General features: G+C 37.7%; 105 protein-coding genes, 1 tRNA gene, 6 pseudogenes and 1 other annotated feature (2 of these 113 only partly in view). Of the genes and pseudogenes, 26 read left to right on the top strand and 86 right to left on the bottom strand.

Annotated features, from left to right (window positions below; all coding sequences use genetic code 11):
* Positions 1 to 410, bottom strand: the 5' portion of a protein-coding gene (locus tag CJZ72_RS01425; RefSeq protein ID WP_081135611.1) for a V-type ATP synthase subunit I. Its footprint begins 1585 nt before the window's first position; only the first 410 of its 1995 coding nucleotides appear in the window; it begins with the start codon at positions 408 to 410; its stop codon lies off the left edge, out of view.
* Positions 397 to 666: a hypothetical protein gene (locus CJZ72_RS01430; protein WP_227326296.1), complete on the bottom strand. Its 270-nt coding sequence runs from the start codon at positions 664 to 666 to the stop codon at positions 397 to 399. The genes CJZ72_RS01425 and CJZ72_RS01430 overlap by 14 nt, the downstream gene beginning before the upstream one ends.
* A gap of 161 nt (positions 667 to 827) precedes the next feature.
* Positions 828 to 875: a sequence feature (sodium ion sensor (DUF1646 type); this cis-regulatory element may regulate processes involved in with the transportation of sodium ions), on the bottom strand.
* 197 nt (positions 876 to 1072) lie between these two features.
* On the opposite strand from CJZ72_RS01430, the gene CJZ72_RS01435 reads away from it, so the two are divergent.
* Positions 1073 to 1786, top strand: coding sequence for a gamma-glutamyl-gamma-aminobutyrate hydrolase family protein (locus CJZ72_RS01435; RefSeq protein ID WP_095443567.1), 714 nt, complete (start codon positions 1073 to 1075; stop codon positions 1784 to 1786).
* 51 nt (positions 1787 to 1837) lie between these two features.
* On the opposite strand, the gene CJZ72_RS01440 is transcribed toward CJZ72_RS01435, so the two are convergent.
* From CJZ72_RS01440 to zapA, 8 genes are all read right to left on the bottom strand, one after another.
* Entirely contained in the window at positions 1838 to 3739 is a 1902-nt protein-coding gene (locus CJZ72_RS01440; protein ID WP_081135603.1) for a fructose-1,6-bisphosphatase, read from the bottom strand.
* 172 nt (positions 3740 to 3911) lie between these two features.
* Positions 3912 to 5174 (bottom strand): ABC transporter permease, encoded by a 1263-nt coding sequence (locus CJZ72_RS01445; protein WP_081135600.1) that lies wholly within the window; start codon positions 5172 to 5174, stop codon positions 3912 to 3914.
* A complete protein-coding gene (locus CJZ72_RS01450; RefSeq protein ID WP_053109213.1) occupies positions 5167 to 6066 on the bottom strand; it encodes an ABC transporter ATP-binding protein in 900 nt (299 codons plus the stop codon). Before CJZ72_RS01450 ends, CJZ72_RS01445 begins: the two co-directional genes overlap by 8 nt.
* Positions 6067 to 6254: 188 nt before the next feature.
* Positions 6255 to 8033, bottom strand: a complete 1779-nt coding sequence (gene uvrC, locus CJZ72_RS01455) for an excinuclease ABC subunit UvrC (RefSeq protein ID WP_053109214.1) — start codon at positions 8031 to 8033, stop codon at positions 6255 to 6257.
* Between the two features lie 248 nt (positions 8034 to 8281).
* On the bottom strand, positions 8282 to 8596 hold the full coding sequence (gene trxA / locus CJZ72_RS01460) for a thioredoxin (RefSeq protein WP_053109215.1): 315 nt from the start codon (positions 8594 to 8596) through the stop codon (positions 8282 to 8284).
* 85 nt (positions 8597 to 8681) lie between these two features.
* Positions 8682 to 11042, bottom strand: coding sequence for an endonuclease MutS2 (locus tag CJZ72_RS01465; protein WP_081135594.1), 2361 nt, complete (start codon positions 11040 to 11042; stop codon positions 8682 to 8684).
* 106 nt (positions 11043 to 11148) lie between these two features.
* Positions 11149 to 11700, bottom strand: a complete 552-nt coding sequence (locus tag CJZ72_RS01470; RefSeq protein WP_081135591.1) for a CvpA family protein — start codon at positions 11698 to 11700, stop codon at positions 11149 to 11151.
* Between the two features lie 20 nt (positions 11701 to 11720).
* Positions 11721 to 12158 (bottom strand): cell division protein ZapA, encoded by a 438-nt coding sequence (gene zapA / locus CJZ72_RS01475; RefSeq protein ID WP_005878354.1) that lies wholly within the window; start codon positions 12156 to 12158, stop codon positions 11721 to 11723.
* A gap of 201 nt (positions 12159 to 12359) precedes the next feature.
* On the opposite strand from zapA, the gene rnhC reads away from it, so the two are divergent.
* Positions 12360 to 13271 carry a ribonuclease HIII gene (gene rnhC / locus CJZ72_RS01480; protein ID WP_081135589.1) on the top strand — a complete coding sequence of 304 codons (912 nt, stop codon included), beginning with the start codon at positions 12360 to 12362 and terminating at the stop codon, positions 13269 to 13271.
* 261 nt (positions 13272 to 13532) lie between these two features.
* On the opposite strand, the gene CJZ72_RS01485 is transcribed toward rnhC, so the two are convergent.
* From CJZ72_RS01485 to CJZ72_RS01500, 4 genes are all read right to left on the bottom strand, one after another.
* Positions 13533 to 14447, bottom strand: coding sequence for an N-acetylmuramoyl-L-alanine amidase family protein (locus CJZ72_RS01485; protein ID WP_081135587.1), 915 nt, complete (start codon positions 14445 to 14447; stop codon positions 13533 to 13535).
* Positions 14448 to 14610: 163 nt separating this feature from the next.
* Positions 14611 to 15186, bottom strand: a complete 576-nt coding sequence (locus CJZ72_RS01490) for a TetR/AcrR family transcriptional regulator (RefSeq protein ID WP_081135585.1) — start codon at positions 15184 to 15186, stop codon at positions 14611 to 14613.
* A gap of 21 nt (positions 15187 to 15207) precedes the next feature.
* Entirely contained in the window at positions 15208 to 15879 is a 672-nt protein-coding gene (locus tag CJZ72_RS01495) for an ABC transporter ATP-binding protein (protein ID WP_005878346.1), read from the bottom strand.
* A 13-nt stretch (positions 15880 to 15892) separates the two neighbouring features.
* On the bottom strand, positions 15893 to 16963 hold the full coding sequence (locus tag CJZ72_RS01500) for an ABC transporter permease (protein WP_005878344.1): 1071 nt from the start codon (positions 16961 to 16963) through the stop codon (positions 15893 to 15895).
* Between the two features lie 333 nt (positions 16964 to 17296).
* Here CJZ72_RS01500 and CJZ72_RS01505 point away from each other — a divergent pair, with 333 nt between their 5' ends.
* Positions 17297 to 18517, top strand: coding sequence for an IS110 family RNA-guided transposase (locus tag CJZ72_RS01505; RefSeq protein WP_095443568.1), 1221 nt, complete (start codon positions 17297 to 17299; stop codon positions 18515 to 18517).
* Between the two features lie 169 nt (positions 18518 to 18686).
* Here the strand turns inward: CJZ72_RS01505 and CJZ72_RS15010 are convergent.
* From CJZ72_RS15010 to ulaG, 8 genes and pseudogenes are all read right to left on the bottom strand, one after another.
* Positions 18687 to 18806 (bottom strand): annotated as a pseudogene (locus tag CJZ72_RS15010) (DUF3788 family protein); the annotation flags it as partial.
* A 143-nt stretch (positions 18807 to 18949) separates the two neighbouring features.
* Positions 18950 to 19660 (bottom strand): L-ribulose-5-phosphate 4-epimerase AraD, encoded by a 711-nt coding sequence (gene araD / locus CJZ72_RS01510; RefSeq protein ID WP_081134785.1) that lies wholly within the window; start codon positions 19658 to 19660, stop codon positions 18950 to 18952.
* Positions 19650 to 20510, bottom strand: coding sequence for an L-ribulose-5-phosphate 3-epimerase (locus CJZ72_RS01515; RefSeq protein WP_095443569.1), 861 nt, complete (start codon positions 20508 to 20510; stop codon positions 19650 to 19652). Before CJZ72_RS01515 ends, araD begins: the two co-directional genes overlap by 11 nt.
* Before the next feature lie 4 nt (positions 20511 to 20514).
* Positions 20515 to 21153, bottom strand: a complete 639-nt coding sequence (locus CJZ72_RS01520; protein ID WP_095443570.1) for a 3-keto-L-gulonate-6-phosphate decarboxylase UlaD — start codon at positions 21151 to 21153, stop codon at positions 20515 to 20517.
* Positions 21150 to 21464, bottom strand: coding sequence for a PTS sugar transporter subunit IIB (locus CJZ72_RS01525; RefSeq protein WP_081134790.1), 315 nt, complete (start codon positions 21462 to 21464; stop codon positions 21150 to 21152). Before CJZ72_RS01525 ends, CJZ72_RS01520 begins: the two co-directional genes overlap by 4 nt.
* 17 nt (positions 21465 to 21481) lie before the next feature.
* On the bottom strand, positions 21482 to 22969 hold the full coding sequence (locus CJZ72_RS01530) for a PTS ascorbate transporter subunit IIC (RefSeq protein WP_081134792.1): 1488 nt from the start codon (positions 22967 to 22969) through the stop codon (positions 21482 to 21484).
* A 10-nt stretch (positions 22970 to 22979) separates the two neighbouring features.
* Positions 22980 to 23432, bottom strand: coding sequence for a PTS sugar transporter subunit IIA (locus CJZ72_RS01535; RefSeq protein WP_081134793.1), 453 nt, complete (start codon positions 23430 to 23432; stop codon positions 22980 to 22982).
* 17 nt (positions 23433 to 23449) lie between these two features.
* Positions 23450 to 24511, bottom strand: a complete 1062-nt coding sequence (gene ulaG / locus CJZ72_RS01540; RefSeq protein ID WP_081134795.1) for an L-ascorbate 6-phosphate lactonase — start codon at positions 24509 to 24511, stop codon at positions 23450 to 23452.
* 181 nt (positions 24512 to 24692) lie between these two features.
* On the opposite strand from ulaG, the gene CJZ72_RS01545 reads away from it, so the two are divergent.
* Together CJZ72_RS01545 and CJZ72_RS01550 are read left to right on the top strand one after the other, a co-directional pair.
* On the top strand, positions 24693 to 25871 hold the full coding sequence (locus tag CJZ72_RS01545; RefSeq protein ID WP_081133701.1) for an IS256-like element ISEfm2 family transposase: 1179 nt from the start codon (positions 24693 to 24695) through the stop codon (positions 25869 to 25871).
* 154 nt (positions 25872 to 26025) lie between these two features.
* Positions 26026 to 26814: a DeoR/GlpR family DNA-binding transcription regulator gene (locus CJZ72_RS01550; protein ID WP_005878329.1), complete on the top strand. Its 789-nt coding sequence runs from the start codon at positions 26026 to 26028 to the stop codon at positions 26812 to 26814.
* A 124-nt stretch (positions 26815 to 26938) separates the two neighbouring features.
* Here CJZ72_RS01550 and CJZ72_RS01555 read toward each other — a convergent pair whose 3' ends face one another.
* Positions 26939 to 28042, bottom strand: coding sequence for an alpha-hydroxy-acid oxidizing protein (locus CJZ72_RS01555; RefSeq protein WP_081134796.1), 1104 nt, complete (start codon positions 28040 to 28042; stop codon positions 26939 to 26941).
* Positions 28043 to 28337: 295 nt separating this feature from the next.
* On the opposite strand from CJZ72_RS01555, the gene CJZ72_RS01560 reads away from it, so the two are divergent.
* Positions 28338 to 29978, top strand: coding sequence for a malolactic enzyme (locus CJZ72_RS01560; RefSeq protein ID WP_081134798.1), 1641 nt, complete (start codon positions 28338 to 28340; stop codon positions 29976 to 29978).
* Positions 29979 to 30196: 218 nt separating this feature from the next.
* Entirely contained in the window at positions 30197 to 31519 is a 1323-nt protein-coding gene (locus tag CJZ72_RS01565; RefSeq protein ID WP_081134799.1) for a 2-hydroxycarboxylate transporter family protein, read from the top strand.
* A 334-nt stretch (positions 31520 to 31853) separates the two neighbouring features.
* Here the strand turns inward: CJZ72_RS01565 and CJZ72_RS01575 are convergent, their stop codons facing one another.
* Positions 31854 to 32495, bottom strand: coding sequence for a CPBP family intramembrane glutamic endopeptidase (locus tag CJZ72_RS01575; RefSeq protein ID WP_227260473.1), 642 nt, complete (start codon positions 32493 to 32495; stop codon positions 31854 to 31856).
* Positions 32496 to 32684: 189 nt separating this feature from the next.
* On the opposite strand from CJZ72_RS01575, the gene CJZ72_RS01585 reads away from it, so the two are divergent.
* Positions 32685 to 33506, top strand: coding sequence for a GNAT family N-acetyltransferase (locus CJZ72_RS01585; protein ID WP_081134801.1), 822 nt, complete (start codon positions 32685 to 32687; stop codon positions 33504 to 33506).
* A gap of 320 nt (positions 33507 to 33826) precedes the next feature.
* On the opposite strand, the gene CJZ72_RS01590 is transcribed toward CJZ72_RS01585, so the two are convergent.
* A complete protein-coding gene (locus CJZ72_RS01590) occupies positions 33827 to 34357 on the bottom strand; it encodes a TetR-like C-terminal domain-containing protein (protein WP_081134802.1) in 531 nt (176 codons plus the stop codon).
* 90 nt (positions 34358 to 34447) lie between these two features.
* Here CJZ72_RS01590 and CJZ72_RS01595 point away from each other — a divergent pair, with 90 nt between their 5' ends.
* Positions 34448 to 36001, top strand: coding sequence for an MFS transporter (locus CJZ72_RS01595; protein ID WP_081134804.1), 1554 nt, complete (start codon positions 34448 to 34450; stop codon positions 35999 to 36001).
* A 255-nt stretch (positions 36002 to 36256) separates the two neighbouring features.
* Here CJZ72_RS01595 and CJZ72_RS01600 read toward each other — a convergent pair.
* From CJZ72_RS01600 to CJZ72_RS01645, 11 genes and pseudogenes are all read right to left on the bottom strand, one after another.
* Positions 36257 to 37039 (bottom strand): annotated as a pseudogene (locus tag CJZ72_RS01600) (Abi family protein); the annotation flags it as partial.
* A gap of 15 nt (positions 37040 to 37054) precedes the next feature.
* A complete protein-coding gene (locus CJZ72_RS14650; protein ID WP_227260112.1) occupies positions 37055 to 37234 on the bottom strand; it encodes a hypothetical protein in 180 nt (59 codons plus the stop codon).
* Between the two features lie 883 nt (positions 37235 to 38117).
* On the bottom strand, positions 38118 to 39479 hold the full coding sequence (locus CJZ72_RS01605) for an MFS transporter (RefSeq protein ID WP_095443571.1): 1362 nt from the start codon (positions 39477 to 39479) through the stop codon (positions 38118 to 38120).
* A 17-nt stretch (positions 39480 to 39496) separates the two neighbouring features.
* Positions 39497 to 39703, bottom strand: coding sequence for a hypothetical protein (locus CJZ72_RS01610; protein WP_081134865.1), 207 nt, complete (start codon positions 39701 to 39703; stop codon positions 39497 to 39499).
* A gap of 178 nt (positions 39704 to 39881) precedes the next feature.
* A pseudogene (locus CJZ72_RS15020) lies at positions 39882 to 40001 on the bottom strand (DUF3788 family protein); the annotation flags it as partial.
* 137 nt (positions 40002 to 40138) lie between these two features.
* Positions 40139 to 40435, bottom strand: coding sequence for an ArsR/SmtB family transcription factor (locus CJZ72_RS01620; protein WP_005878309.1), 297 nt, complete (start codon positions 40433 to 40435; stop codon positions 40139 to 40141).
* A gap of 259 nt (positions 40436 to 40694) precedes the next feature.
* Positions 40695 to 41006 carry a DUF1292 domain-containing protein gene (locus tag CJZ72_RS01625; protein WP_005878307.1) on the bottom strand — a complete coding sequence of 104 codons (312 nt, stop codon included), beginning with the start codon at positions 41004 to 41006 and terminating at the stop codon, positions 40695 to 40697.
* A gap of 24 nt (positions 41007 to 41030) precedes the next feature.
* Positions 41031 to 41462 carry a Holliday junction resolvase RuvX gene (gene ruvX / locus CJZ72_RS01630; RefSeq protein ID WP_081134823.1) on the bottom strand — a complete coding sequence of 144 codons (432 nt, stop codon included), beginning with the start codon at positions 41460 to 41462 and terminating at the stop codon, positions 41031 to 41033.
* Positions 41459 to 41725 (bottom strand): IreB family regulatory phosphoprotein, encoded by a 267-nt coding sequence (locus CJZ72_RS01635; RefSeq protein WP_005878304.1) that lies wholly within the window; start codon positions 41723 to 41725, stop codon positions 41459 to 41461. The genes ruvX and CJZ72_RS01635 overlap by 4 nt, the downstream gene beginning before the upstream one ends.
* Before the next feature lie 267 nt (positions 41726 to 41992).
* A complete protein-coding gene (locus CJZ72_RS01640; protein ID WP_081134824.1) occupies positions 41993 to 42709 on the bottom strand; it encodes a DNA/RNA non-specific endonuclease in 717 nt (238 codons plus the stop codon).
* 236 nt (positions 42710 to 42945) lie between these two features.
* Positions 42946 to 43016, bottom strand: a tRNA-Gly gene (locus tag CJZ72_RS01645).
* A gap of 119 nt (positions 43017 to 43135) precedes the next feature.
* On the opposite strand from CJZ72_RS01645, the gene CJZ72_RS01650 reads away from it, so the two are divergent.
* Both CJZ72_RS01650 and CJZ72_RS01655 read left to right on the top strand, forming a co-directional pair.
* Positions 43136 to 43888 (top strand): threonine/serine exporter family protein, encoded by a 753-nt coding sequence (locus CJZ72_RS01650; RefSeq protein ID WP_005878300.1) that lies wholly within the window; start codon positions 43136 to 43138, stop codon positions 43886 to 43888.
* 15 nt (positions 43889 to 43903) lie between these two features.
* Positions 43904 to 44380, top strand: a complete 477-nt coding sequence (locus tag CJZ72_RS01655) for a threonine/serine exporter family protein (protein WP_081134867.1) — start codon at positions 43904 to 43906, stop codon at positions 44378 to 44380.
* A gap of 135 nt (positions 44381 to 44515) precedes the next feature.
* Here the strand turns inward: CJZ72_RS01655 and CJZ72_RS01660 are convergent, their stop codons facing one another.
* From CJZ72_RS01660 to CJZ72_RS01680, 4 genes are all read right to left on the bottom strand, one after another.
* The gene (locus CJZ72_RS01660; RefSeq protein WP_095443572.1) at positions 44516 to 46093 is read right to left on the bottom strand and encodes an ABC transporter; all 1578 of its coding nucleotides are present in this window, start codon (positions 46091 to 46093) and stop codon (positions 44516 to 44518) included.
* The gene (locus tag CJZ72_RS01665) at positions 46086 to 46826 is read right to left on the bottom strand and encodes an ABC transporter ATP-binding protein (RefSeq protein ID WP_005878294.1); all 741 of its coding nucleotides are present in this window, start codon (positions 46824 to 46826) and stop codon (positions 46086 to 46088) included. Before CJZ72_RS01665 ends, CJZ72_RS01660 begins: the two co-directional genes overlap by 8 nt.
* 1033 nt (positions 46827 to 47859) lie before the next feature.
* Positions 47860 to 48720, bottom strand: a complete 861-nt coding sequence (locus CJZ72_RS01675; RefSeq protein WP_081134829.1) for a TIGR03943 family putative permease subunit — start codon at positions 48718 to 48720, stop codon at positions 47860 to 47862.
* Positions 48721 to 48730: 10 nt separating this feature from the next.
* Complete coding sequence (locus CJZ72_RS01680; RefSeq protein WP_081134830.1) at positions 48731 to 49654, bottom strand: permease; 924 nt, start codon at positions 49652 to 49654, stop codon at positions 48731 to 48733.
* Between the two features lie 236 nt (positions 49655 to 49890).
* On the opposite strand from CJZ72_RS01680, the gene CJZ72_RS01685 reads away from it, so the two are divergent.
* On the top strand, positions 49891 to 50235 hold the full coding sequence (locus CJZ72_RS01685) for a thioredoxin family protein (protein ID WP_081134832.1): 345 nt from the start codon (positions 49891 to 49893) through the stop codon (positions 50233 to 50235).
* 288 nt (positions 50236 to 50523) lie between these two features.
* Here CJZ72_RS01685 and rsmI read toward each other — a convergent pair whose 3' ends face one another.
* From rsmI to dnaX, 9 genes are all read right to left on the bottom strand, one after another.
* Entirely contained in the window at positions 50524 to 51396 is an 873-nt protein-coding gene (gene rsmI, locus CJZ72_RS01690; RefSeq protein WP_081134833.1) for a 16S rRNA (cytidine(1402)-2'-O)-methyltransferase, read from the bottom strand.
* 63 nt (positions 51397 to 51459) lie between these two features.
* Positions 51460 to 51807, bottom strand: coding sequence for a DNA replication initiation control protein YabA (locus CJZ72_RS01695; RefSeq protein WP_005878284.1), 348 nt, complete (start codon positions 51805 to 51807; stop codon positions 51460 to 51462).
* Entirely contained in the window at positions 51800 to 52624 is an 825-nt protein-coding gene (locus CJZ72_RS01700; RefSeq protein WP_005878282.1) for a PSP1 domain-containing protein, read from the bottom strand. The genes CJZ72_RS01695 and CJZ72_RS01700 overlap by 8 nt, the downstream gene beginning before the upstream one ends.
* 33 nt (positions 52625 to 52657) lie before the next feature.
* On the bottom strand, positions 52658 to 53596 hold the full coding sequence (gene holB, locus CJZ72_RS01705) for a DNA polymerase III subunit delta' (protein ID WP_081134835.1): 939 nt from the start codon (positions 53594 to 53596) through the stop codon (positions 52658 to 52660).
* Positions 53597 to 53604: 8 nt separating this feature from the next.
* Positions 53605 to 53934, bottom strand: coding sequence for a cyclic-di-AMP receptor (locus CJZ72_RS01710; protein WP_005878277.1), 330 nt, complete (start codon positions 53932 to 53934; stop codon positions 53605 to 53607).
* A gap of 14 nt (positions 53935 to 53948) precedes the next feature.
* Positions 53949 to 54593 (bottom strand): dTMP kinase, encoded by a 645-nt coding sequence (gene tmk, locus CJZ72_RS01715; RefSeq protein WP_005878275.1) that lies wholly within the window; start codon positions 54591 to 54593, stop codon positions 53949 to 53951.
* A 61-nt stretch (positions 54594 to 54654) separates the two neighbouring features.
* Positions 54655 to 55251, bottom strand: coding sequence for a recombination mediator RecR (gene recR, locus CJZ72_RS01720; RefSeq protein WP_005878273.1), 597 nt, complete (start codon positions 55249 to 55251; stop codon positions 54655 to 54657).
* Between the two features lie 24 nt (positions 55252 to 55275).
* Positions 55276 to 55587: a YbaB/EbfC family nucleoid-associated protein gene (locus tag CJZ72_RS01725; protein ID WP_016177351.1), complete on the bottom strand. Its 312-nt coding sequence runs from the start codon at positions 55585 to 55587 to the stop codon at positions 55276 to 55278.
* Positions 55588 to 55639: 52 nt separating this feature from the next.
* A complete protein-coding gene (dnaX, locus tag CJZ72_RS01730) occupies positions 55640 to 57376 on the bottom strand; it encodes a DNA polymerase III subunit gamma/tau (RefSeq protein WP_095443573.1) in 1737 nt (578 codons plus the stop codon).
* Between the two features lie 265 nt (positions 57377 to 57641).
* On the opposite strand from dnaX, the gene CJZ72_RS01735 reads away from it, so the two are divergent.
* From CJZ72_RS01735 to CJZ72_RS01745, 3 genes are read left to right on the top strand one after another with little or no spacing between them, the layout of a single operon-like run.
* Positions 57642 to 58892, top strand: a complete 1251-nt coding sequence (locus tag CJZ72_RS01735; RefSeq protein WP_005878267.1) for an SPFH domain-containing protein — start codon at positions 57642 to 57644, stop codon at positions 58890 to 58892.
* Positions 58893 to 58914: 22 nt separating this feature from the next.
* Positions 58915 to 60126 (top strand): ATP-binding protein, encoded by a 1212-nt coding sequence (locus CJZ72_RS01740; protein ID WP_095443574.1) that lies wholly within the window; start codon positions 58915 to 58917, stop codon positions 60124 to 60126.
* Positions 60123 to 60920: a TPM domain-containing protein gene (locus tag CJZ72_RS01745; RefSeq protein ID WP_081134841.1), complete on the top strand. Its 798-nt coding sequence runs from the start codon at positions 60123 to 60125 to the stop codon at positions 60918 to 60920. Before CJZ72_RS01740 ends, CJZ72_RS01745 begins: the two co-directional genes overlap by 4 nt.
* A 406-nt stretch (positions 60921 to 61326) precedes the next feature.
* Here the strand turns inward: CJZ72_RS01745 and CJZ72_RS01750 are convergent, their stop codons facing one another.
* The 3 genes from CJZ72_RS01750 to CJZ72_RS01760 form a co-directional block, all read right to left on the bottom strand.
* The gene (locus CJZ72_RS01750; RefSeq protein ID WP_081134843.1) at positions 61327 to 61677 is read right to left on the bottom strand and encodes a type II toxin-antitoxin system PemK/MazF family toxin; all 351 of its coding nucleotides are present in this window, start codon (positions 61675 to 61677) and stop codon (positions 61327 to 61329) included.
* A complete protein-coding gene (locus CJZ72_RS01755) occupies positions 61671 to 61934 on the bottom strand; it encodes an AbrB/MazE/SpoVT family DNA-binding domain-containing protein (protein WP_081134844.1) in 264 nt (87 codons plus the stop codon). The genes CJZ72_RS01750 and CJZ72_RS01755 overlap by 7 nt, the downstream gene beginning before the upstream one ends.
* Before the next feature lie 343 nt (positions 61935 to 62277).
* Positions 62278 to 62934, bottom strand: a complete 657-nt coding sequence (locus CJZ72_RS01760) for a Crp/Fnr family transcriptional regulator (RefSeq protein WP_005878251.1) — start codon at positions 62932 to 62934, stop codon at positions 62278 to 62280.
* Positions 62935 to 63126: 192 nt separating this feature from the next.
* On the opposite strand from CJZ72_RS01760, the gene CJZ72_RS01765 reads away from it, so the two are divergent.
* Both CJZ72_RS01765 and CJZ72_RS01770 read left to right on the top strand, forming a co-directional pair.
* Entirely contained in the window at positions 63127 to 63405 is a 279-nt protein-coding gene (locus CJZ72_RS01765; RefSeq protein ID WP_081134846.1) for a hypothetical protein, read from the top strand.
* Positions 63406 to 63423: 18 nt separating this feature from the next.
* Positions 63424 to 64611: an MFS transporter gene (locus CJZ72_RS01770; RefSeq protein ID WP_081134847.1), complete on the top strand. Its 1188-nt coding sequence runs from the start codon at positions 63424 to 63426 to the stop codon at positions 64609 to 64611.
* Between the two features lie 337 nt (positions 64612 to 64948).
* Here the strand turns inward: CJZ72_RS01770 and CJZ72_RS01775 are convergent, their stop codons facing one another.
* The 10 genes from CJZ72_RS01775 to CJZ72_RS01830 all read right to left on the bottom strand — a co-directional run bounded on the left by CJZ72_RS01775 (position 64949) and on the right by CJZ72_RS01830 (position 81615).
* Positions 64949 to 65275, bottom strand: a complete 327-nt coding sequence (locus CJZ72_RS01775) for a MazG nucleotide pyrophosphohydrolase domain-containing protein (RefSeq protein ID WP_016177343.1) — start codon at positions 65273 to 65275, stop codon at positions 64949 to 64951.
* Between the two features lie 338 nt (positions 65276 to 65613).
* Complete coding sequence (locus tag CJZ72_RS01780; RefSeq protein ID WP_095443575.1) at positions 65614 to 68373, bottom strand: endo-beta-N-acetylglucosaminidase; 2760 nt, start codon at positions 68371 to 68373, stop codon at positions 65614 to 65616.
* A 178-nt stretch (positions 68374 to 68551) separates the two neighbouring features.
* Entirely contained in the window at positions 68552 to 69322 is a 771-nt protein-coding gene (locus CJZ72_RS01785; RefSeq protein ID WP_081134849.1) for a DeoR/GlpR family DNA-binding transcription regulator, read from the bottom strand.
* A gap of 84 nt (positions 69323 to 69406) precedes the next feature.
* Positions 69407 to 70267, bottom strand: coding sequence for a ketose-bisphosphate aldolase (locus CJZ72_RS01790; RefSeq protein WP_081134850.1), 861 nt, complete (start codon positions 70265 to 70267; stop codon positions 69407 to 69409).
* Positions 70267 to 71688 (bottom strand): PTS fructose transporter subunit IIC, encoded by a 1422-nt coding sequence (locus CJZ72_RS01795; RefSeq protein ID WP_081134852.1) that lies wholly within the window; start codon positions 71686 to 71688, stop codon positions 70267 to 70269. The genes CJZ72_RS01790 and CJZ72_RS01795 overlap by 1 nt, the downstream gene beginning before the upstream one ends.
* 79 nt (positions 71689 to 71767) lie before the next feature.
* Positions 71768 to 72214, bottom strand: coding sequence for a PTS sugar transporter subunit IIA (locus CJZ72_RS01800; RefSeq protein WP_005878238.1), 447 nt, complete (start codon positions 72212 to 72214; stop codon positions 71768 to 71770).
* A 454-nt stretch (positions 72215 to 72668) separates the two neighbouring features.
* Entirely contained in the window at positions 72669 to 77390 is a 4722-nt protein-coding gene (locus tag CJZ72_RS14655) for a glycosyl hydrolase family 18 protein (protein WP_232509775.1), read from the bottom strand.
* Between the two features lie 278 nt (positions 77391 to 77668).
* The gene (locus tag CJZ72_RS01820) at positions 77669 to 79726 is read right to left on the bottom strand and encodes a M60 family metallopeptidase (protein ID WP_081134855.1); all 2058 of its coding nucleotides are present in this window, start codon (positions 79724 to 79726) and stop codon (positions 77669 to 77671) included.
* A 579-nt stretch (positions 79727 to 80305) separates the two neighbouring features.
* Entirely contained in the window at positions 80306 to 80719 is a 414-nt protein-coding gene (locus CJZ72_RS01825) for a hypothetical protein (RefSeq protein WP_081134856.1), read from the bottom strand.
* Between the two features lie 74 nt (positions 80720 to 80793).
* On the bottom strand, positions 80794 to 81615 hold the full coding sequence (locus tag CJZ72_RS01830; protein ID WP_081134858.1) for a helix-turn-helix domain-containing protein: 822 nt from the start codon (positions 81613 to 81615) through the stop codon (positions 80794 to 80796).
* Positions 81616 to 82019: 404 nt separating this feature from the next.
* Here CJZ72_RS01830 and CJZ72_RS01835 point away from each other — a divergent pair, with 404 nt between their 5' ends.
* The 4 genes and pseudogenes from CJZ72_RS01835 to CJZ72_RS15025 form a co-directional block, all read left to right on the top strand.
* Positions 82020 to 82241, top strand: a complete 222-nt coding sequence (locus tag CJZ72_RS01835; protein WP_157728878.1) for a hypothetical protein — start codon at positions 82020 to 82022, stop codon at positions 82239 to 82241.
* A 172-nt stretch (positions 82242 to 82413) separates the two neighbouring features.
* Positions 82414 to 83343: an ATP-binding cassette domain-containing protein gene (locus CJZ72_RS01840; protein WP_081134861.1), complete on the top strand. Its 930-nt coding sequence runs from the start codon at positions 82414 to 82416 to the stop codon at positions 83341 to 83343.
* The gene (locus tag CJZ72_RS01845; RefSeq protein ID WP_081134862.1) at positions 83336 to 84112 is read left to right on the top strand and encodes a hypothetical protein; all 777 of its coding nucleotides are present in this window, start codon (positions 83336 to 83338) and stop codon (positions 84110 to 84112) included. Before CJZ72_RS01840 ends, CJZ72_RS01845 begins: the two co-directional genes overlap by 8 nt.
* A gap of 145 nt (positions 84113 to 84257) precedes the next feature.
* Positions 84258 to 84377, top strand: a pseudogene (locus tag CJZ72_RS15025) (DUF3788 family protein); the annotation flags it as partial.
* A 22-nt stretch (positions 84378 to 84399) separates the two neighbouring features.
* Here CJZ72_RS15025 and CJZ72_RS01855 read toward each other — a convergent pair.
* On the bottom strand, positions 84400 to 85326 hold the full coding sequence (locus CJZ72_RS01855; protein WP_081134864.1) for a sensor histidine kinase: 927 nt from the start codon (positions 85324 to 85326) through the stop codon (positions 84400 to 84402).
* Positions 85323 to 86009 (bottom strand): response regulator transcription factor, encoded by a 687-nt coding sequence (locus CJZ72_RS01860; RefSeq protein ID WP_081134868.1) that lies wholly within the window; start codon positions 86007 to 86009, stop codon positions 85323 to 85325. The genes CJZ72_RS01855 and CJZ72_RS01860 overlap by 4 nt, the downstream gene beginning before the upstream one ends.
* Before the next feature lie 646 nt (positions 86010 to 86655).
* On the opposite strand from CJZ72_RS01860, the pseudogene CJZ72_RS01865 reads away from it, so the two are divergent.
* Positions 86656 to 87105: pseudogene (locus tag CJZ72_RS01865) on the top strand (transposase family protein); the annotation flags it as partial.
* Between the two features lie 346 nt (positions 87106 to 87451).
* Here CJZ72_RS01865 and CJZ72_RS01870 read toward each other — a convergent pair.
* From CJZ72_RS01870 to CJZ72_RS01920, 11 genes are all read right to left on the bottom strand, one after another.
* Positions 87452 to 87715, bottom strand: coding sequence for a type B 50S ribosomal protein L31 (locus CJZ72_RS01870; RefSeq protein WP_005875735.1), 264 nt, complete (start codon positions 87713 to 87715; stop codon positions 87452 to 87454).
* Between the two features lie 98 nt (positions 87716 to 87813).
* Positions 87814 to 89109, bottom strand: a complete 1296-nt coding sequence (rho, locus tag CJZ72_RS01875; protein WP_005875733.1) for a transcription termination factor Rho — start codon at positions 89107 to 89109, stop codon at positions 87814 to 87816.
* Entirely contained in the window at positions 89106 to 90377 is a 1272-nt protein-coding gene (locus CJZ72_RS01880) for a UDP-N-acetylglucosamine 1-carboxyvinyltransferase (protein WP_005875731.1), read from the bottom strand. The genes rho and CJZ72_RS01880 overlap by 4 nt, the downstream gene beginning before the upstream one ends.
* A gap of 368 nt (positions 90378 to 90745) precedes the next feature.
* Complete coding sequence (locus CJZ72_RS01885) at positions 90746 to 91615, bottom strand: class II fructose-bisphosphate aldolase (protein WP_005875729.1); 870 nt, start codon at positions 91613 to 91615, stop codon at positions 90746 to 90748.
* Between the two features lie 548 nt (positions 91616 to 92163).
* Positions 92164 to 93774: a CTP synthase gene (locus CJZ72_RS01890; protein WP_081135294.1), complete on the bottom strand. Its 1611-nt coding sequence runs from the start codon at positions 93772 to 93774 to the stop codon at positions 92164 to 92166.
* Between the two features lie 326 nt (positions 93775 to 94100).
* Positions 94101 to 95441: a type I glutamate--ammonia ligase gene (glnA, locus tag CJZ72_RS01895; protein WP_081135297.1), complete on the bottom strand. Its 1341-nt coding sequence runs from the start codon at positions 95439 to 95441 to the stop codon at positions 94101 to 94103.
* 32 nt (positions 95442 to 95473) lie between these two features.
* A complete protein-coding gene (locus CJZ72_RS01900; protein ID WP_005875723.1) occupies positions 95474 to 95866 on the bottom strand; it encodes a MerR family transcriptional regulator in 393 nt (130 codons plus the stop codon).
* A 184-nt stretch (positions 95867 to 96050) separates the two neighbouring features.
* Entirely contained in the window at positions 96051 to 97286 is a 1236-nt protein-coding gene (gene hflX / locus CJZ72_RS01905; protein WP_081135300.1) for a GTPase HflX, read from the bottom strand.
* Positions 97287 to 98204 (bottom strand): tRNA (adenosine(37)-N6)-dimethylallyltransferase MiaA, encoded by a 918-nt coding sequence (gene miaA / locus CJZ72_RS01910; protein ID WP_081135303.1) that lies wholly within the window; start codon positions 98202 to 98204, stop codon positions 97287 to 97289.
* 7 nt (positions 98205 to 98211) lie between these two features.
* Positions 98212 to 98946, bottom strand: a complete 735-nt coding sequence (locus tag CJZ72_RS01915) for a glycerophosphodiester phosphodiesterase (RefSeq protein WP_081135306.1) — start codon at positions 98944 to 98946, stop codon at positions 98212 to 98214.
* Between the two features lie 347 nt (positions 98947 to 99293).
* Complete coding sequence (locus CJZ72_RS01920; protein ID WP_081135309.1) at positions 99294 to 99821, bottom strand: hypothetical protein; 528 nt, start codon at positions 99819 to 99821, stop codon at positions 99294 to 99296.
* A gap of 179 nt (positions 99822 to 100000) precedes the next feature.
* Between CJZ72_RS01920 and clpP the strand changes: the two genes are divergently transcribed.
* On the top strand, positions 100001 to 100594 hold the full coding sequence (gene clpP, locus CJZ72_RS01925; RefSeq protein WP_005875713.1) for an ATP-dependent Clp endopeptidase proteolytic subunit ClpP: 594 nt from the start codon (positions 100001 to 100003) through the stop codon (positions 100592 to 100594).
* A gap of 176 nt (positions 100595 to 100770) precedes the next feature.
* Here the strand turns inward: clpP and CJZ72_RS01930 are convergent, their stop codons facing one another.
* The 5 genes from CJZ72_RS01930 to efrA form a co-directional block, all read right to left on the bottom strand.
* Positions 100771 to 101259, bottom strand: coding sequence for a gamma carbonic anhydrase family protein (locus tag CJZ72_RS01930; protein WP_081135312.1), 489 nt, complete (start codon positions 101257 to 101259; stop codon positions 100771 to 100773).
* A gap of 141 nt (positions 101260 to 101400) precedes the next feature.
* Complete coding sequence (locus tag CJZ72_RS01935) at positions 101401 to 102621, bottom strand: IS110 family RNA-guided transposase (protein WP_095443576.1); 1221 nt, start codon at positions 102619 to 102621, stop codon at positions 101401 to 101403.
* A 593-nt stretch (positions 102622 to 103214) separates the two neighbouring features.
* A complete protein-coding gene (locus CJZ72_RS01945) occupies positions 103215 to 103394 on the bottom strand; it encodes a hypothetical protein (protein ID WP_016177331.1) in 180 nt (59 codons plus the stop codon).
* 89 nt (positions 103395 to 103483) lie between these two features.
* Positions 103484 to 105250, bottom strand: a complete 1767-nt coding sequence (gene efrB, locus CJZ72_RS01950) for a multidrug efflux ABC transporter subunit EfrB (protein WP_053109251.1) — start codon at positions 105248 to 105250, stop codon at positions 103484 to 103486.
* Positions 105247 to 106977: a multidrug efflux ABC transporter subunit EfrA gene (efrA, locus tag CJZ72_RS01955; RefSeq protein WP_005875706.1), complete on the bottom strand. Its 1731-nt coding sequence runs from the start codon at positions 106975 to 106977 to the stop codon at positions 105247 to 105249. Before efrA ends, efrB begins: the two co-directional genes overlap by 4 nt.
* Positions 106978 to 107367: 390 nt before the next feature.
* On the opposite strand from efrA, the gene CJZ72_RS01960 reads away from it, so the two are divergent.
* A complete protein-coding gene (locus CJZ72_RS01960; protein WP_005875704.1) occupies positions 107368 to 107580 on the top strand; it encodes a DNA-directed RNA polymerase subunit epsilon in 213 nt (70 codons plus the stop codon).
* A gap of 1 nt (position 107581) precedes the next feature.
* Positions 107582 to 109264: a ribonuclease J1 gene (gene rnjA, locus CJZ72_RS01965; RefSeq protein WP_005875702.1), complete on the top strand. Its 1683-nt coding sequence runs from the start codon at positions 107582 to 107584 to the stop codon at positions 109262 to 109264.
* A 392-nt stretch (positions 109265 to 109656) separates the two neighbouring features.
* Here rnjA and CJZ72_RS15190 read toward each other — a convergent pair.
* The 5 genes and pseudogenes from CJZ72_RS15190 to CJZ72_RS01990 all read right to left on the bottom strand — a co-directional run.
* Positions 109657 to 109785, bottom strand: a pseudogene (locus CJZ72_RS15190) (DUF3788 family protein); the annotation flags it as partial.
* 121 nt (positions 109786 to 109906) lie between these two features.
* Positions 109907 to 110107 (bottom strand): cold-shock protein, encoded by a 201-nt coding sequence (locus CJZ72_RS01975; protein ID WP_005875700.1) that lies wholly within the window; start codon positions 110105 to 110107, stop codon positions 109907 to 109909.
* A gap of 150 nt (positions 110108 to 110257) precedes the next feature.
* Positions 110258 to 110950: a RadC family protein gene (gene radC, locus CJZ72_RS01980; protein WP_005875697.1), complete on the bottom strand. Its 693-nt coding sequence runs from the start codon at positions 110948 to 110950 to the stop codon at positions 110258 to 110260.
* Positions 110951 to 111006: 56 nt separating this feature from the next.
* Entirely contained in the window at positions 111007 to 111663 is a 657-nt protein-coding gene (locus tag CJZ72_RS01985) for an HAD family hydrolase (RefSeq protein WP_081135317.1), read from the bottom strand.
* A complete protein-coding gene (locus tag CJZ72_RS01990; RefSeq protein ID WP_005875693.1) occupies positions 111653 to 112966 on the bottom strand; it encodes a bifunctional folylpolyglutamate synthase/dihydrofolate synthase in 1314 nt (437 codons plus the stop codon). The genes CJZ72_RS01985 and CJZ72_RS01990 overlap by 11 nt, the downstream gene beginning before the upstream one ends.
* Positions 112967 to 113153: 187 nt before the next feature.
* Here CJZ72_RS01990 and CJZ72_RS01995 point away from each other — a divergent pair, with 187 nt between their 5' ends.
* Positions 113154 to 114563, top strand: coding sequence for a helix-turn-helix domain-containing protein (locus tag CJZ72_RS01995; RefSeq protein WP_095443578.1), 1410 nt, complete (start codon positions 113154 to 113156; stop codon positions 114561 to 114563).
* A gap of 267 nt (positions 114564 to 114830) precedes the next feature.
* On the opposite strand, the gene CJZ72_RS02000 is transcribed toward CJZ72_RS01995, so the two are convergent.
* On the bottom strand, positions 114831 to 115343 hold the final stretch of the coding sequence (locus CJZ72_RS02000) for a valine--tRNA ligase (protein ID WP_081135322.1). Its footprint extends 2133 nt past the window's final position; the window shows 513 of its 2646 coding nt (coding positions 2134-2646); its start codon lies off the right edge, out of view; it ends in the stop codon at positions 114831 to 114833.

Consider the following 115343-nt stretch of genomic DNA (forward strand, 5'->3'; position numbering starts at 1 on the left):
CTTTCTAACTGATCACGTTCATCTATCAATTGTTCCCATCGTTCTTTCAGTGAGAGTACTTCATTTAATTTCCTTTGAAACGCCTCTTCAGAGTAATCTCTTTCCAATTCTTGCAAAGAGAGTTCCCGTCTTTTTAGATGTCTTTTTTTCTGTCCTTTTTCCCCGTGATGTTCAATAAATTGAATCGCTGTTCTTATTTCTGATAGTTCACTTGTCAAAACGGCTGCTTTAGATTCTTTGTCGATCGTAGCAGTTTCAGGGAAATATTTTTCTACCCATTCATTATTCTCAGATTCTTGAAAAAGGTCACGAATTTCAACAGCATGCATTCCTTGGACAGCTTGCAGGATCTGCTCTTGATTTTTCTTATCTGAAATGAGAGTCACTTTTTCCATCTTAGTGACGGCCATATGTCTGTATCACCCTTTCGATAATCGCCGCGATTGCTTGTTCTTGATGTGTCTGATATTGCTCAAGCAAGCGTTCCTGAAGTTCTTTTTCAGTTGCCTTCAACTGCTCTTTTTGTTCTGCAGTTTGTTTTTCTTCCAAACTGATTTTCTCCTCGATCAACTGCGCTAACTGTTGCCGATGTTTTTCTTCTATTACTGCTAATTCTTTTTCTTTTGACTCAGAATAATTATTTAATTCTTCGTTCAACTTGACCAACGATTGTTGATTTTTTTGTTCCGCTTCTTTTATCTTCTCTAGAGCCTCTAGCAAAATTCACACATCCTTTCTGTTAAAAAAAAGGGCACATGCTTTCTTTTTCATTGAAAGTATGTACCCTTTTAAGATAACTGTTTAAAATCAGGCACTTTCAAAAAACGTTCTTCTCACCCCTTGAAGAACTAGATCCTTGAAGCTTGCGCCCAACCTTTTTTATTCGTACTTTAATTAAAGTATAACAAAATATGAATAGAATTCAACAGCGTTCTCTCATTCTCTTTGTAAAAAATTATTTTTCCAAAGGGACGAACGACAAAATAAGTTTTTTCTTCATATATACAAAGTGTTTTAAAAATTTTTAAATTACTGATAGAATATGTCTAATTTATTATTGGGAGGAATTATTATGTCACCTATCATTGGAATTGCCGGTAATCAGTTGATCAGAGCAACTGATACCTTTCAGGGAAACCAAGTAACCTATACCCCTCAAGGATTTGTCAACGCGGTCCAGCAGGCTGGCGGACTGCCTATGATCTTGCCGATCTCTGAACCTAGCAGTGCGTCTTCTTACATCCAGAAGATCGACAAGCTGATCCTTGCAGGCGGTCAAGATGTTTCACCTCAACTTTATCATGAAGCTCCGCATCCTAAACTGATGGAAACGAATCTACAAAGAGATCATTTTGAAGAAGCATTGATCAAAGAAGCACTAAAACAAAAGAAACCGATCCTCGCAGTTTGTCGTGGCATGCAACTTTTGAATGTCGCCCTTGGAGGAAGCTTATACCAAGACCTATCTCTATATTCCGACTGGTCTGTCAAACACGATCAATTTCCGACTGAGCCACAATTTGCCACTCATGAAGTCACTATTCTTACGGATACGACATTAAATAAATTTCTTCCTACATCGTATTTTGTAAATTCGTACCATCATCAAGCAGTAAAAGAATTGGCCCCTGATCTAAAAGCTACTGCTCTTTCACCGGATGGCCTGATTGAAGGCGTGGAAAGTACGGAACTAAAACTATTAGGTGTCCAATGGCATCCAGAGCTTACCCACCGCACAAATCCATTTGATCAGCAGCTATTCACCTATTTTGTGCAAGAATATTAATGCAATATGATACGCAGATCACTTGAATCTATCAGTCTTCCGCGTATTTTTTTATTGTTTGCGTTGATAAGCCAATAAACGCTTCAATTGGTTGACTTGTTGTTGCAACTCTATTCCTTTGGATGTGTCTCGGTTAAATTTTCTAGGTAGTTGTTGATCGATCACTTTCTTGACATCTGCTTGATTACTCGTCTTTTTTAACTGCTGTTCAATACCAAGGAAGGGGTAATGTGTAACGATTTGAAAACCATAAGAGTTACACAATAGCGAATAACCAGCGATCCCAGTCGTTTTTTGATACGCCTTCGATAATCCACCATCAATCACAAAGACGGTACCATTGGCTCTGATCGGTGATTCTCCTTTTTTGACTTTGACCGGAGTATGACCGTTGATGATGACTGATCCATTTTCTTCTACACCAAATTCTTTAAGAACTTTCTTGCTGAACCATTCCTCGTTTCTTAAAGTATAATAAGGATTTCTTTTCTCTATATGAGTTTCCTTTTCGGTTAGGAAATAACGTTCAAATGTTGCCATCTTACTTTTCCCAAAGAGCGGCGAAAATGGACCGATCCAAGCATACCAAATCAAATCTGTTGCCAGATCATCTTTCACAGTAATCTTTTTCGCACTAGTTCGGATCTGCTGTTCAAAGAAGTCCAATAATTCTTTACCAGAATAACTTTTATTTTCTAAAGAAAATGACAGGAAGCCACCTTCTTGATCGATCGGTATACATCCATGAAACAAAAGATGCTGATTATAGGTCAGATACATTGCTCCTTTGGTCAATAAAAATTCCATATGCTTCTTCATTCTCAAAGAATGTTGAAATGAGTACATCAAGCTATCGATCACTTGTCTTTCTTCTGGCAACAATTGATTCGGATTCTTTGGATCAATCGTTTGAAAGCAAGCGCCATTGATCGTATGAACCGTTCCGTCTAACTTGATCGTGTTGTGAGAATAGTCGATTTGAGTCAATAAATCTCGTTGGGACATCTCAAACTCTGGTCGTCGTTCTAATATTTGTGACTCCACTTTAAATTGCATGATTGCAAGTGCCTGATGGATCTTCTCCATTTCTTTTCGTTCTCTTGTTGTTAACTCCTCATGATTTTTTGGTGTAAACAGAGGATTTTCATCATAATTATCATTTGAAAAAGAAGCTAGAATACGAAAGTTCAAGCCATATTCTTTCTCCAAATCAAATAAATAGTTGTACCGAGCGGCAATCCTTAACAGTGTCAATAAGCAGGCTTCCGAACCGCAATAAGCGCCAAGCCATAAAAGATCGTGGTTTCCCCATTGGATATCGATAGATGAGAATTTCATCAGTCGATCCATTACTTTTGCAGCTTGGGTACCTCGATCAAAGATATCCCCAACAATATGGACATGATCAATGACCATTGTTTGGATCGTCTGCGCCAATTTTTTCAAAAAACGCTGTTCTTCACCCATCAACGTCAATTGATCAATGATTTTTTTGACATACTCTTTTTTGCCGGCAACTCGGTCGTCGATATACAATAATTCCTCAATGATGTAACTATACTCTTTAGGCAGTTCTTTTCGAACTTTTGAACGTGTATACTTTACAGAAGTAAAACGTAACAATTCGATCAATTGATGGATCAGCTGTGATTTGTGTTGCTTTTCGTACCATTCAGTTGTGACAGCATATTCTGGATAAGCAACAAAGATCGTCAGTTGTTTGATGTCTTCTTCATCCAAAGAGTCATGAAACAACTCTTTGATTTTTTCTTTTAAATTTCCTGAACCAATACGCAAAATATGATCGAACGCTGGAAATTCTCCATGGATATCACTTAAAAACAGCTCTGTCCCTTTCGGAAGCTGCAAGATTGCCTCCAGATTAATGATCTCTGTGATCACATCTTCCGTTGTAGGGAATTTTTCTGACAATAACTCTAAATATTGATCCATTCTAAGACCTCCAGATTGGTATACTTAAAATTATAGTGAATATAAGCGCTTTTTTCAACATTAAAATCTTAATTCACTTCGGATCAAAAAAATATTGGTCTATCTATAAAAAGAAACACATCCACTAAGAAAACTCCTCTTAGTGAACATGTTTCTTCATCTTCGTTTTGTGTTACGATTTTTTGCGTTCATTTCTCATGATCGATATCGATTGTTTCAATGAACTCCATAGTCCACCCTCGCTATAAACAAGCACATTGGATTTGTACATATTTGCAGAAAGAAACATTAAAACAAAAGTGACTACGATCAATATGACAAGTGACACCATCGCTCCACTCACATCGACCGTTTCATTCGCTAAACGAACAGGCATGATGTAAGAAGAAAGGAATGGAATATAAGAGGTGATACGAATGACGATATTATTAGGATCAGACGCACCTAAGATCAGACCTAACATATATCCACCTAGCGATAAATAAGTGACAGGTAAAATCGCCTTTGCTGTATCTTCTGCTTTATTCACTAATGATCCGCATAGTGCTGCTAGAACAGCGAATATCAAGATGCCAAAAAACATGAATAGCAATGAATACCATAGGAATGGTCCAAAAATGCTATCTAAAGAAATCCCATCTAAAGCACTTTTCACGATATCCATATTTTTGAATTGATTAAATCCGACGCCAAAAATCACGCCATATAATGCCATTTGTGTCACAGCAACAAGCAAAACGCCTGTCAATTTGCCATAGAAATGTTTTTGAGCCGTTGTACTAGATAAGATCACTTCCATGATACGCGTACCCTTTTCAGAAGCAATCTCCTGTGCAATGATTTGTGCATACGTTAAGATAATGATGAACAAGATGATCGTTGCAACATAGCTAACTACATATTGTACATCAGAATTGTCTTCTCCCACAGTCATCTTTCCTTGATCGTTGAAACTGACTTTTTGTCGGGAAAAACTTGCTGGCTGACTAAGACTTGCTACTTCTTCTGGCGAAACGCCCAGCGTACTTGCTCTAAGCATCGATTGCACACCCGTCAGTTGTTGTTGGATAAGCAACTGCGTACTTTGCCCTAATGAATTTTCGCTATAGAGTTTCCCTTTGACCTCCTCATTAGCTACCGAAACAGTCATATAGGCATCGATTTTTTCATCCGCCAATTCTTTTTGTGCCTTTTTTGTTGAATCGATTGCTTTAAACTCAAAATCATCTGTTTTCACTTGACCTAGTTGTTGTGTCAACTGCGGATCATCTGATAGGACCCCAATTGTATTGACCTCACTATTTTGTTGCGCAAAATTCCCTGCAACGTAAATGACCCCCATCATAATAAATGGAACTAAGATCATGATCAGAAAAGAAATAGATTTGATATTTTTTAAATAGACATCTTTTGTAATGATCCAAAATTTACGCATCCATCTCACCTGCTTTCATTTTGAAGATTTCTTCCAAAGTAGGCGGTTGCTGATTGAACATCGGAATGTAGCCAAACTGAGTTGCTCGTGTGAAAATCTCTTTTCCTGCATCTGGATCTTCTAATGTGACTTCCAATGTTTGGTCTTCATGAAGGATCACATGTTTTACTCCTTCGATTTCAGCTACGTCTTGTTGTGTCAGATCAGATTCTAAAAATACTTTTGTTCGGCCAAAAGATTCTCTGATTTCATGTACTTTTCCATCTAAAACCATTTTCCCATTTCGCAACATGATCAAATGATCACAGATTTTTTCAACATTATCCATATTATGACTTGAGAAAATCACACAAGAACCCTTCTCTTTTAATTCGATGATCCCATCTTTCAATAGTTCTGCGTTTACTGGATCCAACCCGCTAAATGGTTCATCTAGGATGATCAGCTTGGGTTCATGGATCAACGTAGCGATCAACTGTACCTTTTGCTGATTTCCTTTTGATAGCGATTTGACCTTATCTGTTTTCTTGCCTTTTACTTGGAATTTTTCCATCCAAAAATCGATTTTCGGTTCAATTTCTTTTTTTGATTTTCCTCGTAATTCCGCAAAATACACCAGTTGATCTTGGATCGTCACTTTTGGATATAATCCTCGTTCTTCAGGCAGATACCCAATGATATCGTAATCTTTTTCTCCTAAATGATGACCATTCCATAATACTTCCCCTTGATCTTGTGTCAAAAAATCTAAAATCAGTCGAAACGTCGTGGTTTTTCCCGCCCCGTTTTGTCCGATCAATCCCATGATCTTTCCATCTGGAATCTGAAATGATACATGGTCAACAGCTGTGTAGTTCCCAAAAGTCTTTACCAGATCTTTAACTTCTAACATCGTTTCACTCCTTCGCCGCTAGTATATTTCTTCAAAAAATAAATCGCATACATTCGTAAGAATAAAACCAAGAGGGGAACCTGACATTTAAGAAGAAATACCCCCTATTGTACCGAAACGATTGTTGGCTATCATTTTTCTTATAAAAAATGATAGGACACTTTACAGTGTTTGTAAAGCGTCCTCTGTTAGTTTTCATGTAATTTGTCAAAAACATTTTGTGCGACATTTTTAGGTAAGCCGATTTGTTGAAGTTCTTCGACTGTTGCTGCTGTAATATTTTTAAGAGATTTGAATTCTTTCAAAAGAGTTTTTTTCCGTTTTGGCCCTAATCCTTCGATTTCATCTAAGCGAGAAGCAAAACTATTTTTACTTCGAAGTTGTCGGTGAAAGGTGATTGCAAATCGATGGACTTCATCTTGTACTCGTTGCAATAAAAAGAACTCAGGTGAATTTCTTTCCAATGGAACGACAGCTAGATCTGAACCAAAAAGTAATTCATTCGTTTTATGCTTTTCATTTTTGGCCATTCCTGCTACGGGAATATCGATACCTAACTGGTTCTCCAACACATCTTTTGCAACATCGACTTGACCTTTTCCCCCATCGATCAAGATCAAATCAGGCAAAGGCAAGCCTTCACGGATCACACGTGCATATCGACGATAGATAACTTCCCTCATGGAGGCGTAGTCATCAGGTCCCTTCACTGTTTTGATCTTATATTTGCGGTATTCCTTTTTTGCTGGTTTCCCGTCAATAAATACGACCATCGCAGCGACTGGATTTGTTCCCATGATATTAGAATTATCGAAAGATTCGATACGTGTTGGTGTAGGGATGTTCATTGCATTTCCTAACCGTTCCACGGCACCAATCGTTCGTTCTTGTTTTCGTGCAATCAGATCAAACCGTTCATTTAAAGCAACCGCTGCATTTTTATTGGCAAGTTCCACTAGTTTTTTCTTTTCGCCTTTTTTTGGCTGTAACACTTTGGTATCTAATAGAGCTTCCACGCTTAATTGGTCGATCGTATCAGGGATCAAGACTTCCTTGGGGATGAAATGTTCATTTTCTTGATAGAATTGGCCGATATACGTTAAAAAGTCTTCTTCCGCTTCATTGTAAAAAGGAAAGATAGAAACGTCACGTTCGATCAATTTTCCTTGTCTCACAAAAAATACTTGGACACACATCCACCCTTTATCGATGGCATAACCAAATACATCTCGATCAACTAGATCGGTGTTCGTCATTTTCTGTCTTGTCATGATCGTTTCGATTGCTCGGATCTGATCGCGGTATTCTGCAGCTTTTTCAAATTCCATATTTTCAGCAGCCTGCACCATTTTTTGGTGGATCTCTGACTCAACTTTTTCATGACCGCCGTTTAGAAACCCTTTTACTTCATCGACGATTTTCGTGTATACCTTAGGATCGACATCAAAGTAATACGGACATAAACATTGGCCTAAATGATAATACAAACAAGGTTCTTTTGTTTGACTTGGCTTACATTTGCGTAAAGGAAACAGTCGATCAAGAATTTTCTTTGTTTCATTCGCAGCCCCTACATCGGGATAAGGTCCAAAATAAAAAGCTTTATCCTTCAATACTTTACGTGTGATCACTAAACGTGGGTATTTTTCATTGGTGATTTTTAAAAAAGGATACGTCTTGTCATCCTTTAGCATGATATTATATTTAGGATCGTTCTTCTTGATCAAGTTGATTTCTAAAAGCAAGGCTTCGATATTTGATTCAGTCACGATATATTCAAAGTCTACGATCTCACTAACTAATCGTTCTGTTTTGGTATTGTGGCTACCTGTAAAATAAGAACGGACACGATTCTTTAGGATTTTTGCTTTTCCCACATAAATGATCGTTCCATTTTTATCTTTCATCAAATAGCAGCCTGGTTGATCAGGAAGTAAAGCTAATTTGTTTTTGATACGTTCATTCATTGTATACTTCCTTTCAGATTTCATTGTGTTCATTATAACATGATTGATAAATTCGTTGTTTCACTGTCATTTATTTTGAAAATAAATTAAATTTTACAAGTATCTTCTGCATTATGATACTGCGCAAAAAGAGGAGGGCGAGACAAAAGTAAACATCACTTTTTGTCTCACCCTCTGCATTCGAATGAACGATCTCTTTTTAATCCTTGTAACTAGTTTTCACGACCTTATAAGTAAGGTTGTTTATTTTATAGATATTGACTGATCATTTGACGTAATTGTTCTTTCGTATGAACACCAATCGCTTTTTCAACTACTTGTCCATCTTTTTTCAACAATAACGTTGGAATACTCATGATCCCAAACTCTTGTGGTGTTTGCGGATTTTCATCTACATCCATTTTTACGATCCTGAATTCATCTTCATCGTATTCTTCTGCTAATTGGTCCAAAATTGGTGCTTGCATGCGACAAGGTCCACACCAAGTTGCCCAAAAGTCAACCAATACTAAGCCTTTGTCTGTTTCTTCGTTAAATGTCGTATCTGTAACTACTTGTGACATATAAAAGACCTCCATTTTTTAGTCTGATGGTATTATAGCATTTTTCTTTTCCAGAAACGAGCATTCTGCTTACATTAAGTAAGTTTTATTTAAACTTAACGATCGTTGCTCCATTCCCACCTTGATTAGCGGGCGCAAATTCATAGCTTTTTACACTTCGATGATTTTTTAGATAGTCCGTGATCCCTTTGCGTAGTGCTCCTGTTCCTTTACCATGGACAATAGTGACTTGAGGATACCCAGCCAAGATTGCTGCATCAAGATATTGATCCACTTCAGTCAGTGCTTCTTCATAACGTTTTCCCCGAAGATCTAGTTGATTCGCCACATGACTGGCAGATTCTGATCTTACTGTATGCACCACTCTTTGTGTTGGTTCTTTTTGCGGAGCTACTGGCATCAATTCACTTTCAGAAACATTCATCTTCAAGATACCGATCTCCACTTGCCATTGATCCCCGTTTTTACGTAACAAGGTTCCTCGCTGACCATAAGTCGTTACAAGAACTTCATCCCCAGGTTTGAGCGTCTTTTGTTCCTTCGCTTTTTTCAATACTTTATTTTTCTTCAATTGTTCTTCTTGGTGTAAGTTTGCTAATTGTGTTTTCGCATCAATCAATTGATGCTCTTTCACATTTCCTTGTCCGATCTGTTGTTGCATTTTTCGGATATCTGCGATGATGTGATCGGCTTTTTCTTCTGCTTCCGCCACCAGATCATTTGCTTTCTTTTTCGCTTTTTCTAGTTCTTTTTCCCGTTCTTCAAAGAAATAACTATACGCATCTTTTAGATTTTCATACAAACTCTGCGCCTCATCAACATAATGACGCATTTCCAAGTATTCTGTTTCAGCCATTTTACGACGACTTTCTAAATCAGAAATCATTTCATTCAAATCTTGGCTTTCATCATTCATCAATTGTTTTGCTTCATTGATCACATCTTGATCTAGTCCTAACCGACTCGAGATCTCAAATGCGTTGCTTCGACCTGGAACACCGATCAGTAAACGATATGTTGGGCTCAATGTATCCACATCAAACTCCATACTTGCATTGATCGTATTGGCACGATTATAACCATACACTTTCAACTCTGGATAATGAGTCGTTGCCATGACATACGCTGATTTTTTCCCTAGATCATCTAGGATAGCGATAGCTAATGCTGCTCCTTCTTGCGGGTCTGTTCCGGCACCTAACTCATCAAATAAAACTAAACTTTTTTCGTTTACTTTCGCTAAGATATCCACTGTATTGGTCATATGAGAAGAAAAAGTCGATAAACTTTGTTCGATCGACTGCTCATCTCCGATATCGGCAAATACTTCTTCAAAAATTCCGATCTGGCTATCTTCACCTACAGGGATCGGCAGTCCAGCCTGCCCCATCAATTGAAGTAAGCCAAGCGTTTTTAACGTGATGGTTTTCCCACCTGTATTTGGACCAGTGATGACGATTGCTTGATAATTCTCACCGATCGTAATGTCATTAGCCACAACTTTCTCTTGGTCGATCAATGGATGCCGTGCTTGTTTGAGCACAACATGATTCTCTTCGCTGATTGTCGGAACAATTGCTTTTAATTCTTTCCCAAAACGAGCTTTGGCATTCATTATATCCATTTTTCCAATAACATATGCGTTATGGATGATCTCATGACGATGAGGAACAAGCTCTGCTGACAATTCACTTAATATTCGTTGGACCTCATTACGTTCGGCAATCTGGTACTGTCTTAACCGGTTGTTCAAGTCAACGATTTGTTTTGGCTCAACAAATAAAGTTTGACCAGAAGCACTTTGGTCATGGACTACGCCACCAAACACACCACGATATTCTTGTTTTACTGGAATAACATAGCGATCATTTCGCATCGTGATGATTGCATCACTCAAATATTTCGCGTTTTTCCCTCGAACGATGCCATCTAATTGCTCTCTAACCGTTTGTTCGCTGCGACGAATGTTTTGACGGATACTTTTTAGTTCTGGTGAAGCATCATCTGTCACTCTGCCATCTTCATCGATTGCTTCTTTTAGTCGACGGCTTAAAACCGGGATCGTAACCAGCTGGTCAGCCCAAAAATACAAACGATAGAAGTCGATTTCGCTGTCAGCTAGATCATCAATGAATCGTTTCAATTCACTAGTTGTTGATAACACACGAGAAACTTCCGCTAATTCAACCCCATTCAAATCTGCACCGATTTCGATCCGTTTCATATGTGGTCGGATATTTTCCAATTTTGGTATCGGGATGCCTCCACGTAAACGTTGGACTTTCAATCCATCCTCTGTTTCAGCCAACCACTCCGTGATGTGTTCTTTCTGATTAACGGGAACTAATTTCACTAGTTCTTCTTGCCCTTGAGCTGTCACTAAATATTGACGGACAAGTTGTTTTACTTTTTCAAATTCTAATGTTTCAAGGATTCGGTTATTCACTTTATCACCTTATCTTTCACTAAAAAAAGTTGTAACTCTTCGCATCAGCTCTTTCGCTTCTGCCGTCCTGTCACAACCTCTTTTCAATCGTTTTGTTTCATCAATCCTATTGATTGATGATATTCGTTACCCATAGATCATGGATTTTGTCACTCAATAGCGGTGTCTTCTCAACAATAAAGCGTGCAAGACTATTTCCACTAAATTGATTTTGGATAAAATCTACTGGAACAAGAGTCAATAAGCTCAAAAGCAAGAAAATCGTCACATAAGCAACCACAACAGACAGAATACCGCCTGCTAGCCAGTCTACTTGCCTCAAAACAGGGACATAGGTCAAACTGTGAGCAAAAATCCCGATGAAGCGAGTGATCAACGCACCTGCCAATAGAATCAGCAAGAAGGCCACCCCTGCATAAAAAGCCTCATCTAATCTAAAAGAGATCGCTTGATCAAAAAAGACCATTTTAGATGTAGAAGTCACTGCTGGATAAGGAATATATAACTCTAAATGATCCGCTAACTGTTTGTAAAAATGCTGGGCCGCAAAAAACGATAGTACATAGCCTATCGTATAAACCACTTGCATAGCAAAACCTCGCCTGGCCCCTGAAAAAAACGCAATCAGCAAAATAAATAAAATCAATAAACTTAACATGCCACGTTCCTTTCTCCTCGTTAATTTGAAGATTTTTGTTTGATTTGGCCTTTTCTTTTTTCATTCAAGATTTGTTGTGCTTCCATATGATTTTTGATTTCACGGTCAGGTTGTCCGTTTTCTTTCAAAACTTCTCGAGCTTCATTTTCAATTGCTTCGATCCGTTTGATCCGGTTCTCCATTTCGGTAAATTTAATCATTTTTTTCTTTAAGTTTGCCACTTCTTTTTCAAGTTCTAAATTTTTTTCTTGTTTTTTCAATTGATCCGAGAGCGCATTGACAGCCATCAAAATAGCTGCTTGTTCGTTATCGATTTGAGGTGACAATTCCTTCAACTCTGCTAATTGTTCATTGATCAAATTTGTCACGATATCCATGTGATGTTTCGTTTCACGTCCAATGATCGTGTAAGTTTGGTCGGCAATCACTGCTTTATAGCGTGTTTTTTCGTGCGCCATCCGAATCATTTCCCCCTATTGATAAAATTATTATCTAGTGTACCATGAAGTTAATGATTTAACAGCTGTACACACATTTCTTTAATTTACTTTATCATTATATGATAAACTAAAAAAAAATGCTATGTCTCCTACTATTCTTATGTTTAGAATGTATGGAGAGCAAACTATTTTGGACAATGTCAATAAATTGGAGGCACCATGAGTAACGTAATCATAAAAACAACTACTAAACAGATCGAAAAAATGAAACAAACTTATTCAACTTTTTTATTACCAAAAAAAGTTCCTTATACATCTTTTGTAGCAAAAAAAAACGGCACTACGATCACTGCTTATACTTCTGGAAAAGTCATGTTTCAAGGCACAAATGCAGAAAAAGAAGCTGGTCGTTGGGGTGAAGCCCAATCAGCAGCCAAAAAAAATAGCAAAAGTACTGATTTGCCATCTGATCTTCCTCATTTATCCGTCCTAGGAAGTGATGAAGTCGGCAATGGGAGTTACTTTGGCCCGCTGACAGTCTGTGCCGCATATGTCGACAAAACAAAACTTGATTTATTGAAAAAATTAGGTGTGCGCGATTCAAAAGAAATGAAAGATCCACAGATCGTTCAATTAGCGAAGATACTAAAAGAAACGATACCCTATCAGCTACTTGTTTTATCTCCGAAGAAATACAATGAGATCCAGCCAAAGTATAATGCAGTTCGGATGAAGGTCGCTTTGCACAATCAAGCAATCCATTTGTTGTTGCAAAAAATAGCACCCACTAAACCTGATGCTGTTTTGATCGATCAGTTCACGCCAGAAGCAAACTTTAAAAAATATGTACAGTCAGAAAAAAATCAAATCCAAGAAAAACTTTATTTCGTTACTAAAGGGGAACAATACCATCTAGCTGTAGCAGCTGCCTCTATCATCAGTCGCGCGAGTTTTTTAGAAGAACTCGATAAAGCATCTGCAGAACTAGGTTTTACACTGCCTTCTGGTGCTGGCACAAAATCTGATCACGTAGCCGCTAAGATTTTACAAAAAGGCGGGGTACCTTTACTGGAAAATTATGCCAAACTTCACTTTGCCAATACAGAAAAAGCCAAAAGATTGATGGGCTGATCTTCACAAATCAAAGAGGTCGAAACAAAAGCCGTTTAGCTTTGAGAAATTATAAAAAAAGGCGGGGACAGAAATGTTCAACTCCGAGAAATAAGAAGGAATCAACGAAAATTGCTTGTCAAATTTTTGTGGATTTCGGCTTATTTCCGAGGGTGTTGCTTCTGCTTCCACCGTTTATTCGTTTTTAAAGAATGGGACAAAAGTATTTCTTACTTTTGTCCCACGTTTTTTTCTTTTTTTAAATATAGCATACGAAGCTGCTCAACCTTGAAGTTCAAAATAATCGCGTAACGCTTCAGTTAAGCTTTCTGCTAGTTGTTGTTGATAGGAAGAAGTCGTCATTTCTGCTAGATCAGCATCATTATTCATGTACCCCATCTCTACTAAGAGCGCAGGTTGAAGATTTTCCCGTAAGACCTGATAATTGCCTGTTGCAATGCCTCTTGAGGCAAGTGGCAAATCGTCAAATGAATCCGAAACTGTCTGGGCTAATTTTTCGTTCTCTTGATAATAGTAGTACGTCGTGATTCCTGTTGCCTCATTGGCATACTCTGTAGAATCGGCATGCAGACTAATAAAAATATCCGCTTTTTTTGTTTCACTATACGTACAGATATCTCCTATCTGTACAAATGTATCACTAGTTCGGGTAAGATAAACCGTAGCACCTGCTGCTTCAAGTTCTTTCTTTACTTTCTTAGCTGTACTCAAAGTAATCGTTTTTTCTTCTATTTCTTCGTTGGTACTCAACGCCCCCGTATCACTTCCTCCGTGACCTGGATCGATTACGATCACCGCATCAGATAATTCTGTTGGGGTCTCCTGCACTGTTTTTTCCACTATGCTCCCATTTGTCAAAGCTAGATATCCCGTCGTTCCGTCATTGGTGGTTACTTGATACGCATCATCTTTTTGGGTGAGATAAGTAGTAAGCTCCCCACCATTGACTACTGTTAATGGGGTTGTCAACGCAGCGTCTGCATATAGCGTGCTATCTTCTTTTCCAATTTTTACCATTGTTTTTGTTTCTGTCGAACTCGTTGTTGCAGCTTGCGTGACCTTTTCTTGACTAGTACTTGTTTCTTCTGCAGCTGTTTGTTTATCAAAAAAGTTGGATTCATTGCTCGCTATCACACCTAGTAACCCAATAAAAAGAATCAGAATCACTTTCTTCATGTTCTTTCACCTCGTGAAGCAAACAATACGATGTTAAGCTTAAAGACAACTTAAATTGAACTTTTAGTCAAAAAAGACACACATATGAAGGGAATGTTTCGTCCCTTCATCGTGTGCCTCACGGTAATCCGCTGGTTGCTGTTAAATTTTTTGTTCAACGCAACTATTCACTGATCACACCGTGTAAATATAAGTCGATCAACTGTTCCACAGTCATGGACTTTTCAACAGAGTTGCCTGCTTGTGTGATATATGGCGAGAGGATCAAAAAGAAATGTCTGGCTGCAATTTCTTGTGTGACATTTTCTCGAAGTGCTTCTCGGTTCTTTGAAAAAATGACTTCAAAAGGTTCACGATAATTTTGCTTCCATAACGCAAAAAGATGGTTTCTCGTTTCGCTTGAAATGTTTTGTTTCAAATCATGGAGCATCATGAATAGATCGACCAAATGACTGTCAATCAAATACCTCGCCATCGCTGTCAATGTTTGCTGAAAGGTCACATCGCTTGTTTCTGAGATTTTTCTTAAATCTTGACCGACTGTCGTCAGATGTTCTTCAAGAACTGCTTTGTATAATTTTTCTTTATCACTAAAATAATGGTACAAGTTCGGTTGAGTGATTCCAGCTCTCTGGGCTATCTCCCTAGTTGAAGTACCCAGATATCCCTTTGACATAAACAAGCGATTGGCTTCCTTCAAAATCTTTTCTTGCGTATCTTTATTGTAGCGATGAACCATATGCACACCCTCTTTTCAGGCTTAGTCTGTTTTTTCTTTAAAAACACCATCTTCCATCATAAAGACTTTATCACATTTGTCAATAAGTCTTGTATCATGTGTGACCATAATGATCGCTTTATTCTTTTCTTTTGACTCTTTCGCGAGTATATCGACTACTTCTCTCGCTTTTTCAGAATCTAAGCTAGCTGTAGGTTCATCCGCCAAAATGATTGAAGGATCGTTATACAAAGCCCTTGCAATCGCTACTCTTTGTCGTTCGCCACCCGACAGTTCTTCTGGGTATTTATTGACCAAACTGTCGACCCCTAGCTGTTCAAACAATTCGTTAGCTTTCTCTTGTCGTTTCTCATGTTTCACCTTATCCACCAAAATCAGCTGTTTTTTCACCGTTAGAAACGGAACCAAGTTTGAAGCTTGTAAAATGAAACCAATCTCTTTAAAACGAAGTTTCACCCGTTTACTTTCAGGTTGATTACTGAACTCTTCCCCATTGATCAGTACAGAGCCTTTACTAGGCGTCTGTAATCCACCAGCCATGGTTAAAAATGTACTCTTTCCTGATCCAGAAGGTCCAATGATTGCGACGAATTCGCCTTTTTCAATACGCACATTCGTTTTTTTCAGTGCGTGGACGATCTGATCGCCATCTTGAAAACTCTTTTCCACTTCTTTAAATTCAATTGCTGCCATTTTTATTTTCCTCCTATCCAATCGCCTTTAGTGGATCGATTTTTACGATCGTCCGAACTGAGAATAGCGCGCCTAAAACAGCGACTACTAACATCAAGACACTGATCACTCCAAAGAAAAGCCAATTACTTTGGAAAGGTACGGTATCTGGTAACACCAAGGAAGTTCCTACTGTTCCCAACAATCCCAGAGCAACACCAAAAACTGAAAGTAAAAATGTTTGCGCTACTACCGAACGTGCAATAAAACCACCGGTAATCCCTTGCGCTTTTAGTACACCAAAAATATTGATTTTTTGCATCGTTAGTACATAAATAAAAATACCAATCACGATTGCTGCAATCACGATCAAAAAGCCGATCATAAAGCCAAAAGTCAATACTTGTGCATTGTATCCAGGCAATTCATTGATGAATTTTGCAATACTGATTTTTTCGAGATCATCAGGCATTTTATCGACACTGCCCCTAACCACTACAGCGTTGATTCGCGCATTTTCACTAGTATCTGTTTTTTCAAAACGAATCTCTTGATACGCATCAAGGGTCGTATATAGGACTGGTGAAACATTGAATTTGGCATTTTCTGTAAAACCTGTCAGCTTAAATGTCTTATCACTTCCAGAAAGTTTGACCGTATCACCAATCTTCAGTCCATATTCTTCCTTCAAACTGATATCCCCAACTGCTTCATCGTTTCCAGAAAATTCTTTTCCTTCCACAAGCTTCGGCATTAAGAATTGACTTGGATCGATACCAAAAAAACTCACATTGATCTTACCCGCATCTTTATTGTCCTTGCTAGTTACTACTCCAGGTGTTTGTGCTAAGTACGCAACTTCTCCACCTTTCACTTCTTCGGCTGTCTTTTTCGTGATCATCGACATCCCAAGATTTGTGTTAGAATCTTTGGATAAAACGATATAATCGGCTTCCCATTTATCCACTGCCGTACGATTATCTTGTGCCAACCCATAAGCTAATCCTGTTAAAAAAAAGACAAGGTAAGCAATCAAAAACATGACTCCAGCTACTAAAGCATAGCGTAATTTTGAATGAACAATTTCATTTAATGCTAAAAACATCTAATTCCCCCTTAAAAAATGATCTATCGATAAATTTATTTTATCACTTGATAAATTTTTAATGGAATATTATGCTCATGAAAAAAAAACATACTAAGATTAGAGGGTAAATTCATCGACGGATGAAATTACCCTCTAACGCTCTTTTAAGCGTATAGTTGGTTGTGAAAGAAAGACCGACCACACTTTCTTGGACTACGAGTCCCAAACAAAAAATGGTCTTCTTCACTGTCATTTTAAAACCTGGTTTAAGTATGTTGGGGCTTCGAGCCCGTGTAAAGGAAATTAGGAACGAAATGAAGCAGTGAAGAATCTTTCAACACTTCTTAGGAGATGAAAATTATGTATGTACTTGCTTTAGATGTCTCAATGGGAAAAAGTTATGTCGTTATTTATCATGAAAATACTTATCTTTTTGAACAAGAAATTCTTCACGATAAAACACATTTCAATGCACTTCTTCAAGAAATTTATGCTCTTCCAGAACGACCACAAATCGTTTTTGAAGCAACGGGGGTTTATTCAAGAGTCATTGAAACTTTTTGTCAAAAGAATCATTTCGCCTATTGTTTATTAAACCCTTTAGAAGCGAAAAGACAACTGAATATTGACTTACGTTCAGTCAAAACGGATAAACGAGATGCCCATCGACTGGCACAAACACACGGTCAATTTTTGCGGAAACAAAAACAATCTCAAACAGAAGTCTATAAACAAACACGCGATTTTGCACGCTTTTATCAACAAATTGAAAGGGACATTAAACGCACGAGAATGAACCTGCATACCGCTTTACAATTGACTTTCCCAGAATTGGAAACACTTTTCACGAACAGGTTATCAAAACTCGCCTTGAATCTTGTCGAACTTTTCCCCCACCCTGATTACTTGGCACACTTAAGCCAAACTAAGGTAAAAAATGTGTTAAAGAAAAATACGGATAAAAAAATCTCCGATCAAAAAGCCTTGGCTAAAGCACAAACCTTACTTTCACTTGCGCAAAATTCTTATCCAGCTGAATCTGGACAAAGTATTTCTGTTCAAAAAGTCGTGTATTATGCCCAACAATTGAAACAATTGCTTGTAACAAAAGAACAACTCGCCAAACAGCTAGTTGACATTGCGAAACAAACAATAGAATTTGATTTCTATCAAAGTATCCCTGGAATTGGTGAACTTTCTGCAGGACTCATTATTGGTGAATTAGGGGATATTCGGCGTTTTTCTTCTCATAAGCAATTGAATGCTTTCGTCGGTGTTGATACCAGAAGATATCAATCTGGAAAATATATAGCCAAAGAACACATGAATAAACATGGGAATCCGAAGGCCCGAAAAAATTTGTATTTTATTATGATGAACATGATTCGACAACAAGCGGCGGGGCCCAATCATCTTGTGGACTATTACTATAAACTAAAAACGCAACCTTCGCCCAAAAAGCATAAGGTTGCGCTCGTCGCCTGCATCAACAAGCTCTTGAAATGTCTCCATTCGATGGTACGACATTCAAGTCCGTATGATTACTCATACACGGCCTCTAACGACCAATAAGGAATATATCCTTACCTAGAATTATAGCATACCTAATAAAAAAATTTCTAATTTATTAGGCTTATTTCGTATACTTTTTTCTTGATAAAAACCAATAGAAAAAAGTACTTGACTAAACGTAGGAAGAAGAATGTGGGACAAATCTAAAAATCAGGGTTGCTATAGACTCTCGAATAAACGGTGGGAGCAGAAGCAACTCCTTCGGAAATAAGCCGAAATTCACAAAAATTTGACAAGCAATTTTCGTTCATTTCTTCTTATTTCTCGGAGTTAAACACTTCTGTCCCAGCCTCTCTCAAATAACCGGCGTCCAAAAGTCATTTTTTTCGAAATTCCAAAAAAACGACCAATACAAAAAGCGTATTGCTCGTTTTTCTCTCCAATTTCTCAAGTCGAAACGACTTTTGTCTCGACCTCTCTTTTCATGTACGACTATTGGCCATAATATGCTGTTTTTCCATGTTTTCGATAATAGTGTTTATCTAATAAATATTGAGGCGTTCGAACAGTATTGCCATTCAGTTCTTCTGTTGCTTTTGCTAGCTGACAAATTTCATCCAATACAATCATATTTTCGACTGCTTTTTCTGGCGTAGCTCCAAAGGTAAACGGTCCATGACTAAAAACGAGGATACCTGGGATAGCTTGAGGACAGATTTCTTTCTCTTTGAAACATTCAATAATTACTTTCCCAGTATTTTCTTCATATTCTGTTTGTACTTCTGCTTCTAGCAATTGACGAGTACAAGGAATATCGCCGTAAAAAGTATCTGCATGGGTCGTTCCATATACTGGCACTTCTCGTCCTGATTGAGCCCAAGCCACTGCGTGAGACGAATGTGTATGAACGATTGCTGAAATATCCTTGAACTGTTGGTATAACATGAGATGTGTGAGTAGATCAGAGGATGGCTTCAATGAAGGTTTCTCAATCGTTTTTCCTTGCAAATCGCACACGACCATATCTTCCGGTTTTAATTCGTCATAAGGCACCCCGCTTGGTTTAATTACAACGATTTTTAATTTACGATCAATCTCACTGACATTCCCCCACGTCAGTTTTACCAAGCCTTCTTCAGGAAGTCGCCGATTTGCTTGGTAAACTCTGTCTTTTATCTCTGCGATCTTTGTTTCATTCCACATGATATCCCGCCTCATTCAATTTTGGATAAAGATAATCTTTCGCTTCTTGTATTTCATTTTCATATCCAGCGTTTTCCCCACTCCACATTTCTATGAGAAATGCACCTTCATATCCCGAACGTTTAAGTACTTTTAATAAACCTAAAAAATCAACGCATCCTTTTCCGAATGGGACGTTTCGAAATTTACCTGTTGATTCTGTTGTGACGGGATAAGTATCTTTTAAGTGAATAGCCACAAGATGTTCCTTCCCTTTTTCCAATTCCATTGCCGGATCATTTTCTGACCAAGCAGACAAATTGCCTAAATCGGGATAGAGCTGTAAGAAAGGAGACGGGATTTGATTTTTTATTGTCATAAACTTCGTGACAGAATTTATAAAAGGATCATCCATGATTTCAATAGCTAAGATGATCCCATAACGAGATGCTTCTTGCACACTTTCAGTTAAGCATTCGATAAATCGTTCTCTAGATAATACAGATTTTTGTTCATAGTATACATCATAGCCCGCAAGCTGGATTATCTTTATGTTCAATCTATGGGCTAATCGAATAGCCTTTTTCATGATATTTTTAGCTTTTTTTCGCTTTTTTTCGTCGTCCGAACCAAATGGAAATCTGCGATGTGCACTAAGACAAAGTGAATGGAGCCAAATTTCCGAAGCGAACAGCTTACTTTGTATCATTTTAATTTCTTCCTCAGACCAATCAAGTCGTGCCAACCGTTCGTCACTCTCATCAATTGATAATTCCATAAAATCAAAGCCAAGTTTTTTTACTAAAGCGAAACGCTCCGCCCAAGAAATATCTTTCGGTAACGCCTTCTCATAGATTCCTATAACAGCCATCACTTCACCCCCAAATACGAGCAATCTCAGTCTTAAATCGCTCTGCGGCTAAAAGTGGTTCTTTGGACGCAGTGATTCCTCGACCAACGATAAAACTGTAAATAGGCAGGTCTTTGAATAATGGTAATATCTCTGGAGATAGTCCACCTGTCACAGAAACTTTGAAACCTAATTCAACTAGTTGTTCCACTTTTTCTAAGTCTTTTTCGCCCCATGATTCACCTGCAAGCAATGAATCTCTGCTTTGATGATAAATAGCCTGTTCAATTCCAAGTTTGTGCCATTTTTCCGCTTGTTCAAATGTCCAATCTCCGTAAAGTTCTATTTGTATTTGCTTCACCTGTGTTTGAGCTGCTTCCATGGTTGCTAAAGAAGCACAACAAATCACGGTCATCACATCTGCTCCAGCGTCCACTACATTTCTTGCTACAGTTCTACCCGCATCTGCACATTTCGTATCCGCAACAATTTGCTTATCAGGAAATAACTCGCGAATACAACGAATTGCTTTTTTTCCTTCTTGAAGACACAAAATCGTTCCAACTTCAATGGTATCCACTATTTTACCAACTTGTTCAATGTCTTCTAGTGCTTCCGCTAATGAATTATGATCCAAAGCAATTTGCAAGTTTGGTTGCATCATTCTCCCTCCTCTTTCTTGTATTTTTTGTATAAATTTGATGTTGAAAATTTTTCCTTGATCTCTTTTGCTGACATTACATTTTTGATTCCTATAACAAGGACTCCTCTTTTTTCTGCTTGTTTAAACATCGCTAAAAAATTTTGAGGTGTAAAAACTACATCATATTGACTAGCTGAACTTTTTCCTTCTGAAAGCGCACAATGATGGATTTTGATGATAGGAATTTTCAATTCTTCCATTGCTTTTTCTATACTACGCATCATCATTAGACTCGTCCCTGATCCATTTGCACAAGATACTAAAATTCTCATGTTTAGGTCCTCCAAAATCACTTATTTTTTTGTCGATTTTCTTTGTACTGCTCATAATCAGCAACGATCATGAAATATCCTTCTGGATCTTTTCGGTATTGTAGTTGAGGAATGATCAATAAACCAACGGCAACTAGTACTACACCAATATAACCAGCAAATTTCATGATTACTGTAATGAACGGCCACGCGGTTGCCCAATCAAACATACCGATATACCCTCCGAATTTTGACAGCCCAATCCATGTAGCAAATAACGCTGACCCTCCAACCTGGATCATTCCAGACAAAAAAGGAAAAATACAAGCAGCTTTAAACCCACCTCTGTTGTTGGCAAAAACAGCAATGACCGCATTATCAAAAAATAAGGGAATAAAACCCGCAATCACAATCGTTGGCGAGCGCAGTAAAATCAGTAAGCCAATCATCAAAAATTGACCTAATGCACCAAATAAAAATCCAACTGTCACTGCATTTGGAGAACCAAATCCAAAAGTCGCTGCAACATCGATTCCAGGAACTGCTCCTGGAAGAATAGTGTTGGAGATTCCTTGAAAAGATTGTGTCAGTTCATCAACAAATGTTCGGACACCTAACTGCAAAATCGCAAGATATACAGCAAAATTTAAAGAAGTAGTGAGAATATAGAAAAGAAAACTTTGGCCTTCAATCATGAACTCGGATTGAATTAAATAATCTTTTCCTAAAACCAGTAAAATGATACCGAAAAAGAAAAGCATAAGTAGAGAAGTTGCTACCATATTCTCATTGAAAATAGACAAAAATCCAGGCAGCTCGATATCTTCTAATTTTCTATCTACTTTATTTAATCCTTTCTTTTTCTGATCCTTTTTCATCCATTCCGATAGTTTTGCAAAAAGGTAGATACCGAACATTTGTTGATGGGCTACCGCAAAACCAGCACCTTCTGTTAATTCTTGTGTGATACCGACTGTCAAATTTGATGTAACAGCCCAGTAACAACCTAAGATGATTCCCATAAAGACTAACACTTCTATTCTTCCTAGATTAGGAAAGCAAAATAACAAAATCCAAAAGGCTGTTGCTGCTTGTTGAATCTGAACATTTCCTGTAGTGAATACCGCACGTAGTTTTGTATATTTTTGAAATCTTACTAGTGTGATATTCAAGATAAAAGCAATCAAAAGTAAAATCATCACATCTCCAAAGGTACGTCCAAATGTCTCCTCTAATCCGACATCCACTGCATTCTGTCCAAAGTAAGGGTCCGTTACCATTGCATCTAGATTGAATCGATCCTTCAAACCTACTAAGATAGGGCGAAAATTATTTACTAAGCCAGCTGAACCAACAGTAAGAATAAAGTAGCCCACAGTTGCTTTCAAAAAACCTGCCAGACATTCATAGAATGGGCGCCGCAATAATAAATAACCTAATAAAACAATGAATCCGATCAAATAAGCCGGTTGCGTTAAAATATTTGTGACGAAATATGTCCAAATATGTAATAAAAATTTTCCCATCTTTCTCCTCCTAACTTTCGTAGCGACGCATCACTTTTAAGTAATCTTCTATTGATTCGGTTGCCATTAAGCTATCGATTACTCTTTCTTTCATCAATAATTCAGATAATCTTTGGATGTTTTTCAGATGTGCTGTAGAATCTTTTGCTGCTAATGTAAAAAAGAGTTGTGCTTTTTTCTCTGGATCGCCAAAATTGACAGGAGACTTTAATTTTGTAAATGAGACAGCTGTTCCTAACACCTCATCGCTTTGCGAAGAGGCATGGGGCATCGCAACATTTGGTGCAACAATGATGTATGGTCCAAACATCTTTATACATTTGATGATCTCTTCTACATACGTTGCTTTGATGATCTTTTTCTCTATTAGCAGCTGACAACTCTCACGTATACCTTCTTGCCAATCCGTGACTTCTTTTTCTGAATAATACACCAACCCTTCTGACCAAAAATATCTCAGCATCTCCTTCTCCTCCTGTTCTATAAAAATGATGGAAATGGTGTATCATTTTCAGTTGTAAAAACATCATGAAACCCTCGATTAAAATTAAATTCTAGCTTTTCAAAATCTTGTGGATACGTAAACTTTCCACCAACTTGCCAAATAAAGGGGTGAAATTGATAGGCCAGACGCTCTTTTTTAGATTGCCATAAAAGGGTGATCTCTTTCGGATCAGCCATGAAATTTGACCAAATATCATAATGAACTGGAATCACTACTTTTGTCTTCAAAGCTTCTGCCATCCGTAATATATCGGCTGAAGTCATTTTATCTGTGATTCCTCGTGGGTTTTCCCCATATGCACCTAAGCAAACATCAACAGTATATTCATTTCCGTGTTTTGCAAAATAATTAGAGTAATGAGAATCTCCTGCATGATAGATATTTCCTCCAGTAGTTTCAAATAGATAATTCACCGCTATATCGTCCATCGCCTGTGGCACCTTTCCTTTGAAGGAATAATCAGTCTTATCACAAGTAATCAGGGCCGTCCGATCGAAAGCTTCCAAAGCGATCACTTTCGTTTTACCGAGGGTTATTTCGTCACCTGGCTTGACGATTGTCGTCTTTTCTTTCGGTATCCCCCAGTCAAGCCACGTTTCAACTACCTTTTTAGGTCCAATAAAGCGTGCTTGCGGACAATTTTGATGGACAGCTGCAGCAGTATTTATATCTAAATGGTCAGAATGGATATGGGTCACAACTAATGCATCGATGTTTTTCATTTCAAAAGGGTCAATCACAAAAGGTTGAGTACGTAAATTAGGCTGCATCTCTTGGACCCCACTCATTCGCATCATTTGATGTCCTTTTTTCATCAATCCTTTCCCATGTGTTTTTTTCCCAGTGCCACACCATAAGTCACATAATATATTTGTTTTTTCAGCTGTTTTTATCCAAAGTCCTGTACAACCTAACCACCATATAGATACACTTCCTTCCTCCACTTCTTCTCTCGCAATCTCCTCATTTAAATACGTACCCCATTCTGGAAAAGTCGATAAAATCCAATTTTCCTTTGTGATATCTGCTATATTCATATTTTTCTATTCCTCCTTGAAATGTGAGTATCAACACCTAAATAATAAAGCGCTAACAAACTCATTTAAATAGTTTTAAATGATTGTGAGAGTGTAAAATATTTTGTGTAAATAGAAAAAAGGAAGTCCCTTCTGTAGAATAGAGTTACCACAACACATTCACAGAAAAGAGGACTTCCATATGAACGATTTTACTACAGAAATTCTAAAGACTCTAGCGAACAAAGGCGATTTGAATGAATTATTCCGTGTCCATTTGGAAAAAGCTGTCAATACGCTTCTCAAAACGGAGTTAACGGCTTTCCTCGATTACGAAAAGTACGATCGCATTGGTTTTAACACGGGTAATTCTCGTAACGGCTCCTATGACCGTACGGTCAAGACCGAGTACGGGGAACTTCATCTCCAGATTCCGCGCGACCGCAACGGCGAGTTCAAGCAACAGACTGTTCCTGCTTATAGACGGACGAATGATACCTTAGAGGAGACCGTCATTCACCTCTTCCGAAAAGGTATTACCATGTCGGAAATCGCAGACTTGATTGAGAAAATGTATGGGCATCACTACACGCCCCAAACCATGTCCAACATGACTAAAGTGCTGACTGAAGAAGTAAATGCATTTAAAGTTAGAACTCTAAATGATAAGTATGTCGCTATTTTCATGGATGCTACTTATATTCCTTTAAAACGGCAAACCGTCTCCAAAGAAGCAATCTATATTGCCATTGGTATACGAGAAGACGGCACTAAAGAAGTACTAAGTTATGCGATTGCTCCGACTGAATCGACCTACGTTTGGAATGAGTTGTTAGAGGACATTTACTCCAGAGGGGTTCATGATGTCTTACTGTTTATTACCGATGGCTTAAAAGGCATGAAAGATACGATTCACCAGATTTATCCTAAAGCTAAATACCAACATTGCTGTGTTCACGTTTCCCGTAATATTGCTCATAAAGTACGTGTCAAAGATCGAAAAGAAATCTGTGATGATTTTAAGGCTGTTTATCAAGCTAGCTCAAAGGAAGAGGCAAATACCTTTTTAGGGAGTATGATTGAGAAGTGGCAGAAAACTTATCCTAAAGTGACGCAGTCACTGATAAAAAATCAAGATTTATTGACTTTTTATGAGTTTCCGCCTGGTATCCGCCGAAGCATTTACTCAACTAATTTAATCGAATCTTTCAATAAACAAATCAAGAAATACAGCCGCAGAAAAGAGCAGTTTCAAAATGAAGAATCACTAGAGCGTTTCCTAGTATCCATCTTTGATACATACAATCAAAAATTCTTAAATAGAAGCCATAAAGGCTTCCAACAAGTGACGGATACATTAGCTTCAATGTTTACTGAGTAACCCATTATTTTGCAGAAGGACGAGTTATTTACACAAAATTATTGACGCTCCCATGATTGTTTGTACTTTATATGATTGTTTTATTTTTTTATATGATTTTTCTTATATACTCAGTCATATAAGAAGTTAAGCCATTCTTTGAGGAGGTAGTTTTTTGAAAAATTCACTGAAAAGTATTGAGAAAAGACGAAAAGCGATTTTAGATATTTTAGAAGCACGAAAACAGCTGACAACACTTGAGCTTTCGTCTGAATTAAATGTTTCGTTGAGCACAATCCGGAGAGACCTAAATGTCTTAGAGGAAAAAAATGATATCATCAGAAAATACGGTTACTGCCTTTTTAATTACAAGAATAAAACAAACTTTGATGAGTCGGGACCTCTCAGACTCAAACAACAAATTGCTAGATATGCAAGTAGATATGTCAATGATTATGACACGTTGTTCATCAATTCCAGTTCTACTGCTCTAGCTATTTTGAACTATCTCACTGTTAAGCATGTGACAATCGTTACCAATAACTTGAAAGTTGTCGCCACTACTCATCAACCAAACTACAGTTATATCTTGACTGGAGGCGAATTGCGTATACCAAAAGAAGTATTAGTTGGAGATATTGCTACACGAACTTTAATGGATATGAATGCAGATATCTGTGTGATTGGATGTAGTGGTGTCAGCGTAGAAAATGGCGTTACAACTAAAATTTTAAATGAATCAAAAATCAATGAACTGATGATCAATAAAACAAGAAGGAGTAAAATATTAGTTGCTGATCATCGCAAGATCGGCTTGACTTCAAAATTTAAAATTGCTGATGTTTCTTCATTCGACTATTTGATCACCGATCAATTCTGTCCGACAAAAATCGCAAAGGAGATCAGTGAAACAGGTATAAAAGTGATTCGGATAAAAGACTTTCCTGCTATTGAACTTTTCTGATACATGGTAAAAAAGAGTACTCCTATTAAGCACATGAAGAATATACTTGATTAAACAACAAAAGCAGTGAGAGAAATCTGAACTACTGACGTTCAGTCTCTTCACTGCTTTTTTTGATTATCCGCTAAATAAACCGATTCTCTCTCAATTTTGCCTTTTTGATGTCTTCTACCGTTTGCGTACCTGCTAATTGCATGACCATTTCAAGTTCTCTTTTGAAGAAATCAAATACTTGTTTGATTCCTGTACTTCCTCCAAGGGCTAATCCGTATATCGCAGGTCTTCCAATGGCAACTAGATCCGCACCTGAGGCAATTGCTTTAAAGACGTGCTGCCCACGACGAACACCACTATCAAAGACGATTGGTACACGTTTATCCACTGCTTCAGCCACATATTGTAAAGAGTCAAAGGAAGCAGGACCACCATCTAATTGTCTTCCTCCATGGTTCGATACCCAGATACCTTGCGCACCCGAATCAAGTGAACGATAGACATCTTCTTCTGATTGGACACCTTTGACATACACTGGTAGATCTGAATGGGTAGTGATAAACTCGATATCTTTAGGACTCAGTTTTTGTTTAGACGATTTATAAACGGCATCCATCGTTTGTCCTACACCGGATTGATATGCTTGGACGATCGGCATTGGCAAAGGAAAGGTAAATCCGTTTCGTCGATCTGTTTCACGATTACCGCCAACTGTTGCATCCGCTGTCAAGACGATAGCTTTAGCGCCATTGCGTTTGGCCATTTCTAAGATATCTGTATTGATACCATCATCTTTACTCATATAAAATTGGAACCACTGTGGTGCGGTATTTCCGCCCGCTTTCCTGATTTCTTCTAATGTACAGGAAGCATAGGAACTTGCTGTATAGATAGTCCCAAACTCTGCCACTCCTTTTGCAGAAGCTCTTTCCGCCTGTTCGTGAGCCAATCCATGGGCTGCTACTGGCGCCATGATGATCGGTGCCGTTAATGTTTCACCCGAAAAACCGATCGTTGTATCAGGCAATTCTACATCTTTTAAGACATGAGGAATGATCAATCGGTGGTTAAAAGCCTTTTCATTTTCTCGATACGTAAAAAGATCTCCTGCTCCACTGCTGATATACCCATATCCACCGTTAGGAATGACTTGTGTTGCAGCAAGTTCTAAATCTTCTATATTAATAAAATCGATAAGTCCTTCATTCGTTCCAGCATGATAAACTTTTTCCATACTAAAGCCTTCTTTCTAGATAATCAAAAAACATGATTTTATGATAGCGTTTGCATAATCATGGTACCTCGCAAAATTGATACAGGCAAATAATCTGTTTGAAAATAAATGTTCCAACTGAAAAATTGAACAAAATGGATCATATATAAGAAAGAGTAAAAAGTTTTAAATCACAAAATTACGTTTCATTCAATTTCTTCATATAAATAATATTTATCATTACCCTCGCTTTTGACTATAGTATTTATCGGCGCCTATACTTCGCTTGTAATCAAATCTTAGGAGGAAAACATACATGCTTACAGGATTAAACTTATTGAACAATCCATTTTTAAATAAAGGAACTGCTTTTACAAAAGAAGAACGTGCAAAATATGGGATCACAGGAATGTTACCAAGTACTGTCCAAACACTTGAACAACAATCAGTACAAGCTTATGGTCAATATTTGAGCAAACAAACAGATTTAGAAAAACGTATTTTCTTAATGAATCTATTCAACACGAACCGTACATTGTTCTATAAATTGATGGGACAACACCTTGTTGAATTTATGCCAGTTGTTTATGATCCAGTCGTTGCGGACTCAATCGAACAATACAATGAAATTTTCTTAAAACCACAAGATGCAGCTTTCCTTTCAATTGACGAACCTGAATCAATCAAAACAAGCTTAAAAAATGCTGCTGACGGTCGCGATATCCGCTTGATCGTTGTAACAGACGCTGAAGGAATCTTAGGTATGGGTGACTGGGGCGTAAATGGTGTCGACATCGCTATCGGAAAATTAATGGTCTACACTGCTGCTGCAGGTATCAATCCTACACAAGTACTACCTGTTTCAATCGATGCAGGAACCAACAATGAAGAATTATTGAACAATCCTTTGTATCTAGGGAACCGTCATAGCCGTGTCGAAGGCGAAACTTACTACACATTCATCGATCAATTCGTTGAATCTGCAACTGAGCTTTTCCCTGAACTACTTCTACACTGGGAAGACTTTGGTCGTGGAAATGCTGCAACGATTTTGGAAAAATATGAAGATAAAATCACTACCTTCAATGATGATATCCAAGGAACTGGTATCGTTGTTCTTGCCGGCGTTTTAGGTGGTTTGAATATTTCTGGTGAAGCATTGAAAGATCAAACAATCTTAACATTTGGTGCTGGAACAGCCGGTGTTGGTATTGCCAATATCTTGCTAGATGAAATGATCCGCCAAGGTGTTCCAGAAGAAGATGCACGTAAACACTTCTATCAAGTAGACAAACAAGGTCTTTTATTCGAAGACACAGAAGGCTTGACACCAGGACAAATTCCATTTGCTCGCAAACGTTCTGAATTTGCAAATCATGCTGAATTAACAAACTTAGAAGCAGTCGTGAAAGAAATCCATCCAACAATCATGATCGGAACTTCTACACAACCTGGCGCCTTCACTGAAGAAATCGTAAAAGAAATGGCTGCTCACACAGCTCGTCCAATTATTATGCCATTGTCAAATCCAACAAAATTAGCAGAAGCAAAAGCAAAAGATCTAATTGAATGGACAGACGGTAAAGCATTAGTTGGGACAGGTATCCCTGCTGCTGATGTAGAATATAATGGTGTTACTTACCAAATCGGTCAAGCAAATAATGCTTTGATGTACCCTGGTCTAGGACTTGGTTTGATTGCTTCTACTGCTACACGTGTAAATGCTGAAATCATTTCTCAAGCTAGCCGTGCATTAGGTGGAATCGTTGATGTAACAAAACCAGGTGCAGCTATTTTACCTCCAGTTGCGAAAATCACTGAATTCTCTCAAATAATTGCAGAAACAGTGGCAAAATCAGTTGTTTCACAACACTTGAATCGTGAAGAAATCACAGATATCAAAGCAGCAGTTGAAGCAGCAAAATGGGTACCAGAATATCAAGATTTAGAACAATAATCTTTCCTATTCTAACGCGTTAATCAGCGACTACTCTGTGGCAAAGTCACCTTTAGAGTAAGTCTAACGAGTCAGCAAACGAACTCACTAAGATGTCTTCTTTTGCTGACTCGTGTAAATAATGTTGACTCGAATTACGGGAGCGGGTATTTTCGCTCCTCTAATTTTTGATGTCTTCATTTGACTGAATTTTTTCAAATAAGAAAGGATCTGTATGAATGACACAAAAAGAAACAGCAACTGTAACAGTTGAAGAAACCAAAAAAGAAAGCTTTTGGGCAACTAAAATCAGTGGTGTAAGCTTGCCTATCTACTTGATCATGGTCATTGTTCTGATCGTTGCGATGGCTTTAGGAAAACTACCTAGTAATATGATAGGACCTATCGCTGTGCTTGTGATATTCGGAAATCTCTTCCATTTTATTGGAACAAAGATCCCAATCGTTAAAAGTTACCTAGGTGGTGGTTCTGTTTTTGCAATCTTTGCTTCGGCGGCCATTGCAACGTTTGGTATTTTACCTGATTATGTAGTCAAATCAACAGAAAACTTTGTCAATAATATGGGTTTTCTAGATTTTTATATTGCAGCCTTGATTACGGGGAGCATTTTAGGAATGAATCGCAGTTTATTGATGAAAGCTTCTGTACGTTTTATTCCTGTAGCACTTATTTCAATGATCGCCTCATTTTTTGCCGTTGGATTAGTTGGTATGTTGATCGGAAATGGATTTGCTAATTCCGTTTTGTATATCTCACTTCCTGCAATGGCTGGAGGAGTTGGCGCTGGTGCCGTCCCATTATCAACGATTTATGCAAATGTTTTAGGTACAAATGCTTCGTCTATTATTTCTCGTTTGATCCCAGCTACAGCAATGACAAATGTCTTAGCGATTATTGGAGCAGCTTTAGTGGCACGTGCTGGACAATCAATGCCTAAGCTAAACGGAAATGGAAAATTAATGGCAAAAGGTGACCTTGGTGATGGAAAACCACGGGATGTAAAACCAACGATCCAACAATTAGGGGTTGGCTTGATGGTCTCTATCACTTTCTTTATTTTGGGCCAAATCTGTAATTTCTTTATACCAAAAGTCCATGCTTATGCCTTCATGATCATCATTGTAGTTATCTGTAAAATCACTAATGTATTACCAGAATACTATGAAGATGCCGCAATCATGTTCAATAATCTGATCGTTAAAAACTTAACTGCAGCTGTTCTTGCTGGTATTGGTATCGCATTGTTGAACTTAAATGTCTTAGCTTCTGCTTTGACATGGCAATTTGTTGTATTGTGCTTAACAAGCGTAATCGTCATCTCACTTGTTTCAGGCTTTGTTGGTCGTCTATTCGGTCTATATCCTGTAGAATCAGCAATCACTGCCGGACTATGTAATAACTCAATGGGTGGTACTGGGAATGTTGCAGTACTCTCTGCTGCCAACCGCATGGAATTGATCGCATTTGCTCAAATGGGGAATCGACTAGGCGGAGCAATCGTTTTGATCATTTCGGGTTTCTTGATGCAATTACTCTCTTAGAAATGAAAAAAGAGGCCGAGACAAAAGTCGTTTAGGTCTGAGAAATTGGAGAAAAAAACGAACAATACGCTTTTTGTATTGCTCGTTTTTTTTTGCAATTTCCGAAAAGACTGACTTTTGGACGCCGCTTATTTGAGAGAGGCTGGGACAGAAGTGTTTAACTCCGAGAAATAAGAAGAAATGAACGAAAAGTGTTTTTCAAATTTTTGTGAATTTCGCCTTATTTAAGAAGGAGTTGCTTCTGCTCCCGCCGTTTATTCGAGAGTCTGTAGCAAACCTGAATTTTAGATTTGTCCCACTTACTTTCTATCAAGTAACCTTGATCAGGCGAACCTCATGATACAAGAATACTTATCAATACGATTAAACTATCATACAGAAAATGAGTTAAAAATGCCGGAAGGATATTCTTTGTTTTCATATACGCCAGTGTAAAAGGTACTCTCACGATCCCAACAGCTAAGACTGCTTGTAAGAAATTCCATTGATATGTTGGCAAGTGCAATGCCCCAAATAAAAGTGAGCTGATCAATACGAGTAAAGCCACTGACCATTTTGTTTTCTTCTGTTTCTCTTCTAAGCGTCTCAAAATGACTGAAACTGGGACTAATACAAGTAATTCCTCTCCGAGTAAAGCTGGTATGAAAAGAACAAAAGTCCAAAAATTTGGCGACTCCATCACTGGATTAGATTCCATGCTGAGTCCTAATAATTGCGAAATGATTCCATAAATAATCACCCAGATAATCGCCAGACCTAAACAACCAATCACCAATAGACCATCTTTTACTTTCATTTTTTTGAACAAATAAAACATCTTGCCGTAAATGATACGACTAGCAAGCAATCCTGCAATCAACAACCAAAATTCTCCAATGATCCTTCCACCTATCCCAAATGACAAGGCAAGAAAGCCAATAAATACAATGATGATCGAAAGAATGATATTTCTAATCGATCCTATTTCTTTTTTCATGTTCTCCTCCTATTGCTCCAAATAGATTTCTAAACTATAACGTCATTTTCATGCCGCAAACCATTGTCATTATAACAGCTTTCTGATTATTCAGATACCAAGATTTCTATAAGTAAATGGCTTTTTTCAATTGAAAAATCCACTTTGATAAGCTACGATAGTAAAAAATAGTGTACCAAAGGAGCCTTAATGAAAAAAGTATTCAATACTCAATTATCTTCTTTTGAAATGACCGAGGTAAAACAATTAAAGGAGACCGTCGAACGTCAACGCACATGTCGGTTCAAATTAGAACCTGATTTTCTTCATCAAGCAAATCGCCGTAGTCAGCATTTTCTTTACTATCAAGAGGATACACTTCTAGCCTATGCTTTTTTGAATTTTTTTGACTCACAAGTCCTTGAAGCCACATTGATCGTTCAAGAAAACGAGTTGATTGCGGATAGTTTAGTAGCCCTTAACGACTTTGCACGCCAACAAGCCATTCCGACTGTTTTGATCATCACAGACATTAACGACCAACTTTTAACGACCTTCCTAAAAAATGAACAAAGTTATGTACATCAATTTTCTGAGTATCGTCTGTTTCTTGACAGCTCAAACTTCAACGCACAACAAGAAGTACTTCCTTTACGTCATGCCAAAGCAGAGGAATCCCTACAGATTGCTCGCTTACTGGCTGAAATGCCTGAAGACGAGATTGAACCCCTTTTACCAGAAGATTTAGCAAATACCCTCGTTCTTACCAAAGAAGATCGAGTAATCGCCTGCATCCGTATCGATGAAAGTCCTAAAACTTATGGTATCTATGGCTTTGTCGTCGATCCTGATCATCGTGGTCGAGGATTAGGTCAATCGATCTTGACTACCGTCATCCAACAATTACTAGCAAAAAAGCAAAAAGAAATCTATTTAGAAGTTGAAGCAACCAACCAACGTGCGTTGCATCTCTACACAAAGCTAGGTTTCAAAAAAGAGATACTCTTTGATTATTATTGCCATGAGGTTTGATGAGCTTGTGGAAAAATAGTCAAACATTTACTTAGATGTAAGAAGAGTATAAAAGCAATCTTCAATTTATTGTAAATTGATCTAAAGAAAGGAGAAACCCTGACTGCATAAGGTCAAGGTCTCTCCTTTTTTCAATTCTATCCATCTTCAGCCATTAAGATTGGCAAGATTGAACAAATCATCCATTATGCACAGCTAAATATCTATAAATAGAGTTTTTCACTGCAAAAAGTCTTTTGAATAGGACAGCTCGTTGTTTAAGTGTATCTCCATAATTTTCGATTGATATGATCCATTGTTATATATACTTACCAAAACTATTATTTATCAAAATTGAATAAAACGGATAATATTTCCCCCATTTCTTGCGGGGTCTCTTTCATTCCTGATTGGATCCACCGTAATTCGACAGAAATAACAGCACCTGCCATAAAAATACTCGTATATTTATTATTTTTTCTCTGTAATTTTACATAGCCTTGCTCGATGAGATAAGAATAGACAGTTTCAAAAGTGGTGATCAATGTTTCAGTTAGTCCCGCATTCGCTAACAGGATCACTGATTCTGCTTCTTCTTTTTGTAATTTAAAATATACAGTCATCAATGTGATGAAATTAACTTCCTTAGCATGTTGTGTTCTCCTCAAATAGGCACTCATTTCCCAACTCTTATATCTTAGGATGATATCTTGTAAGGAATGGAAATTCCGATAGTAGTAAGTTCGTGAAACTCTAGCTACTTTGCATAGTTCTGAAATCGAGATATCTATCAGTTCTTTTTTCTGTAATAGATGTAGTAAGGCTTGATAGATCTGTCGTAATTTTTGAATCTTGACTTCCTGAGGTCCCATAGTTTACAAATTCCCCTCTTTCTGTAACCTAAATATGTATATTCAGTATAACATGTTCTATGCTACCTACATAAATGAGGGGGCATTACTATGACGAAACAACAAAAATTTATTTTAGGGACTATGGCTATCGGCATATTTTTATGTGCATTAGATACCACTGTAATGAACATTGCATTACCCGCAATTCAATCTGGTTTCCATACGGATCTTAATTCTCTGCAATGGGCTTTGAATATCTATACCATTCTTTTTGCTGCATTCACCATTCCTTTAGGCAGAGTTGCTGATATTTTAGGTCGGAATAAAGTCTATATGATTGGGTTGCTCCTTTTTCTAATAGGATCTTTCGCCTCTGGAAGTGCTATGTCTGTCGCACAACTTGTTCTCAGTCGCGGAATACAGGCAATAGGTGCAGCGATCGTCTTTCCAACAAGCATGACTATTGGTATGAATACTGTAGAGCTAAAAAATAGAAATACCGCAATCCTCATTCTAGGAATTACTCAGGGATTAGCATCAACTTTTGGTCCAACAATTGGCGGTTTCATGACGCAATTTTTTAGTTGGCGAGGGATTTTTTTGATCAATCTTCCGTTAAGTATCATTGCTTTAGGTGTCAATTTCTTTTTATTACCGATAAAAAATGAACATAGGATCAAAAAATCTCTTGATTTGCCAGGGATGTTGCTTATAGTGATTGCTTTGTTTTCACTAGTTTTGTCACTTGTTCAGGGGCGTGTCTGGGGATGGACTAGTTTAATAACAGACTTATTATTTGGCGTTTTTGGGTTATCCCTCATCCTATTTATTTGGCATGAAAAAACTGTGAAAGAGCCAATGATTCCTCTAGCTTTATTCAAAGATCGTCAATTTTCAGGGACCGTACTGATGACTTTGATTTCCGGAATCTTTTTTGTAGGTTTGTTCGTTCTTCTTCCCAGCTTTTTCACCAAGGTTTACAATGATTCAGAACTTATTGCAGCTTTGTTGATTACACCAGCTTCTGCTATGGTTTTCTTCTTTTCTCCTATCAGTGGTTTATTGCTTAAAAAAATGGGTTCCCGCATACTATTATTATTTGGGATTACCTTAATGGCATTAGGATATACAGTATTAACTTTATTAGATCCGGATATCTACTGGCAATTTGCTATTGCTTTAGTATTGATAGGCGCAGGCTATGGGATAATCATTGGTCCGTTGACTGTTTTAAGTGCAAGTAATTTTTCTGGTGAATTATTGACTGCTTCACAAAGTGTTATGGGCGTTTTCCGCCAAATCGGCACAGTATTAGCTGTGGCACTATTCATTAGTGCATTTTCGTCAAATCTATCAGTAGCGAAAAAAGATATCTGGCAAACTGCTCAAAATCAAGTTGCGGAACTGCAAGTGTCTAATATGCAGAAAGAACAGTTATTAAACGGTATAAAGAAAGGCATTGATGGAGAAAATATTCCCACACAAAAAAATGAATCATCAACTCTTATTGTGAAGAAAATCCAACAAAAAATAAGTGCAGTAAGTACTCAGAAATTATCAAGAGCATTTATTCAACCATTTCAAAAAGCATTGCCCTTCACTTGGCTTTTTCTTCTGGTTATCTTTATTTTCCCCAAAAAAAGTCACAAGAGAAGAATGTGAAAATTTTTTACAATATGATGATTTCCTCTTAGTCTAACGGTAATATAGATGATAAGAGTACTACTATCCAAACAATGGAACGACTATTTTACGAATTCAAATCATTTGGGAACATGAAATTCAGGATCATTTTGATCAATCAATTGATTCAAGTGAGATAACAAAAAAATCTGAGACAGAAGGACTAAACTTCTGTCTCAGATTTTTTGTTATGCAATTCATTGTTTTTATTATCAAAGAGTTCAGATTTCTTTATCAAAAAATTTTCAAAGCAGTTCTCCAATCTTCTTTAAACCCATTCTCTTCACAATTAAATAAATCATCGCTATGGTCAACTAATTCAGATAAATCATCTATAAACAAATTCCATTCATCTTGAATAGCTCGATCTGGAAGGAAAGAAAAAAGTTTCTTCTCTGTAAACAACATTACAAATAAATTATCTTTTTGTGAATTTTTTATACTATATTTCTTTAAATCTTCTTTAGGTAAAGATGGAAAAACTACAAACCTTTTGCTATAAAATCTTGCGTGATGCGCAGTCATATTTCTGATATATCTAGCAACCCCCACCCAACTAACAACAAATTTTCTGTATTGTTTTCCAAAAACTTTATCGATCCACATGTTTTTATACTCAGGCTTCAACTGAGAGATAAACGTATCAATTTGCCCAAAAGTCAACTCCTCAATCAGAACCCACACAGGAATACAACCATTTTTTTCCCTATGATGATACTTAATATACTCCTCTTTACTTCGAGTAACTGTTTCAGCAAAACTCGCTAAAATCTCTTTTCCTAGTTCTTCTTTACCATAAATATTTAAATCAAGATAAAATTCAGCCTGTTGGTATTCATCAGAATTATAGTTATTACTAATTACATTAGCAAGAGAGGTTTTTATCCACTCCTCTAGAATTCCTGAAAAATGGCTTAATTGCTTCCTTATGTATTTATCCACATTATACAAATATAAAACATTGGAAAAAGTTCTCTTATTATCCTCAACTACTAGCCTAGGGAAGACTGAGAATCTATAATAATTTGTATATTAAAAAAAGTTAAGTGCTTGCTGTTTTTCTGCAGAAGAAAATAAAACCATATGACCATAATCTTCTTTTTGAAGGATATCAATAAATTCTTGTCCTTCCTTTGGTTCTTTCATTGCCTCATCAACGTCAATACTTTTTTTAAAATAAGTATAGTCCAACTCATTATTTTTTTTAGCCATTTTTATTAAATTTTCGATATAAGCTAATTGATCATATATAAGAATACGCTTTCACCTCAATACAAAAAAAGACTCGCCGTGGTCCGCTGGTTTCCCAAGCGTGGCAAGTTCTGGTAACTTGAATTTATCAGTAAAGGCAGCAATTGTCAATATTAAGCTTAAAAAGTATTATTTTTTGTTAAATATCATCCAACTTTTTCCACTAAAAAGGCAGCCGAATTTTCGGCCGCTCCATTTTTGTTCTGCTATTTCTTTTTAGTTAAATACCAAGCTCTTCCAATCATTAACAAAATATTTTAACACTTTTTTATGTCCTTGGTGATTAGTGGTAAAGACTGACTACATTACGCATCTATAAGCACGACTATGGACATCTACGGAAATCTTAGCAAAGAGAATGAGACTAAAGAAAAAGCTATATAACAGCTTATAACCTAGATTTCAAGAAATTATAACAAGGATAAACTCTTAAAGAAAAATGCTATACTTTCATTTTCGGACATTCTCGTTATAAAATCTGAGAATCCAATTCTTATTGTTGCGTTTGAAGATAGGAAAGTACGAATTTCGCCTCGTATTCAAATTCAATGCAACGTGAATCTTTTTTCTTTGCGAACTTTCGATGATTGAAGTCTTCTAGCTTTCTCAGATTTTAACCATTGACATCCTTCAAGTAAGATTTCCCCAGTAAACTGACATCAATAGCGATCTGTGAATCGACTATGCTATAATTCTGATTCAATACAAATTGTAAGAACCTTTCGGAAAAGACTCTTTTGACCCTATCATCTTCTTTGACTCAACTGCCTAGTCGTTTAGTTTCGCATAGGCTGATACGGCTACCTCTTGGATTCGATTATCTAATCGAGCTTAATCTCATAAATCATGATTTCTGCTTAGCAATCATCATGGCAAAGATAATACCAACTAATGACATTAAACCAGATCCAATCATAGCTGCGCTGAATCCATTGAAAAAGTCGCTAACTGTCGCCACACTGCCAACCGCATAAAAAATAATTACTGTGACTGTTACACCTACCGCACCACCAAACAGCCGAAACATATTGTAGATGCCAGATGCTTTACCAACTTCGTTTCCTTTTACTGATCCAATAGCTGATTTTTGTAAGGCGGGGCCGGCCATTGAAAGCCCTGTACCTGCTAAAACTAGAGGGAGCACAATCAGTAGGTAAGATGTTCCCGGATGAAAAGCTAGCGCAATCCAAATATATCCGATGCCCTGCAACACCAACCCAATTGTAGCGATAAATCTTTCACCAAATTTATCAACTGCGCTACCTGCAAAAGGTGCGATGATAACCAAAGTTCCAGTCCAAGGCAATAGCTTCAATCCTGAAATAAGTGCATTTGAATGGTTCACGACTTGAAAATATTGAGGGAGAAAGAAGACTACCCCATACATCGACGCATAAAGTAAGAATGTTGCAGTATTACCACCATTAAATGATTTTGATTTAAAAAATCTCAATGGTACCATTGGTTCACTTTCGGATTTTTGCCGGAAGACAAATAAAACACCAATAATAATGCTGATCACACCAATAATGATCGTTGAAGTGGCAATCGGAACACTCTTACTTTCAGATAATGCCCAGATGATTCCAGCAGAAGCCAGTATGATTAGAATCGAATCTAGGATATTGATGCTAGAAGCATTTCGTTTTGATTCTGGTAACTTTTTCTGTGACAAATACATACCAACTATTCCAATTGGAACATTGATCCAAAATATCCACTGCCACATCAGCTTGGCAACAATAAAACCACCTAACGCTGGACCAACAATAAGTGCTAGTCCACCAATCCCACTCCAGATTCCTAAAGCACGACCCCGTTCTTCCGATGGCAAAGCAGATGTTAAAATAGCCATCGACATTGGTGTAATGACAGAGGCACCGATCCCCTCAATTATCCGTGCAACTATCAGAAAATTAATGCTATTTGATAGTGCACACAAAATTGAACCAATCACAAATACAAGAATCCCTAGATTATAAACTTTGCGATGACCAAAGCGATCACCAAGTGATACCCCCAACAGTAACACTGCAGCAATCGTGATGTTATACGCATTTATAGCCCATTGTAATTGGCTAACCGTAATATTAAAATCATTCCTAATGGCTGTTGAAGCCGTTGTAACAATCATCGAATCCATCATCGATAAAAAAATTCCGAGGGATGTTAGTATCAATACCCACGTTGAGTTTACTTTTTTCATTTCTCTTCTCTCCTCGCCTATGACAAGTACTTTTGCACGGCATTTTTGACTTTATTTGAATTCGTAATTGGAACAACGTGTCGGTCTTCTAAAATGACAACAAGTCTGACATCAGTATCAAGATTATTGTTCTTCACTGTTTCAATCGTATCTTTCTCCATCTCTTCACGATCAGTCTGATTTAACTCTGCCAGATTCTTAAAACGGTCTCGTTTTAACCACATTTTCTCATCTTCCGAAATCATATCTATGTCCTCTCTTTCACTTAAAAGTTAAATAGTACAAAAGTTATTGAACTATTGTACTTAAAACTAATACTATTTTTATATACTGTCAACATATTTTAGTACTTTGAAAGAAAAAATATGTCACAAATCTAAAAATCAGGTTTGCTACAGACTCTCGAATAAACGGTGGGAGCAGAAGCAACTCCTTCGGAAATAAGCCGAAATTCACAAAAATTTGAAAAGCAATTTTCGTTCATTTCTTCTTATTTCTCGGAGTTAAACACTTCTGTCCCAACCTCTCTCAAATAAACGGCGTCCAAAAGTCAGGTATTTTGGAAATTTCAAAAAAAAACGAGCAATACAAAAAACGTATTGTTCGTTTTTATCCACAATTTTCTCAAACCAAAACGACTTTTGTCTCGATTTCCTCAATTATAGAGAATCTAAAAAATGGTTTACATATCTTTCAAAGGTATCGTAGTTCAGTGAGACATATTTCTCTCTTGCTTCTTTACGAGAGGAAATTAACCCAGCTTCTCTTAATAGTTTAAAGTGATAAGAGCCTGCTGACTTGCTCATTTTAACAACCTTTCCAATCTCACCACACGTAATTTCACGATCAACCTTTTTTAGATATCTGATAATTTCAATTCTTGTCGGATCAGACAAGGCTTTAAAAAGCTTCACTCGCATTTCATCTGCTTGTTGTTGATTTAGTTCAATAATCATAAAACAATTGTACTAATCATTTCCATTTTTTTCAAGTCTTACTCATTAGTTATACTCAAATTAGTTTTATCAGCTACCGAAAAGTATCCTCTTTCTACACTCTTTTCTGAATGCTCTGCGATAACAGCAGCATAAAGGCAATGCTATTGAAAAGCTTGTAGCACATCTAAATTTCTAATTATCTTGATCAATTTCTCAGTCAAAAGAAAAATAAAAAAGAAGAAACCCTGTCTAACAAGGTTTCTCCCATTTTTTGAAACTATTCTTCTTCTTCAGCCATGAATGTGTTGAACACTTCTTCGATCATGTCCCATTCAGCATCTGTTTCGATTTGTTCTAGTTCGCCTTCTGTACCATCTTCATTTTCGATGTATGCATAAGCTTGTAATTCGACATCTTCATCTTCAGATGCTCCTGCTGGATAAAGTAACACGTAGTTGCGTCCAAATTCTTCTTGGCCATCTACTGTTAATAAGATTTCGTATAATGTTTCATTTCCTTGATCATCAACTAATGTGATATGCTCATGTCCTTCGTGATCGTGGTCATGTGTATGATTATTTTCTGTCATAAGATTCCCTCTTTTCATTTTATGTTAAAACCATTTTTTCCCTGAACCATCTAAATAATTTTGTAAAATCATTACAGCGGCTAACTTATCAATGACTTTTTTTCTTTTTGCTCGTGACGTGTTTGCTTGCTCAACTAACATTCGTTCAGCTTGAACAGTGGTCAAACGTTCATCTTGATAATCAACTGGCAAGGAAAACAATTCTTCGATTTTTTCTCCATAAGCGATCGAACTTTCCGCTCTTGGTCCAATTGTATTATTCATATTTTTAGGCAAGCCTACGACGAAACGATCGACTTCATATTCTTCCACTAATTCTTTCAGACGGTCAAAGCCAAACTCTTCAGCTGACTCATTGATCCGAATGATTTCTACGCCTTGAGCAGTCCACCCAAAAGGATCACTAACAGCAACTCCGACTGTTTTTGAGCCTACATCTAAGCCCATGACCCTCATAGATTTACTCCATGGTTCGTGAGATAATCTTTAACGATTACTTCCATGATCTCATCGCGCTCGTGACGGCGAATCAAATTACGTGCATCACGATAACGAGGAATGTAGGCCGGGTCTCCAGAAAGTAAGTAGCCCACAATCTGGTTGATTGGATTGTAGCCTTTTTCTTCTAAAGCCCGATAAACGATCGCTAATGTTTCGCTGACTTCTTTTTTACGACTATCATCAAAACCAAAACGTACGGTTTCATCTGTAAAACCCATGATTCTACACCTCTTTCCCAAAGGTAATCCATTTACCTTATACACCTTTATTCTACTCGAAGTAGCTCAAAACTACAAACAAATCTTCAGAAACTTATAGATAATTTGAGAATGTATGCTACATTAGCATACCATAACCTTCGTTCAAATCATTTCATTTAAAGTTATTCTAAACTAAGTATACGCTAAATTTAAATAAACATAAGCTTTTTCGATTTTTCTTCAAGATTTTCACACTTTTTTCGAATATATCCGTTCAATACTGCTCTATTTTTTTGTTGCTTGACCAGTTTCATAGTTGATCGTATAACCATCTTGAACATTATAAATAAAGACATTGAATTCGATTTTTTTGTCTTCGATACTTTCTGCTTCCAGTTGTACCCCTCTTGCTACCAATTCATCCCCTTGAAAATGCGGGGTTACCCGATAACGTACATGATGATTAGTTTCTTTGATATAAGCTGCGATATCATTTTCATGTGCCAACATATAAGGTGCATTCAACGAACGTGTCCCAGTCATCAAGTTTTTGATATTATTGTTTTGGCCAGTTAACTGATAGCCAATCAAATGGCTACGATTATATAACCACTGCCCATCGCTTAGTTTCTTTTGTTTCCACCCTGTTGGATCGACATACAAAGCTTCCCGTTTTTCTTTAGGAAACAAATCTTTACCTAACATAGCGTTCGCAGCACCTACACGATTCAGACGGTCGATATTTGAATAGCTTTGCCATGTTCCTTTTGACAAGCTTAGATCTTCTTTGGAAAAATCCGGTTGGTTATTATTGATCTCTATTTCTTGATGTTTTCCATCATATTCTGGAACATCGGCTACCTTAGAGGCTTGAGGCGTTGACTCGAATATTCCAGTGATTTGTTGGACGATATCGGAATCTTTTTGTGTTGATAGACCAAGTGCACCAGCTAAAATTGCCACAACGATCCCCATAATTGCTTTTGATGATTTTTTTCCCATTTCTTTACTCCTTTACTAAAACAACTATTCTAAACTTTAACATATGTTCCCCTTTTTTAAAATAAAGAAATTTATTTAATTGACGGAATTCACCTGTTTTTATCGTTCTTTTCTATTGGTCTTCTTCACAAATAAAATACGCCACGGATCGGCTTTTTGCTTGTTGCTTATTTCTGACGACAAAAAAACGATAATCAATGTCTGATTATCGTTTTACTCATTCAAAAATTCATATAAGCGGGTGACGGGAATCGAACCCGCGACATCAGCTTGGGAAGCTGGGATTTTACCACTAAACTACACCCGCATCTCACAAATGATAGTATACGCCTAATTTTTTTCAGACTCAAGTTTTATTTGTTTTTATCTTTTTTCACCTGTTTGTAGTAAAATAAAGGCAATAAATGAACTAATGGAGAAGATGCTATGTCGGAAAAAGAATTGAATTTGTTACTCGATACCTGCTTATTGGCTGGAAAAATCATGATGGAAAGCAATGCTGAAATGTATCGGGTAGAAGATACGATGAGTCGGATTGCTCTTGCATCCGGCAGTTATCGCTTAGTTAGCTATGTGACACAAACCGGACTCTTCATTGGATTTGATCGAACGTCGACGATTCGTATGGAGCAGATCACGAACCGATCGATCAATTTAGAAAAGGTTGTTAAAGTGAACAATTTATCCAGAAAATATGTTGCCGGTCAGCTGACACTAGACGAATTGTACCAAGAATTACAAGAAATCGACAAAGATCGCTCTTTCTTCCCCGTCTGGCTTCAGATTGTCAGCGCAGCGATCATTAGTGGAACGATCATGGTGCTGTTTGGTGGGGAGATGCGTGATTTACCAATTACTGTGATCATTGGCGGAATTGGCTATGCAATTTATTTATACAGTTTGAAATTTTTCCGTATTAAATTCTTATCTGAGTTTCTTTCTTCCTTATTGATTGGTGTAGCCGCTATCCTTAGTACTCGAATTGGTCTTGGAATCAATCAGGATTTGATCATCATTGGTTGTGTCATGCCCCTTGTCCCTGGGGTACAAATCACGAATGCCATCCGTGATCTACTTGCTGGACACTATATTTCTGGTGTTTCCAGAGGAACAGAAGCCATGATGACAGCTACGATGATTGGCTTTGCAATCGCCTTTATCTTCCAACTTTTTTATTAGGAAAGGAACATGATGATGTGGAATCTATTTATTCAATTCTTATTTAGCTTTTTAGCTACTGCAGCTTTTGCGATCATCACCAATGTTCCTAGACGAGCATTGATCTACTGTGGTCTATCCGGTGCATTCGGTTGGATGATCTATTGGACTTGTGTTGATTTTGGCGGTAGCCCCGCTTTTGGTTCATTACTGGGTTCCCTTGGCGTGGCTTTCATCAGTAACATTTTCTCTAAACGCTTAAAAATGCCTGTAACTATCTTTAATATCCCCGGCATGGTTCCATTAGTTCCGGGTGGATTAGCCTATCAGGCAGTCAGAAATCTCGTGACAAGTTCCTACCAAGAGGCAGCGAACTATGCTGTCCAAGCCATTATGATTGCTGGTGCGATCGCATTAGGACTAGTTCTGTCAGAAGTCTTCAACCATAACATCCGCAATTTCAAAGTCAAGAGAGAATCAATACTGTTAAAAAGAAAAAAACGAATCAAATAATCAACAGTATGGGAAATGAGGTACGCTCTTTCTCCAATATAAAAAGAGGTCGAGACAAATTTAAAATCAGTTTTTGCTACAGACTCTCGAATAAACGACTTTTGTCTCGACCTCATTTCCACTCTATCGCCTATTTTATAGTTTTTCCCAAAAATTCTTTTGGTAGTATCGAATAAGCCAAAGCACACCAGGGATGAGGATAGCAAAAGCAATCCCATTAACGAGCCAAAACGAAAACATAAGTGTGGAGATCCCATATATGACTAGGATGATCACACTACCAATCATCGTCCCCATCAACATCGCTACCAATCCTAGGTTTCCTGCTCCACGGGTAAAGAGTTGATTGATGTTCGTCCAATTTAATAGAAGCAGTCGATAGTCTCGGGCAAAGTAACGCAGTGATAAGATGTAAGTGCCAATTAAGGTACCTAGTAAGAAACTAAGTAAAAAAAGAAGCGGTAAGCGGAAAATCAAGCCAGCTATTATCGCAATTCCTCCTGATAGGCAACTCTGTAATAACCAACCAAAACGAAATTTTTCTTTTAAATAGCGCTTCATGGAGAGTGGCAATGAACGGATGAAAAAATAATTTTCTTGGTCTAAAGAAATCAGATTACTGACAAAGGATGTTTGATTGACCGTCAAGGAAGCTAAGACGATTCCAGTGAAAAAAACTACCCCGATCAAACGAATATCAAGTGTACTTAAATTTATCCCATCCCCCACAGCAAAGGCAATAATAAAAATAATCGGCGTTATTAACGAGGATGAAATAACTTGTAAGATCAGGCTAGGCTCTTCGACTAACTGCATATTGTAGTTAAACAATAATTGTCGTAAGGTCTGATTTTTTTTGTGTTTACGCTTCGCTTTTACCTCAGTTGTTGACGCAGTTAGCTGATCAGTTAGTTTTGGCACGATCAATGAGCGAATGGCAAATAATAACACGAGAACTGTTACCAAAATGATACCAAGATTGAGTAGCCCATTTGTAGAAAACGGCTGATTCATCACATGATAAAAAGGTAAAAGAAACACGAGCGGTTGTCGATCAGCCAATCCTACGCTAATATCAACCGTTTGATGATTCATCCACATGATTCCGACTACTGCAATGACCATCGATCCACCAAGTAAAAGACTAGTCACTGCTTTTTTATGTTTTTTGAACAATGATGTTTGCGCAAGTCCAAAGACGAGTAAACTAGCGATACAAAAAAGCAAGATAAGAAATAGCGCAAATAATAAGAATGCGAAGAAAATCGTCACTAGGAAAAAGTGTTGTGCTCGCCAACCAGTTAATAGGAATAACACAAGTAACGGGAAAACAAAGGGAGCGATAGTCATCGCTACTACTAGGATCTTCGATAGGAATAGTTGACTCTGTCTAAATGGCAAAGGTAGAAATGCTTGAAGATCGGTTCCTTCAAAAAAGATGTTATAGATAACAGAAATACTTTGTGACAATCCCAATAAGCTAAACAGTGCCACATAGTAAGTAAAAAAACCTGGCATGCGATTAAAATCAACGGCAAACATGGTAACACTATAAATCAATAAAAATGCTAAGCCAGAAAGCACAAACTGTAACATCAAATAACGTGAAAGACTTTTTCCTTTCTTTCCTTTTTCTCGAGCCTTATTAGTCATTTGCGGATTCACGTATAAAAGATTGACACGGATCAGTTCGATCAGTTGTTGTTTATTCATACGTCTCACCTGCGGATTGTCTCCCCGCCATTTTCAAATAGATCGTCTCTAATGTATCCGCTGGCGATTCATTCAATAAATCTTGTACTTTTCCATGATAGATCAGCTCTCCTTTTTTCAAGATAGCAATCTTATCACACAATTGTTGCGCAGTATCTAGTACATGAGTTGAAAAAATCACGGTCTTTCCTTTTGCCGCATGCGCTTTCATCATTTCTTTCAGATCATAAGCCGCCTGGGGATCAAGTCCTTGCAGTGGTTCATCCAACACCCAGATATCTGGATCAGGCAATAAGGTTCCGATCAGGATCGTTTTTTGCCTCATTCCATGAGAAAAACTTGCGATCGTCTCTTCCTGATTTCTCCCCAGATCAAAAAGTGTAGTCAACTCAGCTAAACGTTTTTCTTTTTGTGCCGGTTCTATTTCATAAGCTGCAGCAATCAGATCCCAATACTCTCCAGCCGTCAATTGCAAAAATATGTCTGGCGAATCCGGTACATAGCCGATCTTCTTTTTTATTTCTAAACGATTTGTCGACAAATCTTTGCCATCGACCACTATTGAACCAGAAGAAGGTTCGATAATACTTACTAGACTTTTGATCGTAGTTGATTTTCCTGCACCATTATGACCTAAAAATCCAAATATTTCCCCTTGCTCAATCGTTAACGTTAACTCTTTCAAAGCTACTTTTTTCCCATAGTTCTTTGTCAAATTCCAAAATTCAATCATCTTACACCTCTTTTTTCATTTGTGATTTTTTTCTATTGTACGCTTTCATTTTGAATACGTAAATATGTAAAATGCAGAGAAGAATGAAATACAACAAAAAAACATGCTGATTTTATCCCACTTATCGAAAGTGAAATCATGATCAACATGTCGCGCATATAACGATCAGATAGTTCTAGTGAACAGGCGCTCATCATCTGTATTCGGTCGGTTACTGATATTGCCTCCAGTGACTGCTTTGATCAGTTCCCCCAATATGGGTTATGAAATCCGAACATATAATAAAGGAAAAGATACATATAAAAACAACTGCCTATGACTAAAAAAATACGGGCAAGTAGCTTGTTTAGTTTAGGAAGGCAAGTACCTAACCAAAAGAAATACAATCCTAAAATATAAGTATAACTAATATTTTCTAGTGTCTCTTCGGTCGATCGATTGACATAGTAACTTAGAAAGATCAAGAAAAGCGTAAAGAGCAAGATAAATGAAAAAGTTTTCGAAAATTTGATTTTCTTCATGGATAATTTCCTCTTTCATTATTTTTCAGGCATACGTTGATGCTCTATCGGAAGACGAAAAAAATCAAATCACAAACAGTTGTTTAAAGTGACCTTTTCTAGCGCTTCTTTTCCCCAATGATAGAAAAATTTTTTATTGATTTTGTCTATACGGTACGATACTAACATATATGTAATCGATATCAATCAGTAAAAAGTGCAACTCTCACTTTTACTTAGATCAGCGAAAAAATGATCCACACAAAAAAACTTTTGACGAAAAAGAACATGGGACAAAAGTAAGAAACACTTTTATCTTATTCTTTAAAAATAGATAAACGGTGGGAGCAGAAGCAACTCCTTCTTAAATAAGCCGAAATTCACAAAAATTTGAAAAGCAATTTTCGTTAGTCTCTTCTTATTTCTCGGAGTTAAACACTTCTGCCCCAGCCTCGTTTTTCTCTCCAATTTCTCAAACCGAAACGACTTTTGTCTCAACCTCTTTTCGTCACAAAGTTTTCTTTACACTTTCATTAAAATGATCGGTAGACATATTGATTTTTTGGTGCAGCGACTTTGGTTGCTTTGCTTACTTCAACCGAAGGGATTTCTCGCTTGAAAGGTTCATAATAATCGGATTGGATCGTTCCTTCGACTTTGTACCACTCATCGTTTTTGATCGATGTCCCATCGGGCATGTGTGTGAGCAGTCCAAAAACTCCTGAATCGGCGACACAGTGAATGATGCCGAAACGAAATAAAAAGCTGTCTTCCTGTTCCCCGTTTGGCGTTTGATACACAAAGCCTTCATAGGATATTTTTTTACCAATGAATTCGCTTGGATAATTATAAATCAATTCCATGATTTCTAAGTAATTCTCATCAGTGATCGTGATTTTTTCTTTGTCACCATATTTTGCTTTCAACTGATTCATCTGATCCAAGTAATCTGATTTATTGAAATAAATGCTGGTATCTGGTTTCAAATATTGTGTCTGCATTTCTGGATCGCCAACTGATTCTTTGCTTACTGGAAAATTGAACCCTTTTGCTTCAACAATCGTCGTATCCAAACTAACTGTTGGAAAAAGTGTGCCGACAATGATAGGCAAAGCCAGTAAAACATAAGCAATCCCACGCTGCCAAGGAGTCGATAGACCATGGTCATGTTCTTCATGATGATGCTCGTCGTGGTGATGCTCGTCGTGATCTCTTTTGGCTGAATCACTTTTGACCCAAACGTATAATTGGACAAGCGCAAGTAATGCAGACAAAATCATCGAAAGGATCGCTAAGTAACGATAATGTACATTGATGTACTGATCTAACTTACCTGATACTTGCAGGTACATCATCAATTCAAAATAACCGGATAGTATCAAAAATCGTAACATGTTTTCCCTCCTAGATGAATAATGTAAAGCCAATCACACTGATGGCGATCAAAGCAATCAGCGAGACAATGAAACGACCATTGAAGTAACGTTTCATCATCAACAGGTTTTTGATGTCAACCATTGGACCAAACACTAAAAATGCCACAACTGGTGCGGTCCCAAATAGACTTAGTAAGGATGAACCAATGAAGGCATCCGCTTCTGAACAGAGGGACATTGTAAAAGCAAGTATCAGCATAATGACGATCGCCAAGATTTTTGTCGATCCAAGGGTCAACATCACTCGCGTTGGTAAATAGGTTTGCATACCAGCAGCGATCAGCCCACCGATAATCAAATACCGGCCTGTGTCAAAAAACTCATCAATGCTATGAGTCAAAACGTGTCCTGTTTGCTGTCCGAATCGTTTCACTTTATTTGTCTTTATTCCAGTGATTTCATGATGATGGTGCGTGGATGTTTCAATTTTTTGGCTTATCTTCTCTTTTAATACAGATTCCTTTTGGAAATAGGCTAACCAAATACCTATGATGAGTGCTACAACAAAACTACCAAGCATCCGCCAACCTGCCATTACCCATGAGTTACCGAAAGCGATAAAAGTAGAAAAAATCACGATCGGATTGATGATCGGCGCAGTAAGCATAAATGCGAAAGCAGTGTGTACAGGAACGCCTTTTTTTACAAATTGATGAACGATGGGAACGATGCCACACTCACAGGAAGGAAAGAAAAATCCTAAGATCGAGCCAGTCAAAATCGATAAAAACCGATTTTTAGGTAGCCAACGCTTTACTCTTTCTGGTGTTAAAAAAACTTGGAGGGCCCCAGAGATGAGACAACCCAATAATACAAATGGTAGTGCTTCAATCACGATCGATAAAAAGATCGTACTCATCTGCAAAACCGAATTTGGTAAAAAAGAAAACATGATTTCTCCCCTTACTTTAAGCTACATTTGCCAAAATAATATACGCTTTCCACTAAAAAAAAACAAGAGAAGTTGTTATAATTTACACAACTCTTATTTTTTTGTTTTTATCTAAAAAGCAATTCAATTGACATATTCTGTAATTCTGTTTAAATAAGAACAGTATTTTCTTCGTAGCTTTCTTATTACTGGTTAATTTAATAACTTGCTGATTGCTACCAGAAAGGAATGATCCTATGAAAAAAACAACTGATCTATCTGAAGTCCAAGCCGCACTCACTCAAGCAGAAACTGTTGTTGTTTACTTATCGATGCCAAATTGCAGTGTTTGTCAGGCTGTAAAGCCTCGCTTTGAAGAATTATTGTCCCACTACGCATTTCCAAGTTTTCACTTGGATGCTGTAGAAACACCAGAAGTAGCTAGTACGTTCCAAGTATTGACTGCTCCAGTTATTTTGATTTTTCATGAGCAAAAGGAGATCGAACGTCAAGCGCGCTTCATAGATTTTCATCGTTTGACACGCCTGTTTGAACAATTGGATACGGCGAGTCAACTGAGTTATGAGGACTTATTTAAGTAAATGTCATAAAAAGAGCGTTCCAGAGTTAGCTGCAACTCTTGGAACGCTCTTTTTAGGCTCTATACTTTTTGAGGCTGGGACAGAAGTGTTTAACTCCGAGAAATAAGAAGAAATTAAGGAAAATTGCTTTTCAAATTTTTGTGAATTTCGGCTTATTAAGAAGGAGTTGCTTCTGCTCCCACCGTTTATTTGTTTTTAAAGTATGAGACAAAAGTGTTTCTTACTTTTGTCCCACGCTCATCTGGCAATGAGCCATCATGTATTGAAGAGATCCTTATGATTTCCAGTTTATTCCTCGTCTAATTCATGGAATTGGCGATAGACTTCTTGCTTTTTTAATCCGTTTTGTACGGCTACGGCTTTGATTGCTTCATTGGTTTTTTTGCCTTCTGCAATCAATTGTTCCACTTGCTCTTTCAATGAACCGACAATCTCAATTGTTTCTTCCTGAATCCCTGTACTTCCTTCTACGAGAAGACAGCATTCCCCTTTGATTGGTTGGTCTTCAATATAGGAAAGCAATTCTTCGATAGTTCCCCGCAAATATTCTTCATGGATTTTCGTCAATTCGCGACATAATACGACCTGACGATTTCCTAAAACAGTTAACATGTTTTTTAAAGTCCCACTGATTCGATAAGGAGATTCATAAAAAATCAGTGTTGCCGTATGATTCTTTAATTTTTCTAATGTATTTTCTTGCTCTTTCTTCTTTCTTCCTAAAAATCCATAAAATAGGAATGGTTGTGGCAGTAGACCAGAAGCAATCAGCGCTGTCATACCGGCCGTTGCACCTGGTAAGGAAACAACAGGAATACCTTCTTCGATACAAGCAACTACCAATTCGTGCCCTGGATCGCTGATCGAAGGCATGCCAGCATCACTGACTTGAGCAATCGACTGACCGTTTTTCAATACTTCCAGAAATTGAGGAATACGCTCTTTATAGTTGTGTTCATGCAAACTTTTCTGGGGCGTATGGATCTCAAAATGATTCAATAATTTTTGCGTATTTCGTGTATCCTCACTTGCAATCAATGCAACTTCTTGCAACATCCGAACACTTCGATAAGTCATATCTTCCAAATTACCTATTGGCGTAGGTACTAAGTAAAGTGTTCCTGTTGTGTGATTTCCTTTAAAACTTTTTTGGTTGAACATTTTTTTATCTCCTATAAAAAAACTGGAGCAGGATTTTCTACTCCAGTCTATTATTTACTTTGATCAGCGTCCGCTCTCACGGTAGATGACTTCTAAACAAAAGGCACAAGGTTCATCATTTTCTCTTCTTGAACCATAAAGATCATAACAGACATGGAAGCCTTCTTCATAAATCTTTTCTAAGTTCATACGTGATTTTGAAAGTTCTTGTTTCACATTTTCTGCTGGTGCTTGTGCTGCTTGGTTCAATTCGCGCAAATGTTCTCTTAGACGCTGATTTTCCATCTCTAGCGTTGTATTTTTTTCAACGATTTCATGTAAGGCTTGTTTCATCTCGACCAATTCAGTCAACGTATTTCTAAGCTCTGATTCTAATTGATTCAAACCGTCATATAATGATCGTTTATCCATTCATCTCACCTACTTTGATGAAACTTTTTAATTCGTCCCATTCATATTCAACAGGATTTTCCCTTCCAACTAATCGTATGCTTACAAGACGATTAAGAAGGTTCAATCCAACGACTTTCCCTTTACCATCAGGCGTATCTACTACGTTTCCAAAGTCAGGGAGTTCTTTTTTTGTTCGTTCATATTCTTCGCTCTCATACTGCAGACAACACATCAAACGTCCGCATAATCCAGAGATTTTTGTTGGGTTCAATGACAATCCCTGATCTTTTGCCATCTTGATCGAAACAGGAACAAAATCTCCTAAAAATGAGGCACAGCACAACGGACGACCACAGGGACCAATCCCACCGATCAATTTCGATTCATCTCGCACACCGATTTGCTGAAGTTCGATTCGCGTGCGAAATACTCCAGCTAGATCTTTGACTAATTCACGAAAATCAATACGTCCGTCTGCTGTAAATGAAAAGATCAGTTTGCTGCGATCCAATGTATATTCTACACGTACAATCTTCATCGCAAGTTGATGTTTTTCTATTTTATCTTTGGCGATTTTGAACGCACGTTTCGCATCTTCTCTATTTTTGTTATCTTTCTTCAGCTCGTTTTCTGTTGCTTTATGCAAAATGGGACTAACTTTATCTGGCAAGTCCTCTGGATCCATTTCTATTTTGGGAACGGCAACAGTTGCGATATGTAAGGTTTTCTGAGATTCAACCAAAACCTTTTCTTGATAATAATACGTTGAATCACCAGGTGAAAAATAATAGATATGACCTGCATCTCTATAACGGACACCTACTACTTCGACCATTTCCTTCCCCCTTGATCCTTCTTTTGCTACTTTTTAGTTGATCGTTCGTAGCACCAATTGTTCTGCTACTGCTTGAAAGCTGACATTGCTTCTCAGTTTTTGTTCTGCAAATAATATACGCTCGATCGTCTGATTGATTTTTTTTACTTGCATGATTTTGTCTTTCTCTAAGGCTTGCTTTAATGCCTCTTGATAATAAAATAGTAAGATCGATAAAGCCGTAAACTGCTGTGATTTTTCTTTAAATAACTTTATCAGCTTTTTTTGCACATAGATGAATGCTTGTGTATCATTGCTTTGCATGTACACAAACCACTGCTGAATCGAATCCTTAGCATCATTAAACCATTCATTCTGCGATATTTCAACTGCTTTTGTGAAACTGTTGGTTAAGAACGCCAAAAGTTTTGCTTTTTCCACAGGTATCCCCGCTTTTTGCAGTTTGTGGATCAATACCTCTTTAGACAATTCTTGAAAATGGAGGATTTGGCACCTTGATTGGATAGTTGGTAAGATTCTCCCGACTGAATCTGTTTCGAGGATCGCCAAAAATTCTCCTGGTGGTTCTTCTAGAAATTTCAATAAACTATTGGCTGCACTGCTATTCATCTTTTCAGCTTCTTTGACAAGAAAAACTTTCTTGCGTGACTCATAACCGCTTCGACTAAATTCTGTTTGCAACCGTCTGATTTGATCCACTTTGATGGTTTGACCTTCTGGTTCGATCGTTAACACATCAGGATGTTCCTGATTTTGGATTCGCTGGCAGTTATTACATGTGCCACAAGGAAGTCCGTTTTTCATCTCTGTACAAAAAAGATGTTGTGCTAACCAAATCCCCATCTCGTGTTTTCCCGTACCTTTTTCTCCTTCAAAAAGATAAGCATGAGCGAGTCGCCCATGCCCAAAGCTACGTTGAAGCTGTTGATACACGATAGGTTGCATTTGATCTAGAGTAAATTCTTGATCCATAGCTCCTCCTAAAATTGGTGAAATCCTTCAACTGGTAATACAAAGACAGTTGCTCCGCCTACTTCAACTTCTACTGGATAAGGAACGCCACCATCCATAGAGATGTCTAAAGTGACTGGGGTCGACACAAACTGTTTTCTGGATTCGCAAGTTTTTTTGATGATCTCTAACGCATCTTCCACACGGTCATCTTCGATCCCTACGATGAATGTACTATTTCCTGCTTTCAAAAAACCACCTGTTGAAGATAGTTTTGTCGCACGAATATTGGCATCGATCAGTTCATTTGATAAACGGTTGCTGTCTTTGTCTTGAATAATAGCTAAAATGATTTTCATATACAGTCACCTTCCTAATTTTCAAAAAATTGTGGATATTGTTCAATAATCGCTCTATAACTAGTTTGCAAAACATCTTCAAAACTCTTTCTTGCATCGATCTTATGGATGCGTTCAGGATTTTCCTCTGCCAACTTCAAATATGCATGACGCACACGTTGATGAAATTCAAGCCCTTCAGAATCTAAGCGATCGATCTGATTGTGACGATGTTCTTCAATGCGACGCAACCCAGTGTCTGAATCAACATCAAGATAAAGGGTAAAATCTGGTGTCGTACCTTCTGTAGCAAACTCATTCAGTCGAGCAATCTCAGAAATACCGATCCGTCTACCAGCCCCTTGATAGGCTAGTGAGCTGTCCACAAAGCGATCGCATAAGACGATATACCCTTTAGATAGCGCTGGTAGGACTTTTTCGACTAGATGTTGTCTTCTAGCTGCTGCGTAAAGCAATGCTTCTGTCCGCTCATCCATTCGATCGTTTTTTGGATCGAGAATCACTGAGCGGATCTCTTCCGCAATCGGGATACCTCCTGGCTCTCTTGTTTGAATGATCGTTGTTTTTGCTACTTTTTTCAAAAGAGGGAATAGTTCGTTTAAAACACTTGTTTTACCTGCACCATCTGGCCCCTCGATCGTGATAAATAGTCCGTTCACATTTTTGCCCCCATCTCGTGTTCCTTCTCTATTGTAGCTGAAAAATTTAGTTTATAACAATTTATAACTCGCGTCTGCCCTCGACAGCTTTCAAAAGCGTTACTTCATCGGCATATTCAATATCTGAACCAACGGACAAGCCATGCGCTAGACGTGTCACTTTGATGCCAGCTGGTTTGATCAATCGGGAAAGATACATCGCCGTTGCCTCACCTTCTGTCGTAGCATTTGTCGCAATGATCACTTCTTGGACCTGTGCATCATGTAGTCGTTCAAGAAGCGAAGAAATATTGATATCTTCTGGTCCAGTTCCTTCCATTGGGGAAAGCACGCCATGTAGCACGTGGTAAAGACCATGATATTCACGCATTTTTTCTAGAGCCATGACATCCTTAGGTTCTTCTACCACCAAAATGACTCCTCGATCTCGTGAAGGGTCTTTACAGATCTCACATGGATCTTCTTCGGTGATGTTTCCACAAATACTACAAAAATGAAGATCACGTTTTACACTTAGCAAAGATTTGGCAAATTCGTTGACCACTTCATCCTTCATATCGATCGTATAAAAAGCTAATCTCGTTGCTGTTTTTTGACCGATACCTGGAAGTCTCATGTAACTGTCGATCAACTTTGCGATTGGTTCTGGATATTGCATCGTTCATTACCCCTTTAGGAAAAATTAGAAGGGTAGGCCCTTTGTGTATTTTCCCATTGTTTTTTCAGTTTCTACATCGATTTTTGCAAGTGCATCATTCACTGCCATGATCACTAAATCTTGTAACATTTCTGTATCTTCCGGATCAACGACACCTTCATTGATTTGTAGATCTTTCATGCGGCGGTTACCAGTAAAAACGACTTTGACTAAATCATTCGTAGCTGCTCCAGTAAATTCTGTTTCATTCAGTTTGTCCTGTGCCTGTACCATTTCTTTTTGCATTTTTTGTACTTGTTTCATCATGCCTTGCATGTTGCCCATTCCGCGCATCATAATATCATTCTCCTTTAGTTCATTTACTTATTATTCATTCTATAATCACTTGTTAATCATCGACGATAGTCACAATGTCAGGTCCAAATATCTCTTCTGCTTTTGTAACGATCGTTTCTTCTTGCGGTTCATTTTGAGGAATCAATTCGATTTCTTGTGCTTCATCTTCTGGCGCAAATGAATCTTCTGTGCCACTGTCTTTTGCTTGGATCAAATAATCTTTACGGATCAGAGGCCAGCTTTCTCGGGTGATATAAACTGGCTCTGGTGCATAATCTTGGATCATCCGACTAAGGTTGTTATGGATCGAAAGCTTTAGTTCTTCATCATTCGCTGCTCGTTGACAGACGATCTCATAGTCAAAAGCAATCACTAAGCCATTGGGACTAGCAGCAACAGGTTCACTTGCTTTTAGCATCGCTCGTTGAGTCACAGATAGGCTCATTAGCAGATCGTCCCAAACTTCTTTGACATTATTCAAATGTTTTCTTGTTGCTTCTTTTAATACTTTATAAACACGTTCAGTTGGTACGCGATACGTACTTGCTTGCTTTTTCTGAACAGGTGCGTGCGTTTGCTTGGCAGGTGCTTGATTGGCACCTCCATTGGTCTTGATAGCATTGATTTCTTTTTTTAGTTCACTGATTTCTTTTTGCAACTGCTTCACAAGCTGATCATCTACTCCGCTTTCTTGGCTTGTACCATTACTAGGAGCCTGTGCTAATTTGACTGTCGCTACTTCTAAATAGATCGTTGCACTGTTCGTAAAACGAATCTCATTTTGTGTGTCACTCAATATGTGGATCATTTGGAATAAGCGATCAGCTGTGACTTCTTTAGATAGTGCCACAAAAGGCTCTCTGATAGATGTCGTTTGTTCTGCTAAAAGGTTCGGTGCTTGTTGGAACATCAATAGATCCCGGCAGTATTGTAAAAGATCCTCTAAGAAACGGCGAGATTCCTTCCCGGCTGCCAAAATATTGGTCAGCGCCTCTAACGCCTTAGGAACATCTTTATTCACACACGCGCTTAGATACTCATCCATCATCTCATTTGTCAGACTTCCGGTCACCTGCATCGCATCATCCAAAGTAACGGTCCCATCACTGAATGAGATTGCTTGATCCATGATACTTAAAGCATCACGCATCCCGCCTTCTGCAGCTCTTGCAATCACGCCCAGTGCTGGTTCTTCATACGTGATATTTGATTGGTCTAAAATAAATTTTAGATGTTCAATGATATCTGCTGCGGTGATCCGCTTGAAATCAAATCGTTGTGTTCTTGAAATGATTGTTGCAGGAATCTTGTGCGGTTCAGTGGTTGCTAAAATAAAAATAACATTTTCTTTTGGTTCTTCTAATGTTTTAAGTAAGGCATTGAATGCTCCGGTAGAAAGCATATGGACTTCGTCTATGATATAGATTTTGTACGCTGCTTTAGTAGGTGCATAATTGGCTCGATCTCGGATAAAGCGGATTTCTTCTACCCCATTGTTGCTTGCTGCATCGATTTCAATGACATCTTCTTGCGTTCCTGCAGTGATCGATTGACACATTTCACATTGGTTGCAGGGTTCACCATCTTTACTATTTGGGCAGTTGATTGCTTTTGCAAAAATTTTAGCTGCACTCGTTTTACCAGTTCCCCGTGGTCCTGTAAACAGATAAGCATGAGAAGTTTTGTGGGAAACGATAGCATTCTTCAAGGTCTGGGTAACTGCTTTTTGTCCAACGATATCGTCAAAACGTTGGGAACGCCAGACGCGATAAAGTGCTTGATATGCCATGAGGATCCCCCTTTTTTTAAAAATTCACTATCTTTTATTATACGTGATTTTAGAAAAAAAAACTACTATAGTTCTCGTATAGTTTCTGCTTTTTTTATCGTTGCTCGTTCATTAACTACTCCCACATAAGAGTGCTTTTTCCCTATAAATTCTTTCGTTCGAAGTCTGATTCTACATCTTTCGACCGAGCGCTTTTCATTTCCCCTATGGTATAATGAAATCATCAATCTATTACAAAAACACTTTCATTAGGGAGGAATTTTTTATGGGTCTTATCAAAGCAGCAACAAGCATGATCGGCGGCGGATTAGCAGATCAGTGGGTCGAGGTCATTGAACCTGATGATATGAGCGACACCACCGTCATGACAAAGGGCGTAAAAGTACGAAAAGATGACAAACGTGGGTCAAACCGAAAAGGCACAGAAGATGTTCTGACAGATGGTTCAGTGGTCCATGTCTATCCAAATATGATGATGCTTCTCGTAGATGGTGGAAAAATCATCGATTATACTGCTGAAGAAGGCTACTATACGATCAAAAATGATTCTGCTCCCTCAATGTTCAATGGTTCATTGAAAAGCGCGATTGCAGAAACTTTCGACCGTTTCAAATTTGGCGGTGTCACACCTCAGAAACAACAGGTTTTCTATATCAATCTGCAAGAAATAAAAGGAATCAAGTTTGGGACAAGTTCACCACTCAATTACTTTGATAATTTTTATAACGCTGAATTGTTTTTACGTGCGCATGGTACGTATTCGATCCATATCACTGATCCGATCTTATTCTATACCAATGCTATCCCTAAAAACAAAACACAAGTGGATATCTCGGATATCAACGAACAGTATTTAGCAGAATTTTTAACCGCTTTACAATCTGCAATCAACCAAATGTCTGCAGATGGACAACGTATCTCTTACGTTCCTTCTAAAAGTCTAGAATTAAGTAAATATATGGGAAATGTCTTAGATGACTCATGGAACGAGCTACGCGGAATGGAAATCGTTTCTGTTGCGGTCGCAAGTATTTCTTATACAGATGACTCTGTCAAATTGATCAATATGAGAAACGAAGGCGCTATGTTAGGCGATCCTAGCGTCCGAGAAGGTTACGTCCAAGGATCAATCGCTCGTGGAATGGAAGCTGCTGGTAAAAATGATGCTGGTGCTATGACTGGTTTTATGGGCATGGGTATGGGCATGAATGCAAATGGCACGTACCTTTCACAAGCTGCACAAAATAATCAAGAACAGATCAACCAACAACAAGCAGAAAAACAAAATCAACAAGCAGCTCAAGGCAACGAAAACACTTGGACTTGTCCTGTCTGCAGCACAGAAAATACAGGTAAATTCTGCTCGAACTGTGGTACAGCAAAACCTGTCGCAAACGTCCAACCAAAATTACAAATGAAATGTAGTGAATGTCATGAAATCGTGGATCTTTCAAATGGTATCCCTAAGTTTTGTCCAAATTGCGGAAAACCATTCAAAGGTATCCCACTTGATTAAGTATTAGAAAGGTGTGGCGCGGATGGATGTTCTTACGCATAATTGTCCCAACTGTGGTGGTCCCTTAACATTTGACCCCAATGATCAAAAATTCCATTGTGATTACTGTCTAAATATCTATACGGAAGAAGAAGTTAGTCAATACGAACAAGAACAAAAAGAAGCTCGCGGTGCCCAAACGCAGCAAACTTCTGCTGAGGAAAATGGAGCCGATCAATTTACCTTTACTGCCGAAGAACAACTAGCTCAGATGGACGATGCAGAAAAAAAAGCATTCACAGAAGCTGGTGGACTATCTGATTCTGCAGATGATGCAACACCAACTGGAACGATGGAAAATGAGGATAATGAGGCAACAATGGAATTGTTTCTTTGTCCAAGCTGTGGTGCAGAAATCGTGACAGATGCAACGACTGCAGCAACTTATTGCTATTATTGTCATAATCCGGTTGTTTTGTCCGGACGACTGAGTGGCAAATTTTTACCGAATAAAGTCCTACCCTTTGCTGTAGAAAAAGAAGAAGCCATCACTAAATTCTTAGCGTGGACAAAGAAAAAATGGTTTGTTCCCAAAGCGTTTTTCAACAAAGACCAAATAGATAAATTAACAGGAGTCTACTTTCCTTATTGGGCAACTGATGCTACTGTAGATGGTTCTCTGCAAGCAAATGGAACTGTTATCCGTATCTGGCGTGTCGGTGATATCGAATATACGGAAACCAAACAGTTTGCTGTACACAGAGAAGGTTCTCTCTCTTTTAAAGAGTTGGTAAAAAATGCCTTATCAAAAAATACCCAACAAAAAATGGTAGAAACTGTTCAACCATTTCCTTTAGAGAAAGCCATCGACTTTAAAAGTCAGTATTTGGCTGGCTTCCAAGCTGAAAAACGTGATATTGAATATCAAGCAATCAAATCGCAAGTCCAATCTGAGCTTCAAGACTATTCAGAAAAACTGCTACGAGATACTGCAAGTGGCTATACGACACTAACGAACGTCCATGCCTCTGCGGATATCACAAGCGAGAAAAATGAGTATGTTCTTCTCCCTGTATGGCTAGTTACCTACCGTAGCAGCGATAGCAATAAAAAAGTCTACTACTATGCGATGAATGGACAAACAGGTAAAGTCAGTGGTGTTTTACCCATCAGTCACAAAAAACTTGGTCTGACAGCCTTTGGAATCTTTGCCGTCTTAGCAATCCTCTTTATGATTGGAGGGTACCTAATATGAGCAAAAAAATCCTCCTATTTTTCTTGACGGCTATCGGCTTGTTCTGGACCTCTTCTGTTCAAGCTGCCACACCGCCGATCAACGATGAAGCTGGCCTGTTCACTCAAGAACAGATCCAATCCTTGGAAAAACAGATTCAGCCTCTAAATGAAAAAATCAAGGGGCAAGTCTTAATTGTGACGACAACTTCGAATTCCGAAGAACCACGTGATTTTGCTGATGATTATCTAAGAAATGCAGTTGGCAACAACAATAACGGCTCCGTCTTATTACTAGATATGGGTCAACGTGAAATCTATATCTCTACTTCAGGAAATATGATCGACTATCTAGATGATAATCGAATTGATGCGATCTTGGACGACGTCTACGATCAAATGTCAAACGACGCATATTACGAAGCGGCGCAAGCTTATCTGACAAAGGCAAATGAATATGTCGCAGATGGCGTACCAGGTGGTCATTATCGCGTGGATGAAGAAACAGGTAAAATCACTCGCTATAAAGTCCTAACACCTGTTGAAATAGTGATTTCGATTGTCCTTGCTTTGGTTTTAAGCTTAGTCTTCTACTTTGTGACAGTTTCAAGGTATCAGTTGAAATCTGGTACGTATAAATACCCGTTCCGTGAAAAATCAACAATAAAATTAACGGACAAAACGGATCGCTTAACGAACTCATTCGTCACTACCCGCCGTATCCCAAAAAGTCCCCCACCTGGCAGTGGCGGAGGCGGAAGCACCACCCATTCAAGTGGTGGCGGTACCTTTGGCGGAGGCGGTCGAAGCTTCTAACAGTGATTATTTTTTCAATGATACTATTCTATCGTAGAATCATAACCACCCATTCGCACGGGTGGTTTTTTCTACGACTGAATACCTCTTTTACCGGTCTAATCCTGAAAGGTTGACTGAATCGGTCCTCTTTGGTGCTGTATTTACTCACTGTTTCTCAAAGAATCTCTAAGCGCTTTTGTCGTTTTTTCTCCTGTGAATAGATCAAACTCTTCAAATGCTGTAAGCTGATCTACTACCTAATCTTTTCTTAATTGATTACGAATCATACAAAAAATCTGAGTCAGAATTTTGTTCATTCTGTCCCAGATTTCATTTTATACAAGTCTTCAATCCTTATTGACAAAGAGCCCAAAAAAGACAGCATGGTCAACAAAAGGTAGGTGATCATGCTGTTGTTTCTATTTTATTTACTTACTTTTTGAAATACTGTTCTAACTTTCATCAATAACTCCTCAACCAAACTATCATGTGCTTTTTCCAAAAAAATACACTCTCTGGCTTCATAATCAATTGTCGTTAGTTGATCTAATAATACTTTTCCTGTTGTCTTCATTTCATATTGTGAATTAATATTTACATATAACGGATAGTTTCTAGTTGTACTAGAAATTGGAGCAACTGTAACAACGTTACTATAATCTGCAATAATATCATGACTTAAAACAATATAAGGTCTTTTTCCTGTTTGTTCATGTCCAGATCGAGGTGCTGTATTCAATAATAGAATATCGCCTTGTCTAGGGTTTCTCACCATTTTTCATTACCTACTGCTTCACCTAAATTTTGAATCGTCACATGGTTTCTTTCGTCAGTGTAATTTTCAAATAACTGTTCAATTGTTAATTCATTTTCTAAATTAGCCGCTTCGATGATTAGCCGCTTTTGACCGTTTACTTCTTCTTGTGTTATCTTCACTTTGTCTTCTGTATGAATTCCAAGATATTCCATAATATACTTTGGCAATCTAAGACCATTACTATTTCCCCATTTTTTTATAGGTAACATTTCCATATTAGACACCTCTTCCTGTATATACATAGTATAACACATACGAGAAAGAACGTATATACATAATTATCCTTTTCTATTAAATTTGGTTAACATTTTATGAATTCTTGAACCAATAGAAACCTTACTTTCAATTGATTCAAGTGAAATAACAAAAAAATCTGAGACAGAAGGTTAAGTCCTTCTATCCCAGATTTGATTTTACAAAACTCATCAGTCCTTATTGACAAAGAGCTACAAAAATCACTTTTCAAATATTTGTGAATCCCGGCTTATTTTTCAGAGGAGTTGCTTTCTCTTACTTCACGAAGCGTAAGACGTCCATCAAAAACTTATTCTTTTCTTTCTAAAAAATAATATTATCCTCTAATAAGTCCATGTTTGTAATGATGATTCGGTGGTCTTTTACTTTGATAATCCCGCTTTTTTTCAACTGCTTTAAAATACGGCTAACGCTGCTTGCTGTTGAGATTCCGCAGAACTTTGCGATTTCCTCATTTGTAATGATAAAATCAATCACCAAGCCCTCCTCAGTTCGAACGCCAAATAGGTCATACAATTCATATAATTGTGTACAAACAGCCCCTAACTTCCCATTCAATAACATTTGTTGCATTTTTTTCATTGAATAGAGTAAGCGATAACGATAATACTCTTTGACGTAATGTTGCATCTTAGGATCATCGTTGATCTGCTCCCAAAACTTTACACGATTGATTCGATAAAATTCTGCATATTCTGATTCTACTCGAATATTATAAGGAGAATCAATAAACTGAGAATATTCATCTTTGATCAGTGAGACGATTTCAAGATCTTTTATGTATCTCAGATTGAATTCTCTTCCGTCATTTGAAATGACACTCGCCTTCACCGTTCCTTCTTTCAATATATAAGTGTAGCAATCTTCCACACCTTCAAACGTCAGATACTTATGATATCTTTTTCGTACAATTGGAAAATTATTTCTTTCCAAATATTCCTTCAGCACTCTACTGTCCAATGATGCTCCCCCATCCAAACTTTCATATAAAAAAGATAATACAAGATTTCTGTACTTTTTAAAGTTCAAAAGTATTTTACTAATGATATTAACATTTGTTAAGTACTATTTTATACTACGAACGCGATTTTTTTCTTTTTTTTGTTTCGGTATACTGCGAATGTAAAACTTTTTAAGAATAGAGGGAAAAAAATGAACTATTGGATGAAAACAATCATTAATCGACTTGAGACAGCTTATCAGACAAGGTTTGATATGAAAGCATCATTAGTCTTCTTAAATGATGCGTATCAAAACTCTATTGAGTTGGTCAAATCCGTGGATGAACAACCATCAAACGAGTTAGAAGAATTTCTTGATTTATTTATGACAACTCGTGATTTATTTATTCGTCAATTGGTAGATCGTTATCCATCAAACTATCATGACGTCGAAGTACAAATTGAAAAATTAAAAGCATATTCAGATTAAGGGGACCTTACAGAGCACATGGAAAAGAAATTATTCAATAAATATTTTATCGGAATCACACTTATCAACTTCATTGTCTATTTGATCTACTATTTACTTATGGTCATCATTGCAGTCATTGCGCAAGATGATCTACATGCTACCATGAGCCAGGCAGGTTTTGCATCTGGGATCTACATTATTGGTACACTGTTGGCCCGTTTATTTATGGGAAAACAATTGGAACTCTTCGGTCGTAAATTCACATTACGTGGCGGTGCGATCTTTTATTTCCTTTCAACTTTAGCTTATCTTTACACACCTTCAATCGGTGTCTTGTATCTTGTTCGTTTTTTAAATGGTTTTGGTTATGGAACAGTTTCAACTGCAACAAATGCGATCGTAACTGCCTATATTCCTGAAGCTAAAAAAGGTGAAGGAATCAACTATTACGGTTTAAGTACAAGTTTAGCCGCTGCGATTGGACCATTTTTAGGAATGATCTTACTTAACCTAACAGATTTCCACTTTATCATTTGGTTCTCTATTGTACTTGTTTTCCTTGTAACGATTGCATGTATGTTTTTCCCAGTGAAAAATATCGTATTGTCTGATGAACAAAGAACTTCACTACGTTCTTGGAACATCAACGGCTTTATCGAAAAGAAAGCTTTATTCATTACGGGTATCGCATTCTTGATGGGTCTTTCTTATTCAAGTGTTTTGTCTTTCTTGTCTTCTTATACTAAAGTCATTCATTTGGTTTCCGCTGGTTCATTTTTCTTCGTAGTATATGCTTTAGTCATTACCTTTACTCGTCCATTAACTGGACGCATCTTTGATGCAAAAGGCGAACAATACGTTATGTATCCTAGCTACCTATTTTTAACAGCTGGATTGTTCTTATTAAGTGTAACAACGAATAGCGTTACTTTACTACTTTCTGGTGCACTAGTTGGTCTAGGCTATGGAACATTCATGTCAAATGGTCAAGCAGTTTGCTTAAAGATCGTGAAGGAACACCGAATCAGTATTGCTCTTTCAACCTACTTTATCGGATTAGATCTAGGTCTTGGTGTTGGCCCTTATTTGATGGGTGTATTGAAATCACTCACTTCATTTAGAGGATTATATGTTGTTTCAGGTATTATCCCATTGATTTGTACTGTTCTTTATTTAGGATATAATCATAAAAAGAATCATCAAGTAAAACTTGAAATGAATTAAATTCAGTATTTGATAAAAAATGATCGTTGCATCGCGCAACGATCTCACAAATAAGCCAGATGTCCCACAAAAATATCTTTCATATTTTTGCGATCATCTGGCTATTTTTCTTATAAACTGGAGGTTATCATTCTTCTTATCCTCAATTTACCGCTCGAAAATTAAATACTTCCAATCATCCATGCCAGAAATCAAGTTCCACCCTTGTTTACCATATTCGTTCAGTTTAACAATATATCTATCTAACTTGACATGAACATCAAATGATGGATCTACACTTAAATTTACAGTCATATATTCCTATCCTTACATTCCCAATCTCCTTTCAATTTCAAATTTACCAACGCTTCATATTCTTTTCAAACTTATTAACATATGCAGACTTTAATTCATCAGATGAGATATCATAACATAATAAAATATCATTGTAATACATCAATATATCTGCTAATTCTTCAATCAAATCTTTTCTCAAATCCTCATCTTGACTAGCTTTTAATCCGCTATGTTTTTTTACAATATCAATTACTTCGCCAATTTCTCCAACCATCCAAAGCAATTTATTTTGCCCTACTTCAGCAGAAATACCTTCCCATTTGTCTTTGTATTTTTCTTGTAGTATTTTTTGCATCTCTTTCATTTCATTAATCGTAAATTCACTCATATAAATATCTCCCTACAAATTTCGATTTGTCCTTACCTGTACTATATCATGCTGTTATAAGCATTGTCTTTTCTTTTCTGCTTTTGAAACGCTACTTCTCAGCCTATAATTTTGTAAATGGTGCTATTCAGCATTGCTTACGAAACAAGCCCTTGATAAACCATAGACTAATAGGTTGTACCATAATCAAGCAGAAAAAACAGTCTACTATTTCATAGCATTGAAAGAGATACTCTTTTTCAAGTGTCATTCTTTTATAACTTTGTATAACTTCCTGATAACTATTATACAAAAAATCATGCGATTCTTTTGACTCTATACAGATTTTTTCCTTTTCTTTATTTCGTTAAACCATATGCTTCAAATTCATAGAGGCGGACTGCCGAGTCGGCTCCTTGTGTTGGTTGATTAACTGTTAATCGAATGAATCGCGCAGAAGCTGCTGCAAATGTATTGATTGTATTGCTAGCGCTGTTGCTTGCCGTACGAGAAACTTCATGGAAATTTGTTCCGTCTTCACTCAGCTCAAGGGTATACGCTCTCGTGTTCATACTTGGACTTTCTCCACCAGCTGCGGCATGTGCCATCCGTATTTCACTTACTGTTTTTAATGATCCTAGATCAACTGTCAGCACATGAGGCGCACTACCTGTTGCACACCATTTTGTTCCTAGATCTCCATCTACAGCGAACTTTGGTGCTTCCGCTTCATTTACATAAGAAGAAGCTTCTGCTTTAGCATCTTTAGAGAGTAAGGCCAAACCATTTTGTGCTTCATTGGTAACAGTTACGATCCCTTTCATTCTATTAGTGGTTTCACCTGCCTCATTGATTGCAGTCAACTGAACATCATAAACTCCTTCTTTAGAATAAGTCACCACAGGATTTTGGTCTTGACTTGATTCGATCGATGCCCCTTCAAATGACCATTGGACACTTTGAGTATTTGCCGAAGAAGTATTTGTAAACTCGATCTCTTCACCTGGTGCTACTATCGTTTTAGATACAGAAAAAGAAGCCTTAGGTGGTTGCATCTGTGGCCATTCAAATGTGACGATCTGTGATGGCTGTCCTTGTTTGCCATAAAGGTCGACAGGTACGATTTCGATTCCCGTTATTGATTCGCCTTGACGTTCAAGACCATCAATAAAATGCGTTTGTGCAGATGTTGCTCCGATAAATGAACGCTCGCCATTTTCCAGCACACGGTAGATTTCATAGCGTGCATTTTGTTCTGGATGCGTACTTTCCCACATCAAGCGGATGCCTGCATGTATCCGTTCTTCATCAAATTTGATATCTTCGATTACTGGATTTTCAATGTTCGATGAGGATACTTTCCCTTGTGGTGCCGCAACGATTTGTCCAAAATTCAATGCATATTCGTCATTGTCAGCGAAAGAAGATAGCTCATAAGAGATAGAAGTCACTACTTTATCGGTTGCTTTATTCAAGTGATAAGCAACCGTTGTCCAATCATTTGTCACTTTTTTATTTCCTTTAAATGTTTCACTTGTCCCATCCTCAAACTCAAGTACAAGATCCAAGTTTGTACGGTCCGTTGCTTTTGCAATAGTCGTAAATGTCATATTTTTTTCGATTTTAGCCTTTGTTTGATACAACTTGATCTTATTTGATTCTTTTGCAGCTATCTTTCCAACTAATGCAATTGAACTTCCACCATTGTAAGCGGCCGTATAATCAATACTTCCTGACAGCTCACTACCACCTCCCTGCTCAATGATCCAGCGATACGTTGGCATGATATCTTGCAGACTGCGATTATTCCATTCTGTTGTTGAAATTGGGGTCCCATTCAAATAATAGCTATAGCCATTTCCAACATTGAAATTCGTTACAAAAGGCCATTGTGTGATTGCTGTTTGCTCGACTGCAAAAGTAGAGATCCCTGGCCACTCAGTCCCTTCTGGTAAGACACTCTTAGTCGGATCATGCTGATTATTTACCCAGAATTTTTCTTCCTTTTGCTGGTATTCATTTGGATCACTAGCAGAAGAATAGGTCCAGCTTGGAACATATAAGCCTAGCGAGGTATAGGGTGTTCCTTGATTGTCAGCAAAAAGATTCCATCTTACCGGTGTATCATATCCTCTTTCTTGAACATCGATGCCGGCAAACAAATCATATGGATCAATCCCTAATGTTTCAGCTTTTTCTTTTGATTTACGTAATAAATCTTGACTGGCTAGTCGGTCGGTATTCCACCAGAAATTAAGAAACATGCTGTCTGCTACAGGATTCAAATCGGCATCTACTAGATAATCTTGATTTTTCTCTGTTAGTGCATTCTGCCAATCCATCTTCCCCTCATTTGTCATCGAGTCATACCACATGACTTCCAATTCATTACTCGTTTTTTCTTTAAATTCAACGATCAGTTCTTTCATCAGATCTGCATGGGTTTTCGTTAAGCCTATCTCCGTTTCTTGGTTGATGAACCATCCATCAAACCCATACTTTTGAGCAACTTCGATCATTTTATCAACAATTGGAAAATGGCCTGTCGCATCCTTTTTTAAAAATGTATCGAGCCATTCGATTTTTCCGCCATGTGCTCCTTGAGGGAAGAAGATCGTTCCAAGTACTGGCACACCATTTTTGTGCGCTACATCTGTCACATCTGGACTTGGTGGAACGATTATTCCTTCACCAGCCGAACCGCCCCAGTAAACTAACTGATCAATATATTGCCAATTTGAAAAAACATTCGCATCAAACGTGTTTGAACCTCGTGGCGCATTACCGCTTGTACTACTATTCATGATCGATAAAGCAACCACTTTCATCTGTTCATTTTGCGTTTTGTTTGCTTTTATCAATTGAGATTTTTCTACTCTTTTTGCTAACGGTTCCGTACTGACGTTATATTTAGCATCTGCATCTTTGGCAAATGACCACTCTAACAATTCATCTGGGAACCAGTAAGATGATTCTGGCTGATTCTCCATTGAAGTGGCCACTGCACCTTGTGTTTCAGGTTGTTCCTCAGCAATGACAGGCATAGTTCCAAAAAATAATCCTATGATTCCAAACCCAACTAGTGTTCCTACTTTAAAAGTCTTCGCTAGCTTTTTCATTCAGTCCTCCTATAATATGATGCAACCTTTATTTTAAATAAAAATATCCCCGCTCGATCCTCCTTTCTATACAATAATCATTACAATTAAAATGATAGCGCTTACCAAAAGGTGTGTACATGAACATATTATAGATTTATCAGCACAAATCATAGATTATGATACGGAGTTCTAGGCATCAATAAAAACAACGAATATGATGCTCATCCATTTTCGCAAATTGATCATTCGTTAGTTCTTTACTTGTCACTAAATAATCAATCTCATGGCACGCAATCGCTTGATGCATGAATCGTTGCCCTACTTTCTCTTGTGTTGCCAATACCATCAAATGGTTTGCCTGCTTTCGGAACGCTTTTTTTAATAGGGCTTCTCCTTCATGTGTTTCGGTCACTCCTTGAGTAAAATCGAAGCCACGGCAACTAATAATAGCTAAATCTGCAGAATATGTCAGTACGTCGTTGTAAGCTTTTGAGCCATTGATCGTCGCTCGTTTTTGAACGATCGTCCCACCTACGATCGATACTTTCGCTGATGTAAATTCGCTTAGCATCGCTGCTGTGATCACGCCGTTTGTAATGATCTGCAATCCTTCATATCTTCCTAGATTTCGAATCAGGTGCAAACTAGTCGTACTAGAATCTAAAAACAAGACCATATCATCTTTGATCAAGGATGAGGCAATGTCTGCGATCTTTCTTTTTTCTGTTTCTTCATCTAATTGATTGATTTTCATCAAATATGGCACATCGATTTTTTGATTATCTACTAACATTGCACCGCCACGAACGCGGCGAATCAAGCCACTCTTTTCTAAGGATACAAGATCACGCTTGATCGTCGCCTCACTGTAATTAACTAAATCGATCAGATCAGTGATTCTTACAAACTGATTGCTTTTTAAATGATTCACGATTTTCTGTTGACGATCTTCTACTTCACTTAACATTTTCGTCTCCTCCCATTCTTTGCATCTACTTTAACACCAAAAAGAGCTTTGGCAAAAGCCAGCGCTCTTTTGGATCATGACTTTTTAATATAGTTCTGCTTTACCAATCGTATTCAGTACACCCATTTTATGCTTCACTACCTCTTGAACTTTTTTATTTGCGTAAGGATAGACAGCATTTGGTTCATACATTTCTGGATTGTCGCTCAGTATTTCTCGTAGTGCATCAAAGAACACACTCTTGAGATCTGAACTGAGATTGACTTTTGCCACCCCATATCTGACTGATTCACTGACTTCCGCATCTGGATTACCTGAACCACCATGCAATACAAATGGCTTATCGATTTGCTGATTCAACTCTTTCAATAATTCGATGTTCAATTTTGGCGTTTTGTCTTTAGGATATAATCCATGCGCTGTGCCGATAGCAATGGCTAATGAATCGATATTCGTTTCTTCGACAAAATGTTTTGCTTGTTCAGGATCTGTATAGATGATGTTCGCCGCCCCACCTTCTGCAGAGCCGTTATTGCCAATCGTTCCAATTTCTGCTTCTACTGAGACGCCCACTGCATGAGCTAATGCAACGACTTCTTTGGTAATCGCTAAATTGTCTTCAAAAGATTGTAAAGATGCATCGATCATCACCGAAGTATAACCGTTTCGTATCGCCCGCAAAACATCTTTCACTGTACCACCATGATCCAAATGAATCACTACAGGAATCTTACTATTATGGGCATACGCTCTAACGGAAGCAACGAATTCATCATTGAGATAAGCAATTTCATCAGGATGGATTTCTAAAATAACTGGAGCATTTAGTCTTTCAGATTCTTCTACGATTGCTTTCAACATATCATAACTACAGATATTGAAAGCCGGAACGGCAAATTGATTTTCCTTTGCAACTTTTAGTAACTCTTTCATTGTATATAACATTATGCTTCCACCTCATTTGTTAGTTTTTCTTCTTTTACTTTTTCTGTAACTGTCTTTTCTTCCACCGATTTTTTTAGCAATCCTAAGGAAAGTGCTGTAACCACTGTTCCAGAGACAATCGCGACTAGATACATTGGTAAATCATTCAATACATTAGGGATCAGCATGACCCAAATACCGCCATGAGGGGCCATCGAAGTTACTCCAGCTGCCATCGAAATCCCTGCAGCAGTAGCAGACCCGATGATCAAACTAGGAATAACGCGAATGGGGTCAGATACCGCAAAAGGAATCGCTCCTTCTGTAATATAGGAAGCTCCTAGTATCCAGCATGATTGCCCAGAAGTTTGTTCTTCCTTCGTAAATTTTTTCTTGAACAAAATCGTCGCTAACGCGATACCTAAAGGCGGCGTCATCCCTGCAGCCATACAAGCTGCAATCGGTGCATTCACACCTGCCGACATCAAACCGATGGAAAATGTAGAAATCGACTTATTGATAGGGCCACCCATGTCAGCCGCCATCATGACCCCAATAATCAGACCAAACATCAACCCTGATGTATTTCCTAAACTATTCAACCAGTTCGTCAATGTATCCAACAACCAAGAAATCGGCTGTTCGACAATGAAAACCATGGCTAGACCAACAATAAGAATCGATACAAGCGGCACTACGATCAACTGATAGATCGAAAGAAGTTCTTTTTTGATCGTTACTTTATTTGCTAGAAAATCAGTCAGATACCCCGCTAATAATCCACCGATCATTCCGCCAAGAAATCCAGAACCTCCAGTTGAAGCAAGTAGGCCAGCAACAATCCCTGGAGCAAATCCAGCTTTTCCAGCAATCGAAGTGGCGATACCTGCTCCTAAAGCCGGAACCATCATGGCGAACGCTGTATCGCCACCAATACGTGACAGCGCACCTGCTAATGCATTATAGTTTTCTGATTGCGGATCTGAAGCTGTAATACCGAAAGCAAAGCTCAACGCAATAATAATGCCTCCAGCAATTACAAATGGCAGCATATAATTCACGCCACTCATAAAATGATTATAGAGAGTTGGCTTTTGATTTTTTGTTGCTTTTTGTTTCGTTGTTCCTGAAACTTCACTTACTCCAATTCCTTCTAATGCCTCTTTGATCACCAGTTCCGGTTCTTTGATCGCCCGACTCGTGGATACTCGTTTTACTTTTTTACCTGTAAACCGTTCCATATCGATCTCTTTATCAATCGCTAAAATAATTGCTTGTGCCTCTGCAATTTCACTTTCCGTCAATGTATTTTCAGTTTTGATTCCTTGTGTTTCAAACTTTGCTTCAAGATTCATTTTCTTAGCAGTAATCTCTAGTTTTTCCGCTGACATATACGTGTGGGCAATTCCAGTAGGACAAGCTGTCACACCAATTATTTTCATCATTTTTCTCCCCCATCTGCTTTTTTACTAGCATACTTCTGATACCTGATAACAATAGTTCGTTTTTTGGATAGTCGCTTTACTCAGTTAAACACGTGAGGATTTCTGCTGCAGTAACTGCCTCTTTCAATTGTTGTCTAAATACTGGATCGATCAATTTTCGTGACAATGAACTCAAAATTTCTAAATGTTCGTCTGCTGACTTTTTAGGTACGGCGATTGCAAACACACATTCAATCGGCTGTTCATCCATTCCAACATAGTCGGTGATCCTTCCGCTATGGATAAAGCAGAGTGTCGGCTCCAGCACATACTTACTTTTTGCATGAGGGATACCAAATCCATCCTCTATCCCCGTTGAGGTCTCATTTTCTCTTTTTAGAAAATCCTTGATGATCTTTTTAGAGTTCTTGACTCTGCCACTTGCTTCCAACCTTCTACCTAAGCAATCAAACAATGAACTTTTTGAACGAATCGTCTCATCGAAAATAATCAATTCTTCTGTAATCAATTGTTCAATATTCATTTTCATCACCTCTCTATTCGCTTTGTTATCGCTTTCTTTTTTACTGTGGCAAGTATAGCATCGCTAGCTGAACCGTTCAATGCTTTGACCGAAGAACGAAAACAATGCAAATTTACTAAAAATAAATCACAAAAATGAACGATTTAGCTCACTTTTTTCCACTAATTCATGACACAAGCTAGAGGAATTATGTTCAACTTCGTCCTTTTCTATTTACGCCATGATGTAAAAGCGATTATTCACATCCCATCTTTTCATGCAACCTTATCAAACTAATCGACATTGACGTAAAGTAAAAAATAAGACCATAAATCATAAGATACGAATTGAAACACGTAAAAAAATCCAATAGATGGCTTATTTGGACACAAAAAACGGAGTAGATTTCTCTACTCCGAAAAAGTATGAATTTTTGAGGTTGTTTCTGTTTTGACAGCTTTTATTTAGTACTCAGCTAAATTTTTTCCCATACCCCCCATTGTTGGACCGTTTCTGGGTTGACGTTTTGATTCCACCATTTTGCACGGTATGTTTGACCGTTAAGTGTGACGATCTGTCCAGCAAGATAGATAGCGGAAGTATTCCACTCTCCATTTTTTTCAGATGCTTCTGGGGTAACCAATGACCATGGTCCCCATTGTCCTGATTCACTTGGTCGATCATTTAACGTCCAATGATTGGCTACATATTCTTTGCCTTCAAACATCACTTTTTCTCCACCTAAGTAAATCTTATTAGGGTCCCATTGTGGAATCGTTTCTGTGCTTTCTTCTTTCGTTACAAACGACTTACTTACTGCATCTGATTCGTTACCTGAAGTGTCTACCGCTCTTACAGTAACTTTGTATTCTTCTCCAGCTTGTAAACCAGTAATCGAATAATTTAGGCTAGTTACTGTTTTTTCAGTCGTCAAACCTTTTCCAGTAACATTTACGATGTAGTGAGAAACAGCTACATTATCCGTTGAAGCTTTCCAAGAAACAGTTGCGCTTTTTTCTGTAATGTTTAGAATCGATAGATTACTTGGCGCTGTAGGTTTTTGATTATCAACAGGCATTTTTTCTGTTTGTACCGTTAATTCATTGCTTAACGCAGAAGTATTTCCTGCAGCATCAATTGCTTGCACACGATACGCGTATTCTTTTTCTGCTTCTACAGTCGTGTCCGTGAAGCTAGTTGTTTTTGTCGTACCGATTTTGTTTCCATCACGGAAAATCAAGTATTCTTTCACAGCTACATTGTCTGTTGCTGCCTCCCAATTCAGTGCTACTGAGTGATGCGTTACTTTACTTGCAGTTAGATTTTTTGGCGTTGTTGGTGCTTCTGTATCTGGCTCAATATCACTTTCACCAAATGTTTGCGCAACTTTCGTAAATTCGAATCGATTCTTGACTTGGCCAACACCGTTATCGATTTTTGCATCTCGATTGATCGACCAGAATGAAACCATTCCGATGTTCTTCTCAACCGCGTGATCGACAACTTGTTTCATCATTTCTGTCGTAAAGTATGGATGTCCGGTATTTTCAAAACCAACAGATGGTGTTGTTCCTAATTTTACATAGGCTTGTTCTGTAGTTAAATCAATCCCTGCATATTTTTTGAAGTAATCTTTCACTTGCTTCATTGTATTATCCACAGCATCAATTGATCCTTTTGCATAATATGGTACACTAGCACCATAACACATCGTCATGATATTTATGTTTTCTAGATCAACACCTTCTTCAAGGTATGCTTTCAATACATCAAGCCCCGTTTGGATCAAACCTGTTGGCATTACCGGTAATGTAAGTGTCACCTTCACACCAGTAAGTTCTTGGATTTTCTTTATCGCTTTTGCATTTGCTTTGTTGTGCTGATAATCCATTGCTCCTGCTTCTACATCTAGGTCAATTCGAGTCAATCCGTAACCTTCTATCAATTCCTGATACGCATTCGTCAGGATCGTGACATCTTGTGTCAACTCCCAGAAAGCGCCAGAATTTAGTCCACCAAATGAAAGAGCTACATCTCCACCCTCTTCACGTAGTTCACGAATTGCTTTTTTGATTCCTTCATATTGCCACTGGTCATTGGTTAGTTCGTTAAGGCCGTTGAATCCACCCCACGACCAATTTAGTCGACCATTCACTACACCGGTTGCTTGCATAAAGCCAAGATTGAAGAATTTAGTTTCCGATTGCTTTGCAATTTCAGCTAAATTAGGTGCACCGTTATTGCTGAATTCCCTATCAGAAACATAAGCTGTCATGTCGACGAATGGTGCCATAACTTGTGCTGGCCATTGGATTCCTTGTCCAACACCAAAATCAACTGTAGCCTTTTGTTTGACGGTTATCGTTCTTTCTTGACGAGTCGTATTGCTGTCACTATCTGTCACAGAATAAGCTAAGGTGTATACTCCTGCTTTCGTTGTATCAACACTACCAGTTACCTTGATCTGTTTTGTCAGATCGCCATCTTCTTTGTCTGTCGCAGTTACTCCTGCTAGTGGGTCAAAGTTTTCGCCTACTGTGATCGTTTGATTGTTCACTCCGAAGAATTGTGGTTTTTCATTACTGATTTCTTTCTTTTCAACCGTGATCACACGTTTCGCAATCGTCTCATTTCCATCAGAATCGGTCACTGAATAGGTAAGTGGATAATTCCCTTCTTTAGCTGTGTCCACCTTACCTGTTACCTTGATCTGACTTGTCAAATCACCATCTTCTTTATCCGTCGCAGTCACTCCTGCTAATGGATCAAAGCTTTCGCCTACTGTGATGGTTTGATTGTTTACTCCGAAGAATTGTGGTTTTTCATTACTGATTTCTTTCTTTTCAACCGTGATCACACGTTTCGCAATCGTCTCATTTCCATCAGAATCGGTCACTGAATAGGTAAGTGGATAATTCCCTTCTTTAGCTGTGTCCACCTTACCTGTTACCTTGATCTGACTTGTCAAATCACCATCTTCTTTATCCGTCGCAGTCACTCCTGCTAGTGGGTCAAAGTTTTCGCCTACTGTGATCGTTTGACTGTTCACTCCGAAGAATTTTGGCTTTTCATTACTGATCTCTTTCTTTTCAACCGTGATTACACGTTTCGCAATCGTCTCATTTCCATCAGAATCGGTCACTGAATAGGTAAGTGGATAATTCCCTTCTTTAGCTGTATCCACCTTACCTGTTACCTTGATTTGACCTGTCAAATCGCCATCTTCTTTGTCCGTCGCAGTCACTCCTGCTAATGGTTCAAAGCTTTCGCCTACTGTGATGGTTTGATTTCCCACACCAGAAATCACTGGCGCTTGATTACTTTCTGCTTCCCCGATGATTGTTTGAGAGGATAGTTGTGTTTTATCATCATAATATTGCTCTAAGACAACCGACTCGATCTGGTCTGGCGAGACCTCTTGACTGTCATTACGCACCAGTTTGAATGTGTATGTATTTCCGGGAGTCAAAAAACGGCCATCGTAAACAGCAGATAAGTCGACGATCGACTTGTCTCCGTCAACAGTTACAGCACCTGCCTTGTAATCTCCACGTGCTAAAGTTGCACCATCTTTCAGAGTGAAAATCAGCTTAGGACGTTTTACTGTACTATAAAATTTATCCGCTGGTTGTAACGCGTTTCCAGCATAATTTTCTAAAACTTCATTGTTTTTAAGTGTGAGTTCAAAGCCCTTTTTCCCAGAATCTGTTGATCCTAATCGAATAGCCATATCCACGTCTAACCGTAAATCATAGTCCTGTTTTTGTACTGGTAATGCTTCTTTTCCAAATAGACCTTCTTTAATGGCTTTAGTTAATTCATCACGGACTGCACTATTATTTGTCGCTTTATCTTGTGATGCCATCCATGAGATCATTCCGCCTAATTGATGTTTTTTAACGTATTCTGCTTTCGCAGTTACTGAGCGGACGTTATCAAATGTATAAAAATCTTTTGTAGATTCACTATACATGAATGGTGCTTGTGCCTCTTCATCCCAATACTCTTTTAAGTCAGGCATCTGTGCTTTTAGCTTGTCGATACTGCGATAAGACCACACACCACTCATTCTCCCACCATCACCAATAGCTGCTGGCGCTTCATTGTTTGCTCCTTTTGAAGCAGTTCCGTCCGCATCTTTATTTGTCGCACTAGCAGGTTGAAAAAGTCCTGGTCGTGAAGCATCTCCGCCTTTTTCGACAGTATCCCACCCTCTAGTATAAAATGCTGCACCAATGACGATTTTTTTGGGATCAATATTTTTACCAAGTAAATAATCAACGACAGCATCAATAGAGTAGCTTGTTGGATCATTTGGATTTGTATACAATGCTGTTTGGTGTCCTGCTTTTTCGTCCCAAGCACCATGTAGATCATAGGTCATCACGTTTCCGAAATCAATGATATCGAATAAGCGTTTAACATCCATGTGTTCTTCTAGTTTTTCTTTCGCTCCATGAATGGCTGTTGACAATTCATAGGTCTTGCCAATCTCAGCTCCTTGTTTGTCCAGAGCGTTACGGAGATCCTGCATCAGTGTTAGATAATTTTCACGGTCTTGCGGTCCTGCGTTAGGTGTTCCCTCATCGTTTTTATTATCGACTAAATCTGGTTGACGAACACTATTCGGGTATTCCCAATCCACATCGATAAAATCCATATCTGTATATTTTAGAAATTGCATCACATTTTTTACATATTTTGCTCGTTTAATTGGGTCTGCTGCTACTTTTGAAAAGTCGCCAGATTTCGACCACCCGCCTAAACTAATACCCGTTTTGATATTCGGATTTTTTTCACGGAGAGCTGCTAACGCTGGAATGATTCCACCAAGTTGGCTTCCCCATTCATGGCCAGAGCCAACACCTGAAGCAAATGCAGCATCTTGATCCGGTAAAAGCAAATCACCATTGCTGTCCATGTCAACAAAAGCAAAATTGATGTGGGTATACTGATCAGCTGGCATATCTTTTGGAAAATAATTCCCTTGCCCACCATAAATCGACCAGTCACCATAGTACATGACATTTCGATAGGTTGGTTGAGTTTTTTCTTGTGAGTTTGTTTGAATATTTGTTTCCGTTGTTTCATTCGCGTAGGCATCTGCTACTGACGCTACTAGCGACATTGGAATAGCAGACATAACAGTTAGTGCTGCAGAAGATAACGACATTGCCTGTTTGATTTTTTTCTTCATTGCATTTCCTCCTTATATATGTGATGAGAATACTGTTATACCTTTGATCAAGGTATAACTTTACTATAGCAATAAATAACTGATACGAAGTTTCACTTTTTTCCATTACCAAGAAGTTCTTGCTTTTTTATTTGAGGTATTCAATATTCGCTCCAATAAACGAAAAAAGGAGGGACAAAAAATCTTGTCTCCTTCCTTCTTTATAGATATCTATTGACTTAGGACTTTGCATTTCTCATCATTTTTTCTTTTTAGTAATTCATGGGACTTGCAACGCTCTATCCTTTTATCTTCCATGCTGCTGAACGAGTAGGATCTTCCCCTTTATTCCACCATTTTGCTTGATAAGTGACATCATTGTAGGTGACCATATCACCTGCTACATAAACAGTCGCTTTATTCCAATTCTTTTTGACAGTATTTGTTCCTCCAATAGGTTCCCAGGCTTGTGAAGTATCTGGGGTTTCCCCTTTTACCCACCATTTTGCGCGATAAGTTACTCCGTTATATATGACAATATCGCCTTGTACATATGCTTTTTCTTTACTCCATTGCTGATTAGATCCGGGATCATTTATTGCTTCCCATACGTCAGAAACACCAGGTACCGCTCCTTTATTCCACCACTTTGCTCGGTAGGTGATTCCTTTATACGTTACGATATCTCCTGCCACATAAACCGACTCCTTAGCCCAAGTGTCAGAAGAACTATTTTCTTCTTTGGTGACTACTGTTAAACTCTGGCTTTTGTCTGACTCATTGTTTTTTGCATCATACGCACTGATTTGATAAGTATAAGTAGTATTGCTATTTAAATGAAGATCTGAAAAATTGGTTTGTCCTGTTTTTGCAATCCATTGACCATTTCGATAAATGTTATACCCTGTTACACCAACATTATCTGAAGCAGGATTCCATCTCAACTGAACAGAATCAGAAGTAACTGTTGCTACTATATTCGTTGGAATCGTAGGAGCTTGGGTATCTTCTTCGATATTGCCAATTTCTCCAGTCATCTCATCGCGATACTCCCAAATTTTCTTCGTTAGTTTTGGTAATGCCGCTAATTCTTTTTTACTCTCATTCGCTACTTCAATACCCCATTGCTCAAAAAATGGAGTTAGATTTTTTCCACTGATCTTTGAAGCAGAAACTACAAAATACTGGCGTTTTGCTTGTTCAGACGAAAGAGACTTTTGTTCTTCTCTATAGCGTTTATGTAAATTAGGATAGAAGTCTTCTCCAAAAGCAAGTTCTAATTGCCAAAACATTCCTAATCGCATCCAAACATCTTGCTGATCAAACTCTTTTTTTGTTTGATTCAGATAGTTAAACATTTCTCTGTAAGTATTGCCCTCTTCTAGTCGACTACGTTGCCCAAACGCTTTTTGTGCCCGTAAAGAATAGATATTGACCGTCACTTCGACCATATCATGCCAATCCATACGTTCCATTTGATAGGTGTGACCAATTTCATGCCACATGCCCCATTGATTTAATTTTTCAGGTTCTAATAACGCATCCATAGTTTCCGTATGATAAGCGGTGTGTTGATAAAAAGCATACATAAAAGCATCCGCTTCTTTTGTTTCACGCATGTGTTGAACCAAACCAGTTGGCCTACGATGTAGCGAAGAACTTCCGTCCAATCCTGCTGTTTGATCATGAAGTCTCACCACTTTTTCCTGTGTTTCTAAAATTTTCGTTGGATCTTTGACTAGATGAATAGATTCATTTGAACCAGTAATCAATACTGTGTCACCCACTAGCTCGTACCCTGGTGCATCGGGATAATTACTTACTAATTCTTGCCACTCCTGATTTGTTGTTTCGCCTAGAATAAATCGCGGAACAGTAATCCCACCCCTGATTTCTACATGAATACTTCCTTGTGCTGTTTGTTCGGTTTCATTTTGAATATGAATGATTCCTTCCATACTCCCAGCAATGATATTCTTGCCCTTTTTTAGTGTCTTACCAGAGTTTGCACCTTCGTTATAGTCATTCAAAGCAATACCTGAAATCGTATAAGAAGGCATTTTTCGCTGATCCGTCTGCTCATCCACATAAATTTCAATGACTTCGTGTGCTCGTTTGTAGATACCCGTTGATTGATTCGTACTTGGACCAAACCAATTATCTAAAATTCTTGCACGATAATTTTCGACATGTTCACTTTGCTTGATTTCCAAATACTTGGCAATATTTTGATTTGATTTTGTTGTACTTGATACGAACTCTCTTTCATTTCCTTCGACTTCCACACTTAACCTGTTTGAAAAAAGAATGATCCCTAACATTGAACAACAAAAAAGAAGCTTTTTTTTATTTTTCATAATTTCTCCCCATCATTTTTATTTGTGTACAAAATAACGGTATCATAAATAAAGAAAAGATTTATCCATCTTTTCCTTTGAATAGAAATTAATAAAAAAATACAAGAAAATTAGCTTTTTTCTTTTCAGTTCAACATTTCACTGGATAAAAAACAAAATCACTTTCTTTTTAAAATAACTGAAATACAAATGATGTTTTTCAATCTGTTAGAGAAATCACTTGTTGCATTTTCTGATTTCATCAGCAATGAGGTTGGGACAGAAGTGTTTAACTCCGAGAAATAAGAAGGAGTTGCTTCCGCTCCCACCCTTTATTCGTTTTTAAAGAATAAGACAAAAGTGTTTCTTACTTTTGTCCCACTCTCCTTTTTACAACTTAGATCCCTGTTAGATAAAATGCTATTCTTTTGTGTTCAGTAACTTGTTTCAAGAGATTTTACTTGTAAAATAATCCAAATAGGAAAGAACTCAATCAATTTTTAACCCCAAAAAAATCAGCGTTTTTGGAGGTATTTTTGCACTAAAAGTTTTAACCATAAAAAGAAAACCAGTCTAGATTATCCAAACAGATGTATATCTCTATAATTGTTCAAGGGCCGTAGCTAGATCGTCTAATTTGGCGGCAAATGCATGTTTTGCAACTGGTTTTAATAGTTTTATCGGCAAACTACTATTTGCTTTTTCTGGAAAAAGCAATGTTTCTGCTATTTCTAAATGACCATTCTCTTCTATCAATTCAAATACAACCTGATAATTTAGATGATTTCCTTTATTATAATAGATAACTTGATCACCATTCCTTTCAACTGTCATCACTTCATTATCGTTTAATGATTGATGTGACCGACTAATCTTCAATCCATTTTGCTGTTCTGCAATCCAAGCAATATCTGAGTCCCATTTTAAAATGTTGTTGGGATTTTCTAGGAATGCCAATGCCTTTTCTTTGTTTTGTAAAATCATTACGATATTTTTAAATAGTGGTTTATTCATATAAACTACCTCCTCTATTTGATAGATATAGAATATATGAACATGGCTATTAATAATAATTAGTATCCTAATAATCAAGATATATCTTTAAAAACTTTTTCGCTGAACAGTTGTTCAAATAGTTTGCTATGCTGAATACTGTCCCGTTGCTTATTCTCTTCCCCTGTTTTCTCTGCTATCTTAGCTGCTAGAAAAAATAAATTTCCGAGCATAAAATGAGAATCATGAGTCGTAATAAATGCAATTCCCTTCTCAATTGCATTATAGGAATTTACCAACATATTTAAATTTAAGTAAGCATAGGCCTGAAGATAGAACAAAATATTCAGATTTTTTTCGTATTCTACAGTATCGATATTTCTCATTGCTGCCCGTATGTTGTTTATTGTACTTTCTTTTTTGCCCAATTGTGAATACACAACAGCCTCTCCCATCAAAGACAGCAGACTTATCGTGTTATCTTGCGATTCTGCCAAGGCTAGTTTGAAACTTCTAAGGCTTTCTTGTTTATCCCCTTCAATATGGAATTGGCTACAAGCTAAGTAATAGTAGTAAGCTTGCATTTGTTGGACTGTATCAATTGATTGAAGTACTGTCTCTTGGTTCAAAAATTTATTGAGCGCGATATAGTCATGATTGTTACATAGTTCCTCGCACTTTTCACTAAATTTTTCGATAGGGCTTATTGCATAATGATCATGAAGGATTAATCGATCGGTATTTAAATCAAGTCGCTCACATAGTTTTACTATTATTTGGGCATTTGGAACATATTTACCAGATTCAATAAACGAAAGCATGGACTGAGAGCAGATTCCTACTGCAAGATCATATTGAGAAAAATTTTTTTCTTTACGTCTTCTTTTTATTTCTTTACCAAATACTTGTCTTTCCATTTTTAATGCTCTCCTTCCAAATACATCATGCCATCTGATATATATTTATAAATGTCCTGTTCTCTCATACTGCCAAAATAAAAAAACACCGATCCACCATAAAAATAGCCACCTGCTTAATTATTGCTATTGGTGACAAAGTATATGATTATAGAAGGATATAATATTTTTTAATTTTTCAAAGCAACTTCCTAACCCCATAAAGAAAAAATATAAACCATCTTTGATTTCTGTGGTCTGCCGTACCTTATTGAATCGTAATAACACTAGCTTATTTTCTTTTTTATTATACCACCACATAAAATTTCGCAGATATTTTTTTCAGCGTACTTTGTTTCATCTAAGCAAACAGATAATAAAAGAAAACTACTATGCCAATTAAAAACAACGATAACTATTCGATAATGAAGAGCAAACAACACATATTAGAATTATTTCTGTTATCTTTAAAAAAATTTATCGTCAGCCACAAACAGTTAGGAACTGAAAATTTGGGAGCTCCAGTGTTACGTATAACCCGTCATGCGTATCTTCTCGCTAAAGCACTTCTTCAAGCAAAAAGAAAATACTTTACTACTTTTTCTTTTATGTTTAAAGATATATCTTGGAGTGTGGGACAAAAGTAAAAAACACTTTTCGTTGATTTCTTCTTATTTCTCGGAGTTAAACACTTCTGTCCCAGCCTCAACAAAAAATTTAGAAACATTTGAGAATTGATAACTAATTATTTGAAATATACTCTTTATACTTAAATTATCAAAGGGAGATACCTTTTAGAAAATTTCAGGAGGGAAAAAAATGGAAACAATTCTAACATTAGAACAAGTTTCTAAAACCTATGGGCATCAAAAAGCATTAGATCACGTTTCTTTGAAAATACCCAAAGGATCAGTTTATGGGTTGATTGGGCGAAACGGTGCCGGGAAAACCACTTTACTAAAAACCATTACTCGATTGATTCCACCTACGAGTGGTACTGTGTCGCTATTTGGCTCTACTACAAATCAAGAATGGACCAAGGCGCTCCATCGCTGTGGCTCCGTGATTGAAACGCCGGTAGCCTATGATCAATTGACCGCTAAAGAAAACTTGTCTTATTATTGCAAACTACGGGGGATTCTCAATAGTCAGCAGGTCATCAAAGATACATTAGAGCTAGTTGATCTAGCTGATACTGGAAAAAAGAAATTCAAAGATTTTTCCTTAGGTATGAAACAAAAACTAGGTATTGCCATCGCAATCTTATCTAAGCCAGATTTTTTGATTTTAGATGAACCAATCAACGGTCTTGATCCCATTGCCATCGCTTCTTTTCGCCATTTGATCAAGCGACTGAATGAAGAATACGGCATGACTATCATTATTTCTAGTCATATTTTAACTGAACTCTACCAAGTAGCCACCTGCTTTGGGTTCATCAATAATGGTGTTTTCATCAAGGAAATAGCGAAGGTGGACTTTGACCAACTTAGCGAAGATTATATTGTCTTAAAAACACCTGACTCCGCACAGGCCAGCACTCTTCTAAGGGATCAGTTTGCTTTTAAAATCAAAGTGGTCAGTCAAAATGAACTTCACATCTTTGAACAATCACACCAGATAAATGAAATCACACGTTTATTGGTGGCAAAAGAAATCATGATTGAGGGAATTTATTACCAAAAACAAGACTTAGAAAATTATTTCACCCATTTGATTGGTGACAAGGAGGAACATCCTCATGATTAATGCGATTCGAGCTGATTTCTATCGGTTACTTCACACAAAAGGTTTTTTCATTACTCAAATTGCTTTGATTTTAATCATCATCGTTTCCGTTTTCACTCAAGCACTAGGCTCTGCCGGAGTCATGACTGAACAATTGAAACATTTACAAAGCGGTGCTCTCGATCTAAAGTGGGACAGCTACCAAACAGTCATTGCTATGAGCACAATGGCCGCTTATCTCATCTACTTCTCTTTACCGCTGTTTGTGATGATTTTAGGCTATGATCTAACTAAAAAGACTTATAAGAATCAATTAGCAATCGGGATTTCTCGTTGGTATTTCTTTATGTCCAAGTATCTGATTTTCTTATTGATTTCCGCTTGCCAATTTATATTTTATTACGGCTTTACCTTCCTAGCAGCAGGCATTCGTTACGGATTTGGTACTCCACCAGAAAATTTCTGGGGCGATCTTCTCCGCATGATGGGGATTCAATTTATTACTTTTCAAGCTATTTTCGCGGTTGCCTTATTACTCTTGACCCTGACATTTTCGAACGTATCAGCAGTCATCGGTGTAATTGTAACTTCCATGGTTCTTGGCATCATTTCGGCTGTTCTGCCTAAAGTTGAATGGCTAAAATATTTTGACTTCCAGACAAATATCAATATCGCCTGGTTAAAAGATATGCCTGAGCATTATTGGCTAAAAGCAATCATAGCCGCATTAGCCTTTACGATTATCCTTGGTTGTCTAGCCTATCAAGGCATACGAAAACGTGATCTATAAAAAAAGAGGTCGAGACAAAAGTCGTTTAGGTGTGAGAAATTTGAGAGAAAAAAGGCTGGGACAAAAGTGTTTCTTACTTTTGTCCCACGTTTTTTTTTTAATTTCCGAAAAAGCTGACTGTTGGACGCCGTTTATTTGAGAGAGGCTGGGACAGAAGTATTTAACTCCGAGAAATAAGAAGAAATGAACGATAATTGCTTTTCAAATTTTTGTGAATTTCGGCTTATTTCCGAAGGAGTTGCTTCTGCTCCCGCCGTTTATTCGAGAGTCTGTGGCAAACCTGATTTTTAGCTTTGTACCACATTCTTTTTCGTATTTTTCACCTGTACCAAAGGCCAGGATAACATCACTTGAAAATCCTCTTCTTCTGCTGATAGTTCCAGATACCCTTGACTTAAAGTCACCAATTCTTGAACAATAAATAGACCTAATCCTGAAGAATCCTCGCTATCTGCTAAATTCTCAGAATAAAATCGAGTAGTCAAGCGAGCTAAGTTTATGATTGGCTGTTGCGTTTTGTTTCGCAAAATCAGCTGCATAAATTTCCCTTCACGATGCAAACGGATCGTCAGGTCATCTTGCCCATGTTTCAATGTATTACTAAAAAGATTTTGCAAGATGCGTTCTAATAATTCCAGATCATTTTCGATCCACAAATCTTCTTCAATCTCCAAAGTTACCTTGAATTGATACTGTGTGAGTGAATCATAATATGTGAGCAGCTGCTCCTTGAAAAATTGACTGAAATTAAGCGCTACTAAGTCTGGTTTTACATTATTTTCCAATAGATCTTGATATTCCAACAATACTTCCAAGCGATTAGCCACAGTTTTTAAGTTCTTTTCGATCTTATCTAGCGTTTGAGTAGCATCTGCTGCCAAGTTTGTGTGTTTTAATTGATAAAGATAGCCATTCGCTATAGTCAGAGGTGTACGAATATCGTGGGTGATGTTATGGATGGCTAAATCTAATGTAGCTTTTTCCTGTTGACTTGTTATTTGCAACATCTGCAATTCAGAAAAAAGATCATTGATTTCCTGAATCATCTGATTCAAAGCACGACTATACGTTTTTGTTGTTAATACAACATTGGAATGATTCTTCCGTTTTTCTTGTATTTCTTGTGCACTCTTTTTGATTCCCAGTACTTGTCGCACATATAAACTACCAACTAGCAGACATAAAAAAGTGATAAAAACTGTATAATAGATCATTCTGAAGCTCCTTTTAGTCGAACCCCTAGTCCCCAAATCGTTTCGATATACTCTTGACTCTCGTCTAGTTGCGCAATCTTTTTTCGTAAATTACTTAAATGTGTGTTCAACGTATTGTCACCGGTCAAATAAATTTCGTGCCAAACATTTTCATATAACTGTTCCTTCGTAAAAATTTGCTCAGGATGTTCCATCAACGTCTTTAAAATTGCAAATTCTTTTTTTCCTAGACGAATTTCTTGATGTCCCTTTTTCAAAGTAAAATCTCGACCATCTAAAATCAGCTCACGAAATTTCCAACTGGTGATCTCTTGTTGGTTTTGTCCTGATCCATTACGCAACTGCACTGTAACACGAGCGAGTACTTCATCTAAATCAAAAGGCTTCGTGATATAATCATTCGCTCCATCTAGTAATACTTGACTAACCTTTTTCTTATCACCTAAAGCAGTTAGCATAATAACAGGTACATCACTACTCTTTCTTATTTCTCGTAACACTTCTTCGCCATTTTTTCCTGGTAACATAATATCCAGTAGTACTAAATCAAAGGATTCTTTTTGAAAGTAAAGTACTGCTTCTGTACCAGAAAAAGCTGGCTGCACTTCATAATATGCTTGTAAATGCTGACACAGTATTTCATTGATTTCATCCGTGTCTTCTACAACTAAAATCTTTTCCACACTTTTCACCTCATCTTTCAAAAATAGTCCCCTTACTTTCAAAAACAATCGTCACATCTAGCTGGTTGTTTCCCCAGTCAAATTTCAAATGACGCTTCCTGAACTGCGCTCATCCTAACGTGTCCAGCTCACTCTTGACACTATTAAAACAAAGCCAGCCTACTGATTTCTCAGTAAAATGGGCTCGCTACTTAATCGTTATTGGCACGAAATCGTTGCATCGAACATGGGGATTGATTGGTTTTTAACTTCTGAGCGATTCCTTACTTCCGTAATGGAAAATAGACGCTATCTTTTTTAGTTCGTCTATCAGCTTGTAATAAATTCAGAGACTCTAATGATCTCTTGTCTTTTTCATCATACCACTCACATAAAAGTTCGTATATGCTTTTTTGCTAGAGGACTTAGCTTCCTGTATATAAAGCTGAGGCTATAGTACGTGGTTTTCTTTACGAACTAAATTAGAGAATTAAAAACAAAAAAAATAAAAGAACAGAAAGAGTTTTTTGGGCTCTATAATTTGGTTCTATAATATTTGGTGTTGTTACTCTTAGGAGTAGGAACGCCAATTATTTTTTTTATAACAAAAAGACATCTGGTTGTCCTATAATTAAATCGCCAAACCCAATCATAGGAGGAAAACCAAATGTCCACTAATAAGAATATCAAAATTAAAGAAAAAAGCATAGACAACATGATCAAACAACTACTAAATATTAAAGATTCGAATCTCTCTTTTTCTAAAGATGCCGTGAGTAAACAAAAGATCAAAGGCCGGATGTGCACTGTTTTTACTGGCGTTTTAACCTGCCATCCGCCTCGTTGTGAACATTGTGGGTTTGATTCTGTGATTCGTCACTCGTTTAAAGAAAGCTGTATTCAGCTGCTTCCTTATCAAGAAGTACCTTCTTACTTACGCCTTTTCAAACAACGATTCTATTGTAAAGAATGTCACCATACTTTTTCAGCGAAAACCTATTATGTAGCGGAAAATTGTTACATTTCTCAAGCGTTGAAATTTGCGATTGCCGTGGATTTAAAAAAGAAACTATCCATGAAAGATATTATTCAACGGTACTTCGTCTCTTCAAAAACCTAGAAAAGGAATAATGACAGTACCTTTAGGCTTAATTCTAATTCGATTCTCAATTTTTTTCATTATCGTTTCAGCCATAAAAAACACCTCGTAAATGAATTATATATCAATCAAAACGAAATCGCTACAAATACTTTCATATAGACTTATAATCATATTTTAAAATAATAAAATAAACGTTTTCTTTATTATTTTTTTAATATTAATTATCGACATATGCATATACTTCACTACCGTAAACTTTCGCAATAAAACACAGACCAAAGTAGTATCACTATTATAGAACACAAAAAAACAGACCCCACCGTAGTGAAGTCTGCTAAACCTTGATTGCTCAATGTTTTTATTATTCCGCAGCGTTTGCGTCTTTGAGACCGTATTTTTTGTTGAAACGGTCCACACGTCCGTCTGCTTGTGTGAATTTTTGACGTCCAGTATAGAATGGATGTGAGTCAGAAGTTACTTCGACACGGATGACTGGGTATGTATTACCGTCTTCCCATTCAACTGTTTCTTGTGAAGATTTTGTTGATCCTGACAAGAATTTGAAACCAGTTGTTGAATCCATGAACACTACTGGATGGTAATCTGGATGGATGTTTTCTTTCATGCTTTTTTCGCTCCTTTGCCCTGACCCATTTGCTGAATCAGAGTTGATTTGTCGATATACAACAGTAATATCTTAACATGTTTCTTATAAGGTTGCAATTATCTTTTTAGATTTCTTGTTTGATTTTTTTTACTGAAAGATACATCTTGAAATTCTTTGAAGAATTGCTGATTATTCTTAGTTTTTCGTAAAAAACGAATCAATTGTTCTGTGTATTCTAAAGAATCACCTGTCATATTTTTTCGAAGTTTCCAGATTTCTTCTAGTTGTTCGCTTGGCATCAATAGTTCTTCTTTACGAGTACCAGATTTCTTGATGTCGATAGCTGGGAAGATCCGGCGTTCCGACAAGTCACGAGAAAGTTGCAATTCTAAGTTACCTGTTCCTTTGAATTCTTCATAGATGACATCGTCCATACGACTACCGGTATCTACTAATGCGGTTGCTAGAATCGTCAGGCTACCACCTTCTTCGATGTTTCTAGCTGCGCCAAAGAATTTCTTTGGTTTGTATAAAGCTGCTGGATCGATCCCACCGCTTAGTGTACGGCCACTAGGAGGTACGACTAAATTGTAGGCACGAGCCAAACGTGTGATACTATCCATCAAGATGACCACATCGCGCTTGTCTTCTACTAGACGCATCGCACGTTCTAAGACTAATTCAGAAACTCTTGTATGATTTTGTGGTTGCAAGTCAAATGTGGAAGAGACAACATCTCCTTTGACACTGCGTTCTAAATCCGTCACTTCTTCTGGTCGTTCATCGATCAATAGAACGATCAATTCGACTTCTGGATGGTTTTCTGTAATCCCATTAGCAATTTCTTTTAAGACGGATGTTTTTCCAGCTTTTGGAGGAGCTACGATCAGTCCACGTTGACCGAACCCTACTGGAGAAAATATATCGATCATTCTAGTAGAAAGGCGTTGTGGCGTTGTTTCTAATCGAAGTTGTTCTTGTGGATAAAGAGGTGTCAGCGCTGGAAAATGAGGCCGTTCTTTTGCTTCTTCCGGATCTTTTCCATTAACGCTTTCAACGTGCATCAATCCATAATAACGTTCAGATTCTTTTGGCGGACGTGCTTTACCAGCAACTTTATCCCCATTTCGCAAGCTGAATCGTCTGATCTGTGAGGCAGAGATATAGATATCTTCTACACTCGGTCCATAATTGATGGGACGCAAGAAGCCATACCCATCTTGACCGACGATATCTAATATCCCTTCCATGTAATAAAATCCTTGCTCTTCTGCTTGTGCACGAATGACTGCTAAGGATAACTCCTTTTTGTTCATCTTACTATAATAAGGAATTTTAAATTCTTTTGCGTAATTATATACTTCTTTCAGCGTCTTATTTTCGAGCTCTGCCATCGTTAAATAATCACTCATTCAGCTTCCACTTCCTCCACCATTTGAATTTCAGCACCTAATGCTGTCAATTTTTCAATTATATGATCATATCCCCGTAAAATATACTCTACGTTATAAATCGTTGTTGTTCCTTCAGCAAGTAAACCTGCAATGACTAAACATGCACCTGCTCGAAGGTCAGAAGCAACTACTTCAGCACCGTGCAATTTATTTGGTCCATTTGTGATGATCAAATTTCCTTCAACGGAGATATCAGCGCCCATCCGAGCTAATTCCGGTACATGATTTACTCGTTTTGCGTAAATGGTATCTGTGATTTCAGATGTCCCTTTTGTCATTAATAAGAGTGGCGTAAGTGGTTGTTGCAGATCCGTAGCAAACCCAGGATAAGGATAGGTCATGATGTTGGCTGCTTTCAAGTTTTTCGATGGAAAGACTTCGATCTCATCTTCACTGATCGTCATATTCACACCGATTTCCTGAAGTTTTGCAATAAAACTTTCTAAATGTTCATAGATGACGTTTTTGACTTTGATCCCGTTGCCGACCGCTGCTGCTAGGGCAAGATAGGTGCCTGCTTCGATCCGATCAGGAATCATAAAATGACGACACCCATGAAGTTGTTCCACTCCTTCGATCCGAATCACGTCGGTACCTGCACCGCGGACTTTTGCGCCCATATTATTCAGTAGAGTTGCGACATCGATGATTTCTGGTTCACGTGCAGCATTTTCGATCACTGTTTGACCTTTTGCTTTAACTGCTGCAAGCATCACGTTGATCGTAGCTCCGACTGATACAACATCCATAAAGATGCGATTGCCTTTTAATGACTGTTTATCTGTTCGTAAATACATCGCACCATGCTCATTACTAACTGAGGCACCTAAAGCTTCAAATCCTTTTACATGTAGATCGATTGGTCGAGGACCTAAATAGCAGCCACCAGGAAGACCTACGACTGCTTCCCCAAACTTTCCGAGCAATGTACCCATAAAATAGTAAGAAGCGCGTAAACTATTGATTTTCCCACTTGGCATGGGTACTGAAACGATTTCTCGGGGATCGATTTCTAAAACATTTTGTGAAAAATGGACTTTTGCGCCCATGATCTCTAAAATCTCGATTAACGAATGAACATCTTGAATATCAGGTACACCTTCTAGAATAACTGGAGAATCTGCTAAAATAGCTGCTGGAATCAACGCAACTGCGCTATTTTTTGCACCACTGATCGTTACTTCACCAGTAAGCGGGCGATTTCCATTGATTATGATTTTTTTCATTGATTTCCACCTTGTAATTGTTCAAATTTATTGCATATGCTTGTATTTTATCATAGATGAAAAAAAGAAACGAGTTTCGTTGATTTGATTTAATAAAAGTGTGTGAATTTATGAGTGTGGGACAAAAGTAAGAAACACTTTTGTCTCATTCTTTAAAACGAATAAACGGCGGGAGCAGAAGCAACTCCTTCTTAAATAAGCCGAAATCCACAAAAATTTGAAAAACAATTTTCGTTGATTTCTTTTTATTTCTCGGAGTTAAACACTTCTGTACCAGCCTCTCCTAGTTACTCATTTGATTCATTCTCCAAAACAAAAAACCGCAAAACGGGAAACCCCATTTTGCGGTATTCTTAATTTTTTTGAAATTAAGCTTTGTTAGCTGAACCGAACCAGTCGATATGAGCTTCTGCATCTTTGATGATTGCAGCTTTACCTGGTGCTAATAATTTACGAGGGTCAAATCCTTTACCTTCGCGGTCTTTACCAGCTTCGATATATTCACGAGTAGCAGCAGCAAATGATAATTGGAATTCAGTGTTAACATTTACTTTTGAGATACCCATTGAGATAGCTTTTTCGATTTGGTCTTGAGGAATACCTGATCCGCCATGTAATACTAAAGGCATATCTGGACCTACAGCATCAGCAATTGCTTGTAAATGATCAAATGCTAATCCTTTCCAGTTTTCAGGATATTGTCCGTGGATGTTACCGATACCGCATGCTAAGTAATCGATACCTGTAGCAACCATTTGTTTACATTCTTCGATATCTGCTAATTCGCCGTTACCGATGATTCCATCTTCTTCGCCGCCGATTGAACCAACTTCACATTCTACAGAGATTCCTTTTGCATGTGCTTTTTCAACAACGTCTTTAGCTAATTTCAAGTTTTCTTCAAATGGTAGATGAGAACCGTCGAACATAACTGAAGTATAGCCTAATTCGATACATTCTAAAGCAGCTTCGTAGTCACCGTGGTCTAAGTGGATTGCAACTGGAACAGTGATGTTCATTGTTTCAACTAAATCAGTGATCAAATCTTTACAGATTTTGTAACCACCCATGTATTTAGCTGCACCCATTGAAGTTTGGATAAGTACTGGTGCTTGTTTAGCTTCAGCTGCTTCAAGGATTGCTTGAGTCCATTCTAAGTTGTTTGTGTTGAATCCGCCGACAGCGTAACCGCCTTTACGAGCAGCTTTTAAAAATTCAGCTCCTGATACTACTGGCATAATAAATTCCTCCTAATTTTTGTAAAACTAAATTTGTTAAGACTATTCTTAACCAACGAACCTATTTTACCAAACATTTCGGTAGTTTTCTACTAAAATCACCGAAAATGAAAATTTTCAAGAAGTTTTTTGTAAAAAATAAGACTTCTACTCGTTATAAATGTGAAAAACTGGTTTATCCATCCACTCTTTTAAGGCAATCAATAACAAAATATAAAAAGGGCGGAACAGAAGTATTTTACTTCGATAAATAAACAAAAATTCACGAAATTTACTTTTTAAGATTTTTATGAATTTCGGCTTATTTGTGAAGAAGTTGCTTCTGATCCCACCGCTTGTTCATATGTAGAACGAATGTAGGACAAATCTAAAAAACAGTTTTGCTGCAGACTTTAATTTCGAATTGATGGTGTCCGAAAATCAGTTTTTTCGGAAATCAAAAGAAAACGAACAATACAAAAAACGTATTGTTCGTTTTGTTCTCCAATTTCTCAAACCTAAACGACTTTTGTCTTGACCTCGTTCATTACGCTTTCTAAAAAGCTTTTTTATTTTCCTTCACGTTCAGATAACGCAGCGCCAACAAATGCTTTGATCAGTTTTTGTGGACGGTTTGGACGAGAAATCAATTCTGGATGGAATTGGCAACCCACAAAGAATTTTTTATCTGTCAATTCTACGATTTCAACCAAACGATTGTCTGGTGATACCCCTGAGAATACCAAGCCGTTTTCTTCGAATAATTGACGATATTTATTGTTGAATTCATAACGATGACGGTGACGTTCTTGAACAACATCTTCTCCATCATAGGCTGTCGCTGTTGTCGTTCCTTTTTTGATCTTGCATGGGTAAAGGCCTAAACGTAGTGTTCCACCAAGGTTTTCGATATTTTCTTGGTCTGCCATCAAGTCGATGATGTTATTAGCTGTATCCGGATTTGTTTCAGCAGAGGCTGCATCTTCTAACCCAACTACATTACGAGCGAATTCCACACATGCCATTTGCATTCCTAAGCAGATACCTAAAAATGGCACATCATTTTCACGGGCATAGCGGATAGCTTCGATCTTACCTTCAAGACCGCGATCACCAAATCCGCCAGGAACTAGGATTCCATCAGCATCTTTCAAACGTTCCTCTACATTTTCTCTTGTTAGATCTTGTGATTTGATCCATTCCAATTCGATATCAGCATCAAACGCAAAACCAGAATGTTTCAATGCTTCCACTACAGAAATGTAGGCATCTGGAAGTTCAACGTATTTTCCTACTAACGCAATACGCACTTTTTTCTTCAGATTCAATACTTTTTCTTCTAATTCTTTCCATTCAGTCATATCTGCTTCTGGTGTGTCTAATTTCAAGTGTTCGCAAACGATACGATCCATGCCTTGTTTTTGTAAAAGCAATGGGATCGAATAAAGTGTATCTACATCTGGAGATTCAATGACTGCTTCTGGTTCGACATCACAAAATTGTGCCAATTTATTTTTCACGTTTTGTGAAACTGGTTGTTCTGTACGCACAACTAAGATATTTGGTTGGATACCTAGACCACGAAGTTCTTTTACACTGTGTTGTGTAGGTTTTGTCTTCATTTCACCGGCAGCTTTTAAGTAAGGAATAAGGGTTGTATGGACGTACATCACGTTGTCCGCACCGACATCTGCTTTCATTTGACGTAGTGCTTCTAAGAATGGTAGAGATTCGATATCGCCAACGGTCCCACCTACTTCAGTGATAATGACATCTGAATCCGTCATTTTTGCTGCGCGCATGATTTTTTCTTTGATCTCATTCGTGATATGTGGAATAACCTGTACTGTTGCTCCAAGGTATTCCCCTTTACGCTCTTTACGAAGTACTTCAGAATAAATTTTTCCTGTGGTAACATTGGAGTATTTGTTCAAATTGATATCGATAAAACGTTCGTAGTGACCCAAGTCCAAGTCAGTTTCTGCTCCATCATCTGTTACGAATACTTCCCCATGTTGATATGGGCTCATTGTCCCTGGGTCCACGTTGATGTATGGATCAAATTTCTGGATAGTTACCTTTAAGCCACGATTTTTCAACAAACGACCTAATGAAGCCGCAACGATTCCTTTACCAATCGATGAAACTACGCCGCCCGTTACAAAAATGTATTTTGTCATAAGTTCAAAAACTCCTTCTTGTTTTATCTGCAGGAAAAGTCTCAGAAAATAAACAAAGCTCCCTATTCTAACTAGAATAGGGAGCCAAAATTTCTGCAAACTTCTGACCCTTTAAAAGGGTGCCCAAGGTGTATAATACATTCAGAATTATTGAAAGTCAAGTACTCATTTCCATTCAATACGTTTTCATTTTGATTTTATTTTTTCTAACGATTGCTATGAGGCCACTTCTGCAAATCCACTTTTCAAGAGATGACCTCAAAAAACGAGTAAAATAGCAAAGAAAGAAGCGTCAGTTTTACCTTACGCTTCTTTCTTTCCTGTTTTTAGTACAATTCTAGATATTGTTCTCTTTCCCATTCTGAAACGGTTTGTCTGAATGCAGCCCATTCTAAACGTTTGGCTTCTACAAAGTTTGCGAAGATGTGTTGGCCTAATGCGTCGATCATTACTTCGTCTTTACGTAATTCTTTGATAGCATTGTGGATAGTTGATGGTAAATCTAAAATATGTGCTTCTGCACGTTCGTCTTCATCCATTACATAGATATTGCGGTCAACTGCAGCTGGAGGAGTGATTTCATTGCGGATACCATCTAAACCAGCTTGAAGTAAAACAGCCATTGCTAAGTAAGGATTAGCAGAAGGATCTACTGAACGCAATTCTAAACGAGTAGACAAGCCACGTGATTCTGGAACACGGACTAGTGGTGAACGGTTGCGTCCACTCCAAGCAACATATACAGGTGCTTCATAGCCAGGAACTAAACGTTTGTATGAGTTCACTGTTGGGTTACATACAGCTGTATATGCGCGAGCGTGTTTCAATAAGCCACCTAAGAAATGGTATGCTGTTTGGCTAAGCTCTAAATCGCCGTCTTTATCGTAGAAAGCATTGCCTTCTTCATTGAATAAAGACATGTTGCAGTGCATACCTGAACCATTGATACCGAATAGTGGTTTAGGCATAAAGGTTGCATGTAATCCGTGTTTGCGAGCGATTGTTTTTACGACTAATTTGAATGTTTGGATATTGTCACAGGCGTCTACAACATCAGCATATTTAAAGTCGATTTCATGTTGGCCAGGAGCAACTTCATGGTGAGAAGCTTCTACTTCAAATCCTAAGCTTTCTAATTCCAATACGATATCACGACGGCAGTTTTCGCCTAAATCTGTAGGAGCGAAATCGAAATAACCACCTTTATCATTTAAAGTAGTTGTAATCTCACCGTCTTCGTCTAATTTGAATAAGAAGAATTCTGGTTCTGGTCCTAAGTTGAAAGAGGTAAATCCAAGGTTACGCATATCTTTTAGTGAACGTTTCAAGTTTCCACGTGGGTCCCCTGCAAATGGTGTGCCGTCTGGATTATAGATATCACAGATCAAACGAGCAACTTTTCCATGATCGCTTTCCCAAGGGAAGATCATCCAAGTTGAAAGATCAGGATACAAATACATATCACTTTCTTCGATACGTACAAATCCTTCAATAGAAGAACCATCAAACATCATTTTGTTTTCTATAACTTTGTCAATTTGGCTAACTGGTACTTCTACGTTTTTGATTGTTCCTAAAATATCAGTGAACATCAATCTTAAAAAGCGAACATTCTCCTCTTCGATGATTCGTTTAATTTCCTCGCCTGTTATCTGTTTCTTTACCATGATATCCCTCTTCCTTTTTTTGTCTATTTCATTCAGTCAAAAAATTGTCTCTGCATTCCTTGTGACTGATAATGCCCTGTTTTGCTTAATCCGCCCTGCGCCAAGATCTCATCACGAAAAATTTGGCGAACGTCATGGTCAGTCAGTGGCTTCTTACTTTTTTCTTCCTGTTTTTTCGCTTGAGCCATTTCATACACTCGCTTGATCCCAGCCATATTCAGCCCATCAGAAAGATAATCTTTGATTTCTAACAATATATCAATGTCATTCAATGAATACATACGGCGATTTCCTTCGCTTCTTTCAGGATGAACAAAATCTTGCTCTTCATAGTAGCGAATTTGTCGCGCGGATAAATCAGTTAATTTCATCACTGTACCAATTGGAAATACTGACATTGATCGGCGCAATTCCTTTTCTCCCATCAGACGTCCCCTTTCGTTTCATAAGTTGTGTAAAGTATACCAATCACTAAAAAGCTTGTCAATCACCTATGTTACATTTCCTAACATGAAACTTCGATTTTTTTATAAAAAAACACAGATATCTTTTTTTAGATATCCGTGTCCTTATTAATATAATAAATAGAAATAAATAAATAACTGAAATTTATTCTATTTTTAACCATTTTGATGTTTTTTTAGCAAAACCTCTTACTTCGTAGCTATTTTGGGCTTCAATAAAGTGTTCACTCAATACAAGCGTTTGTCGACGTAACGCACTCAATTTCTGACCCTCGTCACTTGCAACAAGTAGTGTGTAAGGTTCTAGCAATTCCATCAGCTGGCGTTTTATCCCAGTAATCAATTGGTCTTTGCCTTCCACACTTTGAGCAGAGATCAATACATTCGGGAATAGTGTCGGCGTAAAGAGAGCGGGGTCGATCTGATCCGCTTTATTATATACCGTCAATACAGGCATTTCGTTCATTTTTAATTCTTCCATCAACTGTAATACAGTTTGTTCTTGTAACGTTCGATCTGGCGAACTTGCATCTACCACGTGTAACAATAGATCCATGTTTTGACTTTCTTCTAGTGTCGAATGAAAAGCATCAATCAGCTGCGTAGGCAAATCCTGAATGAATCCAACTGTATCTGTCACAGTGATTTCAAACCCTTCAGCGAACCGCCATTTTTTAGTTAATGGGTCCAGCGTCGCAAACAATTGGTCTTTAGAATACGTATCTGCTTGTGTGAGAAGATTTAATATCGTTGATTTCCCAGCATTTGTATAGCCGATCAAACCAATCTGAAAAACCTCACCCGTCTGACGTTTTTGTCTGCTCCTTTCCCGATGTGCTTCTACTGCCTTCAATTCACGCTTGACTCCTAGAATTTTGTTGCGGATGTGACGGCGATCTGTTTCCAGTTTTGTTTCCCCTGGTCCTCTTGTTCCAATTCCGCCCCCAAGTCTTGACATCGACTTTCCTTGACCAGCTAAACGTGGCAAAAGATATTCTAATTGTGCCAGCTCGACCTGCAGCTTCCCTTCTTTCGAGCGTGCCCGCATCGCAAAAATATCTAGGATCAATTGTACCCGATCAATGACAGGAAGACCGACTGCTTCACCTACTAATTGACTTTGTCTAGGAGTCATTTCATGATTGAAGATGATGAGGTCTGCTTCGTAAGCATCTGCTTGTTGGATCAATTCTTGCAACTTCCCTTTTCCAATGATCGTTTGCCGATCTACTTGTGGTCTTTTTTGTGTCAATGTGAATACCACTTTCCCAGAAGCTGTCATGGTCAGCTTACTTAACTCAGTCATTGATTCTTCAAAATAGCGTTGATTTTCTTCTGTTTCAACGCCCACGATGATGACTTTTTCCTGTCCATTTTCCATCTATTTTTCCTCCAGCCACTTTTTGATCACTCGCTCGATCTCTTCTTGTTGCTTTGGCTGTTCTAACAAGTCAAACCATTGCGCTTTTAGCCGATTACGAAACCAAGTCAATTGTCGTTTTGCGTAACGTCTTGAGTTCTGTTTGATTTGTTCAACAGCTTCTTCCAAGGTTATTTCTCCTTTAAAATAGGGGTACAATTCTTTGTAGCCGATCCCCTGGCTTGCCTGTATCTCACCCAAGCTGTAAACAAAGCGTGCTTCGTCAACCAACCCCGCTGCGATCATTTGGTCCACTCGCTGATCAATTCGTTGATACAGAAGTTTCCTGTCTGTATCTAGCCCGATCATACAATATTCATATAAGCATTGCGGTTTTTCTTTTGGTGTCATGATACTATAACCAGTTACTTCAAACACTTCTAAAGCACGGATGACTTTTCTTTGATTGTTCCAATGGATCTTTTCAGCTGCCAATGGATCTTTTTCTTTTAAATACTCCCATAACTGTTTTTTCCCGATTTTTCCAGCCAACTCTTCATATTTTTTTCGAACATCAGACACCACTTCTTCTTTTGCTCCCAGCTGGTAATCATAAAGCAACGATTGAATATAGAGTCCTGTCCCACCAGCAATGATCGGTAGATGCCCTCTCTCAGTTATTTCAGTAATCAGCTGTCTACCAGCCTTTTGGAAGTCTGCTACAGAATAATTATCTGTTGGTTCGATCACATCGATCAAATGATGGGGAATCCCACTCATCTCTGAAGTACTGATTTTTGCAGTTCCAATATCAAGTTTTTTATAGATTTGCAGAGAGTCTCCACTAATGATCTCTCCATTGAATTTTTTTGCCAACTCCACACTAAGGGCGGTTTTCCCGACCGCTGTGGGTCCGACGATCACAAGTACTTTTTCCATCGTTATCCTACTTTTTCATTGATTGTTTTAGTCTTATTGCTCTTTCAGGAAAATCCGTGATGATTGCATCCATCGGCTGATTGAAACATTGGATCATTTGTGCTTCTTCATTGATCGTCCAACATCTGATTGCCTTAGGAAAGGCTTGGACTTCTTCCAGATTGGAAAAGTACCAATCAACTTTGGGATGGATTCCTTCTAAATAAGTTGTATTTTTGCCTAAGGTCACTTTTTTCTGCGAGCTACTTAATAATAGGTCTAGCTGTACATCGGTTTCTAAAAGAGATAACCGCTTTAAAGAATCTATATTGAAACTGCAATACGCATGTTGGAAAGGCCAAACACTATTGGTCAATAGCTTGGAGACTTTTTCTTCAATGCCTGCATATTCATATTTATCTGTTTTGATTTCAATCATCACTGTTCCACGATAGTTCTTTTGCAAGAGTAGATCCAACACTTCTTTTAACGTCGGAATCTTAGCTGCTGGAAACTTGTCATTGAACCACAGACCCGCATTCAACTTTTTGATTTCTTCTAGTGTCTTTTCTCGAACAAGTCCTTTGCCATTGGTTGTTCGATCCACCTCTTCGTCATGGATCACGACCAACTCGCCATCTTCTGTCAAATGGACATCCAACTCAATGCCATCTGCATTTACCCGAACAGCTTCAGCAAATGCTGGCAATGTATTTTCTGGATGCGTCCCACTACTACCTCGATGGGCAAAAATCTGTACCATATCACTTCACTCCGATCCACTTTATTGTAACACAGGAAAAAGTAGTGACAACTGTGATTTATCCTATCCATATGTGAAGAAACACCAATTGATATAGCAACTATCAACTCACATCACTTGTAGCAAACCAAATAAAACAAATGTGGGACAACTCTAAAAATCAGGTTTGCTACAGACTCTCGAATAAACGGCGTCCAAAAGTCAGGTTCAAAAAAAACGAGCAATACAAAAAACGTATTGTTCGTTTTTCTCTTCAATTTCTCAAACCTTAACGACTTTTGTCTCGGCCTCAGCTTTATCTCATTATTTGTTTCGCCATTTTCATGAGAATAGCATTCCACAGACTACTAGCTCCATACATCATCTTTTGAGAAAAAGCCGATTGGTTGTCTTGTGACATTCTTTAATTGTGCTTTTTTTTCAATGATCATTTCATTTAAGTTATCGGTGAAATTTTCCAAAATGACCCGTCCACCTTTATACGCATATCCTCCGATTTTCATTGTTTCATCTGGAGAAAGAATGACTTTTCGATGGGCGATATTTTTAAACAACTCGTCCAAGATATAGTTCGGTAGGTAAAAATTATTTTGAGCGGAGAAAGACTGTAAATAAGCAAAATCATCGATCGTGATATAGCAATCATCGAATGCATCAAAACTAACATATTCATCTAATAAGGTCGCTCTTTTTTGCAATATCTCATTGATTTTTTTATTTAATTGATTCAACGTTTCTATTTCTTTGACTTTCAACTCTAATTCACGTCTTCGCTGTTCTTTATTTTCAAGATGGCGCATTTGGATAGCCATTCCTATATATACGATGATAGCACCTAATAAGACGCCAATAAAGCCTACGATACCAACTACCAATTCGTATTCCTCCTTGTTTTGCATTTCAATTTTTATCATAACATAAATTCATATGATAGACCTATTTCGCCAAAGTTTTTTATTTGACCTTTATTGACCAAAAATGTATACTACATTCTAGGTATTAGAAATCAATTTATGTTACACTATTTCTAAAGAAATCAAGGAGGAACCTTATTATGAATTTAATCCCTACAGTTATCGAACAATCCTCTCGTGGCGAAAGAGCCTACGATATTTATTCTCGTCTATTAAAAGACCGGATCATCATGCTGAGTGGACAAGTAACAGATGATTTAGCAAATTCAATCATCGCTCAATTACTTTTCCTAGATGCGCAAGATTCTGAAAAAGACATCTATCTATACATCAACTCACCTGGTGGATCTGTTACAGCTGGTATGGCGATCTACGATACGATGAACTTCGTGAAAGCAGATGTCCAAACAATCGTTATGGGTATGGCTGCTTCTATGGGTAGCTTCTTACTTACAGCTGGGAAAAAAGGCAAACGTTTTGCTTTACCAAACGCTGAAATCATGATCCATCAACCTCTTGGCGGAGCACAAGGACAAGCAACAGAAATCGAGATTGCAGCGCGTCACATTTTACAAACTCGTGAACGCTTAAATAAAATCTTGGCTGAACGTACTGGTCAACCACTTGAAGTAATCGAAAAAGATACAGATCGTGACAACTATATGACTGCTGAACAAGCAAAAGCATACGGTTTGATTGATGAAGTAATGGAAAACAGTGCTTCTTTAAATTAATCGGAGAGTGCTGAATAAGTTCCGTGCCTAAAAAATTCGTACAACAAACGAGCCGAATAACGAAAACTATCTAGGTAGTTTTTCCGTTATTCGGCTCGTTTTGTTTATCCAGAAGAAAAACATTTTTTATCCGTTAGACAAGGCAGTCAAAAGTAGACTCCCAAAGAATCTTCATGCTATTGTATCTGATCGAACTCGCCTTTCAGGTATTTTTCTCCTAGATCGACATAATGCTGGATATTTTGCCTATTCTTTTCGATCTCTTCTTCCGTAAGCGGGCGGATCACTTTGGCTGGTCGGCCAAAAGCCAATACATTGGGTGGGATGACTTTTCCTTCCGTTACTAGCGATCCAGCGCCGATCAAGCTATTTTCTCCAATCACTGCATGATTCAAAATCGTGGAACCCATGCCGATCAGTGCCCCTTTTTCAATCGTACAGCCATGCAGCAAACATTGGTGCCCAATAGTCACATTTTCAGCGACTTCGACAGGTGCATCATGATCCACATGAATGATCGTGCCATCTTGAATATTAGTGTTTGACCCAATCTTGATCGTGTTACTGTCACCACGTACAACTGCTTGATACCAAACAGTTACTCCTTCCCCAAGTCCAACATCACCGACAACAGTGGCGTTTGGGGCAATAAATCGTTCTTTCATCCATGCTCCCCTTTCTTTCCTACGTTTAGTCAAGTACTTTTTTCTATTGGTTTTTATCAAGAAAAAAGTATACGAAATAAGCCTAATAAATTAGAAATTTTTTTATTAGGTATGCTATAATTCTAGGTAAGGATATATTCCTTATTGGTCGTTAGAGGCCGTGTATGAGTAATCATACGGACTTGAATGTCGTACCATCGAATGGAGACATTTCAAGAGCTTGTTGATGCAGGCGACGAGCGCAACCTTATGCTTTTTGGGCGAAGGTTGCGTTTTTAGTTTATAGTAATAGTCCACAAGATGATTGGGCCCCGCCGCTTGTTGTCGAATCATGTTCATCATAATAAAATACAAATTTTTTCGGGCCTTCGGATTCCCATGTTTATTCATGTGTTCTTTGGCTGTATATTTTCCAGATTGATATCTTCTGGTATCAACACCGACGAAAGCATTCAATTGCTTATGAGAAGAAAAACGCCGAATATCCCCTAATTCACCAATAATGAGTCCTGCAGAAAGTTCACCAATTCCAGGGATACTTTGATAGAAATCAAATTCTATTGTTTGTTTCGCAATGTCAACTAGCTGTTTGGCGAGTTGTTCTTTTGTTACAAGCAATTGTTTCAATTGTTGGGCATAATACACGACTTTTTGAACAGAAATACTTTGTCCAGATTCAGCTGGATAAGAATTTTGCGCAAGTGAAAGTAAGGTTTGTGCTTTAGCCAAGGCTTTTTGATCGGAGATTTTTTTATCCGTATTTTTCTTTAACACATTTTTTACCTTAGTTTGGCTTAAGTGTGCCAAGTAATCAGGGTGGGGGAAAAGTTCGACAAGATTCAAGGCGAGTTTTGATAACCTGTTCGTGAAAAGTGTTTCCAATTCTGGGAAAGTCAATTGTAAAGCGGTATGCAGGTTCATTCTCGTGCGTTTAATGTCCCTTTCAATTTGTTGATAAAAGCGTGCAAAATCGCGTGTTTGTTTATAGACTTCTGTTTGAGATTGTTTTTGTTTCCGCAAAAATTGACCGTGTGTTTGTGCCAGTCGATGGGCATCTCGTTTATCCGTTTTGACTGAACGTAAGTCAATATTCAGTTGTCTTTTCGCTTCTAAAGGGTTTAATAAACAATAGGCGAAATGATTCTTTTGACAAAAAGTTTCAATGACTCTTGAATAAACCCCCGTTGCTTCAAAAACGATTTGTGGTCGTTCTGGAAGAGCATAAATTTCTTGAAGAAGTGCATTGAAATGTGTTTTATCGTGAAGAATTTCTTGTTCAAAAAGACAAGTATTTTCATGATAAATAACGACATAACTTTTTCCCATTGAGACATCTAAAGCAAGTACATACATAATTTTCATCTCCTAAGAAGTGTTGAAAGATTCTTCACTGCTTCATTTCGTTCCTAATTTCCTTTACACGGGCTCGAAGCCCCAACATACTTAAACCAGGTTTTAAAATGACAGTGAAGAAGACCATTTTTTGTTTGGGACTCGTAGTCCAAGAAAGTGTGGTAGGTCTTTCTTTCACAACCAACTATACGCTTAAAAGAGCGTTAGAGGGTAATTTCATCCGTCGATGAATTTACCCTCTAATCTTAGTATGTTTTGTTGTTCATTATAACAGAATCGTGATGACTGCAACAAAAAGAAGATGAGAAAAAGGAAAATTCACCTTTCACTCATCTTCTAAATCAAACAGTAGAAATAGTAGCCTCTTTGAAAAGAAATCGAGATTCTCAAAAATTTGTAAAGAGGTTGGGACAGAAGTGTTTAACTCCGAGAAATAAGAAGAAATGAACGAAAATTGCTTTTCTAATTTTTGTGGATTTCGGCTTATTTTCGAAGGAGTTGCTTCTGCTCCCACCGTTTATTCGTTTTTAAAGAGTGGGACAAAAGTGTTTCTTACTTTTGTCCCACTCTCAGCTTATTTCTCATGACTTGATACTTCTCATTTAGGCTTCCAAATGTTCTAATACAGATTCATATGCCACAACTTGTGCTCGTAACCGTTCGATTTGTAGTTCATTTTCAATAAAATTAATGGAATTTCCTAGTTCTTCTTGTCGGCGTGTTGTCAAACGGTCGATTTCCTTCTTTGTTTCAGCAATTTTTTTGTCCAAAAATTCTTGCATGATCTCATCTCCGCTTCTTATTTGATACATTAAGCGTACCACCAACGACACAGAAAAACAAAAATAAACCTTCTTTTTTGTTGCGCTTTTTACGCCTCTATTACTTCTTCTGCAAATTGACTATTGTAGAGTTTTTCATAGAAACCACCTTGTGCAAGCAAGCTTTCATGTGTTCCTTTTTCGATGATCTGTCCTTGATCCATCACTAAGATCAGATCAGCATCTCGAATCGTGGATAACCGATGGGCGATCACGAAACTGGTTCGTCCTTTCATCACGCGATCCATTGCTTTTTGGATCAATGCCTCAAGACGTGTATCCACTGAACTGGTTGCTTCATCTAAAATCAAAATCTTAGGATCAGAAACCACAGCACGAGCAATCGTCAACAGTTGTTTTTGCCCTAGAGAAACATTGTCCCCTTCAGAATTGATCTCCATTTCATAACCATCCGGCATCGTTCGTATGAAGTGATCGACATTGGCTGTTTTCGCAGCATCAACCACTTCATAATCTGTCGCATCCAATTTACCAAAACGGATATTGTCCGCAATCGTTCCTTCATACAGCCACGCGTCTTGCAGAACCATACCGAACAATGACCGAACGTCACTTCGACTCATTGATTTTGTATCGATACCATCGATTTTTATAGCCCCATGTGTCACATCATAAAAACGCATCAATAGGTTGATCAACGTCGTTTTTCCTGCGCCTGTAGGACCTACGACTGCTACTGTCTGCCCTGCTTTGACCTCAAAATTCAAGTCTTGGATCAACGGTTTTTTTGGATCATAGGCAAAATCCACATGTTCAAACGAAACATTTCCTAATATTGTTTCCGGAAGAGTGACATCTACTTTATTTTCTTTTTCCTCTGGTTCATCTAAAATCTCAAAGACACGCTTTGTAGCCGCCGAAGCGCTTTGTAGAACAGAAGACAATTGCGTGATATTTCCCATTGGTTGGCTGATTTGCCAAATATATTGGATGAACGCTTGCAGTTGTCCCACAACGATCACACCTGAAATCACATAAAAACTACCCAATACAGCCATTCCGATATACGTAGCATAGGCGGTAAGTTGAACTAAAGGCATCATCAGGCCAGAAATAAACGCTGCTTTGAATCCATAATGTTTCAACGAATGATTGACCTTTTTAAATCCTTCAAAGGTCTCTTGTTCCCGACCGTAGACTTTCAATACACTAAAACCAGTCATATTTTCTTGAACATAGCCATTCAATTCCCCCAATGAATTTTGCATTTGTTGGAAGTATTTTTGGGAAGCGTTGATCACTCGTTTAGAGATCCAGATGGAAGCTGGGATCATGATCATTGAAATCAGAGCCATGATTGGTTGTATATAAAACATCATTACCGCTGCCATCGTAATTCCTAAAATCGCATTCACGACGCCAATAAACGCTTGTTGCAAAGCACCACTGACAGCATCCACATCGTTAGTGACACGAGATAAGATATTTCCTTGCTGGTTCTTGTCAAAATAAGAAACCGGCAAGCGATTGATTTTTTCCTCGATATCTCTTCTCAAATCTTGCATTGCACTTTGCACAACATTGGTCATCAAAACACCTGAAAGCAATTGGGAAACACAATAGCCGATCCCAACAACCGTGATCCAAATCAAACACTTAAAAATATAATCAAAGTTGATCGACTCACCATTCGCAATATTATTGCTGATTTCAGTGGTTGGCAAACCAACTACGTAAGGTAGTGCGGCATTGAATGCGACCGTCAATACGGTAAACAATAAAACAAAGATAAACGTCAATTTATAGGGTTTGATATAACGAGCTAATCGTTTTAAGGAAGCAAATGTATTTTTCATGCTAATTCCTCCTTCGATAACTGTGAAGCAGCTATATCATAATAGATCGGGCAATTTTCCAATAACTCTCGATGCGTGCCCATACCTACCACTTCGCCCTCATTCAAGACAATGATCTTATCGGCATGCATGATCGTTCCTACACGTTGTGCCACGATCAAGACAGTTGATTCTGTCGTTTCTTTTTTCAGTCTTGCACGAAGCTTCGCATCCGTTTGATAGTCCAATGCAGAGAAACTGTCATCAAAAATATAGATCTCCGGTCTGCGAATAATTGCACGTGCTATTGCAAGCCGTTGTTTTTGTCCACCTGAGAAGTTTGCTCCCCCTTCGGAAAGATGTTCATCATATCCATCGGTTTTCTTAGATATAAAATCCGCTGCCTGAGCAATTTCGGCAGCTTGTTCCATCTCTTCTTGGGTTGCATCCTCTTTACCATATCTCAAATTTTCAGCGATCGTTCCAGTAAACAACAGCGCTTTTTGTGGAATAAAGCCGATTTTATCTCGAAGTTTGCTTAAGCGATAGTCACGCACATCTACTCCATCAATTAAAATCTCGCCGTCACTGACATCGTAAAAACGAGGAATCAGTTGGATCAGTGTTGATTTCCCACTACCAGTACTCCCAATAAACGCTACCGTTTCTCCAGGAGAAGCAGTGAAACTTACGTTGCGGATCACTGGCTCTTGTGAATGTCCTGGATAGGCAAAGGTCACATTTTTAAATTCAATATACCCTTTTGTCTTTGTTTCCGAAACGCCATTAGGATCTTCGGTGATTGATGGAGAAGCATCCAATGCTTCTTGGATACGTCCTGCAGAAACTGCTGCACGTGGATACATCATGAAGACACTTGCAAATAGCATGAATGAGAACAGCGCATGGAAAATATATTCGATAAATGCGATCAAGTCACCTACTTGTAACGCTCCTGCTTCAATTTGAACTGTTCCGCTCCAAATGATCAAGACCATAACAATATTGAACAAAAAGTAAAAACCAGGTTGCGCAACAGCCATCAAACGAAAGAGACTCTTTGAACTAGATGCATAATTTTCATTTACTTTTGCAAACCGTTTTTCTTCGAATTTTTCATTGACGAACGCTCGAATAACTCGTAAACCAGATAGATTTTCACGTAATATACTATTGATTTTATCTAAATTCTTCTGCTGTCTTTTTGACAATGGTTCAGAAAATTTAGCAATTGCTACCACGGCGATTAGTAAGAGAGGTAACGCCCCGATCACATACAAACTTAATGATACGCTTGTACGCATGACCATGTAGAGACTCACCACGAACATCATCGGCGTCATAAAACCGATTCTCAAGATATTTTGTAAAAATAGCATGATTTGATACGCATCATTCGTTGTTCGAGTAATCAAAGATGCTACCCCTAATGTTTCATATTCTTGGTGTGAGTAACTTTGGATTTTTTTGAATAGATCATCTCTGATATCTGCTACGATATTCGTCGTGATCCGAGAACCAAAATAGCCTAACAATATATTCATAATGATCCCTATCACCGTAATGATGATCATGAAGATTCCTTGTTGTTTGACATAATCGAAATCGTTGTTGCGAATGCCGACATCGATCATTCGAGCCAAGATCGTTGGTAACCCCAACTCGATCAAAATAAAACCAAATACGCAGATAAAATTTAATACAAGATATTTTTTATAGCGCATGGTGTAATGCCACATCAATTTCACTTTCTCATCTCCTTTTAATCAAATTAAATTTAGCCATTAATAAAAATAATAGCATACTCCGTGACTATATAGAACACTTCTAGTGGGAAAAAAATTTTTTTATTACATTCGGATGATAAAAACAATTTTCCTTTCCACCTAGTCGATTTCTATACTTATCACCAATTTTATGCTAAAATAGCAATTAACTATTGTATGTGAAAACCATACAGAAGGGCACGGTTGAAGAACAATCTGAATGGATAAGCAAAACGAGGCTTGTCTCTTTGAGCAAAATCGATCATTTTACTCAAAGCATATGAAAAACTAGGTGGCTTGTCCCCTCGTTTTGTGTTGTCTAAAAATCAACTAGCTAAATTACTGCTATACGCAGATAAAGGAGACTTACTAATGATTTACAAAGTATACTATCAAGAAACAAAGATTCGTAATCCAAAACGAGAAGAAACTCAATCACTTTACATTGAAGCAAGCAGTGATGTCGAAGCACGTCAAAAAGTGGAAGAAAATACCCCATACAATATTGAATTCGTTCAACTTCTAGAAGGAAGCCATCTAGAATACGAAAAAGAAAATGCCGAATTCACTTTAGTGGAGTTTTAAGATGAAACTTTCCATCAAAAATAACGAGACAGGCGTCTTTGCGGTTGGTGGATTAGGTGAAATCGGGAAAAACACGTATGGGGTACAATTTCAAGATGAAATCATCATCATTGATGCTGGAATCAAGTTTCCAGAAGATGACCTTCTTGGAATTGACTACGTAATTCCTGACTACAACTATATCGTTCAAAATATACACAAAGTGAAAGCACTTGTGATCACCCATGGGCATGAAGACCATATTGGTGGGATCCCTTATTTGTTGAAACAAGCAAATATCCCTATCTATGCTGGTCCCCTTGCATTAGCATTGATAACAAATAAGCTTGATGAACATGGTTTGTTACGAGATGCTGAAATGCATGAGATCAATGAAGATACTGTGATCCGATTCAGAAAAACATCAGTTAGCTTCTTCAGAACGACCCATAGTATCCCTGATGCATTAGGTGTCGTTGTAAAAACACCTTCTGGTAACATCGTTGCCACAGGTGACTTCAAATTTGACTTTACGCCAGTTGGTGAACCTGCAAACTTACACAAAATGGCGCGTATTGGTGAAGAAGGTGTTCTTTGCTTGCTATCTGATAGTACAAATGCAGAGATCCCAACGTTCACAAAATCTGAAAAAACGATTGGTCTTTCTATCTTAAAGATTTTTGAAAAGATTGAAGGACGCATCATATTTGCTAGTTTTGCGTCAAATATTTTCCGTTTACAACAAGCCGCGGATGCTGCTGTTGCGACGGGTCGAAAAATCGCTGTATTTGGTCGTAGCATGGAAAATGCAATCGTCAATGGTCAGCGTCTAGGATATATCAAAGTGCCAGATGGGACATTTGTGGATGCACATGAAATCAATCGTTTACCAGCAAATGAAACAATGATTTTATGTACTGGTTCTCAAGGTGAACCAATGGCTGCGTTAAGTCGGATCGCAAATGGCACGCATCGTCAGATCCAAATCCAACCTGATGATACAGTCATCTTTTCAAGCTCACCTATTCCAGGAAATACAACAAGTGTCAATCATTTGATCAACTTGTTATCTGAAGCTGGTGCAGAAGTTATCCACGGCAAAATCAATAACGTCCATACTTCTGGTCATGGTGGTCAAGAAGAGCAAAAATTGATGCTTCGTTTAATGAAACCAAAATATTTTGTTCCAGTTCATGGGGAATTCAGAATGTTGAAAATCCATGCTTCATTGGCCCAAGCCACAGGAGTTCCAGCTGAGAACTGTTTTATCATGGAGAATGGTGATGTGCTAGCTTTAACTAGCGATAGTGCACGTCCCGCCGGTCATTTCGTTGCTGGTGATGTCTACATCGATGGCAGCGGCATCGGTGATATCGGGAATGTCGTATTAAGAGATCGTCACCTACTATCTGAAGAAGGACTGGTCTTAGCAGTTGCGACTGTCGATATCAAGAAGAGAGAAATCTTAGCTGGACCAGATATTCTATCTCGCGGTTTTGTTTATATGCGTGAATCTGGTGAAATGATCAATGAAGCGCAACGAATCTTATTCCACGCTCTTCGCGATGTCTTGAATGCACCAGATTGTTCAGAGCATAAATTAAAAGAAGCCATGACAGGTGCCTTACAACCGTTCTTGTTTGAACGGACTGAAAGACATCCAATGATTCTTCCTATGGTTATGACACCTGACGAAGAAAAATAAAAGCTTTTAAAAAAGTTTGTTCAATATAAAAAGCAGGCAGCCTTTAGAGGCTGTCTGCTTTTTTGATTATCGTCTGATCAATAATCGAAGGAAATATAGATCCAAAGACACAATAGAGCTAAGAAAATGGGAATCCCCTCTTCCGACTTGATACCGCGGAACTGCTGTTGAATACAATAAAAATCATGTGACGGAGGAAGTCGAGACAAAAGTCGTTCATCCCAAACTAGAGTCTGTAGCAAAATTGATTTTTAGATTTGTCCCACATTCTACTGATTGGAAAAATCATCATTTGTCCTTCGACTTAGAAGTTCACTTCTCTTTTTATTTTTAGACAAAAAAAGAGCGTGGGACAAAAGTGAGAAACACTTTTGTCTCATGCTTAAAAAACAAATAAACGGTGGGAGCAGAAGCAACTCCTTCGGAAATAAACCCACATTCACAAAAATTTGAAAAGCAATTTTCGTGAATTTCTTCTTATTTCTCGGAGTTAAACACTTCTGTCCCAACCTCTTTTGGATCGGTGTTTAAAAGTGATCTATATTGACTACAAATACTTTTATAACAACCTCTTATAAACAGTATTTATTCTTTTCCTACAAATCAGTAGGTGAACAACACTTGTTTGGCTTTTTCAAGAAATTATGCTTTTTCAACATTCGTAGCTTGTGGGCCACGATCTGATTCTTCAACATCGAAAGTTACTGCTTGACCTTCTTCTAAAGTTTTGAATCCGTCACCTTGGATAGCTGAAAAGTGAACAAATACGTCACTTCCGTCTTCACGTGAAATAAAACCAAATCCTTTTTCAGCGTTGAACCATTTAACTGTTCCGTTTTCCATTAATAATACCCTCCTCGTGCCTAAGCACTTAATTGATTGTAACATTGCTCGCGTACGATAGAGGTGCAACAGATGTTTCAACTTCTATTCCCAAACAAAATTACAATATAATTGTACACTTGCTTCATTTTTTTTGCAAGAAAGCCACTCTTATTCTTCTTCTAATATCCCTTCTTCTCGTAAACTAAAATATTGCTTTTGCCCAATGATCAAATGATCCAATACATCGATCCCCATCATCTCTCCACATCTCTGTACTCTTCTTGTAAACTGCACATCTTGCTTGGATGGAATAACATTTCCCGATGGGTGATTATGCACAAGAATCAGTCTAGCTGCAGAATAACGAACAGCGTAATGAAAAATTTCTCTTGGATGCGCAATGGTCTGATTCAAGGAACCGATGAACAGCGTTTTTTTCAATATGACTTGGTTCTTCGTATCTAAATAGATACAGACTAAGTGTTCTTGCTGATAATCTTTCATCTCTAAGATCAATTGTTTTGCTAATTCAACACTTGCATGGATCTTAGGCTTGACCTGTACCTGTTCAGCATGAAGCCGAGTACCTAGTTCGATCAGTGCTTTTATCTCAAGAGCTTTTACTTGTCCGATCCCTCTTACTTTTTCTAGTTCAGAAAGCGTAGCTTGACGCAAGAGAGCCAATCCGCCAAATGCTTTTAATAGATGTCCTGCTACTTCTAAAACATTAAAAGGATGTTGACCTGTGCGCAGTAAAATCGCTAGTAATTCTTGGTCAGACAATGATTTTTCTCCATATATCAGCATTCTTTCTCTAGGTAGTGAAGTCATTGGCACCGTGCGCATCAAATTTTTCTCCATAAAAAACCCCCTTTTTCTCTTCACAAAATAAGATACGAAAAAAAGGGGCAATTTTTTTATTTTTTCATCATTTGAGGTACTTCATGTAAGGAAGATAAAACAGCTACTGTTTTTTGTCTTAGTTCTTCGGATGGAAGCAACAGGTCAGGAACCATGATGACAGGTATATTCGCTTGTGCAGCAGCTAGTATGCCGTTTTGTGAATCTTCCAAAATAAGTGTTTCATGCTTTTTCGTGCCTAAGTATTCATTTGCCACTAAGAAGATTTCTGGATCTGGTTTTGCTCGTTGGACATTTTCAGCCGAAATGATTGTTTCAAAATACCCAGTCAACTGATTTTTTTCAAGAAGCAACTGAATGATTTTCCGTTGATTACTTGAGGCAATAACTTTTGGTATTTTATGTTCTTCCAAAAAATCCAATAGTTCCATCACACCAGGTTTCAGTGCCACTTCTCCCTGTGAAAATCGTTGGATAGTTTCATTATATGCTTCTTTTATAAATCGTTGGACAGTGTCTTTCCCAAAGTCAGCAAAAATACGGTGATAGTTTGCCCAAACCTCTTCATCAGACACGCCTAAGAATTTCAAGTAGAGTTCTTTATCATAAGGAAATCCAAAGCGATCAGCCACGACCTGTGTTGCTTCGTAATAAACGATCTCAGTGTCAAACAACAAGCCATCCATATCAAAAATCACTGATTTATAATTCATCATTTCCTCCTAATTGTAACAATAGATTTCGTACATCTGAAATAAAGTAAAGCGAACCAGTCACAACTAAAGCATCTTCATCCGTCATTTTTTCTAATATCTCTGCTAATCCAAATTGCCATAATGAAACGATCGATACTTTGTCATCCACTAAATCTGAAACATTACTCAACTCGATTGCTTTTGGATGTTCAAAAGTTGTTAAGTAAATATGGATATTAGGGACCTTCTTCAATTGTTCGATCATACTTTCCACATTCTTCGTTCTTAATGCAGAAAAAAGCACATTGATATGGTATTCTTTGAATTCTTTTTTTAAATTTTGCACCAATCGTTTAACAGCGTGTGCATTATGGGCACCATCTAAAACTACTAAGGGTTCATTACTCAATTTTTCCATGCGACCAGGCCAATGGGCACGTTTTAGTCCTTTGATGATTTCTTTTTCACGAAATGGGATTTTTTCTTTCAAACAGTAAATTTGATATAATTCGATAGCCATTCCTGCATTTTCTACTTGATGTTGCCCGATCATTGATGTCGTCAGACGTGTCATCTTGCCATGGTCGTTACTAAATGTAAATTGTTCGCCCCAACTTTCTGCAGGATGTTTGTATTCCACATGATACGCATCATCATAGGCAAAAAGAGGTGCATTCCTAAGCTTTGCCTGTTTTTTGATTACTTCTAACGCACGTTTCTCTATATTCCCAGTTACGACAGGTATCCCTTGTTTGATGATCCCTGCTTTTTGTGCAGCAATTTCTTCAATCGTTTCGCCTAAGATATCCGTATGGTCCAAGCCAATTGTAGTAATACCCGTAAGCATTGGTACAGCCACATTTGTCGAATCAAGCAATCCACCTAACCCGACTTCTATGATCGCTACATCCACTTCTTTATTTAAAAAATAATCAAATGCCATGGCTGTCAATGTTTCGAACTCAGTGATCCCAGAAACAGCTTCAAAACGATCTAACTGTTCCACTAATGGCTGATATTTATTTACTAATCCGATCAGATCTTGGTCAGGAATACCTTGTCCGTTGATCGAAATTCTTTCATTGAATGATTCAATGTATGGGGAAGTAAAGGTTCCTACAGTCAAACCAGCCTCTTCTAATAAGCATCTAAGATAAGTGACTGTTGACCCTTTCCCATTCGTTCCTGCTATATGGATTGTTTTGACTTTTCTTTCTGGATGACCGACCACCTCTAGTAATGACTCCACTCGATCTAAACCAGGTCTTGATCCAAAAGGTAAACGACTATGGATCCAAGCAATTGCCTCTTCGATTTTCATTAACGATTCCCCCATTCTTTTTTATTATAACAAAAAGAATACTGATTAACAGAAAAAGGAAACAGTCTTAAAAAAGAATCGCCGAGTTCAAAAAATTTGAGATTTGTAAAAAACAAGTGTAAGCCATACGTGTATTCTTGTTAGAATCAATAATTATATAGACAAACCAAATAGAAAGGAAGAAACAATGCGTACTTTATTATCTAAAAAAGAGAGTGCTCAACTCATCATCCTAGAAGTTTTGTTGGAAAAACAAAAAATTTCGCTCGATGATCTAGCTAAAGTGAGCCTTATCTCTAAACAAACTTTATGCAGCTACTTAGATGAACTTCTTACCAAGCTTCCTTTTTTACAGATCAAAAAGAAAAATAACGAAATCCGCTTATTGAAAAATACAATTATCAGTTACCCTGTTATTTATTCTTATTTTTATACTTGTTCCGACCATTTTGCATTTTTAGAATACCTATTTTTTCATCCTTTCACTCAGACAAATAAACTGATTGATCAGCTACACCTGAATCCCTCGAAGTATCGCCGTATCAAAAAACAAACCATTTGCTTTTTGGAGAAAGAGAATATTTTTCTTTCCAATTCACCACTGTACTTTCATGGGGATTTTTATCATTTAGCACATTTTTTTACTACTTTCTTATACGAAAAATACCCTTCACTGACCAGTTTGATTCCAGCTAGAGAACGAAAAGTAATCAAAGAAATTACCGACGGCCTCTCAAAACAAATACCGGAGGAACTACATATCGAACTATATATATGGGTGATGATCAAGCTAAGTATGCATTATCCACGTTGTTTGACCGATTCATCCAACCAAGAAATGGATTGTTCAAAAATCTTAGTCAATCAAAAACGTTTTGAGCAAACGTTTAAAATTCCTTATACAGTTTTTATCCACAACCTTTTTGTCCGTTGCTACACAGATTTAAATCAGCCTATATTGCCAACAGAAAAAAGAGAGTTCAAAAAGGAATTTCTCCATTTGAGAAAGAAAATGTATCAGATTTTTCAAGCTCAATCTGATTCTTTTTTACCTCATACTGTTGATTTGATCATTCATTTTTTGGATGGTAGGACTTATTTATTAAATTCGTTCAAAAAACGTTTTGTCTTAGATTTTTTTATGCAGAACGGTTGTTTTTGTTCAAGTATTTCTGAACAATTGAAACAAGCATTTCTCATTTTTAGAAATAAAATAGCAAATGATGATTTATTTTTTGAATTGATCTATTATCTGATTGTGCATGATACTACACTCGTACAACTATTCATCCAGCACCAACAAGCTAAACGAATTGCCGTTGCCTGTACTTTTGGAAATCCGCATAATCTCATGCTTGCTGCTTATTTGAATCAATGGTTCGGTTCTCGCTTCTCTTTTGAAGCAATTACTTTTGATAATATGGTGAATCTAGAACGACAAGTAGAAACTTATGATTTTTTCCTCACAAATTTGGCAATCGTCGATCATCCAAAATGTATTTCATGTGACAGCTTTTTAAACAACCATGACTTGAATTACTTGGTGCACTTATTTAGCCACTCCATGTTTCAAGATTGGTTAAAAGAATTTCGATGATCTTTTTATATTCTCTTTTAATTAAGAACTATAGAAAAAAATGCGTAAAGAGCCTCCTAAAAGTTAGTTTCTGTACTAACCCATTTAGAAGGCTCTTGTCTTTTTGTTACTTATTCAAATGAATTCTGTAGTTGATTTTGAAATGATCAACCATCGATTATAGAATCTACTGGATATAGTTAAACTAGCTGCAAATTCCATAAGAGTTACTTCAACTTTTTTTGCTAATCTTTGCCAAAAATAAGCATTATCGGTTTTGATGCCTACTTATTGGATCGTTCGTAAGCTTTGGATTCTTTCTTTTACAGCAGCTTGTTTTTCCAAGTAATCTTTTTCTTTGGCACGCTCTGCTTCAACGACCTCTTCAGGTGCATTGGAAACAAATCGTTCATTTCCTAGTTTGCCTTGGACACGTTTGACTTCACTCGTCCATTTAGCTAATTCTTTTTCTAAACGGCTGATTTCTTCCTCAATATTGATCAATCCTGCCAATGGTAAGAAGATTTCTGCCCCCGTCAAAACAGCAGACATCGCTAGATCTGGTGCAACGATATCACTAGAGATCGTCAATTCTTCTGGATTACAGAAACGTTCAATATAACTTGTATTTTCTGCCAAGAATTGATCGATTTTTGGATCATTTGTTTTGATCAACAAAGTGATTGGCTTAGATAATGGTGTATTGACTTCTGAACGGATATTTCGCACGGAACGAATCAATTCTTTCAATACTTCCATTCCCTTAGAAGCTGTTTCATCATCAAATTCTGGATGAACAAC

It is taken from the genome of Enterococcus durans (assembly GCF_002277935.1).
GTDB classification, from domain to species: domain Bacteria; phylum Bacillota; class Bacilli; order Lactobacillales; family Enterococcaceae; genus Enterococcus_B; species Enterococcus_B durans.

Bases quoted from the DNA above. Each gene is read 5' to 3' on its own strand.
- CJZ72_RS01995 (WP_095443578.1), top strand. From the start codon at position 113,154: ATGCGTACTTTATTATCTAAAAAAGAGAGTGCTCAACTCATCATCCTA.
- CJZ72_RS01830 (WP_081134858.1), bottom strand. From the start codon at position 81,615: ATGGAAAGACAAGTATTTGGTAAAGAAATAAAAAGAAGACGTAAAGAA.
- CJZ72_RS01915 (WP_081135306.1), bottom strand. From the start codon at position 98,946: ATGGTACAGATTTTTGCCCATCGAGGTAGTAGTGGGACGCATCCAGAA.
- CJZ72_RS01535 (WP_081134793.1), bottom strand. From the start codon at position 23,432: ATGCTGAGATATTTTTGGTCAGAAGGGTTGGTGTATTATTCAGAAAAA.
- CJZ72_RS01505 (WP_095443568.1), top strand. From the start codon at position 17,297: ATGAAAATTATGTATGTACTTGCTTTAGATGTCTCAATGGGAAAAAGT.
- CJZ72_RS01960 (WP_005875704.1), top strand. From the start codon at position 107,368: ATGATTTACAAAGTATACTATCAAGAAACAAAGATTCGTAATCCAAAA.
- CJZ72_RS01640 (WP_081134824.1), bottom strand. From the start codon at position 42,709: ATGGGAAAAAAATCATCAAAAGCAATTATGGGGATCGTTGTGGCAATT.
- CJZ72_RS01770 (WP_081134847.1), top strand. From the start codon at position 63,424: ATGGAAAAGAAATTATTCAATAAATATTTTATCGGAATCACACTTATC.
- dnaX (WP_095443573.1), bottom strand. From the start codon at position 57,376: ATGGCATATCAAGCACTTTATCGCGTCTGGCGTTCCCAACGTTTTGAC.
- CJZ72_RS14650 (WP_227260112.1), bottom strand. From the start codon at position 37,234: ATGGCTAAAAAAAATAATGAGTTGGACTATACTTATTTTAAAAAAAGT.
- CJZ72_RS01590 (WP_081134802.1), bottom strand. From the start codon at position 34,357: ATGGGACCTCAGGAAGTCAAGATTCAAAAATTACGACAGATCTATCAA.
- CJZ72_RS01635 (WP_005878304.1), bottom strand. From the start codon at position 41,725: ATGGGTTTTACAGATGAAACCGTACGTTTTGGTTTTGATGATAGTCGT.
- radC (WP_005875697.1), bottom strand. From the start codon at position 110,950: ATGGAGAAAAATTTGATGCGCACGGTGCCAATGACTTCACTACCTAGA.
- rnhC (WP_081135589.1), top strand. From the start codon at position 12,360: ATGAGTAACGTAATCATAAAAACAACTACTAAACAGATCGAAAAAATG.
- ruvX (WP_081134823.1), bottom strand. From the start codon at position 41,462: ATGAGGGTCATGGGCTTAGATGTAGGCTCAAAAACAGTCGGAGTTGCT.
- CJZ72_RS01855 (WP_081134864.1), bottom strand. From the start codon at position 85,326: ATGATCTATTATACAGTTTTTATCACTTTTTTATGTCTGCTAGTTGGT.
- CJZ72_RS01585 (WP_081134801.1), top strand. From the start codon at position 32,685: ATGAAAAAAGTATTCAATACTCAATTATCTTCTTTTGAAATGACCGAG.
- CJZ72_RS01495 (WP_005878346.1), bottom strand. From the start codon at position 15,879: ATGGCAGCAATTGAATTTAAAGAAGTGGAAAAGAGTTTTCAAGATGGC.
- CJZ72_RS01775 (WP_016177343.1), bottom strand. From the start codon at position 65,275: ATGAGTGAATTTACGATTAATGAAATGAAAGAGATGCAAAAAATACTA.
- miaA (WP_081135303.1), bottom strand. From the start codon at position 98,204: ATGGAAAAAGTACTTGTGATCGTCGGACCCACAGCGGTCGGGAAAACC.
- CJZ72_RS01685 (WP_081134832.1), top strand. From the start codon at position 49,891: ATGAAAAAAACAACTGATCTATCTGAAGTCCAAGCCGCACTCACTCAA.
- CJZ72_RS01840 (WP_081134861.1), top strand. From the start codon at position 82,414: ATGGAAACAATTCTAACATTAGAACAAGTTTCTAAAACCTATGGGCAT.
- CJZ72_RS01445 (WP_081135600.1), bottom strand. From the start codon at position 5,174: ATGCGTAAATTTTGGATCATTACAAAAGATGTCTATTTAAAAAATATC.
- CJZ72_RS01735 (WP_005878267.1), top strand. From the start codon at position 57,642: ATGGGTCTTATCAAAGCAGCAACAAGCATGATCGGCGGCGGATTAGCA.
- CJZ72_RS01935 (WP_095443576.1), bottom strand. From the start codon at position 102,621: ATGAAAATTATGTATGTACTTGCTTTAGATGTCTCAATGGGAAAAAGT.
- CJZ72_RS01610 (WP_081134865.1), bottom strand. From the start codon at position 39,703: ATGTGGTTAAAACGAGACCGTTTTAAGAATCTGGCAGAGTTAAATCAG.
- zapA (WP_005878354.1), bottom strand. From the start codon at position 12,158: ATGGCGCACGAAAAAACACGCTATAAAGCAGTGATTGCCGACCAAACT.
- CJZ72_RS01800 (WP_005878238.1), bottom strand. From the start codon at position 72,214: ATGAATATTGAACAATTGATTACAGAAGAATTGATTATTTTCGATGAG.
- CJZ72_RS01745 (WP_081134841.1), top strand. From the start codon at position 60,123: ATGAGCAAAAAAATCCTCCTATTTTTCTTGACGGCTATCGGCTTGTTC.
- CJZ72_RS01665 (WP_005878294.1), bottom strand. From the start codon at position 46,826: ATGATTGAATTTTGGAATTTGACAAAGAACTATGGGAAAAAAGTAGCT.
- CJZ72_RS01870 (WP_005875735.1), bottom strand. From the start codon at position 87,715: ATGAAAGAAAACATCCATCCAGATTACCATCCAGTAGTGTTCATGGAT.
- hflX (WP_081135300.1), bottom strand. From the start codon at position 97,286: ATGGAAAATGGACAGGAAAAAGTCATCATCGTGGGCGTTGAAACAGAA.
- CJZ72_RS01450 (WP_053109213.1), bottom strand. From the start codon at position 6,066: ATGTTAGAAGTTAAAGATCTGGTAAAGACTTTTGGGAACTACACAGCT.
- CJZ72_RS01595 (WP_081134804.1), top strand. From the start codon at position 34,448: ATGACGAAACAACAAAAATTTATTTTAGGGACTATGGCTATCGGCATA.
- CJZ72_RS01835 (WP_157728878.1), top strand. From the start codon at position 82,020: ATGAAGAGCAAACAACACATATTAGAATTATTTCTGTTATCTTTAAAA.
- uvrC (WP_053109214.1), bottom strand. From the start codon at position 8,033: ATGAATGAACGTATCAAAAACAAATTAGCTTTACTTCCTGATCAACCA.
- efrB (WP_053109251.1), bottom strand. From the start codon at position 105,250: ATGAAAAATACATTTGCTTCCTTAAAACGATTAGCTCGTTATATCAAA.
- CJZ72_RS01525 (WP_081134790.1), bottom strand. From the start codon at position 21,464: ATGAGAATTTTAGTATCTTGTGCAAATGGATCAGGGACGAGTCTAATG.
- CJZ72_RS01900 (WP_005875723.1), bottom strand. From the start codon at position 95,866: ATGGGAGAAAAGGAATTGCGCCGATCAATGTCAGTATTTCCAATTGGT.
- CJZ72_RS01435 (WP_095443567.1), top strand. From the start codon at position 1,073: ATGTCACCTATCATTGGAATTGCCGGTAATCAGTTGATCAGAGCAACT.
- CJZ72_RS01825 (WP_081134856.1), bottom strand. From the start codon at position 80,719: ATGAATAAACCACTATTTAAAAATATCGTAATGATTTTACAAAACAAA.
- CJZ72_RS01785 (WP_081134849.1), bottom strand. From the start codon at position 69,322: ATGTTAAGTGAAGTAGAAGATCGTCAACAGAAAATCGTGAATCATTTA.
- CJZ72_RS01625 (WP_005878307.1), bottom strand. From the start codon at position 41,006: ATGACAGAAAATAATCATACACATGACCACGATCACGAAGGACATGAG.
- CJZ72_RS01620 (WP_005878309.1), bottom strand. From the start codon at position 40,435: ATGATTATTGAACTAAATCAACAACAAGCAGATGAAATGCGAGTGAAG.
- CJZ72_RS01565 (WP_081134799.1), top strand. From the start codon at position 30,197: ATGACACAAAAAGAAACAGCAACTGTAACAGTTGAAGAAACCAAAAAA.
- CJZ72_RS01755 (WP_081134844.1), bottom strand. From the start codon at position 61,934: ATGGAAATGTTACCTATAAAAAAATGGGGAAATAGTAATGGTCTTAGA.
- araD (WP_081134785.1), bottom strand. From the start codon at position 19,660: ATGTGGAATGAAACAAAGATCGCAGAGATAAAAGACAGAGTTTACCAA.
- CJZ72_RS01845 (WP_081134862.1), top strand. From the start codon at position 83,336: ATGATTAATGCGATTCGAGCTGATTTCTATCGGTTACTTCACACAAAA.
- ulaG (WP_081134795.1), bottom strand. From the start codon at position 24,511: ATGAATATAGCAGATATCACAAAGGAAAATTGGATTTTATCGACTTTT.
- CJZ72_RS01885 (WP_005875729.1), bottom strand. From the start codon at position 91,615: ATGCCAGTAGTATCAGGAGCTGAATTTTTAAAAGCTGCTCGTAAAGGC.
- CJZ72_RS01880 (WP_005875731.1), bottom strand. From the start codon at position 90,377: ATGAAAAAAATCATAATCAATGGAAATCGCCCGCTTACTGGTGAAGTA.
- CJZ72_RS01605 (WP_095443571.1), bottom strand. From the start codon at position 39,479: ATGAAAAAAGTAAACTCAACGTGGGTATTGATACTAACATCCCTCGGA.
- CJZ72_RS01975 (WP_005875700.1), bottom strand. From the start codon at position 110,107: ATGGAAAACGGAACAGTTAAATGGTTCAACGCTGAAAAAGGATTTGGT.
- CJZ72_RS01985 (WP_081135317.1), bottom strand. From the start codon at position 111,663: ATGAATTATAAATCAGTGATTTTTGATATGGATGGCTTGTTGTTTGAC.
- CJZ72_RS01790 (WP_081134850.1), bottom strand. From the start codon at position 70,267: ATGTTATATACAATGAAAGAGTTACTAAAAGTTGCAAAGGAAAATCAA.
- CJZ72_RS01795 (WP_081134852.1), bottom strand. From the start codon at position 71,688: ATGAAAATAATTGGTGTGACAGCTTGTCCTACTGGAATTGCCCACACG.
- clpP (WP_005875713.1), top strand. From the start codon at position 100,001: ATGAATTTAATCCCTACAGTTATCGAACAATCCTCTCGTGGCGAAAGA.
- trxA (WP_053109215.1), bottom strand. From the start codon at position 8,596: ATGTCACAAGTAGTTACAGATACGACATTTAACGAAGAAACAGACAAA.
- CJZ72_RS01470 (WP_081135591.1), bottom strand. From the start codon at position 11,700: ATGTTAAGTTTATTGATTTTATTTATTTTGCTGATTGCGTTTTTTTCA.
- CJZ72_RS01500 (WP_005878344.1), bottom strand. From the start codon at position 16,963: ATGTTTTTAGCATTAAATGAAATTGTTCATTCAAAATTACGCTATGCT.
- CJZ72_RS01890 (WP_081135294.1), bottom strand. From the start codon at position 93,774: ATGACAAAATACATTTTTGTAACGGGCGGCGTAGTTTCATCGATTGGT.
- CJZ72_RS01490 (WP_081135585.1), bottom strand. From the start codon at position 15,186: ATGGTTCATCGCTACAATAAAGATACGCAAGAAAAGATTTTGAAGGAA.
- CJZ72_RS01725 (WP_016177351.1), bottom strand. From the start codon at position 55,587: ATGATGCGCGGAATGGGCAACATGCAAGGCATGATGAAACAAGTACAA.
- CJZ72_RS01485 (WP_081135587.1), bottom strand. From the start codon at position 14,447: ATGAAGAAAGTGATTCTGATTCTTTTTATTGGGTTACTAGGTGTGATA.
- rsmI (WP_081134833.1), bottom strand. From the start codon at position 51,396: ATGTTCAACCAAAAAAGTTTTAAAGGAAATCACACAACAGGAACACTT.
- CJZ72_RS01990 (WP_005875693.1), bottom strand. From the start codon at position 112,966: ATGAAAATCGAAGAGGCAATTGCTTGGATCCATAGTCGTTTACCTTTT.
- CJZ72_RS01650 (WP_005878300.1), top strand. From the start codon at position 43,136: ATGTCGGAAAAAGAATTGAATTTGTTACTCGATACCTGCTTATTGGCT.
- holB (WP_081134835.1), bottom strand. From the start codon at position 53,596: ATGGATCAAGAATTTACTCTAGATCAAATGCAACCTATCGTGTATCAA.
- CJZ72_RS01560 (WP_081134798.1), top strand. From the start codon at position 28,338: ATGCTTACAGGATTAAACTTATTGAACAATCCATTTTTAAATAAAGGA.
- recR (WP_005878273.1), bottom strand. From the start codon at position 55,251: ATGCAATATCCAGAACCAATCGCAAAGTTGATCGACAGTTACATGAGA.
- CJZ72_RS14655 (WP_232509775.1), bottom strand. From the start codon at position 77,390: ATGAAGAAAAAAATCAAACAGGCAATGTCGTTATCTTCTGCAGCACTA.
- CJZ72_RS01520 (WP_095443570.1), bottom strand. From the start codon at position 21,153: ATGATGCAACCAAACTTGCAAATTGCTTTGGATCATAATTCATTAGCG.
- glnA (WP_081135297.1), bottom strand. From the start codon at position 95,441: ATGGTAAAGAAACAGATAACAGGCGAGGAAATTAAACGAATCATCGAA.
- CJZ72_RS01555 (WP_081134796.1), bottom strand. From the start codon at position 28,042: ATGGAAAAAGTTTATCATGCTGGAACGAATGAAGGACTTATCGATTTT.
- CJZ72_RS01695 (WP_005878284.1), bottom strand. From the start codon at position 51,807: ATGGATAAACGATCATTATATGACGGTTTGAATCAATTAGAATCAGAG.
- CJZ72_RS01675 (WP_081134829.1), bottom strand. From the start codon at position 48,720: ATGTTACGATTTTTGATACTATCCGGTTATTTTGAATTGATGATGTAC.
- CJZ72_RS01660 (WP_095443572.1), bottom strand. From the start codon at position 46,093: ATGAATAAACAACAACTGATCGAACTGATCCGTGTCAATCTTTTATAC.
- rnjA (WP_005875702.1), top strand. From the start codon at position 107,582: ATGAAACTTTCCATCAAAAATAACGAGACAGGCGTCTTTGCGGTTGGT.
- rho (WP_005875733.1), bottom strand. From the start codon at position 89,109: ATGAGTGATTATTTAACGATGGCAGAGCTCGAAAATAAGACGCTGAAA.
- CJZ72_RS01530 (WP_081134792.1), bottom strand. From the start codon at position 22,969: ATGGGAAAATTTTTATTACATATTTGGACATATTTCGTCACAAATATT.
- CJZ72_RS01515 (WP_095443569.1), bottom strand. From the start codon at position 20,510: ATGGCTGTTATAGGAATCTATGAGAAGGCGTTACCGAAAGATATTTCT.
- CJZ72_RS01820 (WP_081134855.1), bottom strand. From the start codon at position 79,726: ATGAAAAATAAAAAAAAGCTTCTTTTTTGTTGTTCAATGTTAGGGATC.
- CJZ72_RS01740 (WP_095443574.1), top strand. From the start codon at position 58,915: ATGGATGTTCTTACGCATAATTGTCCCAACTGTGGTGGTCCCTTAACA.
- CJZ72_RS01575 (WP_227260473.1), bottom strand. From the start codon at position 32,495: ATGAAAAAAGAAATAGGATCGATTAGAAATATCATTCTTTCGATCATC.
- CJZ72_RS01750 (WP_081134843.1), bottom strand. From the start codon at position 61,677: ATGGTGAGAAACCCTAGACAAGGCGATATTCTATTATTGAATACAGCA.
- CJZ72_RS01780 (WP_095443575.1), bottom strand. From the start codon at position 68,373: ATGAAAAAGCTAGCGAAGACTTTTAAAGTAGGAACACTAGTTGGGTTT.
- CJZ72_RS01930 (WP_081135312.1), bottom strand. From the start codon at position 101,259: ATGAAAGAACGATTTATTGCCCCAAACGCCACTGTTGTCGGTGATGTT.
- CJZ72_RS01700 (WP_005878282.1), bottom strand. From the start codon at position 52,624: ATGGTCGAAGTAGTAGGTGTCCGTTATAGAGATGCAGGTCATATCTAT.
- CJZ72_RS01945 (WP_016177331.1), bottom strand. From the start codon at position 103,394: ATGCAAGAATTTTTGGACAAAAAAATTGCTGAAACAAAGAAGGAAATC.
- CJZ72_RS01655 (WP_081134867.1), top strand. From the start codon at position 43,904: ATGTGGAATCTATTTATTCAATTCTTATTTAGCTTTTTAGCTACTGCA.
- CJZ72_RS01680 (WP_081134830.1), bottom strand. From the start codon at position 49,654: ATGTTTTCTTTTTTACCAAATTCGGTTTTGCAGATGAGTACGATCTTT.
- CJZ72_RS01710 (WP_005878277.1), bottom strand. From the start codon at position 53,934: ATGAAAATCATTTTAGCTATTATTCAAGACAAAGACAGCAACCGTTTA.
- CJZ72_RS01440 (WP_081135603.1), bottom strand. From the start codon at position 3,739: ATGGATCAATATTTAGAGTTATTGTCAGAAAAATTCCCTACAACGGAA.
- CJZ72_RS01765 (WP_081134846.1), top strand. From the start codon at position 63,127: ATGAACTATTGGATGAAAACAATCATTAATCGACTTGAGACAGCTTAT.
- CJZ72_RS01545 (WP_081133701.1), top strand. From the start codon at position 24,693: ATGAACGATTTTACTACAGAAATTCTAAAGACTCTAGCGAACAAAGGC.